The 88,084-nt window shown below is 34.1% G+C and carries 82 protein-coding genes, 1 pseudogene and 1 riboswitch; of the genes and pseudogenes, 23 read left to right on the top strand and 60 right to left on the bottom strand.

What is annotated here, in order from left to right:
* Positions 1–545: 545 nt before the first annotated feature.
* From HM984_RS14415 to HM984_RS14395, 5 genes are all read right to left on the bottom strand, one after another.
* Positions 546–2,447 carry a putative porin gene (locus HM984_RS14415; protein WP_371312594.1) on the bottom strand — a complete coding sequence of 634 codons (1,902 nt, stop codon included), beginning with the start codon at positions 2,445–2,447 and terminating at the stop codon, positions 546–548.
* A gap of 189 nt (positions 2,448–2,636) precedes the next feature.
* Positions 2,637–4,538: a S8 family serine peptidase gene (locus HM984_RS14410; protein WP_179349652.1), complete on the bottom strand. Its 1,902-nt coding sequence runs from the start codon at positions 4,536–4,538 to the stop codon at positions 2,637–2,639.
* Positions 4,539–5,075: 537 nt separating this feature from the next.
* Positions 5,076–5,906: a Calx-beta domain-containing protein gene (locus HM984_RS14405; RefSeq protein ID WP_179349651.1), complete on the bottom strand. Its 831-nt coding sequence runs from the start codon at positions 5,904–5,906 to the stop codon at positions 5,076–5,078.
* Between the two features lie 42 nt (positions 5,907–5,948).
* Complete coding sequence (locus HM984_RS14400; protein WP_179349650.1) at positions 5,949–7,373, bottom strand: RagB/SusD family nutrient uptake outer membrane protein; 1,425 nt, start codon at positions 7,371–7,373, stop codon at positions 5,949–5,951.
* 12 nt (positions 7,374–7,385) lie between these two features.
* On the bottom strand, positions 7,386–10,451 hold the full coding sequence (locus HM984_RS14395; RefSeq protein WP_179349649.1) for a SusC/RagA family TonB-linked outer membrane protein: 3,066 nt from the start codon (positions 10,449–10,451) through the stop codon (positions 7,386–7,388).
* A gap of 215 nt (positions 10,452–10,666) precedes the next feature.
* On the opposite strand from HM984_RS14395, the gene rnhB reads away from it, so the two are divergent.
* From rnhB to HM984_RS14380, 3 genes are all read left to right on the top strand, one after another.
* Positions 10,667–11,269 carry a ribonuclease HII gene (gene rnhB, locus HM984_RS14390; RefSeq protein WP_179349648.1) on the top strand — a complete coding sequence of 201 codons (603 nt, stop codon included), beginning with the start codon at positions 10,667–10,669 and terminating at the stop codon, positions 11,267–11,269.
* 31 nt (positions 11,270–11,300) lie between these two features.
* On the top strand, positions 11,301–13,655 hold the full coding sequence (locus tag HM984_RS14385; RefSeq protein WP_179349647.1) for a ribonuclease HII: 2,355 nt from the start codon (positions 11,301–11,303) through the stop codon (positions 13,653–13,655).
* 90 nt (positions 13,656–13,745) lie between these two features.
* Entirely contained in the window at positions 13,746–14,795 is a 1,050-nt protein-coding gene (locus tag HM984_RS14380) for a nucleoid-associated protein (protein ID WP_115812429.1), read from the top strand.
* A 27-nt stretch (positions 14,796–14,822) separates the two neighbouring features.
* Here HM984_RS14380 and lipB read toward each other — a convergent pair whose 3' ends face one another.
* Genes lipB through HM984_RS14365 form a run of 3 tightly spaced genes read right to left on the bottom strand, consistent with a single transcriptional unit; the run spans position 14,823 to position 16,509 of the window.
* The gene (lipB, locus tag HM984_RS14375) at positions 14,823–15,527 is read right to left on the bottom strand and encodes a lipoyl(octanoyl) transferase LipB (RefSeq protein ID WP_179349646.1); all 705 of its coding nucleotides are present in this window, start codon (positions 15,525–15,527) and stop codon (positions 14,823–14,825) included.
* Between the two features lie 13 nt (positions 15,528–15,540).
* Positions 15,541–16,305 carry a hypothetical protein gene (locus HM984_RS14370; protein WP_115812382.1) on the bottom strand — a complete coding sequence of 255 codons (765 nt, stop codon included), beginning with the start codon at positions 16,303–16,305 and terminating at the stop codon, positions 15,541–15,543.
* 45 nt (positions 16,306–16,350) lie between these two features.
* Positions 16,351–16,509: a YqaE/Pmp3 family membrane protein gene (locus HM984_RS14365; RefSeq protein ID WP_092470473.1), complete on the bottom strand. Its 159-nt coding sequence runs from the start codon at positions 16,507–16,509 to the stop codon at positions 16,351–16,353.
* A gap of 375 nt (positions 16,510–16,884) precedes the next feature.
* On the opposite strand from HM984_RS14365, the gene lysS reads away from it, so the two are divergent.
* The 4 genes from lysS (at position 16,885) to HM984_RS14345 (ending at position 23,741) form a co-directional block, all read left to right on the top strand.
* A complete protein-coding gene (gene lysS / locus HM984_RS14360) occupies positions 16,885–18,573 on the top strand; it encodes a lysine--tRNA ligase (RefSeq protein ID WP_179349645.1) in 1,689 nt (562 codons plus the stop codon).
* Between the two features lie 120 nt (positions 18,574–18,693).
* Positions 18,694–19,803, top strand: a complete 1,110-nt coding sequence (locus tag HM984_RS14355) for an META domain-containing protein (protein WP_179349644.1) — start codon at positions 18,694–18,696, stop codon at positions 19,801–19,803.
* A gap of 105 nt (positions 19,804–19,908) precedes the next feature.
* The gene (locus HM984_RS14350; RefSeq protein ID WP_179349643.1) at positions 19,909–21,165 is read left to right on the top strand and encodes a fibronectin type III domain-containing protein; all 1,257 of its coding nucleotides are present in this window, start codon (positions 19,909–19,911) and stop codon (positions 21,163–21,165) included.
* A gap of 86 nt (positions 21,166–21,251) precedes the next feature.
* Complete coding sequence (locus HM984_RS14345) at positions 21,252–23,741, top strand: zinc-dependent metalloprotease (RefSeq protein WP_245940383.1); 2,490 nt, start codon at positions 21,252–21,254, stop codon at positions 23,739–23,741.
* A 53-nt stretch (positions 23,742–23,794) separates the two neighbouring features.
* On the opposite strand, the gene HM984_RS14340 is transcribed toward HM984_RS14345, so the two are convergent.
* A complete protein-coding gene (locus HM984_RS14340) occupies positions 23,795–24,541 on the bottom strand; it encodes an alpha/beta hydrolase (RefSeq protein ID WP_257018505.1) in 747 nt (248 codons plus the stop codon).
* Between the two features lie 235 nt (positions 24,542–24,776).
* Entirely contained in the window at positions 24,777–25,268 is a 492-nt protein-coding gene (gene yiaA / locus HM984_RS14335) for an inner membrane protein YiaA (protein WP_115812372.1), read from the bottom strand.
* A 151-nt stretch (positions 25,269–25,419) separates the two neighbouring features.
* Between yiaA and HM984_RS14330 the strand changes: the two genes are divergently transcribed.
* The 3 genes from HM984_RS14330 (at position 25,420) to HM984_RS14320 (ending at position 27,955) form a co-directional block, all read left to right on the top strand.
* Complete coding sequence (locus HM984_RS14330; RefSeq protein ID WP_179349641.1) at positions 25,420–26,916, top strand: hypothetical protein; 1,497 nt, start codon at positions 25,420–25,422, stop codon at positions 26,914–26,916.
* A 92-nt stretch (positions 26,917–27,008) separates the two neighbouring features.
* On the top strand, positions 27,009–27,494 hold the full coding sequence (locus HM984_RS14325) for a hypothetical protein (protein WP_147298363.1): 486 nt from the start codon (positions 27,009–27,011) through the stop codon (positions 27,492–27,494).
* A 101-nt stretch (positions 27,495–27,595) separates the two neighbouring features.
* Positions 27,596–27,955 carry a hypothetical protein gene (locus HM984_RS14320; RefSeq protein WP_179349640.1) on the top strand — a complete coding sequence of 120 codons (360 nt, stop codon included), beginning with the start codon at positions 27,596–27,598 and terminating at the stop codon, positions 27,953–27,955.
* Between the two features lie 52 nt (positions 27,956–28,007).
* On the opposite strand, the gene hemL is transcribed toward HM984_RS14320, so the two are convergent.
* Genes hemL through HM984_RS14300 form a run of 4 tightly spaced genes read right to left on the bottom strand, consistent with a single transcriptional unit; the run spans position 28,008 to position 31,435 of the window.
* Positions 28,008–29,294: a glutamate-1-semialdehyde 2,1-aminomutase gene (gene hemL, locus HM984_RS14315; protein WP_179349639.1), complete on the bottom strand. Its 1,287-nt coding sequence runs from the start codon at positions 29,292–29,294 to the stop codon at positions 28,008–28,010.
* A 3-nt stretch (positions 29,295–29,297) separates the two neighbouring features.
* On the bottom strand, positions 29,298–30,140 hold the full coding sequence (locus HM984_RS14310; protein WP_179349638.1) for a glucosaminidase domain-containing protein: 843 nt from the start codon (positions 30,138–30,140) through the stop codon (positions 29,298–29,300).
* A gap of 3 nt (positions 30,141–30,143) precedes the next feature.
* Complete coding sequence (locus tag HM984_RS14305; protein ID WP_179349657.1) at positions 30,144–31,058, bottom strand: 1-aminocyclopropane-1-carboxylate deaminase/D-cysteine desulfhydrase; 915 nt, start codon at positions 31,056–31,058, stop codon at positions 30,144–30,146.
* A 47-nt stretch (positions 31,059–31,105) separates the two neighbouring features.
* On the bottom strand, positions 31,106–31,435 hold the full coding sequence (locus tag HM984_RS14300; RefSeq protein ID WP_179349637.1) for a hypothetical protein: 330 nt from the start codon (positions 31,433–31,435) through the stop codon (positions 31,106–31,108).
* 50 nt (positions 31,436–31,485) lie between these two features.
* On the opposite strand from HM984_RS14300, the gene HM984_RS14295 reads away from it, so the two are divergent.
* From HM984_RS14295 to HM984_RS14275, 5 genes are all read left to right on the top strand, one after another.
* Positions 31,486–31,647: a C1orf53 family protein gene (locus HM984_RS14295; protein ID WP_179349636.1), complete on the top strand. Its 162-nt coding sequence runs from the start codon at positions 31,486–31,488 to the stop codon at positions 31,645–31,647.
* Positions 31,647–33,647 carry a urocanate hydratase gene (gene hutU, locus HM984_RS14290; protein WP_179349635.1) on the top strand — a complete coding sequence of 667 codons (2,001 nt, stop codon included), beginning with the start codon at positions 31,647–31,649 and terminating at the stop codon, positions 33,645–33,647. The genes HM984_RS14295 and hutU overlap by 1 nt, the downstream gene beginning before the upstream one ends.
* 17 nt (positions 33,648–33,664) lie before the next feature.
* Positions 33,665–34,216, top strand: a complete 552-nt coding sequence (locus HM984_RS14285; protein ID WP_115812354.1) for a DUF4136 domain-containing protein — start codon at positions 33,665–33,667, stop codon at positions 34,214–34,216.
* Between the two features lie 128 nt (positions 34,217–34,344).
* Positions 34,345–36,243: a SulP family inorganic anion transporter gene (locus tag HM984_RS14280; RefSeq protein WP_179349634.1), complete on the top strand. Its 1,899-nt coding sequence runs from the start codon at positions 34,345–34,347 to the stop codon at positions 36,241–36,243.
* A 121-nt stretch (positions 36,244–36,364) separates the two neighbouring features.
* Positions 36,365–36,556, top strand: coding sequence for a cold-shock protein (locus HM984_RS14275; RefSeq protein WP_020895249.1), 192 nt, complete (start codon positions 36,365–36,367; stop codon positions 36,554–36,556).
* Between the two features lie 207 nt (positions 36,557–36,763).
* Here the strand turns inward: HM984_RS14275 and moeB are convergent, their stop codons facing one another.
* From moeB to HM984_RS14220, 11 genes are all read right to left on the bottom strand, one after another.
* Positions 36,764–37,813, bottom strand: a complete 1,050-nt coding sequence (moeB, locus tag HM984_RS14270) for a HesA/MoeB/ThiF family protein (RefSeq protein ID WP_179349633.1) — start codon at positions 37,811–37,813, stop codon at positions 36,764–36,766.
* A complete protein-coding gene (thiH, locus tag HM984_RS14265; protein ID WP_179349632.1) occupies positions 37,813–38,934 on the bottom strand; it encodes a 2-iminoacetate synthase ThiH in 1,122 nt (373 codons plus the stop codon). The genes moeB and thiH overlap by 1 nt, the downstream gene beginning before the upstream one ends.
* Before the next feature lie 3 nt (positions 38,935–38,937).
* The gene (locus HM984_RS14260) at positions 38,938–39,708 is read right to left on the bottom strand and encodes a thiazole synthase (protein ID WP_179349631.1); all 771 of its coding nucleotides are present in this window, start codon (positions 39,706–39,708) and stop codon (positions 38,938–38,940) included.
* Between the two features lie 36 nt (positions 39,709–39,744).
* Complete coding sequence (thiE, locus tag HM984_RS14255) at positions 39,745–40,368, bottom strand: thiamine phosphate synthase (RefSeq protein WP_179349630.1); 624 nt, start codon at positions 40,366–40,368, stop codon at positions 39,745–39,747.
* Entirely contained in the window at positions 40,358–41,125 is a 768-nt protein-coding gene (locus HM984_RS14250) for a hydroxymethylpyrimidine/phosphomethylpyrimidine kinase (RefSeq protein ID WP_179349629.1), read from the bottom strand. Before HM984_RS14250 ends, thiE begins: the two co-directional genes overlap by 11 nt.
* 39 nt (positions 41,126–41,164) lie before the next feature.
* A complete protein-coding gene (locus HM984_RS14245; RefSeq protein WP_179349628.1) occupies positions 41,165–41,767 on the bottom strand; it encodes a thiamine phosphate synthase in 603 nt (200 codons plus the stop codon).
* Between the two features lie 271 nt (positions 41,768–42,038).
* Positions 42,039–43,898, bottom strand: coding sequence for a phosphomethylpyrimidine synthase ThiC (gene thiC / locus HM984_RS14240; RefSeq protein ID WP_179349627.1), 1,860 nt, complete (start codon positions 43,896–43,898; stop codon positions 42,039–42,041).
* A 30-nt stretch (positions 43,899–43,928) separates the two neighbouring features.
* Positions 43,929–44,132 (bottom strand): sulfur carrier protein ThiS, encoded by a 204-nt coding sequence (thiS, locus tag HM984_RS14235; RefSeq protein WP_179349626.1) that lies wholly within the window; start codon positions 44,130–44,132, stop codon positions 43,929–43,931.
* A gap of 46 nt (positions 44,133–44,178) precedes the next feature.
* A riboswitch (TPP riboswitch) is annotated at positions 44,179–44,273 on the bottom strand.
* A gap of 208 nt (positions 44,274–44,481) precedes the next feature.
* The gene (locus tag HM984_RS14230) at positions 44,482–46,533 is read right to left on the bottom strand and encodes an alpha-ketoacid dehydrogenase subunit alpha/beta (RefSeq protein ID WP_179349625.1); all 2,052 of its coding nucleotides are present in this window, start codon (positions 46,531–46,533) and stop codon (positions 44,482–44,484) included.
* Positions 46,534–46,813: 280 nt separating this feature from the next.
* Complete coding sequence (locus tag HM984_RS14225; RefSeq protein WP_179349624.1) at positions 46,814–47,881, bottom strand: branched-chain amino acid aminotransferase; 1,068 nt, start codon at positions 47,879–47,881, stop codon at positions 46,814–46,816.
* A gap of 63 nt (positions 47,882–47,944) precedes the next feature.
* Positions 47,945–49,243, bottom strand: coding sequence for a dihydrolipoamide acetyltransferase family protein (locus HM984_RS14220; RefSeq protein ID WP_371312581.1), 1,299 nt, complete (start codon positions 49,241–49,243; stop codon positions 47,945–47,947).
* Between the two features lie 201 nt (positions 49,244–49,444).
* On the opposite strand from HM984_RS14220, the gene HM984_RS14215 reads away from it, so the two are divergent.
* Positions 49,445–49,921: an Lrp/AsnC family transcriptional regulator gene (locus tag HM984_RS14215; RefSeq protein ID WP_179349622.1), complete on the top strand. Its 477-nt coding sequence runs from the start codon at positions 49,445–49,447 to the stop codon at positions 49,919–49,921.
* Between the two features lie 72 nt (positions 49,922–49,993).
* Here HM984_RS14215 and HM984_RS14210 read toward each other — a convergent pair whose 3' ends face one another.
* The 20 genes and pseudogenes from HM984_RS14210 to HM984_RS14120 form a co-directional block, all read right to left on the bottom strand.
* Positions 49,994–50,590: an acyltransferase gene (locus tag HM984_RS14210; protein ID WP_179349621.1), complete on the bottom strand. Its 597-nt coding sequence runs from the start codon at positions 50,588–50,590 to the stop codon at positions 49,994–49,996.
* A 1-nt stretch (position 50,591) separates the two neighbouring features.
* Positions 50,592–50,930, bottom strand: coding sequence for an avidin-fold protein (locus HM984_RS14205; protein ID WP_179349620.1), 339 nt, complete (start codon positions 50,928–50,930; stop codon positions 50,592–50,594).
* Positions 50,931–51,689 carry an enoyl-CoA hydratase/isomerase family protein gene (locus HM984_RS14200; RefSeq protein ID WP_179349619.1) on the bottom strand — a complete coding sequence of 253 codons (759 nt, stop codon included), beginning with the start codon at positions 51,687–51,689 and terminating at the stop codon, positions 50,931–50,933. It lies immediately after the preceding gene.
* A gap of 2 nt (positions 51,690–51,691) precedes the next feature.
* Positions 51,692–54,193 (bottom strand): phenylacetic acid degradation bifunctional protein PaaZ, encoded by a 2,502-nt coding sequence (gene paaZ, locus HM984_RS14195; protein ID WP_179349656.1) that lies wholly within the window; start codon positions 54,191–54,193, stop codon positions 51,692–51,694.
* A gap of 192 nt (positions 54,194–54,385) precedes the next feature.
* Positions 54,386–55,597 (bottom strand): 3-oxoadipyl-CoA thiolase, encoded by a 1,212-nt coding sequence (gene pcaF / locus HM984_RS14190; protein ID WP_179349618.1) that lies wholly within the window; start codon positions 55,595–55,597, stop codon positions 54,386–54,388.
* Positions 55,598–55,716: 119 nt separating this feature from the next.
* Positions 55,717–56,577: a KPN_02809 family neutral zinc metallopeptidase gene (gene ypfJ / locus HM984_RS14185; RefSeq protein WP_179349617.1), complete on the bottom strand. Its 861-nt coding sequence runs from the start codon at positions 56,575–56,577 to the stop codon at positions 55,717–55,719.
* 17 nt (positions 56,578–56,594) lie between these two features.
* Positions 56,595–57,020 (bottom strand): PaaI family thioesterase, encoded by a 426-nt coding sequence (locus HM984_RS14180; protein ID WP_179349616.1) that lies wholly within the window; start codon positions 57,018–57,020, stop codon positions 56,595–56,597.
* Between the two features lie 6 nt (positions 57,021–57,026).
* Positions 57,027–57,404, bottom strand: coding sequence for a four helix bundle protein (locus tag HM984_RS14175; RefSeq protein WP_020895225.1), 378 nt, complete (start codon positions 57,402–57,404; stop codon positions 57,027–57,029).
* A 3-nt stretch (positions 57,405–57,407) separates the two neighbouring features.
* Positions 57,408–58,655 carry a 3-hydroxyacyl-CoA dehydrogenase NAD-binding domain-containing protein gene (locus tag HM984_RS14170; RefSeq protein WP_179349615.1) on the bottom strand — a complete coding sequence of 416 codons (1,248 nt, stop codon included), beginning with the start codon at positions 58,653–58,655 and terminating at the stop codon, positions 57,408–57,410.
* A gap of 153 nt (positions 58,656–58,808) precedes the next feature.
* Positions 58,809–59,795 (bottom strand): pyridoxal-phosphate dependent enzyme, encoded by a 987-nt coding sequence (locus HM984_RS14165; protein ID WP_371312596.1) that lies wholly within the window; start codon positions 59,793–59,795, stop codon positions 58,809–58,811.
* 24 nt (positions 59,796–59,819) lie between these two features.
* Positions 59,820–60,140, bottom strand: a pseudogene (locus HM984_RS17670) (endonuclease domain-containing protein); the annotation flags it as partial.
* Positions 60,141–60,308: 168 nt separating this feature from the next.
* Complete coding sequence (locus tag HM984_RS14160; protein ID WP_115812309.1) at positions 60,309–61,088, bottom strand: enoyl-CoA hydratase-related protein; 780 nt, start codon at positions 61,086–61,088, stop codon at positions 60,309–60,311.
* Positions 61,089–61,182: 94 nt separating this feature from the next.
* Entirely contained in the window at positions 61,183–61,683 is a 501-nt protein-coding gene (gene paaD / locus HM984_RS14155) for a 1,2-phenylacetyl-CoA epoxidase subunit PaaD (RefSeq protein ID WP_179349613.1), read from the bottom strand.
* 84 nt (positions 61,684–61,767) lie between these two features.
* Positions 61,768–62,520: a 1,2-phenylacetyl-CoA epoxidase subunit PaaC gene (gene paaC / locus HM984_RS14150; protein ID WP_179349612.1), complete on the bottom strand. Its 753-nt coding sequence runs from the start codon at positions 62,518–62,520 to the stop codon at positions 61,768–61,770.
* Positions 62,521–62,577: 57 nt separating this feature from the next.
* Positions 62,578–62,928: a four helix bundle protein gene (locus HM984_RS14145; RefSeq protein ID WP_115812303.1), complete on the bottom strand. Its 351-nt coding sequence runs from the start codon at positions 62,926–62,928 to the stop codon at positions 62,578–62,580.
* A 46-nt stretch (positions 62,929–62,974) separates the two neighbouring features.
* On the bottom strand, positions 62,975–63,259 hold the full coding sequence (paaB, locus tag HM984_RS14140; protein ID WP_092470406.1) for a 1,2-phenylacetyl-CoA epoxidase subunit PaaB: 285 nt from the start codon (positions 63,257–63,259) through the stop codon (positions 62,975–62,977).
* Between the two features lie 53 nt (positions 63,260–63,312).
* Positions 63,313–63,582 carry a four helix bundle protein gene (locus HM984_RS14135; protein ID WP_257018504.1) on the bottom strand — a complete coding sequence of 90 codons (270 nt, stop codon included), beginning with the start codon at positions 63,580–63,582 and terminating at the stop codon, positions 63,313–63,315.
* A gap of 109 nt (positions 63,583–63,691) precedes the next feature.
* A complete protein-coding gene (paaA, locus tag HM984_RS14130) occupies positions 63,692–64,648 on the bottom strand; it encodes a 1,2-phenylacetyl-CoA epoxidase subunit PaaA (protein ID WP_115812297.1) in 957 nt (318 codons plus the stop codon).
* Positions 64,649–64,879: 231 nt separating this feature from the next.
* Positions 64,880–65,953 (bottom strand): FAD-binding oxidoreductase, encoded by a 1,074-nt coding sequence (locus HM984_RS14125; RefSeq protein WP_179349611.1) that lies wholly within the window; start codon positions 65,951–65,953, stop codon positions 64,880–64,882.
* Positions 65,954–66,021: 68 nt separating this feature from the next.
* Positions 66,022–66,591 carry a TetR/AcrR family transcriptional regulator gene (locus HM984_RS14120; RefSeq protein WP_020895216.1) on the bottom strand — a complete coding sequence of 190 codons (570 nt, stop codon included), beginning with the start codon at positions 66,589–66,591 and terminating at the stop codon, positions 66,022–66,024.
* A gap of 35 nt (positions 66,592–66,626) precedes the next feature.
* Between HM984_RS14120 and HM984_RS14115 the strand changes: the two genes are divergently transcribed.
* Entirely contained in the window at positions 66,627–67,013 is a 387-nt protein-coding gene (locus HM984_RS14115; RefSeq protein ID WP_371312573.1) for a rhodanese-like domain-containing protein, read from the top strand.
* Positions 67,014–67,016: 3 nt separating this feature from the next.
* Here the strand turns inward: HM984_RS14115 and HM984_RS14110 are convergent, their stop codons facing one another.
* A complete protein-coding gene (locus HM984_RS14110; RefSeq protein ID WP_179349610.1) occupies positions 67,017–67,640 on the bottom strand; it encodes a DUF4230 domain-containing protein in 624 nt (207 codons plus the stop codon).
* A gap of 228 nt (positions 67,641–67,868) precedes the next feature.
* Between HM984_RS14110 and HM984_RS14105 the strand changes: the two genes are divergently transcribed.
* Positions 67,869–68,639, top strand: a complete 771-nt coding sequence (locus HM984_RS14105) for a hypothetical protein (RefSeq protein ID WP_179349609.1) — start codon at positions 67,869–67,871, stop codon at positions 68,637–68,639.
* Between the two features lie 226 nt (positions 68,640–68,865).
* The gene (locus HM984_RS14100; protein WP_179349608.1) at positions 68,866–69,765 is read left to right on the top strand and encodes a hypothetical protein; all 900 of its coding nucleotides are present in this window, start codon (positions 68,866–68,868) and stop codon (positions 69,763–69,765) included.
* A gap of 6 nt (positions 69,766–69,771) precedes the next feature.
* Here HM984_RS14100 and gldC read toward each other — a convergent pair whose 3' ends face one another.
* Positions 69,772–70,107, bottom strand: a complete 336-nt coding sequence (gene gldC / locus HM984_RS14095; RefSeq protein WP_115812282.1) for a gliding motility protein GldC — start codon at positions 70,105–70,107, stop codon at positions 69,772–69,774.
* Positions 70,107–71,075: a gliding motility lipoprotein GldB gene (gene gldB / locus HM984_RS14090; protein WP_115812425.1), complete on the bottom strand. Its 969-nt coding sequence runs from the start codon at positions 71,073–71,075 to the stop codon at positions 70,107–70,109. Before gldB ends, gldC begins: the two co-directional genes overlap by 1 nt.
* An 84-nt stretch (positions 71,076–71,159) precedes the next feature.
* On the opposite strand from gldB, the gene nadE reads away from it, so the two are divergent.
* Together nadE and HM984_RS14080 are read left to right on the top strand one after the other, a co-directional pair.
* Entirely contained in the window at positions 71,160–71,948 is a 789-nt protein-coding gene (gene nadE / locus HM984_RS14085; RefSeq protein ID WP_179349607.1) for an NAD(+) synthase, read from the top strand.
* 139 nt (positions 71,949–72,087) lie between these two features.
* Positions 72,088–72,717 (top strand): response regulator, encoded by a 630-nt coding sequence (locus HM984_RS14080; RefSeq protein ID WP_179349606.1) that lies wholly within the window; start codon positions 72,088–72,090, stop codon positions 72,715–72,717.
* A 12-nt stretch (positions 72,718–72,729) separates the two neighbouring features.
* On the opposite strand, the gene dnaG is transcribed toward HM984_RS14080, so the two are convergent.
* The 4 genes from dnaG to HM984_RS14060 all read right to left on the bottom strand — a co-directional run bounded on the left by dnaG (position 72,730) and on the right by HM984_RS14060 (position 77,420).
* Positions 72,730–74,721: a DNA primase gene (gene dnaG, locus HM984_RS14075; protein WP_179349605.1), complete on the bottom strand. Its 1,992-nt coding sequence runs from the start codon at positions 74,719–74,721 to the stop codon at positions 72,730–72,732.
* A 186-nt stretch (positions 74,722–74,907) separates the two neighbouring features.
* The gene (locus HM984_RS14070) at positions 74,908–76,005 is read right to left on the bottom strand and encodes a hypothetical protein (protein WP_179349604.1); all 1,098 of its coding nucleotides are present in this window, start codon (positions 76,003–76,005) and stop codon (positions 74,908–74,910) included.
* A gap of 79 nt (positions 76,006–76,084) precedes the next feature.
* Positions 76,085–76,870, bottom strand: a complete 786-nt coding sequence (locus HM984_RS14065; RefSeq protein ID WP_179349603.1) for a hypothetical protein — start codon at positions 76,868–76,870, stop codon at positions 76,085–76,087.
* Positions 76,857–77,420 carry an RNA polymerase sigma factor gene (locus HM984_RS14060; RefSeq protein WP_179349602.1) on the bottom strand — a complete coding sequence of 188 codons (564 nt, stop codon included), beginning with the start codon at positions 77,418–77,420 and terminating at the stop codon, positions 76,857–76,859. The genes HM984_RS14065 and HM984_RS14060 overlap by 14 nt, the downstream gene beginning before the upstream one ends.
* 362 nt (positions 77,421–77,782) lie before the next feature.
* Between HM984_RS14060 and HM984_RS14055 the strand changes: the two genes are divergently transcribed.
* Positions 77,783–79,048 (top strand): aryl-sulfate sulfotransferase, encoded by a 1,266-nt coding sequence (locus HM984_RS14055; RefSeq protein ID WP_179349601.1) that lies wholly within the window; start codon positions 77,783–77,785, stop codon positions 79,046–79,048.
* Positions 79,049–79,050: 2 nt separating this feature from the next.
* On the opposite strand, the gene HM984_RS14050 is transcribed toward HM984_RS14055, so the two are convergent.
* Positions 79,051–80,028, bottom strand: a complete 978-nt coding sequence (locus tag HM984_RS14050) for a polyprenyl synthetase family protein (RefSeq protein WP_179349600.1) — start codon at positions 80,026–80,028, stop codon at positions 79,051–79,053.
* Positions 80,029–80,162: 134 nt separating this feature from the next.
* Here HM984_RS14050 and HM984_RS14045 point away from each other — a divergent pair, with 134 nt between their 5' ends.
* Positions 80,163–81,404 carry a T9SS type A sorting domain-containing protein gene (locus HM984_RS14045; protein ID WP_179349599.1) on the top strand — a complete coding sequence of 414 codons (1,242 nt, stop codon included), beginning with the start codon at positions 80,163–80,165 and terminating at the stop codon, positions 81,402–81,404.
* Positions 81,405–81,470: 66 nt separating this feature from the next.
* Here the strand turns inward: HM984_RS14045 and rlmN are convergent, their stop codons facing one another.
* The 7 genes from rlmN to HM984_RS14010 all read right to left on the bottom strand — a co-directional run bounded on the left by rlmN (position 81,471) and on the right by HM984_RS14010 (position 87,905).
* The gene (gene rlmN, locus HM984_RS14040) at positions 81,471–82,511 is read right to left on the bottom strand and encodes a dual-specificity RNA methyltransferase RlmN (RefSeq protein ID WP_179349598.1); all 1,041 of its coding nucleotides are present in this window, start codon (positions 82,509–82,511) and stop codon (positions 81,471–81,473) included.
* Positions 82,512–82,971: 460 nt separating this feature from the next.
* Positions 82,972–84,021 (bottom strand): tRNA preQ1(34) S-adenosylmethionine ribosyltransferase-isomerase QueA, encoded by a 1,050-nt coding sequence (gene queA / locus HM984_RS14035; protein WP_115812262.1) that lies wholly within the window; start codon positions 84,019–84,021, stop codon positions 82,972–82,974.
* A gap of 69 nt (positions 84,022–84,090) precedes the next feature.
* Positions 84,091–85,317: a 3-phosphoshikimate 1-carboxyvinyltransferase gene (locus HM984_RS14030; RefSeq protein ID WP_179349597.1), complete on the bottom strand. Its 1,227-nt coding sequence runs from the start codon at positions 85,315–85,317 to the stop codon at positions 84,091–84,093.
* 33 nt (positions 85,318–85,350) lie between these two features.
* The gene (locus tag HM984_RS14025) at positions 85,351–85,677 is read right to left on the bottom strand and encodes a nucleotide pyrophosphohydrolase (protein WP_115812258.1); all 327 of its coding nucleotides are present in this window, start codon (positions 85,675–85,677) and stop codon (positions 85,351–85,353) included.
* A 53-nt stretch (positions 85,678–85,730) separates the two neighbouring features.
* Positions 85,731–86,183, bottom strand: coding sequence for a D-aminoacyl-tRNA deacylase (gene dtd, locus HM984_RS14020; protein WP_179349596.1), 453 nt, complete (start codon positions 86,181–86,183; stop codon positions 85,731–85,733).
* 45 nt (positions 86,184–86,228) lie between these two features.
* The gene (rsgA, locus tag HM984_RS14015; protein WP_179349654.1) at positions 86,229–87,179 is read right to left on the bottom strand and encodes a ribosome small subunit-dependent GTPase A; all 951 of its coding nucleotides are present in this window, start codon (positions 87,177–87,179) and stop codon (positions 86,229–86,231) included.
* 66 nt (positions 87,180–87,245) lie between these two features.
* On the bottom strand, positions 87,246–87,905 hold the full coding sequence (locus tag HM984_RS14010; protein ID WP_115812250.1) for a T9SS type A sorting domain-containing protein: 660 nt from the start codon (positions 87,903–87,905) through the stop codon (positions 87,246–87,248).
* Positions 87,906–88,084: the final 179 nt, after the last annotated feature.

Genomic DNA, 88,084 nt, shown 5'->3' with positions numbered 1-88,084 from the left:
TCTTGTTTTAAATCAACCGTTTCCAGTTGATTCTTACGCTGTCAATTCAATATGTTAATGAACTTTTTCTTTACTTTTCCTTAACGTTGTTTCGCTAAGCGGGTGCAAATATACAAGCCTTTTTCGTTCCTGCAAGTCCTTTTTGCGTTTTATTTTAAATTAATTTTCAAAGCACTTATTATAAGGTGTTTACTTAACGAAAAAATATTGAATTTATTAGGGGTATATCTTTCTGCAGCACTATTTATAATTGACAAGCTATTTGTTCATTATATATATGTACACTCTTAAGTCTGCATTAGCGGTAGTAGCGGCATCCTTTTTTTGCTTCTATATATAATGACACAGAAAGAACATCGTATATATGATGACGTATTCTCCCTTAAAATAAAACTAGTAAAAAAAGATATAGCGGATGACGCGACGCTTTTGCTGTTAAAAAGCAAAAGCGGAATGCCCTAAAAAGACATACAATACTTGTGGTATTATATATGGATCGGGTAACTTTACTATCGATATGTAAAGAAGAAACGATATAAGTTAATCTATAGGAAGAAATCCCAAACTAAACCAAACCTAATCGTAAAATCTCTGTAAGGATTGTTGGGTGCTGAAAAATAATCGTAACCGGTAAAGGATGAATTAAAATGCTCGGCTTTAAAAAAGATACGTGTTTGCCTAACCTTAGCATTGATAAAGAAATCTAACCTAGGAAAACCTCCTAGCTTGGTGTCGTTTTGGGTATAGAATTCGGCCAATAGCGGGTCATAACCATTCATGTTATACTCAGAAAAGTAATTGAAAGTTACCCCTGTTTGTAAAGTCATTGATTTTTTAAACAACTGGTTGGAGTAATACAATGTATTCCTTGTTATGATTGCAGGTACATTAAGAACATCTTCATCACTAACTACATTTTGATACATTAAGGTGTTATCTAATGCAAAATTACCGACTTTAAATTCCTTTTGTAGTTTTAATCTAAAATACTGAAGCGGCTTATTATACTGTTTTGGTTCTATAATGTTAACTCCATCTATAGTTTCTTTTAAATTGAAATAGGTGTAGTTATCTATATTAGATAAATCTACATAGGCATTTAGCCATTTTTGAGATTCAATTTTGAATTTTAACTGCTGTGTGTTTACGTTTTTAAAATTCTCTAGATTATACCAATTATAGTTAATATAATCACTTTGGTATAATAGGTAGTTATAGTTTGCTAATCTGGAATTAATTGCGATTCCACCAGAAAGCGCTATATCTTTATTTAGCTTTAAGTTTATGTTACCGTCTAGAAAGCTTCCTACAAATGTATCGGAAAGGTTTAGTCCTCCGTTACTGGTAATATTAAATCCTTTATAGGTTTTTGAATACGCTCCTTCTAGACCTAGGAAGTTTGATTGAATTCTATTTGTTATTGCTGTTGTTGGAAATAATACAACACTATTATAACCGTAATTAATATCTGTATAATTTACAGCAAATTCTAGATCCCCTATTATATTATTGCTATATCTAAGTCCTAAGGCTGTTTTAAAATTCTCTAGTTTTACTTTATCATTAATGCTTGTTGTAAACGCTTCTCCAAAAAAATCTTCAGCAGACACGTCTTGACTATACTGATAATATTTATCTTCTAATGAAAGCTTATTGAATAGTGCTATACTATTATTACTTAAGGAGTCTCTTTGTTGAAGTAATGCATAAGCGTGCTCAAAATAAAAGCGTTTACCTTCTAATATGTTTTCAGCGTCTTCAAACGCAGGATCAAATACGGATCTGTCTAAAAACTCTTCATTACCTAGGCTAAAATTATCGAGGTCTTCAGTATCTAAGCCACCGTTTTCTTGGTTCAATAAATCTTGCATTACAACATAACCTTTGGCCTGGTATTTTTTATTCTTTGCTTTATAATCTGATGTAAACCGAAAATTCCCGGTACTAGTCAACGTGTTCTGATAGTTACCTAATGACCGTAATCCTTTATAGGCTATTGAAAAATTAAATTGCTTAGAGAGATTTACGGTAAAGAAAGCGTCTAAAAGCTGACCTTGTTCAAATGCTGTCTTATAGGTTAAACGCGTCCACGGCGTTGGAACTTCATAAAACAGAATATCCTCGTGCTTTAAATAATTAAAATGGCGGGCTCTTGCACCGAACAAAGGTGACGTATTATTATCCCAAGAATCAAAACTAAGTGTATTATAGGTCTGTCCTATATTAGCAAACGGCATTAAATTAAAATTATCCGTTTGAAGGTAATTAAATTTATAATCCTTTTTAATTGTTAATGTTGTATCTACCTGGATAGAGTCTGCAAGATTACTAAACTGCAGATACATATCGATGGTAGCTAACTCTTTGAACCCGCTAGCCTTATTCGTTAGAGAAGTTGTATCTGATCTAGTATCTAAGTTTGCTTTAGTTAGTTTAGTCTGAGCCACAAGGCTTATTGTAAAAAAACAAAATACAAGTATGTAAAAATGTTTGTTTTGCATTTAGAAATATATAATTTTCAAACAAAGTAAACCATTAATTATTGTTTGGGAATATAAAATTACAATTTACTTAACATAAAAAAGACCAACAGTGTTATTTGTTGGTCTTTAGTATTGTTTGATTATTAAAGTGTTTTACTCAATAATAATTTTGTGCGATGATATATTACCACCTTTAGAGATGTTAGCTATATATACTCCTGACGCTACACCCTCTAAATTTATTGTTCTATTAAATTGAACAGCTTCATTAACAAAATCCCTTTTATATACCATTCTTCCACTCATATCATAAATATCAATTAAGACATTTTCGTTTCCATTATTGTTAAATCTGATATTAAAGTTTCCATTGTTTGGATTTGGATATATTTCAACTTTTCCAGCAAAATATTCTTCTACACTTAAGCCAGACAACACACCGCCTGTTATGACAAGACTATAATTTTGAGCACCTCCTGATAATACACCTTTATGAGTAATAGACATTGAATACACATCGTTAGCATTAGGGGTGTCAACTTCAATTTTTTCAAAATTATCAACATCATTTGTACTATTACGAGTAGCTGCACCAGAACGATTAGCAACATTTAACTTCCAAGGAAAGTAATCCGTACTACTTTTAGTTAACTTAATATCAAGATCATTAACTAAATTAGGGGTCGAGTCATCTAAAACACCACTAGCCACAGCACCTTGCGGATCTGTCCAAGAAATAGACACCATTAAAGGCTCGTTACCTAACGCCCTAACTTCAAACGTCTTAACTTCTGAGTCATTTAATGAAGACTCTTGAATATATGAACTCACCATATTATTGGTTATAGTTTCCACAGCTTTTTCACCATTAGCTAAACCCCATCCAAAACTATAATCAGGCCCAGGATAAAACCCAGCTTCATCAGCGGTATGCAGTAACAACCCCTTAGCTGTCGCCGCTAACATATATTGAGAATTAACATTATTATAATGCTGTTGCATTAATAATAATAACCCAGTTGTAGCAGGAGCAGACATTGAAGTACCACTTGAATTACCATAACTAGTATTAGATTGATTTGAAGTAGACATAACACCGACACCTTTTGATGAGATATCTGGTTTGATTCTTCCATCATCAGTTGGCCCCCAATTGCTAAATGAAGACATTACTACACTTGTCGGGTCTGTATAGTTAAGCACCTGACCTACAGCTGCAGATGTGATTGCGTTTTTTGCCACCGACTGCCCCGTTAATAAGTCATAACCACCTTTTGATGGATTGTATGAACTAAAACCATCTCTATCATTACCAGCAGATACTACTGGCACGTAGTATGGATTGATATTAGTAATTAAATCTACGTTAAATGCATCTGAACCATATGCTCCAAAACGAGAAACAGCTAAATTTTCTGCTCCATATCCATAAGAATGATTAGAAACCAACAATCCTAGTGTTGCTTGTGCCAACATTTCTTGTGTATCATTAGCCGAACTAGCAGCAAGCACACTTGCCTCAAAGGCAATTCCTCTACCCAAATTTATAGGAATACTAGCACCAGAACTAATAATTGTTCCTGTTACGTGCGTCGCATGAAAAGAAACATTAGATCCTCCATCAATGACAGTTATTCTTCCGGCTAAATCTAAATGTGTACCTAATGGATATCCATTTTCCGCTTCCCAAACACCAGCTATCATATTTTGACCATTAAGATCTAGACCCAAAGATCCACCAGTATTTAATCGATCAGCTTTTATTGTTTTAGCAGAACCAAGATTATGAGAAACATAGAATAACGGCTGTCCATTTGGGGTAATATCACGAAGACCATTCAAATTAATTTCAGCCAGTTCTTCCTCTGTTAGAGTTTTAAGGTAATTATGTATTCTAATTTCCCTTTCTGCATTTTCAGCCTTAAGGTATTGCATTACCTCTTTAGATTTATTTAAATCGTAACTAGACGTTATTACTGCTCTTTCCTCTGGCGTCTGTGCCAATAAAAGATAGGAATTCATGAGTAAAAACACATAAATGTAAAAATTTTTCATTTTCTATTTTTTTTTAATAATAACACCCACAACAATTGCACCAAAAATTCCAAAAAAAGACCAATAGAGGTTGAAATTAGCACAACAATTTATAAGAAGTAATTGTTTTTCTACTCACAAAAGTAAGTAATTTATGGTAATAATTTTTCTTTTTTTTAATTCAGAATAAATAAGACAAATACCAACCTATTAATAACCTGCTTCACAGCTACTTACAAAACCTCAAGAGATGTTCATTGGAAAATGAACAGGTAATAATTGATTTAAATCTTGTTGAAAGCTATAATACATATCATTCAATAGAAATAATATCATTAACATAGCCTCACATAAAATTATTACTAAAGACATATTTCACTATGTATTATAACTGCAAAAAAAACATCTAAATATTAGATGAATGAAATACTATAGGTAAAACTTCAATTAAGTCTAATAGAATTACAACAATCTTATAAGTTATAATCTCAATAGAACACAAAAAAAACCATACCTATTAAGGTATGGTTTCTTTTTTAATTTACTTAAAGTTGACTTTTATTCTGGGTTTATTATATTAGTTCCAGTAAAAAAGTTAGCACCATCAGTTCTATCTAAACTATAAAATAAGATTATAGTTTGAGTAGTCTCGTCATACGTACCTGTTGCAGAATAAAGGGCATCGAAACCATCACTACAATCAGTACAATAAGTCTGAGCAGGTACTACTAAAGTTCCAGAAGTCGCTCCTGGTGCACTAGGCGTAAAAGTAGTTTCAAAAGGAACAGGTCCTATCCCTGCATCTGGTAAATCTGCAGTGATAATAAGTACATCACAATCACCATTAGCATTAGCGGATCCAGTACCTCCAAACGTATTACCACCAACATCTTGCACTACAAGATTACCCCACCATAAATTAGACTGGCTAGGACAGTCATCATTAGAAATAACTACGGTACGGAAATATGATTGTTCGTCAAAGTTACCAATACTTAAACCAGCAGCTGATACATCTGTTATTTCAACAGTAAAAGTTTTAGCTTCGTTAAACTCATCGTTATCAACTGGTGTGATTGTAAAGCTTGAATTATACTCACCTGCAGGTATAACAACAGACGTACTAGAAATAGAATAATCCACCCCTTGAACAGCTGTTATATCGGTAACTGCAAATGTAATAGTAACATCTTGGCTTTGAGGCTCAGTTATTCCCATTTTAACAGAAACAGCTCCTCCATTCTCAGGGGCTAGTACAGAAGTATTAAGTCCTAAAAAGGATGCAAAGTGAGGATCCTCAAATAAATTACTCTCATCATCTGAACATGAGGCTACTGTAGCCAAAAGAGTAACAAAAAATAAACCCTTAATTAATTTATTGTAATTCATTATATATGATATTTATTAATTATTAATATAATTTTAGCAACATTAGTATTGCGCATTTTGCTCAAAATTACCTGATGTGTTAGTATTCATCTCATTACGAGGGATAGGGAATACTCTTCTAAAATCTGAAAAAGGTAAGCTACAATTGTTTAAGCAATTGGCATCTTTTTGAATATCTGATTCGTTACGGTTTAAATCAAAGTATCTATGACCTTCAAAAGCTAACTCTATTCTTCTTTGCTTTAAGATTTCATTTAACAATCCTGATCCAGACGCATTTGTATTATAAGCAGAATCTCTATTCGTAGAAACCCAACTATTTAATTCAGTTCTTGCTAATGTTTCATTAATATAGAACAAAGATTCAATTTGATTAAGTTTTGCTTCACTCATTCTAAAATGAGGCATATCTCTATCAGGAGTTATAAACTTTCTTACATCAACCCCTACCACAGGATCAGAGTAAGATGCAGGAACATTGTCTAAGTATAATCCTTTTCTAACATCAGTTGCAGGCATTAAGTCATAAAACTCTCTAGTTGCAAAATTCTGCTTATAAGTACCTGCTAAGCTCCATGTTGCATAAAATGCATCATTACTTCCAGGGTTATCAGTACTATTAAATTCTATTTGAAAGATAGTTTCAGGAGAAACTTCAGAAGAATAATAAGGTATAACATCTGCCTGTCCCATTAAATTAAATCCTTCACTATTATTTAATACTTGTTCAGCATAAAGTCTAGAATTAGGATAGTCTTCTAAATAAAGATAAGCTCTAGATAAAAGTAGCTTAGCAGCTGTTGGCCCTAATCTATTTACACCTGGTTCGTCAGTCATTAAAGAAATTCCAGTTTCTAAATCAAGAATAATTTGATTATACACATCTGAAACGGATGATCTTGGCAAAGAAGCACCAATATTAACACCTAAAGGTAAAACGACACCCAACTCAGGGTCTATACCACTTTCTGCAGGACGCGCATACCAGTTAACCAATTGAAATAGTATCGTTGCTCTTACCACATGAGCCTCTCCAAAACGATTGTCAGGATTTCCACTTACTGCGTCTTCATCCACAACCGTACCTTCAAAAGAAATTACATTATTTACATCTAGTAAAGTACCATATAAGCTACTCCAAATACCAGATACTGTTCCACCATCTACTATGGCGTGAGTATAATTATTTACATCAGTAAATCTATTACTGTTATTTACACTAACGTAACCGTTATCAGTTAATAAAGCGTGGTGTGTAAAGAAGTTAGCGCCAAATGTAGTAGCACTTTGCATACCACTATACATACCTAATGTAGCAATTTCTAAACTGGCTTCATCAACAATTGCGTCTTGAATTTGAATACTACCGGACGGTTTCGTTGTAAGAAACTCCTCATCGCAGCTTTGCAATTGCAGGCAAGCTAATGTACCTAATGCAAAGACAACTAATTTATTATTTATTTTCATATTCTTTTTTTTTTAAAAATTAATATTAACTCCAAATAAAAATTGTTTCAAGTTTGGAGCTGACTGATCATAAACACCAGCACCTTCTAATGAAGTACCAAATTCATTCGACCCAACTTCAGGATCAAAATATAAATCATCATCAAATACCCATGTGTAAAGGTTTAATCCTCTAACATAAATGTATGCATCACTAATCCAGTTCACATTTTTAAGTAATTCTGCATCCAATTTGTAACCTAACTCAATAGAACGTAGTCTAATGTGATCTGCATCATATATATATCTTGTACTATTAGCAGAAGAAGAGTTATTATCTGAATTAAATAAGTACTGTGGTTTAGAAGCGTCTCTGTTATCTGGTGTCCAAGAATCATAAAGATTCGAAGCTAAGTGATTTAAGTTAGCAAAAGCTCCATCATTATCATAAACAAAAGCCCAACGATCTATTACAGAATGACCACCAGCATAGTTTAATAAAAATTTAAAATTAAAACCTTTATACTGAAATTCATTTGAAATACTAGCTAAATGCTTAGGTAATGCTTTTTTACCAGTAAAAGATAGTTCAGCATCACCAACAATACCTGTTACTTCAGTTCTAGATTCATCCGTATACCATAATGGCGTACCATCTGCCGGGTTAACACCGGCCCATAATCTTGTATAGAATTCAGAAGGATCATGACCTACAGCATAATTTTTTGTACCATTTGCAGCTATTTCATTAGCTTCATCAGTAATTTTTGTTACTTCATTCTCGTTAAGAGAAAAAGTAGTATTAAGACTCCATCTAAAGTTATCAGTAATAACAGGCACTAAACCTAATTGAACTTCCACACCCCTGTTTTCAGTTGTACCAATATTCTTAGTAAGACTTGTAAAACCAGAAGAAGGCGTTATTGGTGCAGAAAACAATAAGTCTTCTGACTCATTTTTATATACATCAATAGAACCAGAAACTCTACTTTCAAATAAGCTAAAATCTAAACCTAAATTGGTGTTTTTCTTAGTTTCCCATGTTAATGCAGAGTTACCAGGATTTATTATTACAGCTGCATTTTGGTTTAAATAAGTTCCAAAACCAACTAATGCTTTAGCTGAATGGTTACCTACTGATGCATTCCCCGTAATACCATAAGATACTCTTAATTTAAGTGAATTAACGAAAGTTGCTGAATCCAAGAAGCTCTCTTGAGCTATATTCCATGTTCCACCAGCTGCCCAGAAATTACCATATCTATTTTCAAATCCAAATCTAGAAGAACCATCTCTTCTAAATGAACCTGTTACAGAATAACGTCTATCATATGTATACGATCCTCTTACAAATGCACCAAAAAATGTAGCATCAGTATGTGAAGAAGATGCGCCTATTGGGTTTGCAGCATTCTCAAGTTCATATAAGTCATATCTACCTGAAGTGTAACCCTGTACAGAAGCAGAAGTCGTATTTGTACGATCAGCAACAGCATCTATACCTAAAGTACCTGTAATATTGTGAACATCACCAAACATCTTATTAAAACTCAAGCTATTCTGCCACGTCCAAATTTGACGGAAACGATTATCTTTAAAACCATTACCATTACCATTAACGTCACCTTCATTAACACCATCGCCAAAATCAGGATTCCAGAAAGTAATTTCATCTGAGATATTCATATCAACACCAGCTAGGGATTGAAATGACAACGTATTTTTGATTATTTCATAATCCAAATTAAGATTAGCTAAAACTTTATAAAAATTAGCTGTTGCAACATCCGTATTCTGAATAGCTACTGGGTTAAAACTAGGATTAAGATAAGCTAAATCTAAGTTATAAGTACCATCAGCATTATAAATGCTATTAGTTGGAGATAAAAGACTTCCAGTAAAAACAGGATTTCTAAAACTTGAAGCATCAGCATCACCAGTTTGTTCCGCAGATGACACATTAATACTAAATCCTACTTTCAATCTATCAGAAGCAGTCCAATTAGCATTTAAATTACCTGTAATACGACTATATTTAGCCTCTCTAGATACACCTTCTTGCTCGAAATAACCTAATGAAGAAAAGATTTGAAAATTCTCAGAACCACCAGTGTAGTTCAAATTAACAGAATTTGTAACACTATTCTTATTTCTTGTTGCAGCTCTCCAGTCAGTGTCTGTAACACCGTCCCAATTTAAAAAAGCTGTTGCAAAATTTACTGCATCCGCTTGATTTGAGTTTAAGCCAGAATTCATACGCCCTAAAGCAATCAAGTTAATATGCTCTTCAGAATTTAACCAATCAAATTCCTCAAAAGCAACGTCTCCATATCCATATTCAGTAGATAAAGAAAATCTAGACTGATCAGCTTTACCTGATTTAGTTGTAATCAAAATAACACCATTAGCTCCTCTTGCTCCATAAATAGAAGTTGACATTGCATCTTTCAACACAGTCACACTTTCAATATCTGAAGAGTTAAGACTTGCTAAAGGGTTTGCAGAAGCAGCTTGAGCAGCATTATCTCCTGATAAAACAGGAACACCATTAATTACATAGAGTGGATTTGAATCTGCCGTTAAAGAAGAAACACCCCTAAGAAATACTGGAGTAAAAGCTCCAGGCTGACCACTAATAGCACCTACTTGAAGACCAGCTACACGCCCTTGAAGCGCTTGATCAATTGAAACTACAGGTGTACTAGAAATATCAGTTGCAGAAACTGTTGTATAAGACCCAGCCTTCTGCGTCTCAGTTTCCTTAATACCAAAACCTACAATTACCACTTCATCAAGTGAGCTAGCATCTTCTAATGCTACGTTGTAAGTGTTACCAGCGCCAATTGTAACTTCTGCAGGCTTCATACCTACATAAGAAATTACAAGAACCGCACCTTGATTGACTTGGATAGTAAATTTACCATCAAAATCTGTTTGTTGACCTTTGGAGGTCCCTTTTACAATTACACTCGCTCCAGGAAGGGGTAAACCATCCATTGCTGTTGTAACTGTACCTGTGACAGTTTTCTCTTGTGCAAAAGAAAACTGCATCACGAACGCCATAAAAAGCGTTAATAACCATGTTAATTTTAATTTCATAAAACAATTATTTGAGTTAGTCTATTTGCAAACATCTTAATTAAATATTAAATAACCAAGTGTTTTTGCTAAAAAAATGTTAACACTATTGCGATTATGACAAGAATTCATAATAACCATTAACTTCACTGTTTTAAGGCAATAACTCAACAGTTAGACGCAAAAAGTGTAAAAGGGTTGCGTTAAAATTTTAACTTTGTTCAAAATTTAACATTTTGGAACTAAAAATTCAGTTTTCTACTCATAATATAGAATGTGGTACAGATGAAGCAGGCAGAGGTTGTTTAGCTGGTCCGGTTACAGCTGCTGCAGTAATATTACCTATCACCTTTAAAAACCTGATATTGAATGATTCTAAGCAACTCTCAGAAAAAAACAGGGTTATTTTAAAACCAATAATTGAACACGAGAGTGTTTCATTTGGGGTTTATCATATTTTTGAACAAGAAATCGATACTATTAATATCCTTAATGCCTCCATAAAAGCAATGCATGGCGCTATTTCTACCTTAAAAACTATTCCAGAATATATTATTGTAGATGGTAATAGGTTTAAGCCCTATGAAAAGATCCCACATTCCACCATAATAAAAGGTGATAGTAAATATTTAAGTATTGCCGCTGCTTCCGTTTTAGCAAAAACGTATAGAGATGACTATATGGAAAAAATCCACGAAGAGTTCCCAATGTACAACTGGAAACAAAACAAAGGCTACCCAACAAAAGAGCACAGAGCTGCTATAAAAAAATATGGAGTTACCAAATATCACAGAAAATCATTTAGATTATTGCCCGAGCAATACAAATTGGATATATAACTTTTTATATTTGTAAACTAAACACAACTTAATGAAGCGACTTGGTTTTTTATCGATTTTGTTTACCCTAGTTTTGGCCTGCCAAAAAGACTACAACAAAACCAAACAACCTTATAAATTAATTCCAACCGAAACATCTGCTATCATTCAAGTAAATGAGCTTAATGATTTTGTTACTAGTATTGAAAATAATGACGTCCTTTCTGGACTATATAATAAAGAGTTAAAAAACGCCTCTCTATTTTTAAACCAGCTTAACACTACCCAACAAGTTTATATTTCTTTTACGGATTCTAATTATCTCATTCTTACAGAAAATGACAGCACTTTATTTGTGCTTGATTCCATTAAGAATATTACGTCGACAACTTTGGTCGATTTAAACATTGAAAAGACCGAAATAAATAGCAACATCATCTATCATAAAATTATAGGAAATACTTTTGCAGGCTCTAATGACTTAGAACTCTTAAAGACTCTAAACACTGATAACGAAAACACAGAGATTAGTAACTTAATTGAGACCACAGATAAAAAATCGGTCGCTTCTATTTTATTTAAACCTGAGGCTACTAATTATTCTAAACTATTGTTTTCAGATGCCATAAATAAAGCTGGTAGAAATTTTACAGTCTTAGATTTTGATTACTCAGAAAAAGGACTGAATTACAATGGTATTTTAACCTCAAAAGATTCGAGTGCTAACCATCTCGACAGTTTTAAAAATACTGTTCCTCAAAAAACAAATTCACCTTTTATTGCTCCTTACAACACAAGTTCTTTAGTGAGTATTACATATGATAATTTTTCAGTATTTAATAAAAACAATTACCATCCAAAAGATAGCCTAGTAGACGTTTCTGAAACTTTCTTAAATTTCACAGATGAAATTGCCTTAATTGACGATGTATTAGTGCTTCATTCATTAGATCCTAACTTAATTATAGAATCTATTGAAGACAAATCTATATCGGAATCCTTTAGAGATATCGACATCTATGAGTTTGGACAACCAGACTTCTTCGAGACCAATTTAAACCCTTTTATAACTTTTGAAAATGCTAATTTCTTTTCTGTTTTTGAAAATTTCATTGTGTTTTCTAGCGCTTCTGAAACCTTAAAATCAATTCTAACAGATGCGTTAAACAACAACACGCTAGCTAATTCGGATGCTTTTTTAAGTATTAGCGAAAAGCTTAGTGATGAAGCCTCATTATTTATCTTTAAAGATTCTGAAAAACTCTCGACTGTTTTAGATCAAACGATGAATGGCTACAACGCTAACGCTGTTCAGTTTATACGCGAAGACAATTACACTCATATCAACGGAATTATTCAGAAATTCAAAAAAAGAGCCGCTTCAAATTCTGTTGCAGAAACATTTACCACCCCACTTGAAGCTACACTATTAACAGCTCCACAAGCCGTTAAAAATCATGTTTCTAAAGCGCATGATATCGTCGTTCAGGATGTAAATAATATGCTCTATCTTATTTCGAGTTCTGGTACTATTCTATGGAAAAAACAACTTCAAGGACGAATTTTAGGTCCAGTAGAACAAATTGACATGTATAAAAATGGCAGATTACAATTAGCGTTTACAACACCTAACCAACTCTACATTTTAGACCGAAATGGTAACGACGTGTCCCCTTTTCCTTTAAAATTTAACGATGCCATTACACAACCGCTTTCCGTTTTTGATTACGATAAACGAAAAGATTATAGATTACTAGTTACCCAAGGAAAAAACCTTTTGATGTATAATGCAAAAGGACAATCTATTGGTGGTTTTATTTATAAAAATAATGATTCTCAAATTTCATCACAACCTAAACATTTCAGAATTGGAAGTAAAGATTACATCGTATTTGGAGCGGGCGAAAACCTTAAAATATTAAACAGACAAGGGGATAGTAGAATTAATGTAAAAGACAAAATCCGTTTTTCTGATAACGACGTGTATTTATATCAGAATAAATTTACCACGACCAACACACTTGGCCAACTTATACAAGTCGATACCAAAGGAAATCTCAGCACAAAAAATCTAAATCTTACAGATAAGCATAAAATAGCAACTACTAGTAAAACCTTGGTTTCCTTAAGGGAAAACAGATTAATTATAAAATCTAGAACCATTGATTTGGATTACGGAGATTATACAGAGCCTAGGATATTTTATTTGAATGATAAGATCTACGTTACAACTACAGATTTGCAATCTAAAAAAGTATACCTTTTTGATAGTCAAGCAAAATCCATCCCTAATTTTCCTGTCTTTGGTACGTCAGCGGCAGTGCTAGAAAAACTAGATAACGATAGTGGTTTAGAACTTATTACGCAAAGCGATGACAAAACCCTAATAGTTTACAAACTACATTAAAAATCATTCTTATTTTAGTATTATTTTCACTTACAATAAGCGCATTGTTTTGTAGTATTGTATAACCAAAATTTAGACGACATTTTCATCATGATAAAAAGACAAAAAGCATCCTTAAGAAGCTGTATAATTCACAAAGTTGGTAACAAATTTAATGGTACTAAAAATGCCTTTTCAGATGCCATTGTAGATTTTGATGAAGCCACTTATAATTTAATGTTGCCTTATCTTCTGAGACCTTTTATGAGTGTAGCCGAAAATTATCGTTTTCACCACCATAGTGATGTCGCTCTCAATGAAATAAACACTTATAGCGATCAATTATTTAAAGAAGGTGCTGATTTTGTAGACATCTCTAAACACATTGTAACGCATCTATTTGAGCAAAGTAATTCTGCTCAAATTAAAACCGGTGATGTCCTTATTTGTCATTTTGAAAACATACAATACGAAGACTACTTTACAGATGCTATTGGGATCTTTAAAATTGAAAATAAGACTGAGTTTTTTCAAACGTATTTAGAAGATAATAACTACGATATATTAGTTCAAAAAGGTATCCAAGCTAAAAAGGTAGACAAGGGTTGCTTAATCTTAAATACTTCCGATATGGAAGGCAAAATTGTACTTAGTGTAGATAACAACACTTACGATACACAATACTGGATCAAAAGCTTCTTAAACATCAGATACCCAGACGACAGCAATCAGCACACCAAAAACTGTATTGAACTTTGCCGAGAATTTTCTAAAGAAGTTTTACAACCTAATTTTGGTGGTCAAGAGCAAAGTAACTTCCTAGCTAAAACGGTTGATTTTTTCAAAGAAAATGAAATTGTAAATATCGATACTTTCAAAGAAGAAGTTTTTGATGAAGAGGATAAAATTCAATTATTTGAAGATTACAAGAAAACTTACGAAACAGACAATAAAGTGCTGATTAGAAACCAGTTTGACGTCTCTGAAGTAGCCTTAAAAAAGCAAAAGCAAAAAATTAAAACCGAAATAAAACTCGACACCAACATTCAAATAAAACTAGATGTTGATGCCCCTGATGCTTCTGCAGAATATCTAGAACGCGGTTACGATGAAGAGAAGAAAATGCACTTTTATAAGGTGTTTTTTAATGACGAGTCTTAACTTTAATTCTTAACATCTCACTCATAACTAAAGTTGAATGAAGCTCGCGTCAAAAAGCGCACTAAAATGCTTTAAAAGCTTCTCTTTAACTTCATTTTCATTTACGCTATCGACACCCAATTCATTATTTAAGGTTGTTACCGCTTTCCCTCTTATTCCACATGGAATAATATAATCAAAATAGCCTAAATCTGCATTCACATTTAAGGCGAATCCATGCATGGTAACCCAACGGCTAGCCCTTACTCCCATAGCGCAAATTTTTCGAGCAAATGGTGTCCCAACATCGAGCCACACACCTGTTTCGCCAGGACTGCGTTCTGTTTTTAGACCATACTCAGCTAATGTTAGAATGATAACTTCTTCTAAAAATCGTAAGTATTTATGAATATCTGTAAAGAAGTTATCTAAGTCTAGAATCGGATAACCCACAATCTGCCCTGGACCATGATAGGTAATATCTCCACCTCGATTAATTTTGTAAAACGTGGCTCCTTTTTCTGACAATTGCGTTTCAGAAAGTAGTAAATTTGAAAGATCACCACTTTTTCCTAAAGTATAGACATGCGGATGTTCTACAAAGAGAAAATGATTCTCAGTAACTAAACCAGCATCTTCTCTTCGATTCTTTATTTTAGTATCTAAAATAGCTTTAAAGAGTGTTTCCTGGTAATCCCAAGTGTCCTTAAAATCTTTAGTTCCTAAATCTTGTAGTTGTATTTTTTTATTCAAAATAATTATTCTTTTAATCCTCTAAAACAACTTCAATATTCAATATTTCAGGATCCTTTAGCATATCTATAAACCCAACCTCATAAGTAACCGTTTTTCGATCTTCACTATACATTGCTCCTTGTTTCGAAAATGATTTTACAGCTTTAGGAAAGTGATAATTAATTATATACTTAGAAGATCCCAACATCAATGCCGATTTATCTATACTATCTAAAGATTTCTGATGTTTTTCTAAATCAATAATCTCAGCATTTCTTCTAAAAACGGTACCATCATATGAGTAACTCACCAAAGTTGAGCCTTCATTACCCATACTCGAAAATGGACTTAAAGGCAAATTATCACTAGCAGTGTCATCACCTTTTAAATTATTGAAACTATTCATTGCTTTGTACATATCGCGCAACTCACTAGCATCATCAAAGTCTGTTTCTAAATCAAAAAACATCTTCTTCTTATCTGGATCCATAACCATATGAATTTTATAATCCTCCATGGCTTTAATCTTTTCTTGTTCTCCTACAGACAAATTTGCTATACTATCTTTATATTCTACCAAAAAGTCCTTAAAAACGATTGTTGAATCCACAGCTTTACTCATTTCATCAGAAGCATTCTCTCCGAGTTGATCTAACACATCCATCATCTCTGATGCATCCATTGAGAATTTCACCTTACCACTACCGTCTTCATTGATATAGATATTTTCAGAAAACTGACAACTTGTTAGCAGCATTATAAATACACAAGAAAGCACCGTAAAAACCTTATTCATTTTTAATCTTTTAAATACATTATTAAGATCGCAAAGGTAAGACTTTTATCGCTTTGGGTTATTGAGAATAACTAAAGCTGCTATAACACCTGGCACCCAACCACAGAGCCATAATAAAAAGGTAATTAGAATAGAACCACATCCTTTATCTAAGACAGCTAAAGGTGGACAAATAATAGAAAGAATAACGCGCCAGATACTCATAATTTCGTTTGATGATTTGATGTATTTATAGGACGCAAGTTCAATATAAATGTTACACTTTTTACGAATTCATATCCTTGAAATTAGAATAAAATTCAATAAAGTATTATTACTATAAAGTAATATTGATTCTTATTCTGAATTCTTGTTTATCAACTAAAGAAATTCAGAATGACCATCCTCTACCAAAACACGATGTAAAAGTGTTCTTCAAGATTCTTTAAAATGCCTTAAAAACATTTCTAAACAACCATAATTATTCAGAAAATTTAGAGCTTGTTAAATCTAACTAAAAAGGAGCTCGTTAATTTTTGTAAAAAGTGTAATTTTGCAGCCACTTACCAACACTTGGTAAGTTTATAAAATTAATTAAGAATGCAACTTTCAGAACAAGAATTGGTAAGACGCCAAAAGTTAGAAAAGCTTAGAGCTTTAGGGATTAACCCTTATCCAGCGGATTTATTTCCCGTAAACCACACTTCAAAACAGATAAAATCTAATTTTGAAGACGGTAAACAGGTTATTATCGCAGGTCGTCTAATGGCAATTAACATTCAAGGGAAAGCATCTTTTGCACAATTGCAAGATAGCGAAGGTCGTATTCAGGTGTATTTTAATAGAGACGAAATTTGTACAGGTGAAGACAAATCCCTTTACAATGATGTCTTTAAGAAATTATTAGACTTAGGTGATTTTGTAGGTATTGAAGGCACACTTTTCACAACACAAGTTGGCGAAAAGACTGTTATGGTAAAGGATTTTAAATTGCTTAGTAAAGCTTTAAAACCATTACCTATCCCAAAACAAAAGGATGGAAAAACCTATGATGCATTTACAGATCCAGAAATGCGTTACAGACAACGTTATGCCGATTTAGTAGTTAATCCTCATGTAAAAGAAGTGTTTATAAAGCGTACTAAGCTTTTTAATGCGATGCGTCAATTTTTTAATGATGCTGGTTATTTTGAAGTTGAAACACCAGTTTTACAGCCTATTCCTGGTGGAGCTGCTGCACGTCCGTTTATGACGCACCACAACAGTTTAGACATTCCATTATACATGCGAATTGCTAACGAATTATATCTAAAACGTTTAATCGTTGGTGGTTTTGATGGTGTTTATGAGTTTTCTAAAAACTTCAGAAATGAAGGAATGGACAGAACGCATAATCCAGAATTTACCGCCATGGAAATCTATGTATCTTACAAAGATTACAACTGGATGATGGATTTCTGTGAGCAATTATTAGAGCATTGTGCTATTGCTGTAAATGGAACTTCAGATGCTACATTTGGCGAACATAAAATCAATTTTAAAGCACCTTATAAGCGTATTACCATGCGCGATTCTATTTTAGAATTTACAGGTTTTGATATCTATAACAAGTCTGAAGACGACATAAGAGCAGCTGCAAAAGGCATGCATATTGAGGTTGACGAGACTATGGGTAAAGGCAAGTTGATTGATGAGATTTTTGGTGAAAAATGTGAAGGAAATTACATTCAACCAACGTTCATTACCGATTACCCAAAAGAGATGAGCCCTTTATGTAAAGAGCACAGAGAAAACCCTGAATTAACAGAGCGTTTTGAGTTAATGGTTTGTGGTAAAGAAGTTGCTAATGCTTATTCTGAACTTAATGATCCTATAGACCAACGCGAGCGTTTTGAACACCAGTTAAGTTTAGCTAAAAAAGGAGATGATGAAGCGACAGAATTTATAGATCACGATTTTTTACGTGCGCTAGAATACGGAATGCCTCCAACATCTGGAATGGGAATTGGAATGGACCGTTTAATAATGTTCTTAACCAACAATCAGAGTATTCAAGAAGTTTTATTCTTCCCTCAAATGCGACCAGAAAAGAAAAAAGTGGATTTAAGCGATAACGAAAAAGCGATTTTAGAAGTTTTAAAAGCTGAAAAACGCATGGACTTAAATGTGCTTAAATCAAAATCTGGCTTAAGTAATAAAGGTTGGGATAAAGGTTTAAAAGGCTTAAGCAAACATGGCTTAACAAAGGTTGAAAAAACTGATGACGGCTTATTTGTAGAGCTTATTTAAAAACCCTCTAACATAAATTTATAAAAAAGGAATTACCAAGAGGTAGATCCTTTTTTTTTGTTTAAAAACTATATATTAGAGCGTTACTAATAATTAGAATCTTTATAAAACGCTCATTTTATGAAACAAAGCTACGCAACCTTAATCTTATTTTTATGTTTTACAATAGTCATAAATTCACAGAACTTCATAGGTAATTGGAATGTAATTTCTCTTGAATCAAATGGAAACACCATCAATTTACCTTCAACGGTTACAACACCTCCAAATATTGAATTTCACAATTCATTTAGCAGTGCGCCTTTAGACCAATATTGGGGACGTTATATATACGGTAATGGCATTTGTAACTCTTTTACTTCGTACTTTGAGAGCGAACAAAATAATGCTATAAGTCTTATTCCTTATTTTGAAACTACAGACAACTCATGTACTACAACTGAGGAAACTGACTTTGAGAACTTATACTTTTCAATTTTACAAGAACCTGGAAATTTAACGTATTCATTTACTAATGATTTACACAATTTAAGTTTTACAAATAGCCAAGGAGATGTCATAAACTTAGGTCGTGAAGATGCTCCTTCAAACGCACTAAGCGGAGAATGGTTTATTCATTCTATTTGGGAATTTGATATTTTACTTGAGAATACTTTCGATCCTAACTTAAGTATAGTCTTTTCTGACGATATTATTAATGGACAAAGTGATTTTTATGGCAGCTCCACTTGTAATGGATTCAGCGGTATGTATGACAATCCAATACAACCAAATTCTTTTATAATTAGAGATATAGGTTGGACACTAAGTTTCTGTGACATTGCAGACCAAGCGATTTTTGAAATGTCATACATGAATTTTTTCAGTCCTAATGAAAACATATACACATTTGAAATTACAGGAAGCGGTTCCGATGCTATGCTAACCATATATAATGGCAATGAGGTAGAACTTAATTACGGTAGACAAGCCCTGTCTACTAATAGTTTTACCGCGCAAAAAACCAAACTAATAACAGATATATCTAATCATAGATTACAACTCATTTCTGATACGCCTTTAGTCAATAATCCATACTCTATTTATGATCTTTCAGGCAGGCTAATTACGTCCGCCTACTTAGATCAATCTAATAACATTGAAATTGGCACTTTAGCTTCAGGCAGTTATGTTTTAAAGATTATGAATTCACAAAATCAAACCGAAAGCTTTAAATTTATGAATTACTAATTTTTGTTTTTAATGTCTATAAGTATTCTAACTATCAGTTTACGTATTGATTAAAATATAATTTTACTACTTTAGCAACTAGCTATAAATCAGAAAACCACCCAAATGTTTAAAAAATCCTATTTATTAATCGTATTCGTAAGCCTTTTCTTTTCATGTGGTAATGATATTGATGACATTATTCCTGTATGTAATAGTGTAACTAATATATCATCAAGTGCTATTGCTGATAATTCTGCAACACTCAATTGGGAAGCAATTAATTCTTCAGCATCCTACAACTTAGAATATGGTATTTCAGGATTTACCTTAGGGAGTGGCACAACAATTTCTGTTTCCGAAACATCCGTAATACTAAGCGATTTACAAGCCAATACAACTTACGACGTTTACGTTCAAACCCTTTGTAGTTCAATTAATAGTAGCTTACATAGTGACGTGTATAGTTTTACAACTTTAATCCCAAACGTAGCAACCGAGTTTAAAACAAATCTTTCTGAGTTGAATTTATTTTCAGGAAATTTGAATGAATTAAACATTACCACAAAAGCATTTGAGTACAATCTTAGCACTACTCTATTTTCTGATTACGCACATAAGCAACGTATCATCGCTCTACCTGAAGGCACAAGCATGGAATTTGATGGTGATGGTTTACCGCTTTTCCCAGAGAATACCGTAATTGCGAAAACATTTTACTACAATCACGATGAACGCGATTTATCCTTAGGAAGAACCATAATTGAAACCCGTATTTTAATGAAATTAAATGGCGAATGGGAAACGGGAGATTACAAATGGAACGACGAACAGACAGAGGCTGTTTTAGATTTAGGCGGAAGCTCGCTGCCTGTAACTTGGATTGATGTAGAAGGCAACACGAATTCTACAACTTATAAAATTCCGTCAGATACAGATTGTTTTACTTGCCATGGTAATAATGGCAATATTATACCCATAGGACCAAAATTGAGATCCATGAATTTTGAAATCAATGGTGTAAATCAATTAGAACAATTTATCAGCAACTCTCAATTAACAGGTGTTGCTAATAGTGCTTCTATTACAAGTTTACCGAATTGGGAAGATGGAGACTTTAGATTAGAAGCTAGAGCAAGAGCATACATAGATATTAATTGTGCTCATTGCCATATCCCTGGTGGAAGCTGCGCCGATGAAACCACCTTAAATTTGGCCTTTGAAACGCCACTCAATGAAAGTCAAATTGTAGAACAAAGCCACCTTGTTAGTTATAGAATATCGTTTTATTTAGATGGTTTAAGTATGCCTTTTATAGGAACTTCAATGATGCATACCGAAGGTGTAGAACTCATTCAATCTTACCTAGACACCCTAGATTAACGACGTTAAAGAAATACTAAAATCAGTTTTTAAATTAACATATTCTTAATAGAATACGTATTTTCAACAAAATTTAAAAACTAACTATTTTGAAAAACGTACCCATTAAACTACTCTTTGTAGTTTCCGCCTTTTTAGCGTTTTCTTGCTCTACTGCAAAAAAAGCTGGAAAATCAGGCAAAGATGCCACAGCAATGGCTAAAACTTCAGCAAAGAAACCTGGAAAAAACGACCCAAAGCCTTACGACAAAGTCATCACTAAAGATGCCAAAAGTGATAAAGGATTATTTACAGTCCATTCTTTAGACGATAAATTTTATTACGAAATACCAGACTCTCTTTTCAATAGAGAAATGTTAATGGTAACTCGTATTGCAAAGACTGCTTCAGGGCTAGGTTTTGGTGGAGGAAAAACGAATGAGCAAGTATTGAGATGGGAGAAAAAAGATAAGAAAGTTGTTCTTAGAGTTGTGTCTTACAACGTTGTTGCAGCCGATTCTCTTCCTGTTAGTGAAGCTGTTTTAAATTCTAATTTTGAACCTGTTTTATACACATTTCCTATTGAGGCATTTAGCAAAGACTCTACAAGCACAGTAATTGATGCGACACCTTTGTTTGAGAAAGATGTAAAACCTTTAGGATTACCTCAACGTAATAGATCTTCTTATAAAATATCGCGTTTAGAAAGTGATAAATCATTTATTGAGACTATTAAGAGTTACCCTAGAAATATTGAAGCACGTCACGTAAAAACATATGCTGCCGGAAATCCTCCATCTAACTCTAGTACAGGTAGTATCTCAATAGAAATGAATAATTCTATGATTTTATTACCAGATGTACCTATGAAGCGTCGTTATTTTGATGAGCGCGTAGGCTGGTTTGCAAGAGGCCAAACAGATTACGGATTAGCAGATCAAAAGAGCGAAACTTTAACCTATTTAGATCGTTGGAGATTAGAGGTTAGAGATGAAGACATTGAGAAGTTTAAGCGTGGTGAATTAGTAGTTCCTAAAAAGCAAATTGTTTATTACGTCGATAGAGCGACTCCAGAACAATGGAAAAAATATATTAAGCAAGGTATTGAAGATTGGCAGGTTGCTTTTGAAGCAGCAGGTTTTAAAGATGCTATCATTGCTAAAGAGCCACCAACGGTTGAAGAAGACCCAGAATGGAGTCCAGAAGATGCACGTTACTCAGTTGTGCGTTATTTAGCATCTCCTATTCCAAATGCCAATGGACCTCACGTAAGTGACCCAAGAACAGGTGAAATATTAGAAAGTGATATCAACTGGTATCATAATGTAATGTCTTTATTACGCGGATGGTTCTTTGTTCAAACTGCTGCGATTAACCCAGAAGCACAAAGTCCACAATTTAAAGATGAAGTTATGGGACGTTTAATTCGTTTTGTATCTTCTCATGAAGTTGGTCACACCTTAGGTTTACCTCATAACATGGGATCTAGTGTTGCTTATCCTGTAGAGAAATTACGTGATGCTGAATTCACTAAAGAATTTGGTACTGCTCCATCAATTATGGATTATGCCCGTTTTAACTATATCGCTCAACCAGGTGATGAAGGAGTCGCTTTAATGCCAGATATCGGAACGTATGATAAGTATTCTATATCTTGGGGTTATAGACCAATTTTAGATAAAACTGCAGAAGAAGAAAAGCCAATCCTTAACGCATGGATTATGGAGCACGCTGGTGACCCAATGTATCGTTTTGGACACCAACAAGCTGGTGACGTAGTTGATCCAAGTTCTCAAACTGAAGATTTAGGTGATAATGCTATGTTAGCAAGTGAATATGGAATTAAAAACCTAAAACGTATTGTACCAAACTTAATTGAATGGACAACTGAAGCTGGTGAAAACTATGACGACTTAGATGAAATGTACGGTCATGTGATTTCTCAATTTAATCGTTATATGGGTCACGTTTCTAACAATATTGGTGGTGTTTACGAAAATTACAAAGCTGCAGATCAAGAAGGAGCTGTATATACTGCTGTACCAAAAGCGCACCAAAAGGAAGCAATGAACTTTATTCAAGAGAACCTATTTGAAACTCCAGATTGGTTAATTGATAAAAACATTTTTGATCGTATTGAGTTTACAGGTTCTATAGAACGTGTTCGTGCTTTACAATCTAGAACTGTTAATAATATTTTAAGCTTAGGAAAAATGCAACGTTTAATAGAAGCATATACCTTTGATAGTGCAGCCTATTCTTTACCAGATATGATGAGCGATTTACGTTCAGGAATCTGGAGTGAATTACGTACAGGTAAAAAAATTGATACTTACAGACGTAATTTACAACGTGCACATATTGATAGATTAGAGTATTTGATGACTGCCAAAGACCAAGGTCCTAGCAGAAGATCTAGTTCTTACGTTAAGGTGACACCTGTTAATACTAGCCAATCTGATATTAGAGCGGTTGTAAGAGCTGAGTTAACATCCCTACGTAGCCAATTACGTTCTGCTCGTGGTGGAGATTCAATGAGTAGAATACATATAGCGGATGCTATTGAGCGTATTAATCTTATTTTAGACCCTAAGTAATCTAAAATTAAATACATTCTAAAAAAGGCTTCAAGTTATCTTGAAGCCTTTTTTTAGTTTAAAGTAGTTTGAATCATTTTATGGTAGTCTTCAAACTCGATTAAATTATTATGCTCACCTCCTTCAACCGTAATAAATTCGAGGTTTTCAATATTTAATTTTAAAAGTTTTTTAGCTGATGCATAAGGTACAACGCTATCCGCTGTTCCATGAATAATTGTAATCGGACACCTTGCCTTTGGTAAAAACTGATAAGTTGGAAAATGATACTTTAACAATTGTTTTACAGGCAAAATTGGAAACCGATCTTTCGCCACGTCTAAAATACTGTAATAGGGCGTTTCTAAAATCAGTTGTTTTGCATTGTTTTTTGAAGCTAAATACGAAGCTATTCCGGTACCTAAAGATCTTCCATATAAGGTGATTTCATCTTCGGAATACTGTTTTAAAAGATAATCATAACAATATTGTGCATCACTATATATAGCTACTTCACTTAGTTTTCCTGTACTTTTTCCATAGGTTCGGTAGTCCATTATTAAGACATCATACTCCATATCTACAAAATATTCTGAAACCGTTCCCCAACGACTTAAATCGCCAGCGTTTCCATGAAAATAAAGGATAACTCCTTTTGGGTTTTCAACCTTAAAATGAAGTGCGTTTATAATGGTATTCTCATCTGTTTTAAAGAATAATTCTTCAAAATTATGTTGAAACTGGTATTGATAATTTTGCTTTAAAGTATTAGGAAAAAACAATAACTTTTCTTGCAAAAAATAAAGAGCGGATGCTATCATAACAAATATGCTTAAAAATACAATTATAAACTTTTTAAGTCTTTTTTTTAATATCACTTTAGTGGTGCGCTCCATTTGTTTCTTAGTATTAGTAACCAAAGATATTACAATAGTCTTTTGGAATAGGTAAACTAAAATAATACACTGATTATGCTCAATATTAAATCATTTTAAAAACCTCACAGCACAAAGAATGCTGCAAGGTTTTGGGTTAGTAATTAACCGATCATCAAAACTAATCGTCGTCTTCTTTTGTCTCCAATTCATTATTTATATAAGCTACATCTCTGGTGTTTTTCTGCACTGCAATAGCCGAAAACAAACTCAAAGTAAATGACATAGCATAGAAGCCTTTTTCACTTAATTCTAAATCTGCATTCCAAAGTCCAATACTTAATAGAACTATGGATGCGATAGATGTAAACCAACTGATACCGTAGTACATTTCGGTAACCTGAATGTTTTCGAGTTTATCTCTAACGGCTTTTTGTACTGAGATTACTGAGAATAATCCGAAAAGTAGAATTGTAAAATAATAGCCTTTTTCGTTAAGCATCATCTCTGCATTCCAAAGTCCAATACAATAAGCAACCATACCAATAAGTAAGGCCGACCACGAGGCTCCAATAAATGCTGGTGTTGGCTTATGATTATATAACTTCTTTTCTTTCTTTTTTGATTTTAAATTTTCTTCGTCTTTTAAAGACACTGTTGTTTGATAATTCATACTATTTTGTTTTAATGATTATGAGGCAAATCTCGAATAAAAGTGAAGAAGCATAAAACCACAATTCAAACAGAACTGACGATATATTTTATGGACTACATTTAAAATTACCTATATTTAGGGATAAATTAAATATATTTATGACGTTTAAATGATAGCATTAAAATCTATAATTGATACATTAACAATTGAAGAGCAACAGAAATTCGTAAATTACCTTCAACAAAAGAACAAGCGGAAGGACACCAAGAACATTCAATTATTTAAGGTACTCGCATATTCTAATGACGATTCTAAAAACATTTGCGTTCAACTTTATAAAGTAGAAAACTGCAATGCTTACCATGCCTTAAGAAAACGCCTATTTCAATCCTTAATAGATTTTACCGCGAATAAAAACCTCGAAGATGAGAGCTCCATAGACATACAGGTTATTAAGTACATTTTGGCATCACGAACCTTTTTACTTCAAAAAAAATATGAGATAGCATATAAAGTTTTAGACAAGGCTGAACGCTTAGCAGATGAGCATTTAATGTTCCCAATACTCAACGAAATCTATCATACCAAAATCCAATATGCCTCTAATTACCCTAAAGCAGGATTAGATGACTTAATTGTAAAACAAAAAGAAAACCAGAAAAAGCATCAATTAGAAGATGAACTCAATATCGTGTATGCTAAATTAAAATCGATGTTAAATGACGTCACTTATGAAGGCACCGTCATTGATTTTGAATTAGAACTAGAACACCTACTAAAAGTACATAATATCGAAATTAACACGTCGCTTTCCTTTAAATCCTTGTATCAAATTTTAGCGATTGCTAATATTTCGGCTTTAGTCACAAAAAAATATTATTCCATAGAAAGCTTTGTAATGAAGAGTTATGACATTCTAAAACAAAAGAAGGAAACTGACAAGCAACTTTTTTATCAAATTGAAATCGTTTATATCATTGCTAACACGCTTTTCAGGAATAAAAAATTTGAAGCTTCTACACGCTACATCGATGAAATGGAACAGCTCATGCAGCTAAAAAAACGGGCCTATTACAAACCCTTCATATTAAAAAAAACCTTAGTCAAAGCTTTAAACCTCAACTATAGTAACGAACAAGATGACGCTATTACACTAATTGAAAGTTTCACTAATAAAAAACATGAAGACACAGAAACCTTACTCGACTTACAGCTAACATGCTTTATGTTTTACTTTCAAAAAGGAGACTTTACAAAAGCCAAATCCATTTCATCCAAATTTTATCATACCGACCGATGGTATAAAGAAAAAGCAGGTATAGATTGGGTGATTAAAAAAAACGTTGCCGAACTTCTATTATATATAGAATTACAAGAAGATGATTTATTCTATTCGCGATTAAAAAGTTTTAGGCGACGCTACTCAAGCTACTTAAAACAAATTGGACAACCCCGAATTCTAACTTTTATAAAGTTTGCCGAACAGTATTACATAAAACCTGAAAGCATAGGCACACCAGAATTCCTGAATAAATTAGAACTAACTTTTGAGTGGACTACAATAAACAAAGAAGATATTTTTATAATAAGCTTCTATGCATGGCTAAAAAGTAAGGCTGAAAAAGAAAATATATTTCAATTAACGTTGAGGCTAATAAAAATGTAATAAATGTTAAAATACGTGTTAAAAGCCTAACCAGCGTTAAACCTAAATAATGACTCTAGGTCTAAATAAGTATAACATAAAACATAAACGACATGAGAAATTTATTAGTAATCGCCGTAGCTCTATTTACACTAAATGGCATGGCACAGGAAAAAGAAAAGAGATCGGACCGCAAAGATAGATCAGAATTAAGAATGCAAATGACACCAAGTGATATTGCAGATTTAAAATCAAAAAAATTAACTTTAAAACTAGACTTATCCGATGCGCAGCAGAAAAAAGTACATAGTATTTTATTAAGCGAAGCAAAAGCCAATGAAGGTTTAAGGCAAAAACATAAAGCTGCAGAAGGAGAAAAAAGAGAAAGACCTTCTCAAGAAGAATTCCTTAAGATGCAAAATACCAGATTAGATCAGCAGATTGAAATGAAGCGCGAAATGAAAACAATCTTAAATGCAGAACAGTATGCTAAGTTCGAAAAAATGAAGCCTAGAGATCATAAAAAAAGAGGTGATCGTCATAAAAAACGTGATGGAAAACACGAAGGAAAACACAACAAACAACAAGACGAAAACTAATATATAATCGTCTTATTTTAAAGAAAAAGTATCGCTTCGGTGATACTTTTTCTTTTTATTGAATAAAATTGTTATTTTAGTGTCGAATTTAAAAATTAATAATGAAAAAGACTATCACACTCTGTTTATTTGTATTTGCACTATTTTTAGGAACCCATACTGCTGTTGCACAAAACAGCAATACTGACAAAGAAGCAAATGCTATTATAGAAGCTAAAGCTATTAAGACAACTAAAGGTTTAATTAAATTTATTCAGTTAGAAAAAGACAAGACAGCAGAAGTCTACAAAGCAATAAAAGAGCATACTAGCGATTTATATTTCATTGAAAATGAAAAAAATTCAACTGAAAAAGAAGTATTCATTAGAACAACAGCCACAAATGAAACGCTTGATAGCAAGATGAAAGTTCTTTTAAACAAAGTACAATTTGAGCGCTTTAAACGTTTTCAAAAAAGTTAAGCTCAATTTTTTATATAAAAAAAGTCTCGCCATGTGCGAGACTTTTTTTTGTTTACAAATCTTTTGCAATCTCCTCGACAGCTGCAATCGTCTCGTTTAAATCTTCATAGCTTAATGCATCTGTTATAAACCAAGTTTCAAAAGCACTTGGTGCAATATAAATACCTTTGTTTAACATGCCGTGAAAGAACTTTTTAAACGTTTCATTATTCCCTTTAGCAGCAGAATCGAAATCCACGACAGCATCTTCTGAAAAATGCACAGAAATCATAGACCCTATTCTATTGATAGTATGTGTTACATTATTCTTATTAAGCGCATCCGCAATACCATTATGAAGGTATTTTGTTTTCTCCTCTAACCTATTCATTAATCCTTTATCGGCATTAATAGTTTTAAGCATTGCCAAACCTGCCGCCATAGCTAACGGATTGCCGCTTAACGTTCCTGCCTGATACACAGGACCTATTGGAGCTAAATAGTTCATAATTTCATTTCGAGCAGCAAAAGCACCAACAGGTAATCCACCACCAACAACTTTTCCGAAACAAACGATATCTGCATTAATATTTTTAAGCGCTTGTACTCCACCATTTGCCAATCTAAAACCGGTCATTACCTCATCAAAAATCAATAAGATATTATGAGAGTCGCAAATAGCTCTCAAGCCTTCTAAAAATCCATCAACCGGAGGAATACAGCCCATATTACCAGCAACAGGCTCAATAATAATTGCTGCTATAGCATCTTTATTTGCTTCGACTAATTCCTTTACGTTTTCAAGATCATTATACCTTGCCAATAACGTGTCTTTTGCAGTTCCTTCTGTGACACCAGGACTATTTGGTGTTCCAAAGGTTATAGCACCACTTCCTGCTGCAATTAAAAACGAATCGCTATGCCCATGATAACAACCCGCAAATTTTATAATCTTATCTTTTTTAGTAAAACCTCTAGCTAAACGAATAGCACTCATACACGCTTCAGTCCCTGAATTAACAAAACGAATTTTATCAATATTTGGCACCATAGAAACTGCTAATTCTGCGATCTCAGTTTCAATAGCTGTTGGCATCCCGAAGGAAGTTCCTTGTTTTGCTTTTTCAATAACGGCATCAACTACAGGAGGAAATGCATGACCAAGTAACATTGGACCCCAAGAATTTATATAATCTATAAAACGATTTCCATCTTCATCATAAACATAAGCCCCTTTTGCTGACTTAGCAAAAATTGGTGTTCCTCCAACGGCATTAAAAGCCCTTACAGGTGAATTTACACCACCAGGAATAACCTTTTGTGCGTCTTGAAACAAAGCACTACTTCTTTTATATAACATAAATTAATTTGGAATAATAAGTTCTTGACCAATAGTAAGGTCATTTGATTTTAAATTATTTTTAACTTTAATAGCATCAACCGTAGTTTTATATAATCTAGATAAAGAATACAACGTATCTCCTTTAGCCACCGTGTGCTTTTTAGACGTCACCTTCTTTGGCCCCTCTATTATAGTGGTTGATCTGCGCGATGACTTAGTAGTTGTTCCATTGAGGACTTCATCATCATATTTATCAAGATTATAGCGTTCAATTAAGCTAATCAGTTTTTCAGGATATTTACGATCTGTTGCATAACCTGCCGCTCTTAAGCCTTTAGCCCAACCTTTATAATCATCGGGTCTTAGATCAAATAAACTCGCATAACGGCTACGGCCTGTTAAGAATTCAGAATGGTCTTCGTAAGACATTTCTGCTTTATCATATTTCCTAAAGCATTCTTGTGAACGATCATCATCATGATAAATCTTAGCACCTGTCCAACCGTGGCATTTAATCCCAAAGTGATTATTTGCCTTAACCGCTAAACGTCCTTTTCCAACACCAGATTCTAAAATACCTTGAGCCAAGGTAATACTCGCTGGAATTTTATGAGTCCGCATTTTGTTTTTAGAAATTTCAGCATATAAACTAATATAAACCTCAACACTACTTGGAGCTTTATTTTCTTCTACAGCTGACGGATTTGTTTCAACCGTTTTAACCGTTTTAACCTCCTCTTTTTTGTCTTTTACTACAACTGTTTTAGTCGTACTACTTCGTTTCTTTTTAGTTACAATACCTTTTTTAGGACCACAACTCATTGCAAATACAGCAACTAATAAGATTAAATATTTGAACTTCATGTTTTATATTTCAATTAAAGGGCGATTTTTACGCTTCAACATATCATTTACACCTGCAATACCTTGCAAACCTCCGGTATGTATGACAAGTATTTTAGAATCCGCTGGAAAATATCCAAGAGCAATTAAATCAAATATTCCAAATAGCATTTTACCTGTATAAATCGGATCTAATGGAATATTATAATCATTCTTAAACGTATTAACAAACGAAATCAACTCGGGCTTTATTTTACCATAACCACCAAAATGATAATCCGTTATTAATTTCCAATTGTCTTGATTTGCAAATTTACGAATATCTTCTTGTAAAAAATCACCTTTTAAAGCCGGAAAGCCTAATATTTTTTGATGCTTTTCAGATGAATTAATTAATCCTGAAATTGTCCCACCTGTTCCTACTGCACAACAGATATAATCAAATTTAGAATCGTTTTCTTCTAGGATGTCCTCACAACCCTTTACTGCTAATTCATTTGTACCTCCTTCGGGAATTAAATAAAAATCCCCGAATTCATTTCTTAAGCTATTTATAAAAGCACTGTCTGTTTTAGTTCGATAGACCTCCCGAGACACAAATTCAAACTGCATACCACAAGATTTTGCAAACGTTAAGGTTGGGTTTAAATCTTTCTTTTCCCTTAACTCCTCCCCTCTTATGACCCCAATCGTATTAAAACCATATTCTTTTCCGGCATAAGCCACAGCAGCAATATGGTTTGAAAATGCACCTCCAAAGGTTAATAAGGTTTTTACATTATTCACTTTAGCGTCTTCAATATTGAATTTTAACTTACGATACTTATTTCCAGAAATAAACGGATGAATTAAGTCTTCGCGCTTAATTGCTATTTTAATAGAAGTATTTGGAAGAGATAAATGCTGATTATGAGTACTATTATTTAACAACGGCTTTATTTTTACAACAACAAAGTTAGTTGATGGCGAAGAAAAAATCGCAATAATTAATTTCTAATAAATTTAAACACATTATACAAAGGTCTCGATTTTAAATAGTCGAGATCCTTTTCATGCCTATATGCTTCACGTTCAAAAGAAATATTCCTATAGGCTAAATCCCATTTTTTATTTTGAATTAATCGACATAAAAATTCAATTGTGTACAGCACATAAAATGGAAGAATCAACAACTCAAGCTGTTGTTTGAGATGAATTTTTTCATGATTTATTAGTACAGCATTACGCTTTAAATCTTCAGTCTTTAAAAACATAAAAGGAAAAATAGTAATTCCCAGATAACCTTTTGGCACTAAATATTTCGAAATCAATATCATGCTTTATTCGTTTCAAAAATCAAACCAAATTACGTTATCTTTGTTTACATATGAAAAAATATATTCCCATTGAAGACGGTGACTACTACCTAACACCAGAAGGTTACCGCTGTTTTACTGAGCAATACCATTTAAAACGTGGTTATTGTTGCGAAAGCGGCTGCAGACATTGTCCATATGGATTCAACAAAAACACATTAAAAAAGAAGTAATGCATACTACAAAACTCTCGTTTAAAGATCAAATTTTAGAAGGCATTCCAAACATATTACCAGAACCAAAGCCTTACGATACTTCGATAAATCATGCACCGAAACGCAAGGCAATTCTTTCTGCAGAAGAAGAAAAATTAGCGCTTAGAAATGCTTTGCGTTATTTTGACAAAAAAGATCATAAAACCTTATTACCTGAGTTTAAAAACGAGTTAGATACTTATGGCAGAATCTACATGTACCGTTTACGACCAGACTATAAAATGTATGCCAGACCAATTTCTGAATATCCTGCAAAATCAACACAAGCTGCCGCTATTATGCTAATGATTCAGAATAATTTAGATTATGCCGTGGCACAACATCCCCACGAATTAATTACTTATGGTGGTAATGGAGGCGTGTTTTCAAACTGGGCACAATACCGACTAACCATGAAGTATTTGGCAGAAATGAATGATGAACAAACCCTGACCATGTATTCTGGTCATCCTATGGGATTGTTTCCATCGCATAAAGAAGCACCAAGAGTTGTGGTAACTAACGGTATGATGATTCCGAATTACTCCCAACCAGATGACTGGGAGAAATTCAACGCTTTAGGCGTTACACAATACGGCCAAATGACTGCCGGAAGCTACATGTATATTGGCCCACAAGGCATCGTACATGGCACAACTATCACAGTGCTTAACGGTTTTAGGAAAATCAAAAAAGAACCAAAAGGCAATTTATTTGTCACCTCAGGATTAGGAGGCATGTCTGGCGCACAACCAAAAGCAGGAAACATTGCAGGCTGTATTACCGTTTGTGCTGAAGTAAATCCTAAGATCACGCAAGTACGATTAGATCAAGGTTGGATCGATGAAAAAATAACCGATTTAGATCAACTTGTTACTCGTGTTGAAAAAGCTAAAGCTGATAAAGAAACCATTTCAATCGCTTATCTCGGAAACATTGTTGATGTATGGGAAAAATTTGATGACGCTAATGTTCATGTTGACTTAGGAAGCGACCAAACATCGCTTCATAATCCTTGGGCTGGTGGTTATTATCCTGCGGATATTTCTTTTGAAGATGCTAACGACATGATGGCGAACCAACCAGAATTATTTAAAGAGAAAGTTCAAGAAACCTTACGTCGTCATACAAACGCTATAAACAAGCACACCTCAAAAGGCACTTATTTCTTCGATTATGGAAACGCCTTCTTGTTAGAAGCGTCTCGTGCTGGTGCTGATATTATGGCAGAAAATGGTATCGATTTTAGATACCCAAGTTATGTTCAAGATATTATGGGACCAATGTGTTTCGATTATGGCTTTGGTCCATTTCGCTGGGTTTGTGCTTCTGGTAAGCCGGAAGATTTGATAAAAACAGATGCTATTGCCTGTAAAGTTTTAGAAGACATTAAAAAGAATTCCCCTGAAGAGATTCAGCAACAAATGGCTGATAATATTCAATGGATTAAAGGTGCGCAAGAAAACAAACTCGTGGTAGGTTCACAAGCCAGAATTTTATATGCAGATGCAGAAGGACGCATGAAAATTGCCGAAGCCTTTAACCAAGCCATAAAGAATGGAGAAATTGAAACTGTTATTTTAGGAAGAGATCATCACGATGTCTCAGGAACCGATTCCCCATACAGAGAGACTAGTAATATTTACGACGGCTCTCGTTTTACAGCAGATATGTCTATACAAAATGTGATTGGTGATAGCTTTAGAGGAGCCACATGGGTAAGCATTCATAACGGAGGAGGCGTTGGATGGGGCGAAGTTATAAACGGTGGATTTGGTATGGTTCTTGATGGTACTAAGGAAGCATCAAAAAAATTAAAACAAATGCTGTTTTGGGACGTTAATAACGGTATTTCAAGACGAAGTTGGGCTAGAAATGAAGGAGCCGTTTTTGCAATAAAACGTGCTATGGAAGTCGAACCTAATTTAAAAATAACCTTACCTAATTTCGTTGATGATAATTTATTAGATAAAGTATAATTAAAAAAAAAGAAATTATGAAAAAGCTATTAAAATTTACACCAATGTTTCTCTTATTGATAGGATTAGCTTCTTGCAGCTCCGTACGAGTTGCAGCTGATTACGATAGAGAAGCAAATTTTGACAATTATAAAACCTTTGCATTTTTCAAACCCGGAATTGACAAGGCAGAAATCAACGACATTGATAAGCGTCGTATTCTAAGAGCCATTGAAGCGGAACTAATGGCGAAAGGTTATACCAAATCAGAAAATCCAAATATGCTAGTGAGTATATTTACCAAATCTAACCAACGCGTTGATGTATACAACAATGCTTGGGGCAATGGTGCTTGGGGTTGGGGCGGTTATGGTGGCTGGGGCTGGAGATCTGGCTGGAACAATAACCAAGTCACAACCACTACTGAAGGTATGCTATTTATAGATCTTATTGATGCGAACAAAAAAGAACTCATCTGGCAAGGTTCAGGTACAGGAAATCTTAATGCTAGTAACCCAGATAAGAAAGACGAACGTATAAAAGAATTTGTATCTCAAATGTTAGAGCAGTTTCCTCCAGAGGAAAAATAATATATAGCACACAAAACAAATAGAAAAGCATTGGTATCCACCGATGCTTTTTTTGTTTAACAAACTACTGCTTTTTAGATTAAATTCAAAAAGTCTACCTTTGCCGCCTTTTACAAATAAAAAGTATTATGCTCGGTCAAAAAACCATTAAAAATTTTACGCAAAACCCTAAGAATGATATTCTTGCAGGTATCACGGTATCACTAGCAATGATTCCAGAGGTAGTTGCCTTTGCTTTTGTTGCTCAAATTAGTCCAATTGTAGCCCTCTTTGGTGCTTTTATAATTGGAATCATCTCTGCACTTTTTGGTGGAAGACCAGGATTAATCTCTGGAGCGGCTGGTGCGGTTGCTGTTATTTTTGTTCACATGATTCAAGAAGGACACGCTAAAGGTCTTTTATTTGATACACCTGTGGATAACATGGGCTACTTCTATTTATTAGCCGCTGTTGTTTTAATGGGATTCATTCAAATATTAGCAGGCGTTTTTAAGCTTGGTAAATTTGTACGTTTAATTCCACATCCCGTAATGTTAGGGTTTGTAAACGGATTAGCTATTGTCATTTTCTTGGCACAACTTGGGATGTTTAAAGAAAATACAAAGGATATTTTTGGACAAAACATGCGCAAAACCGTCTCAAAAGAACGGGTTTACAATTTAAGTGATAATTCCGTTAAAGATTTAATTTCTGATACCAAAATATTTTCAATTAATGAAGAATCAATAACCAATATCAGCACAGGTGAAGCCGTTTTTATTATATCGGACAATCAAGTTTACGATATAAATACTAAACAAGTTGTTTTTAACATTAAAGACGATGGCTTCTATTCTGTAAGAGACAACGGAGTTGTAAAGTCTACTATGGAAGGTCAGAAACTATACATCATGATTGGTTTGGTTTTCCTAACCATGTTCATAATTTGGGGCCTACCTAAATTAACAAAAAAAATGCCTGCTGCATTGACGGCGATTTTAATCGTGACTTTAATTTCCATTTTTGGAGGGCTTCAGTCTATTAATGTTGGTGATTTTATTAGAGATGGTGGTGGCGCAGGTTTAAATGGCTTTGATGAATTGTCTAGCAAACTCAACCTTGCGGAACTTTGGAGTCATTTGCCATTTAACTTAGACACTTTAAAATTCATTGCGCCTTATGCCTTTTTAGCGGCATCAGTAGGTTTGATTGAAACTTTAATGACCATGAACCTTGTAGATGAATTAACAGACTCAAGAGGTGATGGAAATAGAGAATGTATTGCTCAAGGTTCTGGAAACATGCTTAGCGGAATCTTTGGAGGTACTGGTGGTTGTGGTATGATTGGACAAACCGTAATTAACATTAATGCAGGTGGTAGAGGCCGTTTGTCTGGTGTAATGATGGCAATAACCTTACTTACATTCATCCTATTTGCTGATAAATATATTGAGCAAGTGCCAATTGCAGCTTTAGTCGGTGTGATGTTTATGATGGTTATTGAAACATTTGCTTGGTCTAGTTTCCGAATCATGAAGAAGATACCTGTATCAGATGCCGTTGTACTTGTTATTGTTTCGGTAGTTACTGTTTTCTTCGACTTAGCCATTGCGGTATTTGTTGGTGTTATTATTTCTGCCTTATCTTTTGCTTGGGAAAATGCTAAGAAAATTAGAGCACGTAAGCGTATTCAAGAAGATGGAACTAAAACTTATGAAATTTGGGGCCCCTTATTCTTTGGAAGTATAACCGCTTTTAATGAGAAATTCGATATTAAAAATGATCCAGATCATGTAGAGATTGATTTTGTTGAAGCTCGTATTTCGGATCACTCTGCTATTGAAGCCATTTTTATTATTGTTGAAAAATACCAGGCTGAAGGAAAAACAATCAAACTAAAACACTTAAGTGAAGATTGTAAGATATTACTGTATAAAGCGAGTCCTAAATTTAAAGATGTTATCGTTGAAGCTATCGACGATCCACGTTACCATTTAGCGGCTGATCCTGAAAAATTTACAAGACCTTTATCTGAGTATAATGTTTAATTTTCTTAACAGATAAACATTAATAACAGAGATAGTTACTATCGTAAAAAATAACTGCATTAAATTAATTGAATTTCAATTAATTACCTTATATTTGCAGCTTAATTTAATATATTTTAATATGAGTACTGGTACAGTAAAATTTTTTAATGACTCTAAAGGTTTTGGATTCATAACAGAAGAAGGGAACAACAAAGAGCATTTTGTACATATTTCTGGTTTAGTCGATGAGATTAGAGAAGGTGATAATGTAGAATTCGATTTAGCAGAAGGAAAAAAAGGATTAAACGCAGTTAATGTAAAAGTTATATAATTATATACCTTACAACCTTTTTAAGTATAGAGCCTGTCTTTTAGATAGGCTTTTTTATGTTCAATAGTTAAATACATTTTAGAATTTATTTAAAGTGATCAGTAGACCTATTTGAACTACCAATTATCATAACTTCTGAATATCCATAGTTAGTTCTTCTATTTTTTCGAGATAACGTTTTAATAAAACGACGCTTTAAATTTTCGACTATAACCCCTCTTTTAAATTGTAAAAAATAGCTTTATCGAATTGCTCTTTCAGAAAAGAAATGGCTCTATGACTTCTTTTACCTGATTTACAATAAACTACAATAGGTAAAGTAATATCAATTTCTTGAAAACGTTTTGATAACTGCCCTAAAGGAATATGTTGTCCACCAATATGATACCTCTCTCTTTCGGGAATTTCTCTAACATCTAATAAGTTATAATTTGCCTTGTTTTTATTTAATTCATCTAGCGTGATTTCTTTAGTTGAAGTAATTCCGCAGAAAAAATGGTAATCTTTTTCTAAAGCCATAATTTCTGAAGTTTCGTCTTTTTCAAAACCCAATATTTGTTGATTCAGATTTAAAGCATCAAATAATAATAGCCTATTCGTTAGCACGTCTCCAATACCACAAATAATTTTAATGGCTTCATTTACCTGTAAACTCCCAATGATTCCAGGCAACACTCCTAAAACTCCTATTTCTGAACAATTGGGAGAATCTTCTGGTTTTGGAGGTGTTGGGTATAAGCATCTATAAGTTCCGCTTCCTAAATAATTAAAGACACTAACTTGTCCTTCAAATTTAAAAATAGCACCATAAACTAAAGGCTTGTTAGTCATTACTGCGGCATCATTTGTTAAATATCGCGTTGAAAAATTATCACTTCCGTCTATTATAATATCATAATTAGTAAATAAAGCAATAGCATTTTCACGTGTTAGTTTTTCGTTATAAGTATTAAAAAGCACAAACGGATTTAATTGAGATAATCGCTTAGCAGCAGTTTCAGCTTTAGACAAACCAATATCATTAATAGTATATAAAATTTGACGCTGCAAATTACTTTGATCAACTACATCATGATCAATTACACCAATAGTTCCAACACCTGCCGCTGTTAAATATTGCAAAACAGGACAACCTAAACCACCTGCGCCAATAACTAAAACCTTTGCTTGCTTGAGTTTTAATTGTCCGACTTCTCCTATTTCATCTAAAATAAGATGACGACTGTATAGCTTTCTTTCTTCTATGGTAAGGCTCATTATTTCTGTATTTCCTCAAAATGTTCCCAATCTTTCCAAACTACTTCTAATCCTTGACTTTTCAACATTTTCACGACCTCTTCTGTACTTCTTTCATCGGAAATTTCAAACTGCTCTAACGATTGTGGTTCTACAGTATAACCACCTGGATTTGTTTTAGATTCTGCGCTAATTGAAGTGGCACCTAATTGCACAATATTATTTCTAAATATTTCGTTTTCTCTTGTAGACATAGATAATTCTATATCTTCATCTAACAAACGAAAAGCACAAATTAGCTGCACCAAATCACTATCGGTCATTTCTACTTTTGGTTCTAAACCTCCAGAATGCGGCCGCAACCTTGGAAATGAAATGGAGTACTTTGTTTTCCAGTATGTTTTCTGTAAATATTTTAAATGTAAGGCTGTAAAAAAACTATCTGCACGCCAATCTTCCAAACCAAACAAAGCACCTAATCCAATTTTATGAACGCCTGCTTTCCCTAATCTATCTGGTGTATCTAAACGGTAATTAAAATTAGATTTCTTTCCTTTTGGATGGTGTTTCTTATATTCTTCTCTGTGATACGTTTCTTGATATACCAACACGGCGTACAATCCGTTTTCAATTAACAACTCATATTCATCTTGATCTAAAGGCTGTACTTCTATAGTAATATTCGAGAATTGAGAACGTATTATTTTAATCGCGTTTTTAATATAATTGACGCCTACCGTTTTATTGGCTTCACCTGTCACTAGTAAGATATGGTCATATCCTTTTGCTTTTAAAAAAGCCACTTCTTTTAAAATTTCAGCATCGGTTAATGTGCGTCTTGGTATTTTATTAGTCATACTAAATCCGCAATACGTACAAATATTCTGGCACTCGTTACTTAAATACATTGGTGCGTACATCTGTATAGTATTCCCAAATCGTTTTTTAGTAAGCCTGCTACTTTTTTGTGCCATTCGTTCCAAAAATGGTTTTGCAGCAGGAGAAATTAAGGCTTTAAAATCTTCTAAATCCAGCTTTTCTTTTGCCAAAGCATTTTCTACATCAACGGTCGTTTTACTGAAAATGCTTTTCAGTGTGTTATCCCAATTATAAGTATCGAAAAGTTCTATGAAATTTGCCATATTTTAGTTTAAGAAACTCGTTAACGGACTACTAGCTTCTGCTTTATTTTTAATAGGTGCTAGTTTGGCTTCAAACGCCATTCTACCAGCTTCCACAGCCATTTTAAAAGCTTTTGCCATAGCTACCGGATTTTTAGACACTGCAATTGCCGTATTTACTAAGACAGCATCTGCACCTAATTCCATGGCATAAGCTGCATGCGATGGTGCGCCAATACCTGCATCTACAATAACAGGTACATTAGATTGCTCGATAATAATCTCTAAAAAATCTTGCGTTTTTAATCCCTTATTACTTCCTATAGGTGCTCCCAATGGCATAACACATTGTACTCCCACATCTTCTAACCGTTTACACAATACAGGATCTGCATGAATGTAAGGCATCACTACAAATCCTAATTTTACTAATGCTTCAGCCGCTTTTAAAGTCTCTATAGGGTCTGGTAATAAATATCTAGGATCTGGATGAATTTCTAATTTAACCCAGTTAGTACCTAAAGCTTCTCTTGATAATTCTGCTGCAAAAACAGCTTCTTTTGCGGTTCTAACACCAGATGTGTTTGGCAATAAATTAATATGAGCATGTTTTAAATGCCTTAAAATATCATCTTCATTATTTTGAACATCGACTCTTTTTAAAGCAACTGTTATGAGTTCACTTTTGGAAGCCAACAAAGCGTCTTTCATCAATTCTGAAGAGCTAAACTTTCCTGTACCGGTGAATAATCTAGAGGTAAATTCTTTATCTGCTATTTTTAATATGTTATTCATTTTTACTTTTTTGAATCTATGTTAGAATAAGACTGCTTATGCTTTTACTTCTGATGAATTTAAGATTTCATAAAACTTAGAAATACTTGTAAAATCTTTAGTTATTGTTCCCGAAACGGCTATTCCGTAAATACCTGTGTTTATAATTGCCGAAACATCTTCCATGCAAATACCACCAATAGCGATTATAGGCGTGTCTGTTTTTAACGCTCCTATTAACTGCTTGTAACCTTCAATTCCTAAAGTTGGACTTAAATTCTTTTTAGTTTCTGTAAACTGAAAAGGTCCTAAACCAATATAATCCACTTCCTTTTCTATTAGAACTTTGCAATCCTCTAAAGTGTTGGCAGTGCCTCCAATTAGATATTGTTTTCCCAAATAGGCTCTAGCTATTAATGGACATGTATCTGTTTTTCCTAAATGAACACCGTCTGCTTTTACGGTTTTAGCTATTTTATAATGATCATTTATTATTAGCTTCACTTTAAATTGAGTGGTGATTTCTCTAGCTTTTTCTGCAGTTTCTAAAATGATATCTAGTGCCATTTCTTTTAAACGCAACTGTACCAATTCTGCTCCGTTTTCACATGCTTTCTGTATATTTTCTAGATGATCTTGCGGTGTTTTGCCTTGAGAAATATAATGTAGTTTACTTAGCATTTTCTGTGTATTTATGTGTTCCTAGCAAGGTGTTGTTTGAATTTAAAAACTGTTCGGTATACCATTTTACATTTTTACAAGCATCTTCTATGTTCATTCCTTTTTCTAAATTAGAAGCCAATGCTGACGATAAAACACAACCGCTTCCATGCTTTTGAAAAACGGTTTCTGCAATTGGCGGAATGTTTAGTTTTACTATTTTACTGTAATAGACTTCGTCCCACCCTTTTTTATCTGTTCTATGACCTCCTTTTAAGTAGATATTTGTTCTTTCTGAAATAAAATCGATAGTGTCTTCTATAGATTTCTCAGGGAACAAGGCTTCAATCTCTTCATAATTTGGTGTAATAAAATTGCAATTTTTTAAAACTTCTTCTAAAACTTTTAAATCTTGTTTATTATGAAAACTAAAACCTGCACTTGCTGTTAAAACAGGGTCTAGTACTATTTTTACAGTTGGATTTAGTTTTTTTAATGTTTGAATAACGTCTAATAAAACGTCCCAAGACTGGATGATTCCTATTTTGACTACAGCAATGTCAAACCGTCGAAACAAAAGGTCTATCTGATTTAAAATGATTTCTTTTTCTATCCAAATACAGTCTTTAAAATCTATATCGTTTTGAACAGTAACTGCGGTACACACGGATAAACCGTACAAACCATGCGCTTCAAATGTTTTAATGTCAGACGTAATTCCAGCACCACTCGATGGATCTAAACCCGCTATTGTTAAGATGTAGTTTTTATGATTCAATTTTTATGTATTTAGCATCAATAGGTTATTCAAAAACACTTATTTACTGGTGTGTTTATTATATGATTCTTTTATTTTTATAAAACCCTCTAACGGATTTTCAGCATTCCAAACACCACCTAAAACACCTATTCCTTTAAATCCTAATGTTATAGTTTCTTCTATCGTTTCAGCATTAATACCACCCATACCAATGATTGTTTTATCAATATGGTTAACGTCAAAACCTTTTCCCTTATAACCTTTTTTTGATATTGAAGAAAAAACAGGACTTAATAAATGATAATCGAATTCAAAATAACACGCTTTTAATACTTCTAAATCATGAAATGAAGAGCTTATTGTTTTACCAAACATATTTAGGTTTTTGAAATATTGACCAGGATTATCTATATGGTCAATTCTTTTTTGCTCTTGAAAATGAATACCTTTTAAATTAAAATCGTTTATTAACTCATGAAAATAATGCACCACAATCCTGTTATGATATTCTTTATCTATTTTGTTTAAATACGCAACGTGTTCTTCGTAGTTTTTCTTTGGTTTTCTCAAATGATACACCAATAAACCTTCTCTAAATAATTGGTTTAGTATTTCTATTTCGTTTGGAATATCGTTTTCTGGTGCGATAAGAACTATCATAGGTTTTTAGTTTAATATTAAAAGATAAGATTACTTCGTCGTACCTCCTCGTAATGACGGTTACTTGGATTTTGAGTTAGGGATTACTCAGTTATTCTATTTTATTAAATAGGAACTCGTGAGTGTTATACAATTATAATGGCATTCTTTTGCTGTCAGTTCGAGTAAATTTATGCTGTGCCTGAATAAATTTGTATCGAGAACCAGCAAAAGATATAACGGAAAGCCCACCCACGCTTTTTTTTCAAAGCGTGAGAACTTCCTTCTAATTTTACAAATAAACTTCGGATCCTTTTTCTTTGAACTCTTTAGATTTCTCTTCCATTCCTTTTGCAATAACCTCGTTATCTACGATATCGTTAACTGCAGCAAAATCGCGTACCTCTTGAGAAATTTTCATTGAGCAGAATTTTGGTCCGCACATAGAACAAAAATGAGCAATTTTAGCACCTGCAGCAGGCAAAGTTTCATCATGATATTCGCGAGCACGCTCTGGATCTAAGCCTAAATTAAATTGATCTTCCCAACGGAACTCAAAACGCGCCATACTCAACGCATTGTCTCTGTGTTGCGAACCTGGATGGCCTTTTGCTAAATCGGCAGCATGCGCAGCCAATTTATACGTCACCACACCAACGCGTACATCTTCTTTATTTGGTAAACCTAAGTGCTCTTTTGGGGTTACGTAGCACAACATGGCGCAACCGTACCAACCTATCATTGCGGCTCCAATACCAGAAGTAATATGGTCATAACCTGGAGCAATGTCTGTAGTTAAAGGGCCTAAAGTGTAAAAAGGAGCTTCGTCGCAAAGCTCTATCTGCTTCTCCATATTTTCTTTAATCATGTGCATTGGCACGTGACCTGGTCCTTCTATAAAACACTGGACTTCGTGTTTGCGTGCAATTTGCGTAAGTTCTCCTAAGGTTTCTAATTCTGCAAATTGTGCTTCGTCATTAGCATCTGCAACAGAACCTGGACGCAGACCATCTCCTAGAGAAAAGGCTACATCGTACTGTTTTAAGATTTCGCAAATGTCCTCAAAATGTGTGTATAAAAAACTTTCTTTATGATGTGCTAAACACCACTTTGCCATAATAGAGCCTCCACGAGAAACAATCCCAGTAACACGTTTTGCCGTCATTGGTACATAACGTAATAACACACCTGCGTGAATGGTAAAATAATCGACTCCTTGTTCGGCTTGTTCTATTAATGTATCACGAAAAATCTCCCATGTTAAGTCTTCGGCAACACCATTTACTTTTTCAAGTGCTTGGTAAATTGGCACGGTACCCACTGGCACTGGAGAGTTACGAATAATCCACTCGCGTGTTTCGTGAATATTTTCTCCTGTAGATAAATCCATTATATTATCTGCTCCCCAACGGCAAGCCCACACTGCTTTTTCTACTTCTTCTTCTATGGATGAGGTAACGGCAGAGTTTCCAATATTTGCATTTATTTTCACCAAGAAGTTTCGACCTAAAATCATCGGTTCTGCTTCTGGATGGTTAATATTTGAAGGAATTATTGCACGACCTCTTGCGACTTCCGACCTTACAAATTCTGGTGTAATTTTATCTGGAATAGAAGCACCAAAGTGTTCGCCTTTGTGTTGCTTTCTAATCTCTGTCATTTCATCTATTCGTTGGTTTTCTCGAATAGCGATATACTCCATTTCTGGTGTAATTAGTCCTTTTTTAGCGTAATGTAATTGGGTTACATTTTGACCTTTTTTAGCTCTTAGCGGATTCTTTAATAACTTAAAACGCATGTGATCTAAACTAGCATCGTTTAAACGCTCGTTGCAATATTCTGAAGAGAATGATGCTAATTCCTCTACATCACCACGTTCTTTAATCCAAGATTCTCGAATTCTTTCGATACCACTATGTACATCTATTGATTTGTCTGGATCTGTGTAAGGTCCTGAAGTATCGTAAATTGTTACGGACTCGTTGGGTGTTTTCTTTTTTGTCATTGAGTCTACCGTATCACTCAATGTAATTTCACGCATGGCAACTTTAATTTGCGGGTGAATTTTTCCGTTGACATAGATTTTCTTAGAATTCGGAAACGGATGTCTTGTAATACCGTTTTGCTTTGGAGCTGTGTCTTTGTTCTTCATTTGATAATTGGTTTCCTTTTAAAATAAAAATCATCCTCCTTGAGTAGATTTTATAATTAAAATATCATCATTATTGTGAAGTAATCGTGAAGACCAATCTGTTTTTTTAACCACAGTATTATTTATAGCAATAGCAATGCCGTTTGTTTGAATTTTTAAATTTTCAACAAACTGTTGTAATGTTACGTGTTCTAAAATGTGGTGGTCTTCTTGGTTTACTTTTATAGTAATCATATTTATAAAATATTACTGTAAACCAGAATGGTAGTATTTCGATGTCTTATCGAACATAACTTTTTCCTACGTTGGTATTAACCAAATCAGGTTCTAAGGATGTTTCTCAAACTAATTTAATAGCTACTCCTAAAGTTTACACCTCAAATATAGAAGATTATTTACGACTTCCATACGCTTTCCAATTTATTTTTGAATTCTCTTTTTTTGGAAAAACATATTTTAACTAAAATCTATTTCTATAAAAATGAAGCAAATTGAAGTCATAAAAAAAGGGATTCATAATTGTTTTCCAATTACGAATCCCTTTTATTACACACAGAACTAGGTGTGCAAGATTATTATAAACTTAATAGTTTAGTAACTTTTCTATCTTAGCTTTCACTTTTTCAGTTGAAGGAATCATTGTTTGCTCTAAAGTAGAATTTAATGGTATTGCAGGCATATTCTCACTACCAATAGTCATTACTGGCGCATCTAAATATTTAAAGCATTCTTCTTGAATTTTTCCAGATAATGCTCTTGCAAAACTATTGTTTGAAGGCTCTTCTGTTACAACAAGACACTTTCCTGTTTTCTTAACCGATGTCATAATCGTGTCTTCGTCTAGAGGAAACAACGTACGTAAATCGATCACTTCAATTTGGTCTTGCATCCCTAATTCTTCCGATGCATTCATTGCCCAATGCACTCCCATTCCGTAAGTAACAATAGTTAATGTTTCTACATTTTCTTGCTTCCAAATTTCTTGTAAAACCCATGCTTTACCAAAAGGCAATACATAATCTTCACTTGGCTCAACAGATGTTGCACCTTGCGTTCCTGGCACTTTAGACCAATACAACCCTTTGTGTTCTAAAATGACAACTGGATTAGGGTCGTAGTAAGCTGCTTTCATTAAACCTTTTAAATCGGCTCCATTACTTGGATACGCTATTTTAATACCACGAATATTTGTAATTACAGATTCAACTGAAGATGAATGGTAAGGTCCTCCACTTCCATAAGCACCAATTGGCACTCTAAGAATCATAGAAACCGGCCATTTACCGTTAGATAAATAACAACTTCTACTTACCTCTGTAAATAACTGATTTAAGCCAGGCCAAATATAATCGGCAAACTGCACCTCAACAATGGGCTTTAATCCAACAGCAGACATACCAACTGTAGAACCTACAATAAAAGCTTCTTGTATTGGTGTATTAAACACACGATCGTCTCCAAATTTTTGTGCTAATGTTGCTGCTTCTCTAAAAACACCACCAAGTCTTCCTCCAACATCTTGCCCATAGAGCAAACATTCTTTATGCTTTTTCATCAGTTCTTCTACTGCGAATAAAGCACAATCTACCATAACTACTTTGTCTGCGCCTTCTGGTGAACGTGTTCCTTTTTCCTCGGTAATTGGTGTTGGTACAAAATCGTTTGTAAATAAATCTTCAGGTTTTGGGTCTTCGGCTTTTAACGCTTTTTCGAAATCTGATTGTACTTTCGCTTTCGCGGAATTTTCAATGTCTAAAACGTCTTGTTCTGAAAATCCTGCATCTAGTAATTGTTTTTTAATAACTGGATAAGGATCACGAGAACGTGCCTCTTCTAAATCATCGCGATACCATTCCATTCTTACACCAGAAGTATGGTGATTTAATAACGGTACTTTTGCGTGTACTAAAAATGGTCTACGTTCTGTACGAATGGTTTCTATGACTTTCTCTAATGCTTCGTAACTTTCTGTAAAGTTTGCACCATCTATTGAGATCGCCTCTAAACCTTTAAATCCTGCTGCATATTCGAAAGCATTTTGCGCTCTCGTTTCTGCTGCATTGGCACTAATATCCCAACCGTTATCTTGTACTAAATATAAGATTGGCATTTGCTTTAATGCTGCCATTTGGAACGCTTCTGCTATTTCTCCTTCGGTTACAGATGCGTCTCCTAAAGAACACACCACGAATGGTAAATCTTTAAGTGTTTTATCGTCTAAACCTTGTAATTCTTTATACTGCATTCCCATAGCAACTCCTGTTGCTGGAATAGTTTGCATACCTGTTGCAGAGGATTGGTGTGGAATTTTTGGCTTATCGTCATCCTTTAAACTTGGATGCGAATAGTATGTTCTTCCTCCAGAAAATGGATCGTCTTTTTTAGCTAGTAATTGCAGCATTAAATCGTAAGGCTCTAAACCAAACGATAATAACATGGCATCGTCTCTGTAATATGGAAATGCATAATCTTGAGGTAATAATTGTAAACCTAAAGCTATTTGAATGGCTTCGTGTCCACGAGATGTTGCATGTACGTATTTTGAAACTTGTTTAAAATTAGCTTCGTATAATTCTGCCATTGCTTTTGCTGTGCAGAGTTTTGAAAATCCTTTTTCTAGTGTTTCTTTTTTCATCTTTAGTGACCGCGAAAGCGGTTATCTTTTTTAATGTTTCTCCTTTTACACCCCTGAAGTCCCCTCAAGGGGACAATCCTCTGAATAATCTTTGAACTATTGTCCCCTTGAGGGGACTTTAGGGGTGTGTTGCGTTAGGGATTACTCGTTCATTCTTAATTTAATAAATAAGAAATCGTGATTGCTTCGCAATTGAAACAATTTGTTGAAGCTCCTTTTTGCTTTTTTCAAAAAGAGCGAGTAGTAAAAGCCCGACCCTTGTGGTAACACCCAAATAACTCTAAGCTAATTCCTTTTCTACTTTAGTCATCCAATTAAATTGGTCGTCTAGCTTGCCCGTTTTAATAGCATTCAAGGTGTCATTAACTTCTAATCCAATTGGACTTTCATCAGAAACATGAATCGTTTCGCCTTCTAATCCAACCTCTTGAATGTACGCTATACCAACGGCTGTTCCTGTCCCGAAAGCTTCTTCTAAAGTCCCGTTTTCTGATGCTGTTTTAATTTCATCAATAGTGATCTTTCGTTCTGTTACCGTGAAATTCATAGCACGTAACATCTCTATAACACTTGCTCTTGTGATGCCATGCAACACAGAACCGTCGAGCTCTGGTGTGATAAATTCCCCATTAATTTTGAAGAAAATATTCATGGTACCAACTTCTTGAATATACTTATGTTCTGCGGCATCTAACCATAATACTTGGTCGTAACCTTTGGCTTTTGCTAATTCTGTTGGACGAATGGCTGCTGCATAATTTCCAGCGGCTTTAGCTTCACCAGTTCCACCTTGTGCTGCTCTAATGAATTGCTTTTCTGCCCATAATTTAATACGGTTACTAAAAAATGGACCGGCTGGTGATGCCATAATTATGAACTTGTAATGTGTTGCTGCACGCATACCAATAAAGGGCTCATCGGCATACATAAATGGTCTTAAATAGAGTGCGCTTCCATCGGTTGGAGGAATCCAATTGTGCTCTAAGCCCACTAATTCTTTAAGTCCTTCTACAAATAAATCTTCAAGAATATTAGGCATTCCCATACGATCCGCACTTTTATTTAAACGTTTGGCATTTTCTTCTGGTCTAAATAACATTGGTGTGCCTTCGGTGTCTTTGTAAGCTTTCATCCCTTCAAAAATAGCTTGTCCATAATGTAAAGCCATTGCTGCTGGATGCGTTGGAATTAATCCCATAGGAATAACTCTTGGATTAACCCATTCTCCGTTTTCGTAATCGCAAATAAACATGTGATCGGTGAATGTGGTGCCTAATGGAATATTGTTAAAGTCTAAGGCATCAACTTTTGATGTTTCTACTTTAGTAACTGAAATGTTAGGTTTCATATATGTATGTTTTTTAGAGTGTTTAAAACACCCCTAAAGTCCCCTCAGGGGACAATTCTGAATTTATATTTCTCTATTAATATCAAATTGCTCAAAATAATCGGCTACTCGTCGCACAAAACTTCCTCCTAAGAATCCGTCTACTACGCGATGATCGAAAGAGAGCGATAAGTACATCATGCTACGAATAGCTATTTGGTCTCCTTTCTCAGTAGTGATAACTTCTGGTCGTTTTTTGATTATTCCTAATGCTAAAATGGCAACTTCTGGTTGATTAATAATTGGTGTTCCCATGACACTTCCAAAAGTTCCTACGTTAGAAATTGTGAAGGTGCTGCCTTTTATATCGTCTCCTGCTAGTTTGTTTTCTCTAGCTTTTCCTGCTAATTCGTTTACGTTACTAGCAATCTCTTTTAAATTTTTAGCATCTGCATTTTTTACTACAGGAACGATTAAGTTTCCACTTGGTAATGCTGTTGCCATACCAATATTAATATCTTCTTTTACAATAATGTTATTACCATCTACCGATGCATTAATGTTTGGGAAATCTTTTACTGCTTTCGCTACAGCTTCTACAAATAATGGTGTGAAGGTTAAACGTTCGCCATGCTTTTCTTGAAAGGCAACTTTGTTTGCGTTTCTCCAATTTACCATATTCGTCATGTCTGCTTCTACATAAGCAGTAACATGAGGTGATGTATGTTTTGAGTACACCATGTGATCTGCAATCATTTGGCGCATTCTGTCCATTTCGATTACTTTTCCTTTGCCTTTATCGAAGTTTAATTGTGGAATTCTATAAGCTGTTGGATCTTTTTCGGCTACTGGTTGTGCGAATTTGTAAGGTCGTCCTTCGTCTATATATTGAAACACATCGCTTTTACGAAGTCTGCCTTCGTTTCCTGTAGCGGGAATACGTGCTAACTCTTCAAAACTAATGTGATGTTCTTTGGCTATTGAAATAATTAATGGCGAAAAGAAGGTGTTTGAAGTTGAAAATGAAGATGAACTTGAAACTGAAGTTGAACCTGAAGGTTTTTGAACTGGCTTAGGTCCTTTTTGAAATTTCTCTTTCTTTTGACTATGAGATTTCTCGTCACTCGTTCCTCGCTCTGTCGAAATGACATCCGTTTTCGATTTCTTTTCTTCTGAAACTTCAAGAATTGCCATAACCTCTCCAACAGGCACAACATCTTTTGCTTGAAACATGGTTTTCATTAAAGTTCCTGATGCTGGTGCTGGCACTTCGTTATCAACCTTATCTGTTGCTACTTCTAGTATAATATCTCCTTCTTCGAAAGAGTCTCCTTCTGATATTAACCAATTGATAATTGTCCCTTCGGTTATACTTTCGCCCATTTTGGGCATCTTTAATTCAAAAATCATCAAGCTAATATGGTTTAGGATTATAAGAATTAAAGATAATGCATATCGAATCACACAATTGTTAAAACCTTTTAATTTACCTTTAAAAAGGATAATATTCTTTATTTAAATAATACTGTAGATTATTTATCTTTTAATCCTTAATTTTACCGCTTTAAAACAACTAATTTTCTCATGCCACACACACTCGATAAAATAGACACACAACTACTCACTATACTTCAAAAGAATAGCAATCGAACGACTAAGAGTATTGCTGAAGAACTCGGCATGAGCACTTCACCAATATTTGAACGCATTAAAAAATTAGAAAAAGAAGGGTATATTGAAAAATATGTGGCCGTTTTAAACAATAAGAAAATCGGTTTAAAGCTAACTGTTTTTATAGGTATTACCTTGCAAGGGCATACCCGAAGCTATTTGGAAAAGTTTGTAAAGGAAATTAATAACTTCCCGGAAGTTGTAGAATGCCACAGGGTCAGTGGAAATTTTGACTATTTATTGAAACTCGTCGTTGAAGATATTGAAGCTTATGAAACCTTTATCATTTCAAAATTGACGCTACTTCCTTATCTAGGAAATGTACAAAGTTTGATTGCTTTATCGACAAGTAAAGAAACTAATGAGATTGATTTGAGTGCTGTTTTGTAAATATAAAAAATTAATAAAAAGCTTCTCAATACAATTCCAATAAAAATCGGAATCACTCGAAGTAACAGCACCTTATTTTTTAAATGTATCGCGAAGTGTTTTATAAACATCGTCCTGCATTTTCATATTCTCAGGCACTTCTCTTAACGGTTCTACAGCTTTTAAGCTCTCGTGGCAATCTGTTGGTAATTGCTGATACAATTGCGTGCCTTTTGTTTTCCAAGCAATCATTTCATCACTAACTTGCTTGATGACTTTTGCAGGATTACCAACGACTAAACTTCGGTTTGGAATCTTAGTTTCCGCTTTTACAAATGCCATCGCACCAACTATGGATTCGTCGCCAATTTCGGCATCATCCATAATTACGGTGTTCATTCCAATTAGGCAATTTCTACCCAAATTCGCACCGTGAATAATGGCACCATGGCCAACGTGTGCACTTTCTTTAAGTGTAATAGATTTTCCAGGAAACATGTGTACCGTACAATTCTCCTGAACATTTACGCCATCTTCTAAAATGATTTGTCCCCAATCTCCACGAATAGCTGCTCCTGGACCAATGTAACAGTTTCTGCCAATAATGACATTTCCTGTTACTGCAGCCAATGGATGCACGAAACTAGATTCGTGAACCACTGGTGTGTAGCCTTTAAAACTGTAAATCATATTATAATTCTTCTATTATTGAATTGCCTTTACTTTTATCTCCTGAGGTCCATTGCCATGTTTCATGTAATCTAATTTTTCCATTGGAACCCATTTCTGGAATAGATTTGCATACGCCTGTCATTAAATCGCCATTCGTATTCACTTGATGGTATCTCATATTTATTTCTCCATCTTTGGAAACTAAACCTATAAGATGACCTTCTATAATTTGGCCTCCAGAATATGTGGCTGTTATTATATTATTTGTTTGCTTATAATGAAAAATAGTTTCCTCTGAAGTCTCACCATTGCTAGTGTTCTTTACAGCTTTAAATTTTTTATCATTATAATGAAACATCTACTTAAATCCTTTTAATTTTTCTTTTGTAAAATCACTTAATACAAGTTTCCCACTAGTTGCGGCACGTTCTGCTAATAATGCATCCCAATGATCTGTTCCTTGCCAGAATACTTTTTTCATTTCTACCATGGCTTCAGTATTATAGGTACATAAATGCTCTGCCGTTGTTTTTACAGCTTCATCTAGTTCTTCGGTACTTTCATACACTTGCGAGAATAAACCTTTTTGTTTTGCCCATTCTGCAGGATAAAATGTGTTTGCATCTATTGCGATTTGCGACATGGCGCTTAATCCCATTTTACGCTCGATTGCTGGTCCGACTACAAATGGTCCAATTCCAATATTTAATTCGGATAACTTAATAGCTGCGAATTTGGAAGCCATACAATAATCGGTTGCAGCTGCTAATCCAACGCCACCACCAACGGTTTTTCCTTGAATACGGCCGATAATAAATTTCGGACATTTACGCATCGCGTTAATTACGTTTGCAAATCCTGAAAAGAAGACTTTCCCTGTTGCTGCGTCGTTGATGTTTATTAGTTCTTCGAAGCTAGCTCCTGCGCAAAAAGTTCTATCTCCTCCACTTTTAAGAACGACAACTTTAATAGCGTCGTTAGTTCCTGCATCTGTAATGGTTTGCGCTAGTTTTGCTAATACATCTCCTGGTAAGGAATTGTGTGCAGGATGGAAAAACTCTATGTATCCTACTTCGTTTTCTATTTCTAATGTTACGTATGGTTGCTTTTCTGACATAATTATATTAATCCAAATTGTTCAAAGTGATGATTCAAATGTTTTCTTTCTAACAAATACGATTCGTATTTATTCAATTCTCCGAAAACTAAATTCTTTAATTTAGCTTCTGGATTTTCTTTAAAATATGCTAAATACTTTTCTCTTTGTGCTTTAAACTTTTCTATTGCTACAGCTAAATCAGGATGCTTTAATGTATCTAAAGTATCTTTTTCTAATTGTGGAAATTGAGAGTTTTTTGGGAACTTATCAAAGTTCCATAAACTATTATGTACTTTATCTAAAATCTTTTCCGGTGTAGCAATTTCAAAATCTTGAATTTCACCAGATGCAATTTTATAGGTATATTCTAAATGTTCAATCATGTGTTGAGGTGTCATAATTCCCCATTTAGGTTTTGCATCTTCTTTTAATGCATAAAGACATGCGTTGATTTTATCTTCAGTCATTTCAGTTAAAACTTCTTGCTTTTTCTGAACCATAGTTAAGACTGTTGCGAATGCTACTTTCTCATCGGTATTTGCATCAAAAATTTCGGCATACCATTTTACAATTCCGCTAGGATGTTCTGCTGAAGCGACATCTCTATCTACTTTTTGCTTACACGTTAAACGTACGTAAATAGTATCGTTGTGATATAACGGCCTTAAAAACCTGCATTCTTCTAGTCCGTAATTTGCTGAAACTGGTCCTTTATTTGGAAATACAAATAATCCTGCTGCAGCTGAAATAATAAAATAACCATGTGCAGTTCTTTGTTCAAAAATACTTCCGTCTAAAGATGTAATATCTGTATGCGCATAGAAATGATCCCAAGTGACGTTAGCAAAATTGATAATGTCTGTATCTGTAAATGTACGTCTGTGGGTTTTCATAGACATCCCTGGTTGGATGTCTTCCCAATGGTATTTAAATGGATGCATTTCTGCTTCCTTATATTTTGCATTTTGCTGGTAAATCCCAGTAATTTCTGTAATTGTTGTTGGCGAACCTTGGATTGCTGTACGTTGTAAATAATGTTTTATTCCACGCATTCCTCCCATTTCTTCTCCTCCTCCAGCACGTCCAGGACCTCCATGAACTAAATATGGTAATGGAGAACCATGACCTGTACTTTCCTTTGCCATATCTCGATTAACAACCATAATACGACCATGATGAGATGCTGCGTTAATTACATACTCTTTAGCAATCTTATCGTCATTTGTGGCAATTGAAGATACTAACGACCCTTTACCCATTTGAGCTAAAGTAATCGCTTCATCTAAGTTTTTATAAGGCATTATTGTACTTACTGGACCAAAGGCTTCACGTTCGTGAATTATTGTATTTTCAAAAGGATGATCAGAACGTAATAAAATCGGACTAATAAAAGCACCTTTTTTAACATCTGCTCCAATGGTGTTTATTTGATCTAAACTTCCATAAACGATTTGTGCTTCTTTGGATAAATCATTTACAGAATCTCTAACCGCTTGTACTTGTTGATGACTTACTAAAGATCCCATTCTAACTTCTTTCAATCTTGGATCTCCAATAGTTACTTTATCTAAAGCTTTTGACAAGGCAGATTGTACATCTTCTACTAAATTTTGCGGAACAATAATTCGACGTATTGCAGTACATTTTTGTCCTGCTTTAACTGTCATTTCTTTTCGGACTTCTTTAATAAACAAGTCGAATTCTGGTGTTCCAGGAACGGCATCTTCTCCTAAGATCGATGCATTTAAAGAATCGGCTTCCATGGTAAATGGCACAGATTCTTGTATCAATTGCGGATGCGCTTTTAATAAACGTCCTACTTTTGCAGAACCCGTAAAAGTGACAACATCTTGAGACTCTACCGTATCTAAAATGGTTTTTACGGTTCCGTTTATAATTTGCAATGCGCCTTCTGGTAAAATACCGGAGGCGATTATTTCTTTGGCAACAGCTTCGGCTAAATAAGAAGTGGAAGGTGCTGGTAAAACCACAGCAGGAACTCCAGCCATCCAGTTTACGGCACATTTTTCTAACATTCCCCAAACCGGGAAATTGAAGGCATTAATATGTACCGCAACCCCTTTTTTAGGCACCATAATATGATGTGCCATAAAGCGTCCGCCACGAGATAAATCTATTGCATCACCTTCTACGTGATACGGTTGATTTGGAAAAAGTTTACGTAAGGAAGCGTTTGCAAACAAGTTTCCGAAACCACCTTCGATATCGATCCAACTATCTACTTTGGTTGCTCCCGTTCTATAACTTAATTCGTAAAATGAATTTTTCCTTTTCGTAAGATATAATGCTAAACTTTTAAGCATATTTCCACGTTCTTGGAACGTCATTTTTCGAAGGACCTCTCCTCCTTTTGTTCTTCCGTAGTTTAGAATTTCTGGAACGTCTAATCCTTCAATAGCGATGCTAGTAAAAGCTTCGCCAGTAACTGCATCTAGAATTGGTGTTCCTTCTTCTTTACCTGTTGTCCATTGTCCTTGAACGTAATGCTGTATTTTATTCATCATTTTTACTTTATAGTGGATTCCTGCCTGCGCAGGAATGACAAAACTTTATTGTTTACTACAACTAAGAATTATCATTAACCTTAGCGGCTAAGTGCGTTAAGGATTGAGGTATTTGTTGAAGCTCTTTTTTGTTTTTCTCAAAAAAAGCGACTGCCGAAAGCCTGACCTTTAGGTAACGCCCAAATTATTTTACTTACTTACATTTTCAATAATTGCTGCATAACCTTGACCAACACCAATACACATAGTAATCAACGCATATTTTTTATTTTTTTCCTTCAACTCTAACGCTGCAGAATAAGCAACTCTTGCACCTGTAACACCAAGCGGATGACCAATAGCAATTGCGCCTCCATTTGGATTAATTCGCGGATCGTTATCTGCCAATCCCCAAGCGCGAATACACGCTAATGCTTGCGCTGCAAAGGCTTCGTTAAGCTCGATAATATCCATATCTTCCATGGTCAATCCTGCTTTTGCCAATGCTTTATTAGAAGCTTGTACAGGACCAATCCCCATAATTCTTGGCTCGACACCAACCACTGCAGAACTTACTATGCGTGCTAATGGTTTTAGGTTGTATTTTTTTACTGCATCTGCTGAAGCGATAATAGTTGCTGCTGCTCCATCGTTTAATCCTGAAGAATTTCCAGCAGTTACACTTCCACCTTCTTTTTTGAATGCAGGTCTTAGTTTTCCTAAAACTTCTAAAGATGATGTTGGTTTTACAAATTCATCTTTAGAAAAAAGAATTGGATCTTTTTTACGCTGTGGAATTTCAACGGTTACAATTTCTTTTGCTAAGCGTCCGTTTTCTTGTGCTTTGGTTGCTTTCATTTGGCTCCAAAGTGCAAACTTATCTTGATCTTCTCGTGAGATATTATATTTTTCGACAAGATTTTCGGCAGTATTCCCCATGCCATCAGTTCCGTACATTTGTTGCATTTTCGGATTGATAAAACGCCATCCGAAAGTAGAATCGTACATTTTGGAATCGCCTCCAAATGCCGTAGATGGTTTTGCCATTACGTATGGTCCGCGCGTCATATTCTCCACGCCACCAGAAATAAAGACGTCTCCATCTCCTGCTTTTATGGCACGATTTGCATGAATTATTGCTGATAATCCAGAGCTACATAAACGGTTTACAGTTTCTCCAGGAACGGTAAATGGCAAACCTGCTAATAAGGATGACATTCTCGCAACATTACGATTGTCTTCTCCTGCTTGGTTTGCGCAACCCATTATCACATCGTCATACGCTTCCTTTGGGATGCTTGGATTTCGTTTTACAATTTCTGAAATTACTAATGCTCCTAAATCATCCGTTCTTACCGCAGATAATGTGCCTTTGTAGTTTCCTATTGGTGTTCTAATGCCGTCTATTATGTATGCTTCCATGTTTGAAATTGAAATTGAAATTGAAGTCGATAATTGAAACTTCTATTTCATAATTAATGTTTTATTTACTTCTATTCTTATTTAATACCTACAAGGTTTTTGAAACCTTGCAGAACTAATTAATTTATAAGAGCAGAGAATGTATCTCCGTTTCTTATATCTCCTGTATTGTAGCCTTTCATAAACCACTCCATACGTTGTTGTGATGTGCCATGCGTAAAACTGTCTGAATTGACGCTTCCGCTTGTTCTTTTTTGAATCGCATCATCACCAACAGCATTCGCAGCACTCATGGCTTCCTCTATATCTCCTTCTTGTAAATATTTTTTATTATGATGCGCCCAAACTCCTGCATAGAAATCAGCTTGCAATTCTTGTGCTACAGATAATTTATTGGCTTCGGTTTGGTTGGTCTGACTTTGTAACTGTCTAACTTTATTAGAGGTTCCAAGAATGGTTTGAATATGATGACCAACTTCGTGAGCTGTGACATAAGCTATTGCAAAATCACCTCCTTTAGCTCCGAAACGTGTTTGTAATTCATCAAAAAAGGCTAAATCCATATACAATTTTTGATCTCCAGGACAGTAAAACGGTCCAGAAGCAGACGTTGCACTTCCACAAGCTGTAGAAACCGCATCCGTGAATAATACCATTTTTGGTTCTTTATAATCTCCTAAATTGTAATCTCTAAATATTTGGTTCCATACATCTTCGGTATCAGCCAAAACAGTTGCCATAAAATTACCCATTTCTTGTTCTTGGCTGGTCAATTCGCGTTGCTCAACTTGTTGTGTCGTTTGACTATTGGCTACTTGCTCTATAATTGGCGCTAATTGCTGACCAGTTTCTCCTCCAAAAAGTTGTAAAAGAATTACAACTACGGCAATAACACCTCCACCTGCAGCTAACTTGCCTTTGTTTCCCATTCCGCGTTGATCTTCAAGATTCCCGCTTTTTCTTCTACCTTGCCATTTCATAATTTAATATTTTTATTTTATTCCCAATCTTTTTGAGTTCTATATACAACTCCTTTAAAAAGTGCCACTAATTCTTCTCCCCGTTTTACTTCGATAATATTAAAGCCTAATCTATTTTTTACAGATTCTATTACAGATTCTGCAACTATATAATCACCATCATTTAAAGCTTCTATATGATTAATGCTCGTTTCAATAGACACGGCATATTTACCATGTGTATTTGCTGCAAATCCGAAAGCGGTATCTGCCAAGGAATAACTTATTCCACCATGAGCTTTATTCATGCTGTTTAACATTTCCTTTCTAATGGTCATTCCGACTTTACAGCGTCCGATTTCACATTCTAGAATTTCTATGCCTAGCCACGTGCTGTAGGCGTCTTGGGAAAGCATCCGCTCAGGAATGAGGTTTGAGGCTATAGGCTTGCTTTTAGTTGACATTAATATTTATTTAATTCTTTTTAAAATTGCACTTCTCAAGGAAGTTATCATTTTTGATAGTTCTGTTATTAATTTTCTATTTTCTTCGTCTTCTTCAGCAGTAATATAATTTCTCATTTGAGCTTTCGAACTACATGAAATACATTCATGTGCACTGTGCCAAGCATTTCCTAAATAGTTGTGGAATTGTTTATCTGTGCCACTCGATCCCTCGGCTATATTTAAAGCTATAGAGTCAGCTGCTCTTTTAAATTGTGAGGTAAGTTCAAATCGTTCTTCTTTTGGAAATTTCTTTCCTAATCGATTTACCACTTCTCCAAACTCCATGGCTTTGGCATATATTCCTAAATCTTCAAATTTAAAATGATACTTCGATTTTCTCATACCTCAAACCTGGTTTTCAAAAAATCTCAAACCTGTTTTTTTCATGTTACGTAATAACGGACTACAACGGTATCTATCTTCGTGATATTCGTTATACAATTCATCCATTTTATTTACGCACCAATCGATTCCTTTTTCGTCTGCCCAAGCCAATAATCCATTTGGATAATTGACACCTTTAGTCATAGCATTGTCTATATCCTCAGCTGATGCAATATTTAAAAATAAGGCATCTGCAGCTTCGTTGATGAGCATTACCAATACACGATCGAAAATTTTATTTTTCAAAAACTCTTCGTCTTCATAAGTTTCAAAAGTCTTTGTATTTGCATGGTTTGTCTCAATTATTTTTCCATTTTTATCATAATCATAAAAACCTTTTCCTGATTTACGTCCTAAATAACCTGCTTCTGAAAACCGTTTTTGGGTTAATGACGGTTTATATCTTGGGTCGAAATAGAATGCTGTAAAAACGGTTTCGGTTACCGTATAATTCACATCGTTTCCTATGAAATCCATTAATTCAAATGGCCCCATTCTGAAATCACCTAAAGACTTTAAGCTATGATCTATGGTTGTAAAGTCTGCTAATCCTTCTTCATAAATTCGTAAAGCTTCTCCGTAAAATGGTCTAGCAACTCTATTTACTATAAATCCTGGTGTGTCTTTAGCAACTGCTACAACTTTTTTCCAATTTTTAATCGTTTGTATGGCTTTTTCAAGAACTTCAGTTGAAGTTTGAATTGCAGGAATAACCTCAACCAATTTCATTAAAGGTGCTGGATTGAAAAAGTGAATCCCTACACAACGCTCTGGTTTATTAAGTGATGCTGCAATAGATGCTATTGACAAACTTGATGTGTTTGATGCAATAATACAATCATCAGCGACATAGCTCTCTAGTTCTGAAAACACTTTTTTCTTGATGTCAAGGTTTTCAATAATGGCTTCAATAGTCAAGTTTGAATCTGCTAAATCTTTTAGGTTGCTTACGTAAGCGATGTTTGCTTGAATTCTATCTTTTTCAGAAGTATCAATTCTTCCTTTTTCAATTAAACGCAATAATATTTTTTCAAGACTTCCTTTAGCTTTATCTAAAGCTGCTTGATTAGTATCGTATAATTTCACTTTACATCCAGACGTTGCAGCAACTTGTGCGATGCCACTTCCCATGGTTCCTCCTCCTATGATTCCAACTCTATTGATTTGAGATTGTGGATTAACGATTTTTGATTTTTGATTTTCACTCATACCTGATATTCCATCTATATTTTATGATTTCAACTTGTTTGAAGCTGTTTTAATGCTAACAACAAAAATTGAAATTAATTCATCGTTTTCTTTTAATCTTTATTCTAAAATGTCTAAACACCCCTAAAGTCCCCTCAAGGGGACAATCGTTAATCAAAACGGTAAATTTCTCACATCTACATTACCGCCAGATAAAATGATTCCTACGTTTTTAGTTGCAAATTCTTTTCTATTCTTCAACACAGCAGCAAAGGCTACAGCACTTGATGGTTCTACAATAATTTTCATACGTTCCCAAATCAATTGCATAGCTTTAATGATTTCATCTTCTTCCACACAAATTATTTTCTCTACATGTTTTTGAATTATAGGAAAATTACGATCGCCTAAATGTGTTCTTAGTCCATCAGCAATAGTTGCAAACGTAGTGTTTGTTTCTATTTTACCTGAAATTAATGAGCGATAGGCATCATCTACAGCTTTAGGCTCAGCACCAATCACTTTACATTTTTTTGAAAAATAATGTGCTGCCAAAGCGGTTCCTGCAATAAGACCTCCTCCTCCAACAGGTGCTAGAATAATATCTAAATTTGGTTGTTCTTCTAAAAGCTCAATTGCTGCTGTACTGTTACCATAAATCACCTCATCTTGATTTGATGGATGTAAAAATGATGCTCCTTTTTCTTCTTTAATTTTATTAGCTGTTGCTTCTCTTGCTTGAGGTGTCGATTCACATTCTATGATTTCTCCCTCATAAGTTTTAACCGCATTTTTTTTGACTTGTGGTGCATTTTCTGGCATTACAATGTATGCCTTAACGCCTAATTTCTGCGCCGCTAATGACACCGCTTGAGCAAAATTACCTGACGAATGTGTCACCACTCCTCGCTGTCTTTCTTCTTCTGAAAGTGATAAAATGGCATTAGCAGCACCTCGCATTTTGAAGGCACCCATTTTTTGAAAGTTCTCACACTTAAAAAACAGGTTACACCCTGCTTTTTCATTTAACAACTGCGATGTTAACACAAGTGTTTTGTGAATAAAGGGTTTTATTCGGTTGTGGGTTTGTATGAGGGTTTGTTTTAAATCGCATGGATTGTCCCCTTGAGGGGACTTGAGGGGTGTTCTTAAAGATTTAATTTTTTCTTCTAAAGTCATAGAAACACTAAACATATTATTTTTTACATCCGAATCAGAGAATCTGATAAACTCGACACCTAATTTTTCAAGTTCACACTGTCTATTTTTATCTTCAAAATATCTAAAACCGTGTGAATCACCATCAATTTCAATAGCTAACATAAGCTCGTGACAATAAAAATCTACTATATAATTTAGCATCGGAACTTGTCTATGAAACTGAACATCTAGCGCTTGATTTTTAATAGCTTTCCACATTAAAACCTCTGCAAGTGTGCTATTTTTTCTTAGCTCTCTTGCGTATTCTTTAAGTTTTGGATTGTATGGAATAATTTTATTTTTCACTTTTTATTTTAACACCCCTAAGGTCCCCTCAAGGGGACAATACACAGATGCGTATTATTTTGTCTTTATTAATGTTTCTTGAGTTTCCAATGAGATCTACATTTTATTTCTATTCTGTTTTAACACCCCTAAAGCTCCCTTAAGGGGACAATATTCGGATGAATAATTTTAATTTCCTTTAAAATTTGGTTGACGTTTTTCTATAAATGCAGCGACTCCTTCTTTGTAATCGTCACTTTGTGCGGCTTCTATTTGTAATTTAGATTCTAAAGCTAATTGCGATTCTAAATCGTTAGTCATCGATTTATTAAACAATTCTTTAATCATACCAAGAGCTTTTGTTGGCATGTTTGCGAGTTTCAAAGCTAGCTTATTAATCGTTTCTTCAAATTCCTCTGTCGGAACACATTTGTAAATCATGCCCATTTTTTCAGCTTCTGCAGCTCCAATTTTATCACCTAGCATCGCTAATGCTAATGCTTTTTGAAAACCGATTAGTCTTGGTAAAAAGAACGTCCCTGCACTATCCGGAACTAAGCCAATTAAACTAAAGGCTTGAATGAAACTTACTTTTTCATGTGCGACAACAATATCACAAGCTAAAGCAATGTTTGCTCCCGCTCCTGCTGCTACTCCGTTTACAGCTGCAATTACTGGTTTTTTAATATTTCTAATTCTAGTAATTATTGGATTGTAATGCTCTTCTAATATTTTTTTGAATCCAGGATTTAAATCTGGATCCGTCACTTCTTTTAAATCTTGACCAGCACAAAATGCTTTTCCATTTCCGGTTAAAACAATAGCTCTCACTTCTTCATTTTTTTCACAAGCATCTAATGTGTCGTGCAATAAAAATGCCATTTCACGATTGAAACTATTAAATACTTCTGGTCGGTTTAGCGTTATGTATGCTATTTTATTTTCTATTTTTAAAAGAATTGAGTTCATTTTATAATTTATTTTTAATTTAAAACACCCCTAAAGTCCCCTCAAGGGGACAATCGTTCGATTTAGATTTTTAGTTTCAAATCTGACTTTTACTTTATTTTAAGCACTTGAAATAATCAAATGGTTCTTGACAATCGTCACATTGAAACTGCGCTTTACAAGCTGTGGAACCAAACTGACTTACTAATCTTGTGTTTTGTGAACCACAATTGGTACACTTAACTATTCTTTTATCGTTAAGCAATACATCTTTATCTGCTTCTGCGCTTAAAGGTGCTGCAATTCCGTAATCTTCTAATGCTTTTCTTCCTCTTGGTGTAATCCAATCGGTGGTCCATGCTGGATGTAAAATCAATTCTACTTTAGACTCGTATCCGGCTTGTTTTAATGCTGATTTTATATCATCGCCAATCACATCCATTGCTGGACAACCACTATAGGTTGGTGTGATTTCGACTTTAACGATATTATTTTCTATAACCGCAGAACGTACCACTCCCATATCCATGATGGATAATACGGGGATCTCGGGATCGGAAACTTTTTCCAAAATTGGAATTAAGATTTCGTCTATGTTTTGTTCTGTTGTAGTCATTTTTTGAATTTGAAGTTGAAGTTGAAACTGAATTTGAAGTGTTCTTCTTTCAAATTCAAGTTCGATTTCAATTTCTTTTATTTTTTACCATTCCATATTAGGATAAGCACGTTGCATATATTGAAGCTCTGCTAATAAATACCCTAAATGTTCGGTGTGAATCCCTTCTTTACCTCCTTTTTGAAACCACTTCGATTCAGGTGTTTCAAGGGTTGATTCTTCTAAAACCGCACTCACTCGAGCATAATAAGCGTCTTTCAGTTTTGTAACATCAACACCTATTCCTTCTGCAACCATAGCTTTATCTGCTTCGGTTTGATGAAATAACTCATCGGTATACGTCCATAAACCATCAATAGCGTCTTGCATTTTTGCTTTACTTTCTTCTGTACCGTCACCTAAACGCTTTATCCAATCTGAAGAAAAACGTTCGTGATAACTCACTTCTTTTATACATTTATTCGCAATTGCAGACAATGTTAAATCGGTACTTTTTTGTAATTCGGCAAGAAACTCTAAGTGGTACACATCGAATAAAAACTGACGCGCCATAGTGTAGGCGAAATTTGTATTTGGTTGTTCTACCAACAATACATTTTTATACTCGCGCTCTTTACGAAGCATTGCGATATCGTCTTCTGTTCTATCGTCACCTGCTATTTTTGCAGCATATTGAAAATAGCTTCGCACTTGGCCAAACAAATCTAATGAGATGTTTGTGCAGGCGATGTCTGTTTCTAAACTTGGACCATGACCTGTTAATTCTCCTAGTCTTTGACCTAAAATTAGGCTGTTGTCTGCTATGCCAAGTATATAGTTGTATAAGTTTTCTTTCATTTTAAATTGAAATTGAACTTGAAATCGAAGTTGAAAACTCACTCGAAATCAAAAAATCTAATTAATGTTTTTAATTCTTGTGACCATTATTCTAATTAATTGGTCATTTTCATCTTTTAAATTTGAAAGACTTTCCTCTGAAAATAATTGAGCTTTAGATTGAATATTCAAATTTCGTTGGCTCTCTCTTAATTCTTTTAAAGAAATTCTCAATTTATTTATTTTATCTTTATCAGTTCCAGCCCCTAATGCTTCTCCATAATTCAATGCTGAAGAACAAGATGAGCGTATAAGCTGTTTTGCTAAATAATCTCCTGCATAAGACAATGGCTTTTTATCATACAGAATAATTATTGCAGCCGCAAAATCTTCAAGTCGTTCTGTTAAATCAAATTTTATCCCATTCATATTTTCAGATTCAGATTCAGATTCAGATTCAATTTCGATTTCACTGTTACATATGCTTCACCTCGTCTGGTAAATCGTAAAATGTTGGATGACGATAAACTTTATCTTGAGCAGGCTCAAACATTTCACCATTGTGTTCTGGATTTGATGCTGTGATATTTACTGATTCCACAACCCAAATACTCACACCTTCATTTCGTCTTGTGTACACATCTCTTGCATTTTCTAAAGCCATTTCTGCATCTGCAGCATGAAGGCTTCCGAAATGACGGTGTTCTAATCCATTTTTACTTCTTACGAAGATTTCCCAAAGTGGCCAGTTTTTACTCATTATGAAATTGAATTTGAAGTTGAACTCGAAATTGAAATACATCAATCTAAAATTCAACCTATGTTTTTAATTCTTGTTACTATTATTCTAATTAATTGGTCATTTTCGTCTTTCAGACCTTTTAAATCTTCTTCTGAAAACAACCTTGCTTTAGTTTGAATATTTAAGTTTCTTAGCGATTCTCTTAACTCTTTTAAGCAAATTCTCAGTTTATTTATTTTATCTCTATCGGTTCCTGCACCTAAAACTTCACCATAATTTAAAGCTGAAGAACATGACGACCTTATCAATTGTTTAGCTAGATAATCGCCTGCATAAGACAAAGCTTTTTATCATATAAAATTATGATTGTAGCAGCAAAATCTTCAAGTCTTTCCGTTAAATCAAATTTCCTGTCGCTCATTTTTCAACTTCAGTTTCAGTTTCGACTTCTTAAATTGCTTGTTTTTGTTTTCTTGCTTGTTTCTTTTCGGCATAAGCCATAGCTGCATCTCTAACCCATTCGCCTTCTTCCCATGCACCAACTCTTGCTTTCATTCGTTCTTTATTACAAGGTCCATGACCTTTGACGACTTGCCAGAATTCATCCCAGTTAATCTCTCCGAAATCATAGCTTTGACGTTCTTCATTCCATTTTAAATCTGGATCGGGGATGGTAAGTCCAATTAATTCGGCTTGAGGAACCGTTTGATCTATAAATTGCTGACGCAAATCATCATTCGATTTTCGTTTCAATTTCCATTTCATGGATTGTTCTGTATGTATAGATTCTGCGTCTGTTGGACCTAACATCATTAAACTTGGCCACCACCAACGATTTAAAGCATCTTGTGCTAATTCTTTTTGCTCAGGTGCTCCGTTTGCCAACTTCATCATGATTTCAAAACCTTGACGTTGATGAAAACTTTCCTCTTTACACACACGAACCATTGCTCTTGCGTAAGGCCCATAAGATGTATTACAAAGTGGTACTTGATTTATAATCGCAGCACCATCAACTAGCCAACCTACAGCTCCCATATCTGCCCAAGTGATGGTTGGGTAATTAAAAATGGAAGAATATTTTGCTTTTCCAGAATGCAATTGTTCATATAACTCATCTCGAGAAACACCTAAGGTTTCGCAAGCAGAATAGAGGTATAAACCATGACCAGCTTCATCTTGAACTTTAGCTAACAAGGCCACTTTTCGTCTCAACGAAGGTGCTCTAGTAATCCAATTGCCTTCTGGAAGCATGCCTACAATTTCGGAATGTGCGTGTTGCGACATCTGACGAATATGCGTTTTACGATATTTTTCTGGCATCCAGTCTTTAGGTTCGATTTTCTCGTCTCTTGCGATACGAGCTTCGAATTGTTCTTCTAGATTTTTTATTTGTTCTTCACTCATCTTTATAGCTATTAGCTATTGGCTTTTGGCCTTTAGCTGGTTGAACTTTATTTTTTTATTAGCTGTTGGTTGTTGGCCTTTTGCTGTTGGCGCGTTAAGGATTGCAACGACATCCTTTTTTATTTTTCTTAAAAAAGATATAGTGGAAAGCCTGACCCTTTTGGGTAACGCCGAAATCATTATTTTAAATAACTTACATACCTACAAGGTTTTTGAAACCTTGCAGGATTACTACACATCAAAATCGACAACCACTTTTTCCGTTGTTGGTACAGCTTGACAGCTTAATACTAGATTTTGTGATACTTCTTTTTCGTCTAGTGCGTAATTGATTTTCATCTCAACCGCACCACCTATAACTTGGCATTTACAAGTACTACAAACGCCTCCTTTACATGCGAAAGGTAAATCTGCTCCTGCTCCTAAAGCGGCATCTAATATATTATCGTATTCTTTGGTCATGGTGAAAACGAATTCTTTTCCGCCATCGACAATAGTAACCTCAACTCCTTCTACATTTTGCTGTGCTAAACGCTCTGCTCTTTTTATATCTTCATCTGAAAGTCCGGTTACAAACAACTCATAATGCACGAGCTCTTTTGGTAATCCTGCATTGATGAGATATTCACTGACATAATTGACCATTTTTTCTGGACCACACAAAAACACTTCACTTGTATCTGGAATATCAATGAACGTTTTTGTTAAAACCTGCATCTTTTCATCATCAAATCGTCCATTGAACAATTCGATATCTCTTCGTTCTTTAGTTAAGAAATAATAGATTTCTAGTCTTCCAAAATATTTGTTTCGCAGCTGCTCTAGTTCTTCTTTAAAGATAATAGATTTTGCGGTTTTATTAACGTAAAATAATTTACAAGTTGAATTTGGTTCTGCTTGCAAATGCGCTTTAACCATTGAGAGAACTGGTGTAACACCACTTCCGGCTGCAAAAAACAAATAATTCTTTGCTTTTTCCGCGTTGACTTCTACTCCAAATGTTCCGCTAGGTGACATTACTTCTAATTGGTCACCGGTTTTTAATTCGTCGTTTATATAGGTTGAAAATTTTCCACCTGGAATCAGCTTTACAGCAACTTTCCATTGACCGTCTGATGGACTTGAGCAAAGTGAATACGAGCGACGTACATCTTCTCCGTTAATGTCTGCTTTTAAAGTTAAATGCTGACCTTGACGAAATTTGAATGCACTGTGTAATTCTGAAGGAACTTCAAAGGTTATGACTGAAGTATCTTCGGTTTCCTTATATATATCTTTAATTTTAAGCTTATAAAACTGCGCCATAGATGTTGTTGAACTAACAAACTAACACTTGTTAGTTTGTTTGACAAAGTTAGTAAATAAATTTAAATTTATTTCACAACACCTTTTATAAGAATTTCATTGAGGTTATTGGTGAGTTCTTTAAGGTTTACATCTTCCTTTTTGGGAATCCATAAATAAAGAGAACGTAAGGTGGTTAAGATGGAAAACATCATTACATCTGGTTTTATATCTATGATTTCACCTGAATTTACACCTTCGATAAGAATCGTTTTAAAATCGTTTTCATAATCACTACGTAACTTTTTGTAATGATTTAATTGTGATTCTAAATGCATCCAATCGTGATTTAAAGCTGCCATACCATAAATGTTTTGACTTGAAATTTCGACATGAAGCGCAATGATTTCTTTTAGCTTTTCGATACAGGTAGCATTACTTGCAAGAACGGAGGTCATGCCTACCGTAAATTTTTCCGCGATAGAAATAATGATACTTTCTAATATATCTTGTTTGGAATTGATGTGGTTGTATAAACTCGCAGCTTTGATGTTCATAGCCGTAGCTAAATCTCGCATAGTGACGGCACTGTACCCTTTTTCCTTAAAGAGTTTGGCTGCAACTCTTATAATTTCTTCTTGACGTGTCTCTTGTTTCATGGCGCTATAAAGTACTAAAATAGTCAGAATTTTAAGTGCAACGTAATTTTAATGTAACTTTGGTTACGAAGGCTTCTGTTAACTTTTCGGAAGTTTGCTTAAAAATAAACACCATGGGACTATTTAATGCTTTATTTGGAAAATCGACTAATAACGTTGCAGAATATATTGAAAAAGGCGCTGTTATTTTAGATGTTAGAACTCCTAGTGAATACCAAGGCGGTCATATTAAAAATGCTTTACATATTCCGGTTCAGGAACTAGGTGATAGACTTAATGAAGTGAAAAAACTGAACAAACCTGTTATAGCCTATTGTGCAAGCGGCATGCGTTCAGGCAGCGCAGCAAGCCTACTAAAATCCAAAGGTGTTGATGCTATCAATGGCGGAGGCATGAGTAGCCTACAACGAAAGTTGAGCTAAGTTTTAATCGAATATACGTTCTAGATTATTAAGCTCACTTAATTCTGAAATAGGATTTTGGTTATATTCTAGTGTCCAACCTAAAGAATTAGTCAACATAAAGAACTTAGACAATTCGCTAATTAATCTGTTTTGTGCATTCGATTTTAAGTCAGATGCTTCAATCTTTTTCATTAGGGACTTGTTCACCGTCTCTTTTATACTGTTATAGTCCTTGGCTTCAAACGGATTAAGATAATCTGCTTGCATATCGTAATATTCAAAATCTGGACTGATTTTAATTTCTTCTTTCGGAATACTTAGAATTTGAAGTGTTTTAGTTGCTTCATCAATTTTATATTCAATTTTACTTAAATCGTACCCAATAGTTACATCCGCATTTACGATGACTACAGCTTTCTTTTCGGCTGAAATTAAATCCCCAAAAACACCTTTAGAATTCTTATACGTAAACACCTCACTAAAATGCCCTTCGGTAACCACGAGTTTACCAACATTTTTAATTTGCTCCTGAATTAAAGCACTACTCTCTTTAAGTACAATTTTATCTTCCTGTTTATCATTACAATACCTAAAAGTAAATACAACAATTAAGGTTAAGATAACACCAAATAGTATTTTTCGCATAGGCTAATTTAAGAAAAATACAATTCAAAATACCTGAAACAAGGTGCAATTAAATCTTGTTTATTTGCCTTACAACGAGGACCTAAGTGTATTATCTAGAAAAAACGCAACACACCTTGAAAATAATTATCTATCAATTTATGATTATAACTTAGTATAACACAAATCAAATAGTGATGTCCCAAAACAGATTATTTGCAAGTTCTCTAACTTAAAAATATAATTGTTATGATTAAAAACATTAGCATATTGTTAGTCCTACTTTTGACCTCAATTAGTTTTGGTCAAAACACCGTTTTGCTTCAAAATACAAACCCAAAAGCTAAAGAATTAAAACACAATTTAAACGCGACTAAAGACAGCTTAATGTTGTCTTGTGATTCTAAAATTCTAAAAGTTGAAATTTTTAATGAAAATTACGAGCAACTAATTATAGTCGACGCCAACACTATCCAAATCTCATTAAAAGATATTCCGAATGGAAATTACATAATAGAAACTAGGCTAGACGAAAAGATAATACCTATAGATCTAATAAAGCATGACGACTACAATGACGCTTCCCATTCTAGTCTGTATCCCAACCTAGAACAAATAATAGAAGGAAAAGGAATGATGTTAGATGAAGAATTAAAAGTCATTAAGAGTTCCCCAAATAAAAGCATAGAATTTATTTTAACCAGAGGAAAAACTAAAAGTCATAGCACTGAAAATCAAAAATATTTCTGGACAGAAACACAAATTATTAATGAAAGTGGCTCTAGTAAAACGATGAGATTAGCAGATCAGAAATCAGTAGACAAAATGATTCATAGACATAAACTTGAAATAAACAGTGATTCTGGCAAACTAAACAAGTTGACTGTTTGGGAAGTTTATAACAAAGGAGCATTTATGGAAAATCAGGTTTCAAACCCAGAATTTGTGTATTCATCTTCAACCGATTTGTATAACCATACCCCTTATTATTCTACAGCCAATAGTATTCAGAACTTATAAGTTTTTAATAATGATTAGCTCTATTATAAAATAGAATAAACAACACTTTCCACGATATTATATGTGTTATATCGGTGAACACAACACATTATCAAAGAAATGTACCATGTATCTGAATTTTAAGACAGTACATCAAAAAGCTTCTAACTTTGTCAGTAATACTTAAGCCATCTAATTGTTTTGCTTAGTATTAAAATTGTTTCCCAAAACAAAAAACCTACTTATTATGAGACAACCATACTTCATCGTATTGTTCCTTTTATCATCTTTAGTTTACGGACAAAAATCCGAACTAATTCAAAATGTAAACAATAGAGCTAAAGAGCTACAGCATCACCTTAATACATCTGAAGATAGCATTATCTTTAAATCTGAGCGTACTATTTACGAAATCATGATTTTTAATGATGATTTTGAACGTATCATTAAAGTTAAAGACACAGAGGCAAAAATTCTAATTGCTGACATACCTGTGGGGCGCTACGCTGTTGAAGCAGTGCTTATTGATAAACTTATTGTTATTACACTCTTACGAAATGAAAGTTTCAATTTACCAGAACCAATTCCTTTACTCGCTACCCCTACAAATCCTATAGGTAAAGGCATAAATCCTTCAAAAACAGACTTAGTAAACACAGAAAACATCGTCGCTTCAGCTAAAGAAGAATCATTTGGATTTGAGAATAATAGCGGAAAAACCGATTTAAATTTATCAGGAAAAACAGCTACTCCTATCAGCAAAAAAGAAAACAAACTTCAGTTATATAAAAATGAAGGTGTCGCATTTCAAAAATCAATTCTACCACCAAAAAAGATAGAGCATTCTACAACTAATACTGTAAATTCTACTTATTGGGTAGTTTATAAAATAAACAACGGATCTAGTTCTGAAAAAGTTTTAAAAATAGCAGACCAGAAAACTGTTGATCGTATGATTCAAAAAAATGAGATTGATATGAGAACTTTCTCAGGACGATTAAACGAGCTTACTGTTTGGCAAATCCACAATACAACTGGTTTTGTGCAACACAAAAGAAAGAACAAGACAAACTATATGAATATCGAATCGGACAGCTTTAATCTAGTTCCGTACTATAAAACGGATCATAATCACATCAGCAAATAAGATATTCTACTTTTTAAGCTCAAGCTTTTCCGCAAAATAATCGCAAAAATCTTTCATATCTCCAGTCATTTTTTCGTCTTGAGTTGCTCTTAGGAACGAATCGCTCATGGTTACTAATGTTTGATGAAAGAAAAGTTTCATTTCATCTACTGGCATATCTTTTGTCCACAAGTCTATCTTTAAGGTTTCTTGCGCATTACTATCCCATACAGACAACATAATCGCTTTAGCCTCTTCGTTATCTACGCCTCCATCTTGAGCTGACCAGTTTAGTTTTTCTGGAACTCTATTCTCATCAAGTTCAACGTTTAATACTATTTTAGATTTTATAAGTTTAGACATTACTTTTTTGGTTTAAATTTTGATTTTCTAAATATTTCTTCAGGTTCAGTTTGCATAATTTTCATCATATCTTTTCCTGTAGTCTCTGCATAAGCTTTTACAATTTGCCAGCCTAAATACTGACCTAAACGTCCTGGCGACTCATTATCTAATTGGAGATAAAACTTTGTAAACGGTGCGTCTGCAATAAAACGATTTGGCAATTTAGGGTCTGTACTGTATAATAATTCTTTCTCAATAAAATAACTCCAGATTTGACTTTCATTTGCTTCAGCCCATTTTAGCTGCAGTTCTGAATAGCCCATTTTTTCGGCATCTGTTTTAAACGGAATTATAACATCTTTAAAATAGAGCAACTTTCCGAAGTAGATCATTTCATCTAGTAAGGTTTTTCTGTTGGCTTGAAAAACATATTTCTTCGCATAACCATCTGCCAAATCCACCACAATTTGTTCTTGTGTAAAGTTTTTAGCCAAATATGCTGGTATATTACCATCTACATAAAAGCGATGCGTTTCTCCTAAATAATTATCTAAGGCTATCAAAGCAATACTATCAGTAACAATAACATTATCTCTATACTGTACATCATTTGTTAAGGTTATAACTCTTGGTACAGAAAACACTTTATCATAATATTTGATATGCTGAAACATAGCAATCAATTCTTCCTTTGGCTCCTTAAAATCTTTAAAAGCAATATCCACTTCTTGTAGAATTTCATTCTGCAAAGTGTCGTTAATTCTATTCACCCAAATAGAATCTGGCGTTTGTTTAGAAAACATAAATGGATACTCCATTTTTAGCTGTCCTAAATCCTTAGGTGTTGCCTCATAAAATGCTTTATCGAAACGTTCTACATTAAAATCTACTTCAATTTTAGCGATTTCTTGTTCAATTTTAGATTCCTCATCACAAGAAAACATTGTAAACACTATTAATAAAATAAAGTAAATTCTTATCTGCATCTGGTAAAATATTTTTAATCCTAACTCGATTGCGTTATTTTTGTTGTGCAAAGGTACACTTCTTTGTTTTAAAAATTAAAAATTATGCAAACTGAAAACGTAGTAGATCACATTGTAAATTGGCTAAAAGACTATGCTACAAAAGCCAAAGTAAATGGTTTTGTTGTTGGAATTTCTGGCGGAATTGATTCTGCAGTAACCTCTACTCTATGTGCAAAAACTGGTTTTGACGTTCTATGCATAGAAATGCCAATTCACCAAGCTCCAAGCCACGTAACAAGAGCCCAAGAACATATTTCGTTCTTAAAAAGCCAGTATCCTAATGTAAAAGACACGGTTGTAAACTTAACTCCCGTATTTGAAGAATTTAAAACCGAAGTCAGCTTAGAAGGTAAACAAGCCACGGTTGATATGGCTTTAGCTAACACCAGAGCTCGTTTGCGAATGACAACGCTGTACTACCACGCAGGACTCTTAGGTCTTTTGGTTGCTGGCACAGGTAATAAAGTTGAAGATTTTGGTGTTGGGTTTTACACAAAATATGGTGACGGCGGAGTTGATTTAAGTCCTATTGCCGATTTAATGAAATCAGAAGTGTATGCTATTGGAAACTATTTAAACGTACCAAAATCAATCATAGAAGCTGCTCCTAGCGATGGTCTCTTTGGAGATGCTCGTAGCGACGAAGATCAAATTGGCGCATCTTACCCAGAATTGGAATGGGCAATGCAAGTTACAGAAGAAGGTAAGACTGCTAGCGATTATGAAGGAAGAAAACGCGAAGTAATTGAGATCTACTCACGCTACAATTCATCCAACAAACACAAAATGAACCCAATACCGGTTTGTGAAATTCCTAAAAATTTAAAATAATTATTGCATTTTATAAAACAATTTAGCTAAATTATTTAATTTTTAACTATTTTTACTCAATAAGCACCCACAAAGTTTTAGAAATTAACATTTTATAAAGCCATAATTAACCCTAACCAAATACCAAAATACAATTATCATGATACATATTCTGATTGTAGATAGTCATCCTATTGTAAGGACAGGATTAGAACTATTCTTAAACAGTAAAGCAAATTTTAAAGTCATCGGTAGTTTAGGAAGTGGAATTGAGATATTTGAATTTGTAAGACGCAATAAAGTTGACGTTATTATATCTGAAATCGACTTACCAGAACTTAACGGAATTACTGCACTGAGAGCCATAAAAAAAGAAAATAAAGCTGTTCAGGTTTTAATGTTTAGTCATCAACCTGAAGAAATATACGCTATAAGCACGATTAAAGCAGGTGCTTCTGGTTATTTAAATAAAGGAGCTAGCGTTGACGAAATAGAAACTGCCATTAGAAAAATTAGCGCTGGAGAAACATCTCTAAGCGAAAAAATGGATAAGCATTTCCGTTATGAAGACACGCGCAAAAGCAGAAGTCGCATGTTTAAAAAGCTATCTACTAGAGAGGTTGAAGTTTTAAAACTACTCTCTATAGGTCGTAAAAATAAAGAAATAGCGCAAGAGTTAGATATTAACGAAAAAACCGTTAGCACGTATAAAGCTCGATTGTTTAAGAAGTTAAATGTAACAAATATTGTAGATTTAATTCATCAAGCAAAGCACCACAATTTAACTTAATTCGGTATTTACCTAACCCAAAACCTTACCTAACTTACGAGATAACAACATCTTAAGGCCAACATAGTCTTTTACATCTTCCATTATAACACGTAGATCGACATTTTCTTTTAAGGTTTCATTTTTATATTCGGCTACTTTTTGATCAATTAAATGACAACGTAAACTTAGAATAGTTTGACTCACCAGCTGTGACACAGAATCTTTCTTTTCTTTAGGTATAATTAGATTACGCTCCCAATCGTGAAGGTTATAGCGCTCATCCTCCATTAAAATACTTGTAACTGTACTTGCAGCATCTTGATCTAATTGATTGATAAAATTTTTGGTTGAAAACCCTTCCTCTTGATTCAATTTATCAATAATAGAATAATAAAGTGCTTTAAATTGTGGATTAGAAAATTGCATTTCATCCTCTTGAAGATCTAAATATACTTTCTCAAATACACGCGCTTCATGTTTTGTTGGCTCTAAAAGCAACTCCCCTGAGGTCTCATCCTCTTGTAGAATTAAGTCCTCAAACTGCTCTGTTCTATCACCATAAAGCATCAAAATTTCAATAATTTTTTTTTCTAATTCATATTGAATATCAACTTTTGGCTTACGACTAGGCTCTTCATTCCTAAAAACTTCAAATGGAGGTTCATTTGGATCAGAAGAACTAGGTGAAATATAAGACTTGGGTTTATTATTATCCTGAGCCTGTTTATTATTAATTTGTGCTAAAGTTGTAAATAGAACATTCTCGCTAATATCCATAATACGCGCACATTCTTGAATGTAAATTTCACGTTTGATTTGATCTGGAATCTTAGCAATGCTGTTCACGATTTCGCGAATGGTCTCCGCTTTTTTAATCGGATCATTATTAGCCTCCTTAACTAAAAGCGAGGCTTTAAACTGAATAAAATCTTTGGCATTCCCTTCAAGATAAGCCGTAAGCTCTTCTAAGGTGTTTGATTTAGAAAAACTATCTGGATCTTCACCATCAGGAAACGTACAAATCTTAACATTTACACCTTGCTCTAATATTAAATCGATACCTCGAATGGATGCTCTAATTCCTGCGGCATCGCCATCAAAAAGCACGGTAATATTATTTGTTAAACGATTAATTAGTCGAATTTGGTCTGGCGATAACGCTGTACCAGAAGAAGACACTACGTTGGTAATACCTGTTTGATGAAACTGAATAACATCAGTATAACCTTCTACCAAATAACAATTATCTTCTTTTGCTATCGTTTGCTTGGCATGATATAGGCCATACAATATCTTACTTTTATGATAAATTTCACTCTCTGGTGAATTTAGATATTTCGCTGCTTTTTTATCGTTAGTTAAAATACGTCCACCAAAACCAAGAACACGCCCACTCATACTATGAATAGGAAACATCACCCTGCCCTTAAATCGATCGAAACGTTTTTCGCCTTTAACAATAGTTAAACCTGTTTGCTCTAAAAAATTAAGCTTATACCCTTTACCCAGAGCATCATCTGTAAAACCTTGCCACTCGTCCAAGGAATAACCAAGATCGAATTTTTTTATGGTTTCTTCTGTGAAGCCCCGCTCCTTAAAATAGCTTAAACCAATTGCTTTACCTGGATTTGTTTTATGTAGTACATTCTGAAAATAACTACTCGCATACTCACTTACCAAATACAAACTCTCACGGTTGTCCGCTTGTGCTCTTTCTTCGTCGGTACGTTCGGTTTCCTCTATTTCAATATTGTACTTTTTAGCTAAGTATTTTATAGCCTCAGGATATGTAAAATGTTCGTGCTCCATTAAAAATGTGACAGCATTACCACCTTTTCCACTCGAAAAATCCTTCCAAATTTGTTTAACTGGCGACACTACGAAACTCGGAGAACGTTCTTCACTAAAAGGACTTAAGCCTTTATAGTTTGTACCCGCTTTTTTTAACTGTACAAAATCGCCAATTACCTCTTCTACGCGAGCGGTTTCAAATACTTGTGCAATGGAATTTTGTGAGATCAATTTTAGTGTTTTAGCAAGTCTGTAAATTTAAGATAAAACAATTTGTATTAAAAGCTATTCGCAAAAACTAATTTGATTTTAGTTAAAGGACTTCGCATTGGCAGATTGATTATGTAAAAACAAAAAGCCTTAATCTAAAACGCGATTAAGGCTCTCTAACACTGCAAAGTTAATTGATTGATTGATTTAATCCATATCAAAACGTATTCCTACTGATATGTTATTTTGTTCTACCACTTGGTTTTTAAATATTGGGTTAAGGTCATATTTTACATACAAAGCAATCTCTCCCAATGCTACGTAGCCACTTAAACCGTATACAAATTCGTTAACCTCAAATCCACCACGTTGTTTATTTTTTATTCTATCACCATCATCTTTGTATTTTAATTTTTGCATGTTTCCAATATTTAGACCAGCATAACCACCTAAACCTACTTTTAATTTTTTGTATGTTGAATATCTAAAATAATCTTCTTTTTCAATCTTTTTAGAAGGTCCAAATTCTATGTGCATCGGAAATACTAAATTGGTCGTTCTAAACTTTGCCTTGTTTAAATCTGAAGGAAATTCTTGAAGTGAAATCTCGCCATCAGTATTCACTAAGTAGTTATTGTCCTTTATTTCAAATTTATTCCACTGAAAAGAGAAACCGTATTTTAATCTCCAAAAATTGGTATCTTCAAAAAGTCTTGTTTTCCATGCATAGCCTAATTCATAGAAATTAGAATTTCCAATTTTATATGGTGAATCAGTTAAACTTTGTCCTTCGATTATGGCATTATTAAATCCTAACGCAAAGACAACATTTGTAGTTGTACGTCTATCGTATTTTCTAGGCTTATCCTTAGATTTTTCCCCAAAATAAACAAAGCTTTCTTTGTCCTCTTCTCCGGATCCTATTCTAAATACAAATCCATCCCCTTCACCATCTTCAACATTATAAGTATCATCGTTTCTGTTTAATAATGCGATTTTATTATCTATGATCGCTAAACGATTTTCAATATTTAAAGCTCTGTTTTTTGCAGCTTCTTTTTTTAGATTTTCTGCCTCAGCTGCTGTTATTTTACCGTCATCTAAGCGTTGATTAATCGCTGCTATTTCGGACTTTAAAAAATCTCTTTCTTCTTTTTCAATGTTAATTTTAAGGTTTTTAAGTGATTCAATTTTCAAGTGATTCGCTGACGTTTTAGTGCTATCAACCCTTGTTTCTTGTGCTTGTACTGTTGTAAATGCTAGTGCTATCACTAAGCACACTACCAATCTTGTAATGTTGTTCATAACTGTTCGTTTTTTTGATTTATTGATTATTGATGTTTACTTCGGCTACGCTAGCAACCAAACTAATTTGATTATTGATTTAATTATTACGATTTGCAACAGCAGTTTTAACCGTTCCGTAACTCTCCTTTAAAGCTTCAAAAACCTTACTTCTAAAGGATTGCCCCATTTCATCTTCAACGCTCATTAATAAATTATTTGCATCTACTGTTCTTGATGATTCATTCTGAATGTTTTGCTTAAACAATTCTTTACTCGCCATTTTTAATAATGAATCTATTTCTCTATCTGTAACCGATATTTTTTCAGACTTTAATGCTACAATAGCATCTGCTACTGCAATTTTTAATTTTGCCTCTTCTAAAAGACGTTGTACTTCATTATTCAATAGCTCTTCCTCATTTAGAAGAATACGTTTCTTCTTTAGCTCACCCATATTTGCCAATTGACCTTGAGACTCAGACTTTTTATTTACCGCTTTTTTATAGTCTGTTTTATTTGACTTGTTATCTGATGCTAAATCCTCTTTTTTATCTTCTACGCTTTTATCCTCAACGACAACCTTAATGGATTCTTTTTGATTTGGTTTTAAGATTTGATTATTTAATTGTTGCTCTATAACGTCCTCTTCAACGATTTGAGGTAACACCATTTCCGAATCTGGTGTATTAAAAAACGGTATTGATATGGCAATCATAATCAATATACCTGCAGCTATACTTAACCACCAAAACATTGGTTTTTTAGATTTGTTATCCTCTGCATCTAAACGTTCAGATAACTTAGACCAACCTTCTGATGATGGCGACAAGGTTCGCTTCTCTAGCTTATCCTTTATATTTTCTTCAAACTTAATTGGTGCCATAACTGTTGTTATTTAATTCTTTTAATTTCTTTTGAAGCATCTGTCTTGCTTTAAATAATTGCGATTTTGAAGTGCCTTCAGATATTTTTAATAACTCAGCAATTTCATTATGCTTATACCCTTCTATCGCATACATTACAAAAACCATTCGGTATCCTTCTGGCAAACTATCTATGAGGTGTTGTATTTCTGCAACTTCGATATTTGTATTAATGTTGTTTGCAGAACCTTGATCTAAACAATCATCTTCAACTGCAAATTCAATCGTCTTCTTTTGCCTTAAATGAGATATGGATTCTCTCACCATAATTCGTCTTATCCAACCTTCAAAGCTGCCTTCATGTTTATACGTTTTCAAGTATTTAAACACTTTAAAAAAACCATTCAACATTACGTCTTCTGCTTGATAAACATCTTTTATATAGTACCTACAAACACTCAACATTTTTGGTGCGTGTAATTCGTACAATACATGTTGTGCTTCGCGATTTTGTTTCGCAGCGCGCTCTATAAGTTTTGTTTCATTTTTATGAAGTTGAATAACTTTCATGGTTGGGTTTAAATTCTGATGACGTTCAGATGCCTTTCTATTTATAAAGACGCAAATTTACAGCCAAGGGTTGCTTGGGAAGCTAGAAATAATTAAAATAATTTTTAACCGACTGAATTCAAGGTGTTTGAAATTTATTTTTTTGTTTTATAAATTAAGCAATACACCTTCCACTTTAGCGGTGTATAGTAGAGTAGTCCTAAATAATTCTCTAAAACCATTAAGAACATCTCGTAAAAAGGCCTCCCTTTAAAAGATTTCAGACCATAAGTCTGCCTACGATTTAAAATAATAACTAGTAAAATAAACTTTATATAATTTGCCCTTGTAATTAATACGCTTAATTTTACAAGAAAACTGCTATGAAACACTTTCCATTTCTATTCCTTTTTGGAGCTATAATCCTGAGTTGTAGCGACGATGATAGTCAATCGAATACGCCTATCACGTTATCCGATAATGTTGAAGTGTACAATGGTGACCTTATTGAAAATGGATATGTTTTAGCTGTTGAACATGGCAGTAACACATCTTATTTATTAAATAAAGAAGGTTTAAAAATACATGAATGGACATTTGAAGATAATTTAGGAAACGATTTGGAAATTCTTCCAAATGGCAAGTTATTGGGAATATTTAAATCTAGTAGTCCAGAAATAGCGTTTGGTGGATTTGGAGGAATATTAAGAATTCTGAATTCTGATGGTACGACTGACTGGGAATACATTTATGCATCTGAGACTTCAATTGCTCATCATGATGTTGAATTATTACCCAATGGAAATGTACTATTTATTGCCTGGGAAAGAATAGGAAATATTTCATCTTCTCAGGCAGGTGCTGATACAACTGTAGCTATATTTCCTGAAGTTTTAATTGAAATAAATCCAAACACTAATCAAACAGTTTGGGAATGGCATAGTTTTGACCATATTATACAAGATAGATATGATACACTGGCAACTTATGGAAATGTAAGCGATAATCCTCAACTCATAGATATTAATTACAATATTGTTGACAATGGTGATATTATGCATGCCAATGGTATTGATTATGACGCTGAAAAGGATGTCATTTATTTAAGTATAAATTATTATAATGAAGTTTGGGTAATAGACCATAGTACCACTACTGCTGAAGCAGCTACAAATTCCGGAGGAAATTACAATAAAGGTGGAGATTTACTCTATAGATTTGGAAACCCTGAAGCCTATAAAAACACTGAAGGAGAACGTTTATTCTATAACAATCATTTTCCAAATTTACTAGAAGGAGATGAACCTGGCGCCGGAAATGTTCTAGTCTATGGAAATGGCAACGACATTAATCAATCGACAGTCTTTGAGTTAGATATACCAAATGATTTTTCTCTTTTACCAAATACTGATAATGAACCATCAATAGTATGGAGTTTTACAGATCCGAATTTATTTTTTGGCAGAATTTCTGGTGCTGTACGTTTAAAAAACGGAAACACATTAATTGCTGAAGGAGACTATGGTTTATGGGAAGTTACACCCGATCATGAAATTGTATGGAAATATAATGGCCAAGGAGTCAATTTCTGGCGATGCTATGGATACTTACCAAATGATGAAAGTATAGTCAACTTAGACTTACTTTAATTTTATTTTTTCCTATCAATAACATAATCGACCATAAGCTTTAGAGAAGCTTTGTATGGTGACTCAGGGTAATTTCCCAATATAATTAAGGCCTCTTCTTGAAAAGCTTTCATTTTAGAAACCGCATAATCCAAGCCGCCATTGTCTTTAACAAAAGCAATGACCTCGTTAACTCGTTTTTTATCTTTATTGTGATTTTTAACCGAATTAATCAACCATGACTTTTCTTTCTTAGTACACTTATTAAGTACATAAATAAGTGGAAGTGTCATTTTTTGTTCCTTAATATCTATACCTGTTGGTTTGCCGATGGCCTCTTTACCATAATCGAACAAATCATCTTTTATTTGAAATGCCATACCAATTAACTCTCCAAATTTACGCATCGCTTCTACTTCTGGTGAATTCGGTTTTACGGAAGCAGCACCCAAACTGCAACAGGCTGCAATTAAAGTTGCTGTTTTTTGTCGGATAATTTCGTAATAAATATCTTCTGTAATATCTAGTTGTCTGGCTTTTTCAATTTGAAGTAATTCTCCTTCGCTCATTTCGCGTACAGCGACAGAGATAATTTTTAGTAAATCAAAATCATTGTTATCTATAGAAAGTAACAAACCTTTGGAGAGTAGAAAATCCCCTATAAGAACCGCAATTTTATTTTTCCAAAGGGCGTTAATTGAAAAGAATCCACGTCTTCGGTTGCTATCATCTACCACATCATCATGAACCAAAGTTGCTGTATGAATGAGCTCTATTACCGAAGCACCTCTATAAGTGCGTTCACTAACTTCACCATTATTCATCATTTTAGCCACCAAAAACACAAACATTGGTCGCATCTGTTTTCCCTTCCTATTCACTATATAATGTGTAATTCGGTTAAGAAGCGCCACCTTACTCGCCATAGAGAGTTGAAACTTTTGTTCAAAAAGATCCATCTCGTAGGCAATCGGTAATTTTATTTGTTCGGTTATTTTCATTTTTTATTTAAATCATTGCGAAATTACAAATTCTATTATTATTTATTCATAAAATGGGAATTATAGAATTTTAACTTTTACTCCTCAAAATAATTTGTAACTTTATACCTACTAATCGTTAAAAAAACAAACAAATGAAAAAAATTACTTTATTAGCATTAGCTTTAGCAGCTTTTCAATTTAATTACGCTCAAGACACTTGTGCGACAGCAGCAATAGTAACAGCAGGAACTCATACAGTTGCGGCAGTAGATGGAACTGATGTACCAGACCCAACTTGTGCTGCCAATGGAATAGGAGCCACTTCTGGTGAATGGTATTCTTTTACAGCTACTACAGATGGTATAGCAACCGTAACTACCGATTTAGCAGCAAATTTTGGTGGTGACACACGAGTACACGTTTACTCTGGTGCATGTGGTGCTCTTACTTGTGTTGGCGGCAATGACGATGTAGCTACAAGCTATTTATCTGAAGCGGTGTGGTTAATATCAACAGGTACTACTTATTATATTGCATTTGATAATCGTTGGAGTGGTGCAGGCTTTGATTTTGAAATAAGTGAAACAGCTTATTCTTGCGATAATTCTTTTCCTTATTCAGAAGATTGGACTGATGCTACAAGGTATCAAGTTTGTTACACAGTTGAAGATTCTAACAATGACGGTCTAACTTGGACATATAATTCTATTAATGATTTAGATGGTAATGGCACCTTAGATCCTATTGCAAACGTGTTTCCTCAAGATGCATTAACTCCTAAAGATGATTGGATATTCACTACTGCATTACCTGGTGAAGCTGGAACAGCATATCAAATAACAGTAGTATATAATGGTGTAAATGTAAATGGATTAGCAAACGAAACATTTGAGATTGCAGTTTTAGATGCTCCTTCATCTTCAGCAACAACTCAAACTATTCTTGGTTCTTATACTGACATTACACAAAGCGGAACATTCGGAGATACGACTGGGAATGATTTAATTACTCAAGCTTATACAAGTACAGTTACATATACACCTACTACATCTGGTGATTTTCATGTTGGGATACATGCTACGACTCCGGTTTCTGGTAGCGATGTGTTTATGTTAATGGACTTATCAATTAGCTCAACGCTTAGTGTAAATGATTTTGAACAAAATAATTTCAGTCATAACTATAATAAGAATCTTCAGACACTTAACTTAGAATCTGCTAATACAGAATTAACAAGTGTTGAAATTTATTCTTTAGTTGGACAACAAGTATTATCTAAGTCTTTATCTAATGCTTCTGAAGCTATTAATGTTTCTTCTTTAACAGATGGCGTTTATATAGCTAAAGTAACTATTAATGGTAATTCTAAAACGATCAAATTCGTTAAGAGCTAATATCTATTATATAAATTTAAAAAAGCGGCAATTGCCGCTTTTTTTTATGTCTTAATATAAAGTAATCTAACTTTTATTAGCCAACTGTCCACAGGCCGCATCAATATCCTTACCTCTACTTCTCCTTACCGTTACAGTGATATTATTAGCTTCGAGAACAGAAACGTACATATCTATAGCTTTTGAGCTGGCTTGTTGAAATTCGCCATCATCAATAGGGTTGTATTCAATAAGGTTGACTTTACTGGGAGCAAATTTGCAAAACTCAACTAGAGCTTCAGCATCTTTTCGTTGGTCATTTATACCATCCCAAACTACATATTCGTAAGTAATTCTATTCTTGGTTGCTGCATACCAATATTGAAGAGATTCTCTCAAATCGCTTAATGGAAACGTAGCGTTAAACGGCATTATGGAGGTGCGTATCTCGTCTATTGCAGAATGTAAAGACACCGCTAACTTAAACTTCACATTATCATCAGCCATTTTCTTAATCATTTTTGGTACTCCAGAGGTTGACACCACAATTCGTTTTGGAGACATTCCTAAACCTTCTGGTGATGTGATTTTATCGATAGCTTTAAGCACGTTATTATAGTTCATTAAAGGTTCACCCATTCCCATAAAAACGATATTACTTAAAGGTCTGTTATGATATAATCTACTTTCGTTATCAATGGCAACAACCTGGTCGTATATTTCATCTGGATTAAGATTCCGCATACGTTTTAATCGCGATGTCGCACAAAACCTGCAGTCTAAACTACAACCTACTTGAGACGACACACAAGCCGTTGTTCTGGTTGCTGTTGGTATAAGCACGGATTCTACAATTAAATCATCGTGAAGCCTTACAGCGTTCTTAATAGTACCATCAGAGCTACGTTGCATCTGATCTACTTTGATATGGTTAATTACAAAATTAGCTTCTAACATTTGTCGTGTTTCTAAAGATACGTTAGTCATATCTTCAAAACTATGTGCTGACTTTTGCCATAACCACTCGTAAACCTGATTACCTCTAAAAGCTTTATCTCCTTGTGACACAAAGAAATCTCTTAATTGGTCTTTGGTTAGTGCTCTTACGTCTTTTTTCTTAGTTTCCATATTTTGCAAAAGTAGTGAATGTATTATTAAAATTGAGGCTTCTCGTAAAGTCGCTATGCTGCAAAGATAAAAATCTCAACTGATATCGATTTAGAGTATCATATTTGGTTTGATGTGACAATTGCACATCGGATGGCGCGTTAAGGATAAATGCCAAATTAAACATGTAATGTTGTCATAAATCGTTTCTTTTTAGCTTACTTTTTACAAAAAAATAGTACCGTAACACAGGCTATGCTAAGATTTTTTCGTTTCTATTAATCTAAAAATAATTCAATTTATTTATACCAAAATACATATTCAACTTAGCTATAGTGGAAAGCCCACAGAAATTTGGATCTTTTATCCAAATTGCGAGGACTTGCAGCGAACAGCCTGCCCCTTGGGTAACGCCAAAATATTAAAAACAAAAAAAGCCTCAATGAAGAGACTTTTTTAAAACTTTATAATTTTTGAATGCTTAGATGATTAACATCGCATCACCATAAGAATAGAATTTATACTTTTCTTTTACTGCTTCTTCATAGGCTTTCTTCATAAAATCATGACCAGCAAAAGCTGATGTCATCATTAACAACGTAGATTTTGGTGTATGGAAGTTAGTAATCATACAATTAGCGATGCTAAACTCGTATGGGGGAAATATAAATTTGTTTGTCCAACCTTCAAATTCATTTAATCTTCCGTTTGAGGATACCGAACTTTCAATAGTACGCATTGATGTTGTACCTACAGCACACACACGTTTTTTCTTTTCTATACCTTCATTTACAATATCTGCAGCACTTTTCTTAATTACAATCTCTTCACTGTCCATTTTGTGCTTAGATAAATCTTCAACCTCAACTGGGTTAAATGTACCTAAACCTACATGTAAAGTTACTTCTGCTGTTTTAACACCTTTTATCTCTAAACGTTTTAATAAATGTTTAGAAAAATGCAAACCTGCTGTTGGTGCTGCTACAGCTCCTTCATTTTTTGCATAAATCGTTTGGTAACGCTCTTCATCTTCTGGCTCTACCTCTCTATTGATATACTTTGGTAATGGTGTTTCACCAAGTTGCGTTAATTTTGTTCTAAAGTCTGTATAAGAACCATCATAAAGGAAACGTAATGTTCTACCTCTAGAGGTGGTGTTATCTATTACTTCAGCAACTAAAGTCTCATCATCACCAAAATATAATTTATTACCAATTCTTATTTTACGAGCCGGATCTACTAATACATCCCAAAGACGTTGATCTTGGTTTAATTCACGTAGTAAAAACACTTCGATACGTGCACCTGTTTTTTCTTTATTACCAAATAAGCGTGCCGGAAACACTTTGGTATCATTCATTATCATCACATCACCTTCATCAAAATAATCGATAATATCCTTGAACTGTTTGTGCTCGATAGTTTGTTTTGCTCTATCAAGAACCATTAGTCTAGATTCATCTCTGTGTTCTGCAGGATGTTCAGCTAATAATTCATCTGGAAGGTCAAAACTAAAGTGTGATAATTTCATGTATCTGTTTTATTTTTTCGAATTGCAAATATACAATCTCAACATAGGCCTTGTCAAGTAAATAAGGGTTTATTTTAAATTGAAACCAATCGTTTTGAAATCTTCCCAAAATTGAGGATACGATTTACTCACCACATCAGCGTTTTCAATAACAATTGGCACTTTTAAACCTAAAGGTGCAAAAGCCATAGCCATTCTATGATCATTATATGTTGCTATTGTTATATTACTATTAACTGTTTTTGATGGTTTTAAATGTAAAGAAAGGTCTGTAATGATTACTTCTGCACCTAACTTTTCTAATTCAGTTTTAAGCGCAACCAAGCGGTCTGTTTCTTTTATTTTAAGGGTATGTAAACCTATCATATAACATTCTAATCCTAAACCAAATGCTGTTACAGCTATGGTTTGCGCAATATCTGGAGCATTTTTTAAATCTAGCTCAACAATAGAATTAATATCAATATTCGATGATTTCCGAAGTGTAATTGACTCCTTTAAAAACGTCGTAGTAACTCCAAATTTCTCATAAATATCTGCCAATACAGAATCTCCTTGCAAGCTTTCACTTTTGTAAGATCCGATAGTAATTTCTGTACCGACATCACTTAAAGCAATTAGACCATAAAAGTAAGATGCTGATGACCAATCAGATTCAACCGTAAGCGTTTGAGGTTCTATATCAGTTGTATTGGGTTTTACAGTAATGATATTCTCAACAAAACTGGTTTCGACGCCAACACTATTTAATAAGCTCAACGTCATATTAATATATGGCACCGAAGTTATTTTCCCTTCTAATGTTAACTCTAATCCCTTTTCAAATTTAGACGCAATTAATAATAAAGCCGAAATATACTGGCTGCTTACATTAGCCGCCAAAGTAACTTTATTTTCCGTCAGTTCTTTACCTATTATTTTTAAGGGTGGAAATCCGTCATTCTCTAAATACGTAATCTCGGCACCTAATGTACTTAAAGCATCAACCAATATTTTAATAGGTCGTTCTTTCATACGAGGTGACCCAGTGATAATCGTTTCTCTACCTTTCTGAATTGAAAAATAAGCTGTTAAAAATCGCATGGCCGTACCTGCATGATGAATATCCATAAGTTCCTCCTCTGAAGACAATGCTTTTCGCATTAGCACTGAATCATCCGAATTAGACACATTACTGATACTAACCTGAGGATATAACGCCTGGAGCAATAACAGACGATTAGATTCACTTTTAGATCCTGTAATTTGAACCTTTTGGTGATTATGAAGTTGTGATTTTTGGATTTTAATGTCCATAAGAAAGCTTTAAAATAAAAATGAATGACAAAACTACTTTAATTTATCATTATTGTGATGTCTGTTATGATCTCGTTTTGTTTTTTTATCCATTTTTTTATCGAAAGCAGTTTGTAAGTCTATACCTGTTTGATTTGCCAAACACAATACCACAAACATTACATCAGATAACTCCTCTCCTAGATCTTTATCTTTATCGCTTTCTTTTTCACTTTGTTCTCCGTAACGTCTGGCTATAATACGTGCCACTTCACCAACTTCTTCGGTTAGCTGTGCCATATTTGTAAGTTCATTAAAGTAACGTACACCGTGTTCATTAATCCAATCGTCAACTTCTTTTTGTGCGTTTTTGATATTCATGTTTAAATTTTTTATTATTTAGAAGTGTTCCCTAAAAATCAACTTATAGGTTTTTACTCTTTATTTTTTGAGTCAATAAGTATAGTCACAGGCCCGTCATTGACCAAATGCACTTTCATATCGGCACCAAACTCACCAGTTTGTATAGATTTACCTAATGTAGCTTGAAGGGTTTTAATAAAGCCTTCATATAAAGGAATGGCAATATCTGGTTTTGCTGCTTTAATATAACTTGGGCGATTTCCTTTTTTTGTACTAGCGTGAAGCGTGAATTGACTTACCAAAATAACATCTCCTTCGGAAGCTTTTAGGGAGATATTCATTACACCATCCTCATCCGGAAAAACACGAAGATTAGCTATTTTATTACAGAGCCAATCAATGTCTTCTTGAGTATCCTCATTTTCGATTCCCAATAAAATTAAAAGCCCTTTTTGAATGGTTGCGACTTCAGAATTATTTATGACAACTGAAGCTTCAGAAACTCTTTGTATAACTATTTTCATAAATTGATAACTTAATTCAACCTTACTACAACAAAAAAGAAACGATTACGCCTCGTCCCAATTGTCCGTTCTGTAATGTTCATCTTCTCCTTCTAAAATTTGAACATAACTTTTATATCTTGAATAGGAAACTTCATTAGCCTCTAAAGCGTCCTTTACAGCACATTTTGGCTCGTTGAGGTGAATACAATTATTAAACTTACAATCTTGTTTTAAAGCAAAAAACTCAGGAAAATAATCGCCAACTTCTTCTTTTTCCATATCAACAACTCCAAATCCTTTAATACCTGGAGTATCAATAATAACAGCATCAAAACTAAGATCAAACATTTCTGCAAATGTTGTGGTATGCTGTCCTTGGCTATGCTGCGAGGAAATGGCTTTAGTTTTTAGATCTAAGGACGGTTCAATAGCATTTACTAAAGTAGATTTACCAACCCCAGAATGACCAGCAAACATACTTACTTTACCTTCCATTAAGGTTTTAACCTGATCTATATTTTTCCTTGTGGTTGCAGAAATACCAATACACTCGTAACCTATCGCTCTGTAAACACTAGCGAGATATTTTACCTCTAAAAAAGTGTCTTCATCATAAGTATCTACTTTATTAAATAATAACACTGTTTTAATAGAGTAGGCTTCCGCCGTCACTAAAAACCGATCGATAAAAGTGGTAAATGTCGGTGGATTATCTATAGTCACCAATAAAAACACCTGATCAATGTTTGAAGCAATAATATGCGTTTGCTTAGAAAGGTTTACTGACTTACGAACAATGTAGTTTTTACGCTCTTCAATGCGATGAATTACACCTGTATCCATGTTGTTTTTTGTTTCTAGTTCAAACTCTACTTTATCGCCAACAGCAATTGGGTTGGTACTTTTAATACCCGCCAATCTAAATCGGCCTTTAATTCTACATTCATAGAATTTACCGTTTAGGGTTTTTACAGTGTACCAACTGCCTGTAGATTTATATACTGTTCCTGTCATTACAACAAAGATGGTCATTATTGTTTAATGGAACAAAAAAGCTCGCATAATATACAAGCCATTTCCTTAACTTCTTATCGCTTTTATGGATTCTAGCTGTTTTCCATCGGCTATAATGTTTATAATATAAATTCCAGAAGCAAATTGCGATACATCAATAGTCACTTTTTCTCCAAACTTTTGATGTGTTGAATTTTGAATGATTTGACCAGAACTATTGACTATTGAAATTTTCACTTCATCATAATCTTCATTCAACTTTAATTGAAAAACACCATTTGAAGATGGGTTTGGGAAGAGTTTAGGACGTACTTGATTTGACAATAATTTATAATTAACAGATGTTTCAATGCCAACTCCACATCGTGTCTCACTATAACAAACAGCTCTGCAAATAGACTTACGATCATTTAAAAAGCCATTAACAACAGCCGCTTTAAGCTTGCCACCTTCAATCAATTTAATTTCTAAATGTTTATCTTTATTTAAGACTATCTCTTTGTTTTCATATCCGATATAAGAAACAGACAACGTATCTCCTGGCTTAGCTTCAATTTTAAATTGACCTTTACTGTTCGTTGCAATTCCTTTGGTAGAATTTTTAATGAGTATACTAGCTGATTCTAAAGTAATAGAATCATTAGAAACAACTCCTGTTACTAAAATTTGCGCTATTGAAGTCACTGTAAAACATAATGCAAGGATTAAGATTGTAATTTTTTTCATGAGTAATTGGTTTTGGTTGATATACCAAACCTACTCAGAAGTTAAAAGTAAAAAAACGGACAATGCGTGAATGGTACATTTAAATGAGTGAGCGCACCATATAAAAAAGAGGCTGTCTAAAAAGGCAGTCTCTTTTTTTATATTTTATATTTTCAAAGAAGCATTGATTTTCGTATCTT

Source organism: Winogradskyella pacifica (assembly GCF_013403915.1).
In the GTDB taxonomy this organism is placed as follows: domain Bacteria; phylum Bacteroidota; class Bacteroidia; order Flavobacteriales; family Flavobacteriaceae; genus Winogradskyella; species Winogradskyella pacifica.
Note: the sequence above shows the minus strand (reverse complement) of the source record. Positions and strands in the feature narration are given on the sequence as shown.

Excerpts from the sequence above, each read along its gene's own strand:
- HM984_RS14410 (WP_179349652.1), bottom strand. The coding sequence starts at position 4,538 with ATGAAAAATTTTTACATTTATGTGTTTTTACTCATGAATTCCTATCTT.
- HM984_RS14405 (WP_179349651.1), bottom strand. The coding sequence starts at position 5,906 with ATGAATTACAATAAATTAATTAAGGGTTTATTTTTTGTTACTCTTTTG.
- HM984_RS14400 (WP_179349650.1), bottom strand. The coding sequence starts at position 7,373 with ATGAAAATAAATAATAAATTAGTTGTCTTTGCATTAGGTACATTAGCT.
- HM984_RS14395 (WP_179349649.1), bottom strand. The coding sequence starts at position 10,451 with ATGAAATTAAAATTAACATGGTTATTAACGCTTTTTATGGCGTTCGTG.
- HM984_RS14385 (WP_179349647.1), top strand. The coding sequence starts at position 11,301 with ATGAAGCGACTTGGTTTTTTATCGATTTTGTTTACCCTAGTTTTGGCC.
- HM984_RS14380 (WP_115812429.1), top strand. The coding sequence starts at position 13,746 with ATGATAAAAAGACAAAAAGCATCCTTAAGAAGCTGTATAATTCACAAA.
- HM984_RS14370 (WP_115812382.1), bottom strand. The coding sequence starts at position 16,305 with ATGAATAAGGTTTTTACGGTGCTTTCTTGTGTATTTATAATGCTGCTA.
- HM984_RS14365 (WP_092470473.1), bottom strand. The coding sequence starts at position 16,509 with ATGAGTATCTGGCGCGTTATTCTTTCTATTATTTGTCCACCTTTAGCT.
- lysS (WP_179349645.1), top strand. The coding sequence starts at position 16,885 with ATGCAACTTTCAGAACAAGAATTGGTAAGACGCCAAAAGTTAGAAAAG.
- HM984_RS14355 (WP_179349644.1), top strand. The coding sequence starts at position 18,694 with ATGAAACAAAGCTACGCAACCTTAATCTTATTTTTATGTTTTACAATA.
- HM984_RS14350 (WP_179349643.1), top strand. The coding sequence starts at position 19,909 with ATGTTTAAAAAATCCTATTTATTAATCGTATTCGTAAGCCTTTTCTTT.
- HM984_RS14340 (WP_257018505.1), bottom strand. The coding sequence starts at position 24,541 with ATGATAGCATCCGCTCTTTATTTTTTGCAAGAAAAGTTATTGTTTTTT.
- yiaA (WP_115812372.1), bottom strand. The coding sequence starts at position 25,268 with ATGAATTATCAAACAACAGTGTCTTTAAAAGACGAAGAAAATTTAAAA.
- HM984_RS14330 (WP_179349641.1), top strand. The coding sequence starts at position 25,420 with ATGATAGCATTAAAATCTATAATTGATACATTAACAATTGAAGAGCAA.
- HM984_RS14325 (WP_147298363.1), top strand. The coding sequence starts at position 27,009 with ATGAGAAATTTATTAGTAATCGCCGTAGCTCTATTTACACTAAATGGC.
- HM984_RS14320 (WP_179349640.1), top strand. The coding sequence starts at position 27,596 with ATGAAAAAGACTATCACACTCTGTTTATTTGTATTTGCACTATTTTTA.
- hemL (WP_179349639.1), bottom strand. The coding sequence starts at position 29,294 with ATGTTATATAAAAGAAGTAGTGCTTTGTTTCAAGACGCACAAAAGGTT.
- HM984_RS14310 (WP_179349638.1), bottom strand. The coding sequence starts at position 30,140 with ATGAAGTTCAAATATTTAATCTTATTAGTTGCTGTATTTGCAATGAGT.
- HM984_RS14300 (WP_179349637.1), bottom strand. The coding sequence starts at position 31,435 with ATGATATTGATTTCGAAATATTTAGTGCCAAAAGGTTATCTGGGAATT.
- HM984_RS14295 (WP_179349636.1), top strand. The coding sequence starts at position 31,486 with ATGAAAAAATATATTCCCATTGAAGACGGTGACTACTACCTAACACCA.
- hutU (WP_179349635.1), top strand. The coding sequence starts at position 31,647 with ATGCATACTACAAAACTCTCGTTTAAAGATCAAATTTTAGAAGGCATT.
- HM984_RS14285 (WP_115812354.1), top strand. The coding sequence starts at position 33,665 with ATGAAAAAGCTATTAAAATTTACACCAATGTTTCTCTTATTGATAGGA.
- HM984_RS14280 (WP_179349634.1), top strand. The coding sequence starts at position 34,345 with ATGCTCGGTCAAAAAACCATTAAAAATTTTACGCAAAACCCTAAGAAT.
- HM984_RS14275 (WP_020895249.1), top strand. The coding sequence starts at position 36,365 with ATGAGTACTGGTACAGTAAAATTTTTTAATGACTCTAAAGGTTTTGGA.
- moeB (WP_179349633.1), bottom strand. The coding sequence starts at position 37,813 with ATGAGCCTTACCATAGAAGAAAGAAAGCTATACAGTCGTCATCTTATT.
- thiH (WP_179349632.1), bottom strand. The coding sequence starts at position 38,934 with ATGGCAAATTTCATAGAACTTTTCGATACTTATAATTGGGATAACACA.
- HM984_RS14260 (WP_179349631.1), bottom strand. The coding sequence starts at position 39,708 with ATGAATAACATATTAAAAATAGCAGATAAAGAATTTACCTCTAGATTA.
- thiE (WP_179349630.1), bottom strand. The coding sequence starts at position 40,368 with ATGCTAAGTAAACTACATTATATTTCTCAAGGCAAAACACCGCAAGAT.
- HM984_RS14245 (WP_179349628.1), bottom strand. The coding sequence starts at position 41,767 with ATGATAGTTCTTATCGCACCAGAAAACGATATTCCAAACGAAATAGAA.
- thiC (WP_179349627.1), bottom strand. The coding sequence starts at position 43,898 with ATGAAGAACAAAGACACAGCTCCAAAGCAAAACGGTATTACAAGACAT.
- thiS (WP_179349626.1), bottom strand. The coding sequence starts at position 44,132 with ATGATTACTATAAAAGTAAACCAAGAAGACCACCACATTTTAGAACAC.
- HM984_RS14230 (WP_179349625.1), bottom strand. The coding sequence starts at position 46,533 with ATGAAAAAAGAAACACTAGAAAAAGGATTTTCAAAACTCTGCACAGCA.
- HM984_RS14225 (WP_179349624.1), bottom strand. The coding sequence starts at position 47,881 with ATGAAACCTAACATTTCAGTTACTAAAGTAGAAACATCAAAAGTTGAT.
- HM984_RS14220 (WP_371312581.1), bottom strand. The coding sequence starts at position 49,243 with ATGGGCGAAAGTATAACCGAAGGGACAATTATCAATTGGTTAATATCA.
- HM984_RS14215 (WP_179349622.1), top strand. The coding sequence starts at position 49,445 with ATGCCACACACACTCGATAAAATAGACACACAACTACTCACTATACTT.
- HM984_RS14210 (WP_179349621.1), bottom strand. The coding sequence starts at position 50,590 with ATGATTTACAGTTTTAAAGGCTACACACCAGTGGTTCACGAATCTAGT.
- HM984_RS14205 (WP_179349620.1), bottom strand. The coding sequence starts at position 50,930 with ATGTTTCATTATAATGATAAAAAATTTAAAGCTGTAAAGAACACTAGC.
- HM984_RS14200 (WP_179349619.1), bottom strand. The coding sequence starts at position 51,689 with ATGTCAGAAAAGCAACCATACGTAACATTAGAAATAGAAAACGAAGTA.
- paaZ (WP_179349656.1), bottom strand. The coding sequence starts at position 54,193 with ATGAATAAAATACAGCATTACGTTCAAGGACAATGGACAACAGGTAAA.
- pcaF (WP_179349618.1), bottom strand. The coding sequence starts at position 55,597 with ATGGAAGCATACATAATAGACGGCATTAGAACACCAATAGGAAACTAC.
- ypfJ (WP_179349617.1), bottom strand. The coding sequence starts at position 56,577 with ATGAAATGGCAAGGTAGAAGAAAAAGCGGGAATCTTGAAGATCAACGC.
- HM984_RS14180 (WP_179349616.1), bottom strand. The coding sequence starts at position 57,020 with ATGTCAACTAAAAGCAAGCCTATAGCCTCAAACCTCATTCCTGAGCGG.
- HM984_RS14175 (WP_020895225.1), bottom strand. The coding sequence starts at position 57,404 with ATGAGAAAATCGAAGTATCATTTTAAATTTGAAGATTTAGGAATATAT.
- HM984_RS14170 (WP_179349615.1), bottom strand. The coding sequence starts at position 58,655 with ATGAGTGAAAATCAAAAATCAAAAATCGTTAATCCACAATCTCAAATC.
- HM984_RS14160 (WP_115812309.1), bottom strand. The coding sequence starts at position 61,088 with ATGAACTCAATTCTTTTAAAAATAGAAAATAAAATAGCATACATAACG.
- paaD (WP_179349613.1), bottom strand. The coding sequence starts at position 61,683 with ATGACTACAACAGAACAAAACATAGACGAAATCTTAATTCCAATTTTG.
- paaC (WP_179349612.1), bottom strand. The coding sequence starts at position 62,520 with ATGAAAGAAAACTTATACAACTATATACTTGGCATAGCAGACAACAGC.
- HM984_RS14145 (WP_115812303.1), bottom strand. The coding sequence starts at position 62,928 with ATGAATGGGATAAAATTTGATTTAACAGAACGACTTGAAGATTTTGCG.
- paaB (WP_092470406.1), bottom strand. The coding sequence starts at position 63,259 with ATGAGTAAAAACTGGCCACTTTGGGAAATCTTCGTAAGAAGTAAAAAT.
- paaA (WP_115812297.1), bottom strand. The coding sequence starts at position 64,648 with ATGAGTGAAGAACAAATAAAAAATCTAGAAGAACAATTCGAAGCTCGT.
- HM984_RS14125 (WP_179349611.1), bottom strand. The coding sequence starts at position 65,953 with ATGGCGCAGTTTTATAAGCTTAAAATTAAAGATATATATAAGGAAACC.
- HM984_RS14120 (WP_020895216.1), bottom strand. The coding sequence starts at position 66,591 with ATGAAACAAGAGACACGTCAAGAAGAAATTATAAGAGTTGCAGCCAAA.
- HM984_RS14110 (WP_179349610.1), bottom strand. The coding sequence starts at position 67,640 with ATGCGAAAAATACTATTTGGTGTTATCTTAACCTTAATTGTTGTATTT.
- HM984_RS14105 (WP_179349609.1), top strand. The coding sequence starts at position 67,869 with ATGATTAAAAACATTAGCATATTGTTAGTCCTACTTTTGACCTCAATT.
- HM984_RS14100 (WP_179349608.1), top strand. The coding sequence starts at position 68,866 with ATGAGACAACCATACTTCATCGTATTGTTCCTTTTATCATCTTTAGTT.
- gldC (WP_115812282.1), bottom strand. The coding sequence starts at position 70,107 with ATGTCTAAACTTATAAAATCTAAAATAGTATTAAACGTTGAACTTGAT.
- gldB (WP_115812425.1), bottom strand. The coding sequence starts at position 71,075 with ATGCAGATAAGAATTTACTTTATTTTATTAATAGTGTTTACAATGTTT.
- nadE (WP_179349607.1), top strand. The coding sequence starts at position 71,160 with ATGCAAACTGAAAACGTAGTAGATCACATTGTAAATTGGCTAAAAGAC.
- HM984_RS14080 (WP_179349606.1), top strand. The coding sequence starts at position 72,088 with ATGATACATATTCTGATTGTAGATAGTCATCCTATTGTAAGGACAGGA.
- HM984_RS14070 (WP_179349604.1), bottom strand. The coding sequence starts at position 76,005 with ATGAACAACATTACAAGATTGGTAGTGTGCTTAGTGATAGCACTAGCA.
- HM984_RS14065 (WP_179349603.1), bottom strand. The coding sequence starts at position 76,870 with ATGGCACCAATTAAGTTTGAAGAAAATATAAAGGATAAGCTAGAGAAG.
- HM984_RS14060 (WP_179349602.1), bottom strand. The coding sequence starts at position 77,420 with ATGAAAGTTATTCAACTTCATAAAAATGAAACAAAACTTATAGAGCGC.
- HM984_RS14055 (WP_179349601.1), top strand. The coding sequence starts at position 77,783 with ATGAAACACTTTCCATTTCTATTCCTTTTTGGAGCTATAATCCTGAGT.
- HM984_RS14050 (WP_179349600.1), bottom strand. The coding sequence starts at position 80,028 with ATGAAAATAACCGAACAAATAAAATTACCGATTGCCTACGAGATGGAT.
- HM984_RS14045 (WP_179349599.1), top strand. The coding sequence starts at position 80,163 with ATGAAAAAAATTACTTTATTAGCATTAGCTTTAGCAGCTTTTCAATTT.
- rlmN (WP_179349598.1), bottom strand. The coding sequence starts at position 82,511 with ATGGAAACTAAGAAAAAAGACGTAAGAGCACTAACCAAAGACCAATTA.
- queA (WP_115812262.1), bottom strand. The coding sequence starts at position 84,021 with ATGAAATTATCACACTTTAGTTTTGACCTTCCAGATGAATTATTAGCT.
- HM984_RS14030 (WP_179349597.1), bottom strand. The coding sequence starts at position 85,317 with ATGGACATTAAAATCCAAAAATCACAACTTCATAATCACCAAAAGGTT.
- HM984_RS14025 (WP_115812258.1), bottom strand. The coding sequence starts at position 85,677 with ATGAATATCAAAAACGCACAAAAAGAAGTTGACGATTGGATTAATGAA.
- dtd (WP_179349596.1), bottom strand. The coding sequence starts at position 86,183 with ATGAAAATAGTTATACAAAGAGTTTCTGAAGCTTCAGTTGTCATAAAT.
- rsgA (WP_179349654.1), bottom strand. The coding sequence starts at position 87,179 with ATGACAGGAACAGTATATAAATCTACAGGCAGTTGGTACACTGTAAAA.
- HM984_RS14010 (WP_115812250.1), bottom strand. The coding sequence starts at position 87,905 with ATGAAAAAAATTACAATCTTAATCCTTGCATTATGTTTTACAGTGACT.